The 111346-nt window shown below is 63.2% G+C and carries 121 protein-coding genes and 1 tRNA gene (1 of these 122 cut by a window edge); 89 read left to right on the forward strand and 33 right to left on the reverse strand.

Going from position 1 to position 111346, the window contains the following annotated elements; genetic code table 11:
* The 36 genes from RFM40_RS01975 to RFM40_RS02150 form a co-directional block, all read left to right on the forward strand.
* On the forward strand, positions 1-419 hold a 419-nt coding region (locus tag RFM40_RS01975; RefSeq protein WP_488259955.1), incomplete at its 5' end, for an EF-Tu C-terminal domain-related protein.
* Between the two features lie 65 nt (positions 420-484).
* Positions 485-793, forward strand: coding sequence for a 30S ribosomal protein S10 (gene rpsJ / locus RFM40_RS01980; protein ID WP_006205468.1), 309 nt, complete (start codon positions 485-487; stop codon positions 791-793).
* Positions 794-886: 93 nt separating this feature from the next.
* On the forward strand, positions 887-1606 hold the full coding sequence (gene rplC / locus RFM40_RS01985) for a 50S ribosomal protein L3 (protein WP_320220626.1): 720 nt from the start codon (positions 887-889) through the stop codon (positions 1604-1606).
* A complete protein-coding gene (rplD, locus tag RFM40_RS01990; protein WP_126094109.1) occupies positions 1606-2226 on the forward strand; it encodes a 50S ribosomal protein L4 in 621 nt (206 codons plus the stop codon). The genes rplC and rplD overlap by 1 nt, the downstream gene beginning before the upstream one ends.
* On the forward strand, positions 2223-2516 hold the full coding sequence (locus tag RFM40_RS01995; RefSeq protein WP_059188488.1) for a 50S ribosomal protein L23: 294 nt from the start codon (positions 2223-2225) through the stop codon (positions 2514-2516). The genes rplD and RFM40_RS01995 overlap by 4 nt, the downstream gene beginning before the upstream one ends.
* 22 nt (positions 2517-2538) lie before the next feature.
* Entirely contained in the window at positions 2539-3372 is an 834-nt protein-coding gene (gene rplB, locus RFM40_RS02000) for a 50S ribosomal protein L2 (RefSeq protein ID WP_040970375.1), read from the forward strand.
* A gap of 16 nt (positions 3373-3388) precedes the next feature.
* A complete protein-coding gene (rpsS, locus tag RFM40_RS02005; RefSeq protein WP_006205463.1) occupies positions 3389-3667 on the forward strand; it encodes a 30S ribosomal protein S19 in 279 nt (92 codons plus the stop codon).
* Positions 3668-3669: 2 nt separating this feature from the next.
* Entirely contained in the window at positions 3670-4059 is a 390-nt protein-coding gene (gene rplV / locus RFM40_RS02010; protein ID WP_066989594.1) for a 50S ribosomal protein L22, read from the forward strand.
* Entirely contained in the window at positions 4059-4781 is a 723-nt protein-coding gene (rpsC, locus tag RFM40_RS02015; RefSeq protein ID WP_320226041.1) for a 30S ribosomal protein S3, read from the forward strand. Before rplV ends, rpsC begins: the two co-directional genes overlap by 1 nt.
* 27 nt (positions 4782-4808) lie before the next feature.
* Positions 4809-5222, forward strand: coding sequence for a 50S ribosomal protein L16 (gene rplP / locus RFM40_RS02020; protein ID WP_027170364.1), 414 nt, complete (start codon positions 4809-4811; stop codon positions 5220-5222).
* A 12-nt stretch (positions 5223-5234) separates the two neighbouring features.
* Positions 5235-5435, forward strand: coding sequence for a 50S ribosomal protein L29 (rpmC, locus tag RFM40_RS02025; RefSeq protein ID WP_095807484.1), 201 nt, complete (start codon positions 5235-5237; stop codon positions 5433-5435).
* Between the two features lie 4 nt (positions 5436-5439).
* Positions 5440-5679 (forward strand): 30S ribosomal protein S17, encoded by a 240-nt coding sequence (rpsQ, locus tag RFM40_RS02030; RefSeq protein ID WP_059188492.1) that lies wholly within the window; start codon positions 5440-5442, stop codon positions 5677-5679.
* A 73-nt stretch (positions 5680-5752) separates the two neighbouring features.
* On the forward strand, positions 5753-6121 hold the full coding sequence (gene rplN / locus RFM40_RS02035; protein WP_006205457.1) for a 50S ribosomal protein L14: 369 nt from the start codon (positions 5753-5755) through the stop codon (positions 6119-6121).
* Positions 6122-6133: 12 nt separating this feature from the next.
* On the forward strand, positions 6134-6448 hold the full coding sequence (gene rplX, locus RFM40_RS02040) for a 50S ribosomal protein L24 (RefSeq protein WP_126054440.1): 315 nt from the start codon (positions 6134-6136) through the stop codon (positions 6446-6448).
* The gene (gene rplE, locus RFM40_RS02045) at positions 6441-7019 is read left to right on the forward strand and encodes a 50S ribosomal protein L5 (RefSeq protein WP_095777622.1); all 579 of its coding nucleotides are present in this window, start codon (positions 6441-6443) and stop codon (positions 7017-7019) included. The genes rplX and rplE overlap by 8 nt, the downstream gene beginning before the upstream one ends.
* A gap of 26 nt (positions 7020-7045) precedes the next feature.
* Positions 7046-7351, forward strand: coding sequence for a 30S ribosomal protein S14 (rpsN, locus tag RFM40_RS02050; protein ID WP_320220609.1), 306 nt, complete (start codon positions 7046-7048; stop codon positions 7349-7351).
* A 12-nt stretch (positions 7352-7363) separates the two neighbouring features.
* Entirely contained in the window at positions 7364-7762 is a 399-nt protein-coding gene (gene rpsH, locus RFM40_RS02055) for a 30S ribosomal protein S8 (protein WP_126084112.1), read from the forward strand.
* A 112-nt stretch (positions 7763-7874) separates the two neighbouring features.
* Positions 7875-8408, forward strand: coding sequence for a 50S ribosomal protein L6 (gene rplF / locus RFM40_RS02060; RefSeq protein ID WP_126084111.1), 534 nt, complete (start codon positions 7875-7877; stop codon positions 8406-8408).
* Between the two features lie 139 nt (positions 8409-8547).
* The gene (rplR, locus tag RFM40_RS02065) at positions 8548-8910 is read left to right on the forward strand and encodes a 50S ribosomal protein L18 (RefSeq protein WP_126100240.1); all 363 of its coding nucleotides are present in this window, start codon (positions 8548-8550) and stop codon (positions 8908-8910) included.
* 134 nt (positions 8911-9044) lie between these two features.
* Positions 9045-9608, forward strand: coding sequence for a 30S ribosomal protein S5 (rpsE, locus tag RFM40_RS02070; protein ID WP_320226040.1), 564 nt, complete (start codon positions 9045-9047; stop codon positions 9606-9608).
* Between the two features lie 25 nt (positions 9609-9633).
* On the forward strand, positions 9634-9831 hold the full coding sequence (rpmD, locus tag RFM40_RS02075) for a 50S ribosomal protein L30 (RefSeq protein ID WP_027170355.1): 198 nt from the start codon (positions 9634-9636) through the stop codon (positions 9829-9831).
* 22 nt (positions 9832-9853) lie between these two features.
* On the forward strand, positions 9854-10327 hold the full coding sequence (gene rplO / locus RFM40_RS02080; protein ID WP_320220606.1) for a 50S ribosomal protein L15: 474 nt from the start codon (positions 9854-9856) through the stop codon (positions 10325-10327).
* 191 nt (positions 10328-10518) lie between these two features.
* Positions 10519-11859 carry a preprotein translocase subunit SecY gene (gene secY, locus RFM40_RS02085; protein WP_320226039.1) on the forward strand — a complete coding sequence of 447 codons (1341 nt, stop codon included), beginning with the start codon at positions 10519-10521 and terminating at the stop codon, positions 11857-11859.
* On the forward strand, positions 11856-12446 hold the full coding sequence (locus tag RFM40_RS02090) for an adenylate kinase (protein ID WP_320226038.1): 591 nt from the start codon (positions 11856-11858) through the stop codon (positions 12444-12446). Before secY ends, RFM40_RS02090 begins: the two co-directional genes overlap by 4 nt.
* Before the next feature lie 207 nt (positions 12447-12653).
* The gene (gene rpsM / locus RFM40_RS02095) at positions 12654-13022 is read left to right on the forward strand and encodes a 30S ribosomal protein S13 (protein WP_027170351.1); all 369 of its coding nucleotides are present in this window, start codon (positions 12654-12656) and stop codon (positions 13020-13022) included.
* A gap of 126 nt (positions 13023-13148) precedes the next feature.
* On the forward strand, positions 13149-13538 hold the full coding sequence (gene rpsK / locus RFM40_RS02100; protein ID WP_006205444.1) for a 30S ribosomal protein S11: 390 nt from the start codon (positions 13149-13151) through the stop codon (positions 13536-13538).
* Between the two features lie 98 nt (positions 13539-13636).
* Entirely contained in the window at positions 13637-14647 is a 1011-nt protein-coding gene (locus tag RFM40_RS02105; RefSeq protein WP_059188661.1) for a DNA-directed RNA polymerase subunit alpha, read from the forward strand.
* 104 nt (positions 14648-14751) lie between these two features.
* Positions 14752-15183: a 50S ribosomal protein L17 gene (gene rplQ, locus RFM40_RS02110; protein WP_278202605.1), complete on the forward strand. Its 432-nt coding sequence runs from the start codon at positions 14752-14754 to the stop codon at positions 15181-15183.
* Between the two features lie 189 nt (positions 15184-15372).
* Positions 15373-16866: a DegQ family serine endoprotease gene (locus RFM40_RS02115; protein ID WP_320226037.1), complete on the forward strand. Its 1494-nt coding sequence runs from the start codon at positions 15373-15375 to the stop codon at positions 16864-16866.
* A 105-nt stretch (positions 16867-16971) separates the two neighbouring features.
* Complete coding sequence (locus RFM40_RS02120; RefSeq protein WP_320226036.1) at positions 16972-18279, forward strand: replication-associated recombination protein A; 1308 nt, start codon at positions 16972-16974, stop codon at positions 18277-18279.
* Positions 18280-18283: 4 nt separating this feature from the next.
* Positions 18284-18946, forward strand: coding sequence for a DUF930 domain-containing protein (locus RFM40_RS02125; RefSeq protein WP_320226035.1), 663 nt, complete (start codon positions 18284-18286; stop codon positions 18944-18946).
* 161 nt (positions 18947-19107) lie between these two features.
* Positions 19108-19938 carry an aspartyl/asparaginyl beta-hydroxylase domain-containing protein gene (locus tag RFM40_RS02130; RefSeq protein WP_320226034.1) on the forward strand — a complete coding sequence of 277 codons (831 nt, stop codon included), beginning with the start codon at positions 19108-19110 and terminating at the stop codon, positions 19936-19938.
* A gap of 127 nt (positions 19939-20065) precedes the next feature.
* The gene (locus tag RFM40_RS02135) at positions 20066-21052 is read left to right on the forward strand and encodes an RluA family pseudouridine synthase (RefSeq protein WP_320226033.1); all 987 of its coding nucleotides are present in this window, start codon (positions 20066-20068) and stop codon (positions 21050-21052) included.
* Between the two features lie 41 nt (positions 21053-21093).
* Positions 21094-21969: a DMT family transporter gene (locus tag RFM40_RS02140; RefSeq protein ID WP_320226046.1), complete on the forward strand. Its 876-nt coding sequence runs from the start codon at positions 21094-21096 to the stop codon at positions 21967-21969.
* Positions 21970-21979: 10 nt separating this feature from the next.
* Positions 21980-22771: an ATP12 family chaperone protein gene (locus tag RFM40_RS02145; protein ID WP_320277054.1), complete on the forward strand. Its 792-nt coding sequence runs from the start codon at positions 21980-21982 to the stop codon at positions 22769-22771.
* Between the two features lie 187 nt (positions 22772-22958).
* The gene (locus RFM40_RS02150; RefSeq protein ID WP_320226031.1) at positions 22959-24848 is read left to right on the forward strand and encodes an MFS transporter; all 1890 of its coding nucleotides are present in this window, start codon (positions 22959-22961) and stop codon (positions 24846-24848) included.
* A gap of 74 nt (positions 24849-24922) precedes the next feature.
* Here RFM40_RS02150 and RFM40_RS02155 read toward each other — a convergent pair whose 3' ends face one another.
* Positions 24923-25114 (reverse strand): DUF2735 domain-containing protein, encoded by a 192-nt coding sequence (locus RFM40_RS02155; RefSeq protein ID WP_320226030.1) that lies wholly within the window; start codon positions 25112-25114, stop codon positions 24923-24925.
* A gap of 311 nt (positions 25115-25425) precedes the next feature.
* Between RFM40_RS02155 and RFM40_RS02160 the strand changes: the two genes are divergently transcribed.
* Positions 25426-26466: a glutamine synthetase beta-grasp domain-containing protein gene (locus RFM40_RS02160; RefSeq protein ID WP_320277055.1), complete on the forward strand. Its 1041-nt coding sequence runs from the start codon at positions 25426-25428 to the stop codon at positions 26464-26466.
* Positions 26467-26826: 360 nt separating this feature from the next.
* On the opposite strand, the gene glnA is transcribed toward RFM40_RS02160, so the two are convergent.
* Together glnA and RFM40_RS02170 are read right to left on the reverse strand one after the other, a co-directional pair.
* The gene (gene glnA / locus RFM40_RS02165) at positions 26827-28236 is read right to left on the reverse strand and encodes a type I glutamate--ammonia ligase (RefSeq protein ID WP_320226028.1); all 1410 of its coding nucleotides are present in this window, start codon (positions 28234-28236) and stop codon (positions 26827-26829) included.
* A gap of 60 nt (positions 28237-28296) precedes the next feature.
* Positions 28297-28635, reverse strand: a complete 339-nt coding sequence (locus tag RFM40_RS02170) for a P-II family nitrogen regulator (RefSeq protein ID WP_006205430.1) — start codon at positions 28633-28635, stop codon at positions 28297-28299.
* A gap of 346 nt (positions 28636-28981) precedes the next feature.
* On the opposite strand from RFM40_RS02170, the gene RFM40_RS02175 reads away from it, so the two are divergent.
* The gene (locus RFM40_RS02175; RefSeq protein ID WP_320226027.1) at positions 28982-30508 is read left to right on the forward strand and encodes an NAD(P)H-hydrate dehydratase; all 1527 of its coding nucleotides are present in this window, start codon (positions 28982-28984) and stop codon (positions 30506-30508) included.
* A complete protein-coding gene (locus RFM40_RS02180; protein WP_320226026.1) occupies positions 30505-32511 on the forward strand; it encodes a hypothetical protein in 2007 nt (668 codons plus the stop codon). Before RFM40_RS02175 ends, RFM40_RS02180 begins: the two co-directional genes overlap by 4 nt.
* 67 nt (positions 32512-32578) lie before the next feature.
* On the opposite strand, the gene waaF is transcribed toward RFM40_RS02180, so the two are convergent.
* The gene (waaF, locus tag RFM40_RS02185) at positions 32579-33595 is read right to left on the reverse strand and encodes a lipopolysaccharide heptosyltransferase II (protein WP_320226025.1); all 1017 of its coding nucleotides are present in this window, start codon (positions 33593-33595) and stop codon (positions 32579-32581) included.
* 79 nt (positions 33596-33674) lie between these two features.
* Here waaF and RFM40_RS02190 point away from each other — a divergent pair, with 79 nt between their 5' ends.
* Positions 33675-34145: a DUF6165 family protein gene (locus RFM40_RS02190; protein WP_320226024.1), complete on the forward strand. Its 471-nt coding sequence runs from the start codon at positions 33675-33677 to the stop codon at positions 34143-34145.
* Positions 34146-34206: 61 nt separating this feature from the next.
* Here the strand turns inward: RFM40_RS02190 and RFM40_RS02195 are convergent, their stop codons facing one another.
* On the reverse strand, positions 34207-35148 hold the full coding sequence (locus RFM40_RS02195; RefSeq protein WP_320277056.1) for a glycosyltransferase: 942 nt from the start codon (positions 35146-35148) through the stop codon (positions 34207-34209).
* A 122-nt stretch (positions 35149-35270) separates the two neighbouring features.
* Complete coding sequence (locus RFM40_RS02200; protein ID WP_320226022.1) at positions 35271-36803, reverse strand: acyl-CoA carboxylase subunit beta; 1533 nt, start codon at positions 36801-36803, stop codon at positions 35271-35273.
* A gap of 373 nt (positions 36804-37176) precedes the next feature.
* On the opposite strand from RFM40_RS02200, the gene RFM40_RS02205 reads away from it, so the two are divergent.
* A complete protein-coding gene (locus RFM40_RS02205) occupies positions 37177-38619 on the forward strand; it encodes a DEAD/DEAH box helicase (protein WP_320226021.1) in 1443 nt (480 codons plus the stop codon).
* A 72-nt stretch (positions 38620-38691) separates the two neighbouring features.
* On the opposite strand, the gene RFM40_RS02210 is transcribed toward RFM40_RS02205, so the two are convergent.
* Both RFM40_RS02210 and RFM40_RS02215 read right to left on the reverse strand, forming a co-directional pair.
* A complete protein-coding gene (locus RFM40_RS02210) occupies positions 38692-39666 on the reverse strand; it encodes an alpha/beta hydrolase (protein WP_320226019.1) in 975 nt (324 codons plus the stop codon).
* Positions 39667-39735: 69 nt separating this feature from the next.
* Positions 39736-40584, reverse strand: a complete 849-nt coding sequence (locus tag RFM40_RS02215; RefSeq protein WP_320226018.1) for an SDR family oxidoreductase — start codon at positions 40582-40584, stop codon at positions 39736-39738.
* Between the two features lie 291 nt (positions 40585-40875).
* On the opposite strand from RFM40_RS02215, the gene RFM40_RS02220 reads away from it, so the two are divergent.
* The 4 genes from RFM40_RS02220 to RFM40_RS02235 are packed head-to-tail and all read left to right on the forward strand — an operon-like array spanning position 40876 to position 44121.
* On the forward strand, positions 40876-41910 hold the full coding sequence (locus RFM40_RS02220; RefSeq protein WP_320226016.1) for a cysteine synthase A: 1035 nt from the start codon (positions 40876-40878) through the stop codon (positions 41908-41910).
* Positions 41910-42653 (forward strand): alanyl-tRNA editing protein, encoded by a 744-nt coding sequence (locus RFM40_RS02225; RefSeq protein WP_320226015.1) that lies wholly within the window; start codon positions 41910-41912, stop codon positions 42651-42653. Before RFM40_RS02220 ends, RFM40_RS02225 begins: the two co-directional genes overlap by 1 nt.
* Positions 42654-42700: 47 nt before the next feature.
* Positions 42701-43552 (forward strand): 3-mercaptopyruvate sulfurtransferase, encoded by an 852-nt coding sequence (sseA, locus tag RFM40_RS02230; protein WP_320226014.1) that lies wholly within the window; start codon positions 42701-42703, stop codon positions 43550-43552.
* Between the two features lie 5 nt (positions 43553-43557).
* Entirely contained in the window at positions 43558-44121 is a 564-nt protein-coding gene (locus RFM40_RS02235; RefSeq protein ID WP_320220572.1) for a GNAT family N-acetyltransferase, read from the forward strand.
* Positions 44122-44159: 38 nt separating this feature from the next.
* Here the strand turns inward: RFM40_RS02235 and RFM40_RS02240 are convergent, their stop codons facing one another.
* Entirely contained in the window at positions 44160-44609 is a 450-nt protein-coding gene (locus RFM40_RS02240) for a GFA family protein (protein ID WP_320226012.1), read from the reverse strand.
* Between the two features lie 191 nt (positions 44610-44800).
* Here RFM40_RS02240 and RFM40_RS02245 point away from each other — a divergent pair, with 191 nt between their 5' ends.
* The gene (locus RFM40_RS02245) at positions 44801-45268 is read left to right on the forward strand and encodes a DUF1203 domain-containing protein (RefSeq protein WP_320226011.1); all 468 of its coding nucleotides are present in this window, start codon (positions 44801-44803) and stop codon (positions 45266-45268) included.
* 456 nt (positions 45269-45724) lie between these two features.
* Here the strand turns inward: RFM40_RS02245 and ald are convergent, their stop codons facing one another.
* Complete coding sequence (gene ald / locus RFM40_RS02250; RefSeq protein ID WP_320226010.1) at positions 45725-46840, reverse strand: alanine dehydrogenase; 1116 nt, start codon at positions 46838-46840, stop codon at positions 45725-45727.
* 211 nt (positions 46841-47051) lie between these two features.
* On the opposite strand from ald, the gene RFM40_RS02255 reads away from it, so the two are divergent.
* Positions 47052-47525: an Lrp/AsnC family transcriptional regulator gene (locus RFM40_RS02255; protein WP_059188527.1), complete on the forward strand. Its 474-nt coding sequence runs from the start codon at positions 47052-47054 to the stop codon at positions 47523-47525.
* 4 nt (positions 47526-47529) lie between these two features.
* On the opposite strand, the gene RFM40_RS02260 is transcribed toward RFM40_RS02255, so the two are convergent.
* Positions 47530-48192 carry a 5-formyltetrahydrofolate cyclo-ligase gene (locus RFM40_RS02260; protein WP_320226008.1) on the reverse strand — a complete coding sequence of 221 codons (663 nt, stop codon included), beginning with the start codon at positions 48190-48192 and terminating at the stop codon, positions 47530-47532.
* A gap of 169 nt (positions 48193-48361) precedes the next feature.
* Here RFM40_RS02260 and RFM40_RS02265 point away from each other — a divergent pair, with 169 nt between their 5' ends.
* The 8 genes from RFM40_RS02265 to RFM40_RS02300 all read left to right on the forward strand — a co-directional run bounded on the left by RFM40_RS02265 (position 48362) and on the right by RFM40_RS02300 (position 55046).
* Complete coding sequence (locus RFM40_RS02265) at positions 48362-49627, forward strand: NAD(P)/FAD-dependent oxidoreductase (RefSeq protein ID WP_320226007.1); 1266 nt, start codon at positions 48362-48364, stop codon at positions 49625-49627.
* Positions 49628-49763: 136 nt separating this feature from the next.
* Positions 49764-51737 carry a bifunctional 2',3'-cyclic-nucleotide 2'-phosphodiesterase/3'-nucleotidase gene (locus RFM40_RS02270; RefSeq protein WP_320226006.1) on the forward strand — a complete coding sequence of 658 codons (1974 nt, stop codon included), beginning with the start codon at positions 49764-49766 and terminating at the stop codon, positions 51735-51737.
* 129 nt (positions 51738-51866) lie between these two features.
* Positions 51867-52001: a hypothetical protein gene (locus RFM40_RS02275; protein WP_292301437.1), complete on the forward strand. Its 135-nt coding sequence runs from the start codon at positions 51867-51869 to the stop codon at positions 51999-52001.
* A gap of 105 nt (positions 52002-52106) precedes the next feature.
* Positions 52107-52397, forward strand: coding sequence for a Dabb family protein (locus RFM40_RS02280; RefSeq protein ID WP_320226005.1), 291 nt, complete (start codon positions 52107-52109; stop codon positions 52395-52397).
* Positions 52398-52471: 74 nt separating this feature from the next.
* Positions 52472-53347 carry a VOC family protein gene (locus RFM40_RS02285; protein WP_320277057.1) on the forward strand — a complete coding sequence of 292 codons (876 nt, stop codon included), beginning with the start codon at positions 52472-52474 and terminating at the stop codon, positions 53345-53347.
* Positions 53344-54189: a 3-deoxy-8-phosphooctulonate synthase gene (gene kdsA / locus RFM40_RS02290; RefSeq protein ID WP_320220563.1), complete on the forward strand. Its 846-nt coding sequence runs from the start codon at positions 53344-53346 to the stop codon at positions 54187-54189. Before RFM40_RS02285 ends, kdsA begins: the two co-directional genes overlap by 4 nt.
* Positions 54190-54290: 101 nt before the next feature.
* The gene (locus RFM40_RS02295) at positions 54291-54494 is read left to right on the forward strand and encodes a dodecin family protein (RefSeq protein ID WP_320226003.1); all 204 of its coding nucleotides are present in this window, start codon (positions 54291-54293) and stop codon (positions 54492-54494) included.
* A 186-nt stretch (positions 54495-54680) separates the two neighbouring features.
* Entirely contained in the window at positions 54681-55046 is a 366-nt protein-coding gene (locus RFM40_RS02300; protein ID WP_126100281.1) for a PRC-barrel domain-containing protein, read from the forward strand.
* A 65-nt stretch (positions 55047-55111) separates the two neighbouring features.
* Here RFM40_RS02300 and RFM40_RS02305 read toward each other — a convergent pair whose 3' ends face one another.
* Positions 55112-55234, reverse strand: coding sequence for a hypothetical protein (locus RFM40_RS02305; RefSeq protein ID WP_278077365.1), 123 nt, complete (start codon positions 55232-55234; stop codon positions 55112-55114).
* A 201-nt stretch (positions 55235-55435) separates the two neighbouring features.
* Between RFM40_RS02305 and eno the strand changes: the two genes are divergently transcribed.
* From eno to RFM40_RS02360, 11 genes are all read left to right on the forward strand, one after another.
* Positions 55436-56710, forward strand: a complete 1275-nt coding sequence (eno, locus tag RFM40_RS02310) for a phosphopyruvate hydratase (protein WP_320226001.1) — start codon at positions 55436-55438, stop codon at positions 56708-56710.
* 159 nt (positions 56711-56869) lie between these two features.
* Positions 56870-57193, forward strand: a complete 324-nt coding sequence (locus RFM40_RS02315; RefSeq protein WP_320226000.1) for an FtsB family cell division protein — start codon at positions 56870-56872, stop codon at positions 57191-57193.
* Positions 57194-57368: 175 nt separating this feature from the next.
* Complete coding sequence (gene pdhA, locus RFM40_RS02320; protein WP_320225998.1) at positions 57369-58415, forward strand: pyruvate dehydrogenase (acetyl-transferring) E1 component subunit alpha; 1047 nt, start codon at positions 57369-57371, stop codon at positions 58413-58415.
* 15 nt (positions 58416-58430) lie between these two features.
* Positions 58431-59816 (forward strand): pyruvate dehydrogenase complex E1 component subunit beta, encoded by a 1386-nt coding sequence (locus RFM40_RS02325; RefSeq protein WP_320225996.1) that lies wholly within the window; start codon positions 58431-58433, stop codon positions 59814-59816.
* A gap of 18 nt (positions 59817-59834) precedes the next feature.
* On the forward strand, positions 59835-61202 hold the full coding sequence (locus RFM40_RS02330; RefSeq protein ID WP_320225995.1) for a pyruvate dehydrogenase complex dihydrolipoamide acetyltransferase: 1368 nt from the start codon (positions 59835-59837) through the stop codon (positions 61200-61202).
* A gap of 15 nt (positions 61203-61217) precedes the next feature.
* Positions 61218-61643 (forward strand): cytochrome c oxidase subunit II, encoded by a 426-nt coding sequence (locus RFM40_RS02335; RefSeq protein ID WP_320225994.1) that lies wholly within the window; start codon positions 61218-61220, stop codon positions 61641-61643.
* A complete protein-coding gene (locus RFM40_RS02340) occupies positions 61640-62278 on the forward strand; it encodes an SGNH/GDSL hydrolase family protein (protein WP_320225993.1) in 639 nt (212 codons plus the stop codon). Before RFM40_RS02335 ends, RFM40_RS02340 begins: the two co-directional genes overlap by 4 nt.
* 27 nt (positions 62279-62305) lie before the next feature.
* Positions 62306-63751 carry a dihydrolipoyl dehydrogenase gene (gene lpdA / locus RFM40_RS02345; RefSeq protein ID WP_320225992.1) on the forward strand — a complete coding sequence of 482 codons (1446 nt, stop codon included), beginning with the start codon at positions 62306-62308 and terminating at the stop codon, positions 63749-63751.
* A gap of 120 nt (positions 63752-63871) precedes the next feature.
* Positions 63872-64129 (forward strand): GlsB/YeaQ/YmgE family stress response membrane protein, encoded by a 258-nt coding sequence (locus RFM40_RS02350; protein WP_059188542.1) that lies wholly within the window; start codon positions 63872-63874, stop codon positions 64127-64129.
* A gap of 132 nt (positions 64130-64261) precedes the next feature.
* Complete coding sequence (lipA, locus tag RFM40_RS02355; protein ID WP_320225991.1) at positions 64262-65227, forward strand: lipoyl synthase; 966 nt, start codon at positions 64262-64264, stop codon at positions 65225-65227.
* A gap of 8 nt (positions 65228-65235) precedes the next feature.
* Positions 65236-65691, forward strand: a complete 456-nt coding sequence (locus RFM40_RS02360; RefSeq protein WP_320225990.1) for a type II toxin-antitoxin system RatA family toxin — start codon at positions 65236-65238, stop codon at positions 65689-65691.
* Between the two features lie 12 nt (positions 65692-65703).
* On the opposite strand, the gene RFM40_RS02365 is transcribed toward RFM40_RS02360, so the two are convergent.
* The gene (locus RFM40_RS02365) at positions 65704-66186 is read right to left on the reverse strand and encodes a CinA family protein (protein WP_320225989.1); all 483 of its coding nucleotides are present in this window, start codon (positions 66184-66186) and stop codon (positions 65704-65706) included.
* Positions 66183-67412 carry a bifunctional 2-C-methyl-D-erythritol 4-phosphate cytidylyltransferase/2-C-methyl-D-erythritol 2,4-cyclodiphosphate synthase gene (locus RFM40_RS02370; RefSeq protein ID WP_320225988.1) on the reverse strand — a complete coding sequence of 410 codons (1230 nt, stop codon included), beginning with the start codon at positions 67410-67412 and terminating at the stop codon, positions 66183-66185. Before RFM40_RS02370 ends, RFM40_RS02365 begins: the two co-directional genes overlap by 4 nt.
* Before the next feature lie 139 nt (positions 67413-67551).
* Here RFM40_RS02370 and dusB point away from each other — a divergent pair, with 139 nt between their 5' ends.
* The 8 genes from dusB (at position 67552) to hflX (ending at position 77682) form a co-directional block, all read left to right on the forward strand.
* A complete protein-coding gene (gene dusB / locus RFM40_RS02375) occupies positions 67552-68580 on the forward strand; it encodes a tRNA dihydrouridine synthase DusB (RefSeq protein WP_320225987.1) in 1029 nt (342 codons plus the stop codon).
* Positions 68577-69719 carry a two-component system sensor histidine kinase NtrB gene (locus tag RFM40_RS02380; protein ID WP_320225986.1) on the forward strand — a complete coding sequence of 381 codons (1143 nt, stop codon included), beginning with the start codon at positions 68577-68579 and terminating at the stop codon, positions 69717-69719. The genes dusB and RFM40_RS02380 overlap by 4 nt, the downstream gene beginning before the upstream one ends.
* Positions 69716-71176, forward strand: coding sequence for a nitrogen regulation protein NR(I) (gene ntrC, locus RFM40_RS02385; protein WP_320225985.1), 1461 nt, complete (start codon positions 69716-69718; stop codon positions 71174-71176). Before RFM40_RS02380 ends, ntrC begins: the two co-directional genes overlap by 4 nt.
* Before the next feature lie 138 nt (positions 71177-71314).
* On the forward strand, positions 71315-73606 hold the full coding sequence (locus RFM40_RS02390; protein WP_320220547.1) for a sensor histidine kinase NtrY-like: 2292 nt from the start codon (positions 71315-71317) through the stop codon (positions 73604-73606).
* On the forward strand, positions 73596-74957 hold the full coding sequence (gene ntrX, locus RFM40_RS02395) for a nitrogen assimilation response regulator NtrX (RefSeq protein WP_320225984.1): 1362 nt from the start codon (positions 73596-73598) through the stop codon (positions 74955-74957). Before RFM40_RS02390 ends, ntrX begins: the two co-directional genes overlap by 11 nt.
* 83 nt (positions 74958-75040) lie before the next feature.
* A complete protein-coding gene (locus RFM40_RS02400) occupies positions 75041-75904 on the forward strand; it encodes a D-amino-acid transaminase (protein ID WP_320225983.1) in 864 nt (287 codons plus the stop codon).
* Positions 75905-76047: 143 nt separating this feature from the next.
* Positions 76048-76293, forward strand: coding sequence for an RNA chaperone Hfq (gene hfq, locus RFM40_RS02405; RefSeq protein WP_006202172.1), 246 nt, complete (start codon positions 76048-76050; stop codon positions 76291-76293).
* On the forward strand, positions 76294-77682 hold the full coding sequence (gene hflX, locus RFM40_RS02410) for a GTPase HflX (protein WP_320225982.1): 1389 nt from the start codon (positions 76294-76296) through the stop codon (positions 77680-77682).
* An 8-nt stretch (positions 77683-77690) separates the two neighbouring features.
* Here the strand turns inward: hflX and mazG are convergent, their stop codons facing one another.
* Positions 77691-78515, reverse strand: a complete 825-nt coding sequence (mazG, locus tag RFM40_RS02415; RefSeq protein WP_320225981.1) for a nucleoside triphosphate pyrophosphohydrolase — start codon at positions 78513-78515, stop codon at positions 77691-77693.
* Positions 78516-78593: 78 nt separating this feature from the next.
* Complete coding sequence (locus tag RFM40_RS02420; RefSeq protein WP_320225980.1) at positions 78594-79778, reverse strand: amino acid aminotransferase; 1185 nt, start codon at positions 79776-79778, stop codon at positions 78594-78596.
* A 161-nt stretch (positions 79779-79939) separates the two neighbouring features.
* Between RFM40_RS02420 and RFM40_RS02425 the strand changes: the two genes are divergently transcribed.
* From RFM40_RS02425 to RFM40_RS02445, 5 genes are all read left to right on the forward strand, one after another.
* Positions 79940-80473, forward strand: coding sequence for a sigma-70 family RNA polymerase sigma factor (locus tag RFM40_RS02425; protein ID WP_430691632.1), 534 nt, complete (start codon positions 79940-79942; stop codon positions 80471-80473).
* Complete coding sequence (locus RFM40_RS02430; protein ID WP_320225978.1) at positions 80470-81243, forward strand: anti-sigma factor family protein; 774 nt, start codon at positions 80470-80472, stop codon at positions 81241-81243. Before RFM40_RS02425 ends, RFM40_RS02430 begins: the two co-directional genes overlap by 4 nt.
* A 36-nt stretch (positions 81244-81279) precedes the next feature.
* Positions 81280-81996 carry a Bax inhibitor-1/YccA family protein gene (locus RFM40_RS02435; protein WP_320225977.1) on the forward strand — a complete coding sequence of 239 codons (717 nt, stop codon included), beginning with the start codon at positions 81280-81282 and terminating at the stop codon, positions 81994-81996.
* A gap of 177 nt (positions 81997-82173) precedes the next feature.
* Positions 82174-83055, forward strand: coding sequence for an aldose 1-epimerase family protein (locus RFM40_RS02440; RefSeq protein WP_320226045.1), 882 nt, complete (start codon positions 82174-82176; stop codon positions 83053-83055).
* A gap of 3 nt (positions 83056-83058) precedes the next feature.
* Positions 83059-83469, forward strand: coding sequence for a hypothetical protein (locus tag RFM40_RS02445; protein WP_320225976.1), 411 nt, complete (start codon positions 83059-83061; stop codon positions 83467-83469).
* On the opposite strand, the gene RFM40_RS02450 is transcribed toward RFM40_RS02445, so the two are convergent.
* Entirely contained in the window at positions 83466-83909 is a 444-nt protein-coding gene (locus RFM40_RS02450; protein ID WP_320225975.1) for a class I SAM-dependent methyltransferase, read from the reverse strand. The two genes, RFM40_RS02445 and RFM40_RS02450, sit on opposite strands and share 4 nt — an antisense overlap.
* A gap of 123 nt (positions 83910-84032) precedes the next feature.
* Here RFM40_RS02450 and RFM40_RS02455 point away from each other — a divergent pair, with 123 nt between their 5' ends.
* On the forward strand, positions 84033-84425 hold the full coding sequence (locus RFM40_RS02455; RefSeq protein WP_320225974.1) for a GFA family protein: 393 nt from the start codon (positions 84033-84035) through the stop codon (positions 84423-84425).
* Between the two features lie 23 nt (positions 84426-84448).
* On the opposite strand, the gene RFM40_RS02460 is transcribed toward RFM40_RS02455, so the two are convergent.
* Positions 84449-85966, reverse strand: coding sequence for a winged helix-turn-helix domain-containing tetratricopeptide repeat protein (locus RFM40_RS02460; RefSeq protein ID WP_320225973.1), 1518 nt, complete (start codon positions 85964-85966; stop codon positions 84449-84451).
* A 267-nt stretch (positions 85967-86233) separates the two neighbouring features.
* Between RFM40_RS02460 and RFM40_RS02465 the strand changes: the two genes are divergently transcribed.
* A complete protein-coding gene (locus RFM40_RS02465; RefSeq protein WP_320225972.1) occupies positions 86234-86482 on the forward strand; it encodes a DUF1127 domain-containing protein in 249 nt (82 codons plus the stop codon).
* 116 nt (positions 86483-86598) lie between these two features.
* Here RFM40_RS02465 and RFM40_RS02470 read toward each other — a convergent pair whose 3' ends face one another.
* The 8 genes from RFM40_RS02470 to RFM40_RS02505 form a co-directional block, all read right to left on the reverse strand.
* A complete protein-coding gene (locus tag RFM40_RS02470; protein WP_320225971.1) occupies positions 86599-87510 on the reverse strand; it encodes an agmatinase in 912 nt (303 codons plus the stop codon).
* A gap of 298 nt (positions 87511-87808) precedes the next feature.
* Positions 87809-88630, reverse strand: coding sequence for an MBL fold metallo-hydrolase (locus tag RFM40_RS02475; protein ID WP_320225970.1), 822 nt, complete (start codon positions 88628-88630; stop codon positions 87809-87811).
* Positions 88631-88633: 3 nt separating this feature from the next.
* Positions 88634-89428: a TatD family hydrolase gene (locus tag RFM40_RS02480; RefSeq protein ID WP_320225969.1), complete on the reverse strand. Its 795-nt coding sequence runs from the start codon at positions 89426-89428 to the stop codon at positions 88634-88636.
* Positions 89428-90978, reverse strand: a complete 1551-nt coding sequence (gene metG / locus RFM40_RS02485; protein WP_320225968.1) for a methionine--tRNA ligase — start codon at positions 90976-90978, stop codon at positions 89428-89430. Before metG ends, RFM40_RS02480 begins: the two co-directional genes overlap by 1 nt.
* A gap of 81 nt (positions 90979-91059) precedes the next feature.
* Positions 91060-92115 carry a DNA polymerase III subunit delta' gene (locus tag RFM40_RS02490; protein ID WP_320277058.1) on the reverse strand — a complete coding sequence of 352 codons (1056 nt, stop codon included), beginning with the start codon at positions 92113-92115 and terminating at the stop codon, positions 91060-91062.
* Entirely contained in the window at positions 92112-92786 is a 675-nt protein-coding gene (tmk, locus tag RFM40_RS02495) for a dTMP kinase (RefSeq protein ID WP_320225966.1), read from the reverse strand. Before tmk ends, RFM40_RS02490 begins: the two co-directional genes overlap by 4 nt.
* Before the next feature lie 72 nt (positions 92787-92858).
* Complete coding sequence (locus tag RFM40_RS02500) at positions 92859-94037, reverse strand: D-alanyl-D-alanine carboxypeptidase family protein (protein WP_320225965.1); 1179 nt, start codon at positions 94035-94037, stop codon at positions 92859-92861.
* A gap of 82 nt (positions 94038-94119) precedes the next feature.
* Entirely contained in the window at positions 94120-95355 is a 1236-nt protein-coding gene (locus RFM40_RS02505; RefSeq protein WP_320277059.1) for a septal ring lytic transglycosylase RlpA family protein, read from the reverse strand.
* Between the two features lie 534 nt (positions 95356-95889).
* Between RFM40_RS02505 and RFM40_RS02510 the strand changes: the two genes are divergently transcribed.
* Positions 95890-95979, forward strand: a tRNA-Ser gene (locus RFM40_RS02510).
* A 309-nt stretch (positions 95980-96288) separates the two neighbouring features.
* Here RFM40_RS02510 and RFM40_RS02515 read toward each other — a convergent pair.
* Positions 96289-96657, reverse strand: a complete 369-nt coding sequence (locus RFM40_RS02515) for a hypothetical protein (RefSeq protein ID WP_320277060.1) — start codon at positions 96655-96657, stop codon at positions 96289-96291.
* 433 nt (positions 96658-97090) lie between these two features.
* Between RFM40_RS02515 and RFM40_RS02520 the strand changes: the two genes are divergently transcribed.
* Positions 97091-97282: a hypothetical protein gene (locus RFM40_RS02520; RefSeq protein ID WP_320225962.1), complete on the forward strand. Its 192-nt coding sequence runs from the start codon at positions 97091-97093 to the stop codon at positions 97280-97282.
* A 118-nt stretch (positions 97283-97400) separates the two neighbouring features.
* On the opposite strand, the gene RFM40_RS02525 is transcribed toward RFM40_RS02520, so the two are convergent.
* On the reverse strand, positions 97401-97562 hold the full coding sequence (locus RFM40_RS02525) for a hypothetical protein (protein ID WP_320277061.1): 162 nt from the start codon (positions 97560-97562) through the stop codon (positions 97401-97403).
* A 296-nt stretch (positions 97563-97858) separates the two neighbouring features.
* On the opposite strand from RFM40_RS02525, the gene RFM40_RS02530 reads away from it, so the two are divergent.
* The 6 genes from RFM40_RS02530 to rimO all read left to right on the forward strand — a co-directional run bounded on the left by RFM40_RS02530 (position 97859) and on the right by rimO (position 106105).
* Positions 97859-98164, forward strand: a complete 306-nt coding sequence (locus RFM40_RS02530) for a hypothetical protein (RefSeq protein WP_320225961.1) — start codon at positions 97859-97861, stop codon at positions 98162-98164.
* Between the two features lie 511 nt (positions 98165-98675).
* Positions 98676-98981: a hypothetical protein gene (locus RFM40_RS02535; protein WP_320277062.1), complete on the forward strand. Its 306-nt coding sequence runs from the start codon at positions 98676-98678 to the stop codon at positions 98979-98981.
* 604 nt (positions 98982-99585) lie between these two features.
* Positions 99586-103113 (forward strand): autotransporter outer membrane beta-barrel domain-containing protein, encoded by a 3528-nt coding sequence (locus tag RFM40_RS02540; RefSeq protein WP_320277063.1) that lies wholly within the window; start codon positions 99586-99588, stop codon positions 103111-103113.
* A gap of 279 nt (positions 103114-103392) precedes the next feature.
* Positions 103393-103800: a DUF930 domain-containing protein gene (locus tag RFM40_RS02545; protein ID WP_320220521.1), complete on the forward strand. Its 408-nt coding sequence runs from the start codon at positions 103393-103395 to the stop codon at positions 103798-103800.
* 191 nt (positions 103801-103991) lie between these two features.
* The gene (locus RFM40_RS02550; protein ID WP_320225958.1) at positions 103992-104651 is read left to right on the forward strand and encodes a TerC family protein; all 660 of its coding nucleotides are present in this window, start codon (positions 103992-103994) and stop codon (positions 104649-104651) included.
* A 140-nt stretch (positions 104652-104791) separates the two neighbouring features.
* A complete protein-coding gene (gene rimO / locus RFM40_RS02555) occupies positions 104792-106105 on the forward strand; it encodes a 30S ribosomal protein S12 methylthiotransferase RimO (RefSeq protein WP_320225957.1) in 1314 nt (437 codons plus the stop codon).
* Positions 106106-106194: 89 nt separating this feature from the next.
* Here the strand turns inward: rimO and RFM40_RS02560 are convergent, their stop codons facing one another.
* The 5 genes from RFM40_RS02560 to RFM40_RS02580 form a co-directional block, all read right to left on the reverse strand.
* Positions 106195-106629: a hypothetical protein gene (locus RFM40_RS02560; RefSeq protein WP_320225956.1), complete on the reverse strand. Its 435-nt coding sequence runs from the start codon at positions 106627-106629 to the stop codon at positions 106195-106197.
* 328 nt (positions 106630-106957) lie between these two features.
* Positions 106958-108025 (reverse strand): BMP family ABC transporter substrate-binding protein, encoded by a 1068-nt coding sequence (locus RFM40_RS02565; protein WP_320225955.1) that lies wholly within the window; start codon positions 108023-108025, stop codon positions 106958-106960.
* A gap of 51 nt (positions 108026-108076) precedes the next feature.
* Entirely contained in the window at positions 108077-108997 is a 921-nt protein-coding gene (locus tag RFM40_RS02570; protein ID WP_320220516.1) for an ABC transporter permease, read from the reverse strand.
* On the reverse strand, positions 108997-110109 hold the full coding sequence (locus tag RFM40_RS02575) for an ABC transporter permease (protein WP_320277064.1): 1113 nt from the start codon (positions 110107-110109) through the stop codon (positions 108997-108999). Before RFM40_RS02575 ends, RFM40_RS02570 begins: the two co-directional genes overlap by 1 nt.
* Positions 110106-111346 carry the 3' portion of an ABC transporter ATP-binding protein gene (locus tag RFM40_RS02580; RefSeq protein WP_320225953.1) on the reverse strand. It continues 337 nt past the right edge of the window, so 1241 of the gene's 1578 nt are visible here — the last part of the coding sequence; the start codon falls outside the window, past its right edge; the stop codon is at positions 110106-110108. The genes RFM40_RS02575 and RFM40_RS02580 overlap by 4 nt, the downstream gene beginning before the upstream one ends.

The following is a 111346-nucleotide window of genomic DNA, read 5'->3' on the forward strand; positions in this document are numbered from 1 at the left end:
GCACGGGCGTGGAAATGTTCCGCAAGCTGCTCGACCAGGGCCAGGCCGGCGACAACATCGGCGCGCTTCTGCGCGGCATCGATCGCGAGGGCGTCGAGCGCGGCCAGGTTCTGGCCAAGCCGGGCTCGGTGAAGCCGCACAAGAAGTTCGTTGCCGAAGCCTACATCCTGACCAAGGACGAAGGCGGCCGTCACACGCCGTTCTTCACCAACTATCGTCCGCAGTTCTACTTCCGCACCACCGACGTGACGGGCATCGTGACGCTGCCGGCCGGCACCGAGATGGTGATGCCCGGCGACAACATCACCGTCGACGTCGAGCTGATCGTGCCGATCGCGATGGAAGAGAAGCTGCGCTTCGCCATCCGTGAAGGCGGCCGCACCGTCGGTGCCGGCATCGTCGTCACCATCAAAGAGTAATTGGACCGAAACGATCTGTCGCGGGCGCGGGGTGCCCGCGCCGCGCCAGAACAAGGAATTGACGCATGAACGGACAGAATATCCGCATCCGCCTTAAGGCGTTTGACCACCGGGTGCTCGACGCCTCGACGCGCGAAATCGTGTCGACCGCCAAGCGCACCGGCGCCAACGTCCGCGGCCCCATTCCGCTGCCGACGCGGATCGAAAAGTTCACGGTCAACCGGTCGCCTCACGTCGACAAGAAGAGCCGTGAGCAGTTCGAGATGCGCACCCACAAGCGGCTGCTCGACATCGTCGATCCGACCCCGCAGACGGTCGATGCTCTGATGAAGCTAGATCTGGCCGCCGGTGTCGACGTCGAGATCAAGCTCTAAGGAACAAGAGGGCGGGGCGACCCGGAACTCTGAAGGAACAAGAGGCGTGGAGGGGCGCTAGCCCCGACAGGGAACTCTAAAGGAATTGAACCGATGCGTTCAGGTGTGATTGCAAAGAAGGTGGGAATGACCCGCATCTACAACGATGCCGGGGAACACGTTCCCGTCACCGTTCTCCAGATGGAGAACTGCCAGGTCGTGGCGCAGCGCACGCAGGAGAAGAACGGCTACACCGCCGTCCAGCTCGGCGTTGGCCTTGCCAAGGTGAAGAACACGTCGAAGGCGATGCGTGGCCATTTCGCTGCTGCCTCCGTCGAGCCCAAGGCGAAGCTCGCCGAGTTCCGCGTCTCCGCCGACAACATGATCGACGTCGGCGCCGAGATCACCGTCGAGCACTTCGTCGCCGGCCAGAAGGTCGACGTGACCGGCACCTCGACCGGCAAGGGTTTCCAGGGCGTGATCAAGCGGCACAACATGGGTGGCGGCCGCGCCACGCACGGTAACTCGGTCTCGCACCGCACGCACGGTTCGACCGGTCAGCGCCAGGACCCCGGCAAGGTGTTCAAGGGCAAGAAGATGGCCGGCCACATGGGCGACGTCCGCGTCACCACGCAGAATGTGGAGGTCGTCTCGACCGATGCCGACCGCGGCCTGATCCTGATCCGTGGCGCCGTTCCCGGCGTCAAGGGCGCCTGGATCCTGGTCCGTGATGCGGCCAAGGTTGCGTTGCCCGCCAACGCGCCGAAGCCTGCCGCAATCCGCGCTGCCGCTGTCGCCAAGAACGACGCCTCGGCCACTGAGGGAGCTGAATAATGGACCTCAAGATCACAACGCTCGGCGGCAAGGACGCCGGCAAGGTGAAACTCTCCGAGGAGATTTTCGGCCTTGATCCGCGCGAGGACATCCTGCAGCGCGTCGTGCGCTGGCAGCTCGCCAAGAAGCAGCAGGGCACGCACAAGGCCAAGGGCCGCGCCGAGATCGCGCGCACCGGCGCCAAGATGTACAAGCAGAAGGGTACGGGCCGCGCCCGTCACCATTCGGCTCGCGCTCCGCAGTTCCGCGGCGGCGGCAAGGCGCACGGCCCGGTCGTGCGCAGCCATGAGCACGAGCTGCCGAAGAAGGTTCGCGCGCTGGGCTTGAAGCATGCTCTCTCGGCCAAGGCCAAGAGCGCCTCGTTGATCATCGTCGACGAGCTGAAGCTCGCCGAAGCCAAGACCAAGGCGCTGGCAGCTAGCCTCGAGACGCTGGGGCTGACCAACGCCCTGGTGATCGGCGGCGCCGAGCTCGACCAGAACTTCAAGCTGGCGGCGACCAACATTCCGAACATCGACGTGCTGCCCATCCAGGGCATCAACGTCTACGACATTCTGCGCCGCGGCACGCTGGTCCTTTCCAAGGCCGCCGTCGAGGCTCTCGAGGAGCGCTTCAAATGACCGACCTTCGTCACTACGACGTGATCGTCTCGCCGGCGATCACTGAAAAGTCGACCATGGCTTCCGAGCAGAACCAGGTCGTCTTCAACGTCGCCAAGAAGGCGTCGAAGCCGGAAATCAAGGCCGCCGTCGAAGCGCTCTTCGGCGTCAAGGTGATGGCCGTGAACACGCTCGTCCGCAAGGGCAAGATCAAGCGCTTCCGCGGCACGGTTGGCCGCCAGGGCGACGTCAAGAAGGCGGTTGTGACGCTGGCCGACGGCCAGTCGATCGACGTCGCGACGGGTCTCTGAGCAAGGCCGCGAGGACAGGACAATGGCACTCAAGAAATTCAACCCGGTAACGCCGAGCACCCGCCAGTTGGTCATCGTCGACCGCTCGGGCCTCTACAAGGGCAAGCCCGTCAAGGGGCTGACCGAAGGCCTGACCAAGTCGGGCGGCCGCAACAACTACGGCCGCATCACGGCCCGCTTCATCGGCGGCGGTCACAAGCGTTCGTACCGCATCATCGACTTCAAGCGTAAGAAGTACGACGTCGTCGGCACGGTGGAGCGTATCGAATACGATCCGAACCGCACCGCCTTCATCGCGCTGATCAAGTATGACGACGGCGAGCTGTCCTACATCCTGGCGCCGCAGCGTCTGGCCGCCGGCGACAAGATCGTGGCCGGCGAAGCGGTCGACGTGAAGCCGGGCAACGCGATGCCGCTGGCCTCGATGCCGGTCGGCACGATCGTCCACAACATCGAGCTGAAGCCGGGCAAGGGCGGCCAGGTCGCCCGTTCGGCGGGCGGCTACGCCCAGCTCGTCGGCCGCGACCAGGGCATGGCGATCCTGCGCCTCAACTCGGGTGAGCAGCGCGTCGTGCACGGCTCCTGCATGGCCACCGTCGGCGCCGTGTCGAACCCCGACCACGGCAACATCAACGACGGCAAGGCCGGCCGTACGGTGTGGCGGGGAAAACGCCCGCACAATCGCGGCGTGGCCATGAACCCGGTCGATCATCCGCACGGCGGCGGTGAAGGCCGCACCTCGGGTGGCCGTCATCCGGTTTCGCCCTGGGGCAAGCCGACCAAGGGCAAGAAGACGCGGTCCAACAAGGCGACCGACAAGTTCATCGTGCGCTCGCGCCATCAGCGCAAGAGCTAAGAAGAGGTAACGCCAAGTGACTCGTTCGATTTGGAAAGGCCCCTTCATCGACGGCTACCTTCTCAAGAAGGTGGACAAGGTTCGTGAAGGCGGTCGCAATGAGGTGATCAAGATGTGGAGCCGTCGCTCCACCATCCTGCCGCAGTTCGTCGGCTTCACCTTCGGTGTCTACAACGGCCAGAAGCATGTCCCGGTCTCCGTGAACGAGGACATGGTCGGTCACAAGTTCGGTGAATTCGCTCCGACCCGGACCTATTACGGTCATGGCGCGGATAAGAAGGCGAAGAGGAAATAATCATGGGCAAGGCCAAAGCTCCGCGCAGGCTTGCTGACAACGAGGCGCGCGCCGTGCTGCGCACGATCCGTATCAGCCCGCAGAAGCTGAACCTGGTTGCCGCGCTGATCCGCGGCAAGAAGGTCGCGACCGCGCTCTCCGACCTCGAATTCTCGGCCAAGCGGATTTCCGGCACGGTCAAGAAGACGCTGGAATCGGCGATCGCCAACGCGGAAAACAATCACGACCTCGATGTCGATGCGCTGATCGTGTCGGAAGCCTATGTCGGCAAGTCGATCGTCATGAAGCGGTTCCACGCTCGTGGCCGCGGTCGCGCAAGCCGTATCGAGAAGCCGTTCTCGCACCTCACGATCGTCGTTCGTGAAGTCGAGGAAAAAGGGGAGGCCGCATAATGGGCCAGAAAGTCAATCCGATCGGGCTGCGTCTCGGCATCAACCGCACCTGGGATTCGCGCTGGTTCGCGAACACCGGCGAGTACGGCCAGCTGCTGCATGAGGACATCAAGATCCGCAAGTATCTTGAGAAGGAACTCAAGCAGGCCGCGATCTCCAAGGTCGTGATCGAGCGTCCGCACAAGAAGTGCCGCGTCACCATCCACGCCGCGCGTCCGGGCCTGATCATCGGCAAGAAGGGCGCCGACATCGAGAAGCTTCGCAAGAAGCTGATGGAGATGACGAAGTCCGAGACGCACCTCAACATCGTTGAAGTGCGCAAGCCGGAAATCGACGCCACGCTGATCGCCCAGTCGATCGCCCAGCAGCTGGAGCGCCGCATCGCGTTCCGCCGCGCCATGAAGCGTGCCGTTCAGTCGGCCATGCGTCTCGGCGCCGAAGGCATCCGCATCAACTGCGGCGGTCGTCTCGGCGGCGCCGAGATCGCGCGCATGGAGTGGTACCGCGAAGGCCGCGTGCCGCTGCACACGCTGCGCGCCGATGTCGACTACGGCACGGCCGAGGCGCAAACGGCTTACGGGATCTGCGGCGTCAAGGTGTGGGTGTTCAAGGGCGAGATCCTCGAGCACGACCCGATGGCCTCCGAGCGTCGCGCCACGGAAGGCGATCACGCAGGTGGCACCGGCGAGCGCGAGCGCGGTCGTCGTCGCGAGAACGCCTGAGACATTTGAGAATTTGGAGTTAGAACGATGCTGCAGCCAAAGCGCACAAAGTTCCGCAAGCAGTTCAAGGGCCGTATCCACGGTACCGCCAAGGGCGGCACCAATCTGGATTTCGGCGGTTTCGGGCTGAAGGCGCTTGAGCCGAACCGCGTCACCGCGCGCGAGATCGAGGCGGCCCGCCGCGCGATCACCCGCGAGATGAAGCGCGCCGGCCGCGTCTGGATCCGGGTGTTCCCGGATCTGCCGGTCACCTCGAAGCCGACCGAAGTGCGCATGGGTAAAGGCAAGGGCGCCGTCGACTATTGGGCGGCGCGCGTCAAGCCTGGCCGCATCATGTTCGAGATCGACGGCGTCAGCGAAGAGACCGCGCGTGAGGCGCTGCGTCTCGGCGCCGCCAAGCTCTCGGTCAAGACGCGCTTCGTACAGCGCATCGCAGAATAAGGACGGGCCGACATGAAAGCCGAAGACATCCGGACCAAGACCCAGGATCAGCTGACCGACGACCTGGCCAGCCTGAAGAAGGAGCAGTTCAACCTGCGCTTCCAGAAGGCCACCGGCCAGCTCGAGAAGACCGCGCGCGTGAAGCAGGTCCGCAGGGACATCGCGCGTATCAAGACCATCGCCGCGGAAAAAGCCGCGGCCAAGAAGGGTTAAGACCATGCCAAAGCGCATCCTGCAGGGCACCGTCGTCAGCGACAAGAACGAGAAGACGGTCGTCGTCAAGGTCGAGCGGCGCTTCACGCATCCCGTGATGAAGAAGACCGTGCGCCTGACCAAGAAGTACAAGGCGCATGACGAGAACAACGCCCACAAGGTCGGCGACCAGGTGTTCATCCAGGAATCGAAGCCGATTTCGAAGGACAAGCGCTGGATCGTCGTCACGTCGGACCAGGCGTAAAACAAACGAATTTTGGACAGACCGGGGAGGGGTGAAGAACCCGTCCCGTTAGAAAAGAAGAAGGCGGCCAGTCATGATTCAGATGCAAACAAACCTCGACGTCGCGGACAACTCCGGCGCCCGTCGTGTCATGTGCATCAAGGTGCTGGGCGGCTCGAAGCGGAAGTATGCCTCCGTCGGCGACATCATCGTGGTGTCGATCAAGGAAGCCATCCCGCGCGGCCGCGTGAAGAAAGGCGATGTGATGAAGGCGGTCGTGGTTCGCACGGCCAAGGACATCCGCCGCCCGGACGGCAGCGTGATCCGTTTCGACAAGAACGCGGCCGTTCTCGTCGACAACAAGAAAGAGCCGATCGGCACGCGTATCTTCGGGCCGGTTCCGCGCGAGCTTCGCGCCAAGAACCACATGAAGATCATCTCGCTCGCGCCCGAAGTGCTGTAAGGAGCCGGACCAATGCAAAAGATCAGAAAAGGCGACAAGGTTGTCGTGCTTGCCGGCAAGGACAAGGGCCGTTCGGGCGAAGTCCTGTCGGTGCAGCCGAAGGAAGACACCGCGCTCGTGCGCGGCGTGAACCTCATTCGCCGTCACCAGAAGCAGACCCAGTCCCAAGAGGGCGGGATCATCACCAAGGAAGCGCCGATCCACCTATCGAACATCGCGCTGGCCGACCCCAAGGACGGCAAGCCGACCCGCGTCGGCTTCACCATCCAGAAGGACGGCAAGAAGGTGCGCGTCGCCAAGCGTTCGGGAGAAGTCATCAATGGCTAAGGCTGAAACCAAGCAGGCGGCTGCCAAGAACGAGCCGCGCCTCAAGAAGGTCTACCAGGAGACCATCCGTAAGGCGTTGCAGGAGCAGTTCGGCTACGACAACGAGATGCAGGTTCCGCGCATCGACAAGATCGTGCTGAACATGGGCGTCGGCGAGGCGACCGGCGATTCCAAGAAGCCTTCGGTCGCGGCCGAAGACCTCGCGCTGATCGCCGGTCAGAAGGCTGTCGTCACCCGCGCCCGCAACTCGATTGCCGGCTTCAAGGTGCGCGAGAACATGCCGATCGGCGCCAAGGTCACGCTGCGCAAGGAACGCATGTACGAGTTCCTCGACCGCCTCGTGAACATCGCGCTGCCGCGCGTCCGCGACTTCCGCGGGCTGAACCCGAAGAGCTTTGACGGCCGTGGCAACTACGCCATGGGCATCAAGGAACACATCGTGTTCCCGGAGATCAACTACGACAAGGTTGATCAGGTCTGGGGCATGGACGTCATCGTTTGTACGACGGCGAAGACGGACGACGAGGCCAGGGCGCTGCTCAAGGCCTTCAACTTCCCCTTCCGCCAGTAACGGCAGCGAAAAAGGAAAAATCTGAAATGGCAAAGACCAGCTCAGTCGAGAAGAACAACCGGCGCCGCAAGCTCGCCGACCAGTACGCCGCCAAGCGCAAGGCGCTCAAGGACATCGTCATGGATCAGTCCAAGCCGATGGAAGAGCGTTTTCGCGCCCAGTTGAAGCTTTCGGCGCTGCCGCGCAACTCGGCCAAGATCCGCATCCGCAACCGCTGCGAAGTCACCGGCCGCCCGCGCGCCTACTATCGCAAGCTCAAAGTATCGCGTATCGCGCTTCGCGATCTGGGCAACAACGGCCAGATCCCGGGCCTGGTCAAGTCGAGCTGGTAAGGAGACACTGAGATGTCATTGAGCGATCCTCTCGGCGATATGCTGACCCGCATCCGCAACGCTTACGGCCGCAAGAAGTCGAGCGTCTCGACCCCGGCCTCGCGTCTGCGCGCCCGCGTCCTCGAAGTGCTGAAGTCGGAAGGCTATATCCGCGACTACAGCCAGACCGACTTCGACAACGGCAAGTCGGAAATCGAGATCGAGCTGAAGTATTTCGACGGCGCGCCGGTCGTGCGCGAGATCGAGCGCGTCTCGAAGCCTGGCCGCCGCGTCTATGTCTCGGCCAAGTCGATCCCGCACGTCGCCAACGGCCTCGGCATCGCCATCCTTTCGACGCCGAAGGGCGTCATGGCCGATCACGAGGCACGCGAGCAGAACGTCGGCGGCGAGATCCTCTGCCAGATCTTCTAGGGGTGAATGGTCAATGGTGAATAGTGGATGGTGAAACTGCACGGACTTTGACCGCGCCTTTCACCATTTCACCATTCACCATTCACAGCAGTTAAGGAAAGAGGAGACAACAATGTCTCGTATCGGAAAGAAACCCGTTTCGCTGCCGCAGGGCGTGACCGCGACCGTCAACGGCCAGACCGTGACGGCGAAGGGCCCCAAGGGCGAGCTGAAGTTCGTGGTGAACGACGAAGTGCTGGTCAAGATGGAAGGCAGCGAGATCGCTGTCGAGCCGCGCGACCAGTCGAAGACCGCCCGTTCCAAGTGGGGCATGTCGCGCACGCAGATCGTCAACATCCTGCAGGGCGTCAAGGACGGCTTCGAGAAGAAGCTCGAGATCACCGGCGTCGGCTATCGCGCCGCCATGCAGGGCAAGAACCTGCAGCTCGCGCTCGGCTTCAGCCACGACGTGGTCTATGAGACGCCGCAGGGCATCACGATCTCGGTGCCGAAGCCGACCGAAATCACGGTCTCCGGCATCGACAAGCAGCAGGTCGGTCAGGTCGCCGCCGAGATCCGCGAATATCGCGGTCCGGAGCCCTACAAGGGCAAGGGCGTGCGCTACGCCGACGAGCGGATCGTGCGCAAGGAAGGCAAGAAGAAGTAATAGGCTTGGTCCCGAAAAGTTGCAGACTTTTCGGAAAGGACCAAGCCGGAGAAGTGTAACGCCGCGGGGAGCGGCCGCGGGAGGCATCGGCCTACCGCACGAGGTTGCCCCCGTTTTCTGAAGGCAAGGAACTGACATTATGGCAAGCCCCAAGGAAACCACCCAACGCCGCGCGCAGCGCGTACGCCGCCAGCTCAAGAAGGTCGCCGGCGAGCGTCCGCGTCTCTCGGTGCACCGCACCTCGAAGAACATCTACGTCCAGGTCATCGACGACGCGAAGGGCCGCACGCTGGCCGCCGCATCGACGCTGGAGAAGGATCTCAAGGGTTCGCTCAAGACCGGCGCCGACACCGCGGCCGCTGCTGCTGTCGGCAAGTTGATCGCCGAGCGCGCCACGAAGGCCGGCGTCAAGGAAGTCGTCTTCGATCGTGGTGCCTACATCTATCACGGCCGCGTCAAGGCGCTGGCCGAGGCTGCCCGCGAGGGTGGCCTGAGCTTCTAAGCATGGTCCCGAAAAGTTGCAGACTTTTCGGATAGGATCATGCAAAGGAAGAAATGATTTTTCGCCGCCGGCGACCCATAGAGGCGCCGGCATTTCAGCAACCCGTGCTTCCGGAAAAGAACAAGGACTAGGATATGGCACAGGAACGTAGGGAAGGCGGCCGCGGCCGCGATCGCGAAGAGCGCGACGACGGCATGGTGGACAAGCTCGTCCACATCAACCGCGTCGCCAAGGTGGTGAAGGGCGGCCGTCGTTTCGGCTTTGCCGCGCTCGTCGTCGTCGGCGACCAGAAGGGCCGCGTCGGCTTCGGCCACGGCAAGGCGCGCGAAGTGCCGGAGGCGATCCGCAAGGCGACCGAGTCGGCCAAGCGCGACATGATCTTCGTGCCGCTGCGCTCGGGCCGCACGCTGCATCACGACGTCGAGGGTCGCTGGGGCGCCGGACGCGTGCTGCTGCGCGCCGCCAAGCAGGGTACCGGCATCATCGCCGGCGGCCCGATGCGCGCCGTCTTCGAGACGCTCGGCATGCACGACGTGGTCGCCAAGTCGATGGGTTCGTCGAACCCGTACAACATGGTTCGCGCCACCTTCGACGCGCTGAAGAGCCAGATGCATCCGAAGGATGTGGCTGCTGCACGCGGCATCAAGTACTCGACCCTTCAGGCCCGCCGCGGCACCGCCGTTGCGACTGAAGAATAGTCGACGCTGACCAGGGATTTCGACCATGGCCAAGAAAGCTACCAAGACCATCACCGTCGAGCAGATCGGTTCGCCGATCCGCCGGCCGAAGGAGCAGCGCGCGACGCTGGTCGGCCTCGGCCTCAACAAGATGCACAAGCGGCGCACTCTGGAAGACACCCCTTCCGTGCGCGGCATGATCGCCGCCGTCCAGCATCTCGTCCGCGTCGTGGACGAGGCCTGACCGGAACCGCAGGAGAACGAAGATGAAACTCAACGATCTGCGTGACAAGGACGGCGCCACGCACTCCAAGAAGCGCCTCGGTCGCGGCATCGGCTCCGGCTCGGGCAAGACAGCGGGTCGCGGCGTCAAGGGCCAGAAGGCGCGCTCCGGCGTCGCCATCAACGGCTTCGAGGGCGGCCAGATGCCGCTCTACCGTCGCCTGCCGAAGCGCGGCTTCAACAATCTGTTCGGCAAGAGCTTCACTGTCGTGTCGCTCGCCCGCATCCAGGCCGCAGTCGACGCCAAGAAGCTCGACGCCAAGGCGACCGTGACGGCCGAGACCCTGATCGCCGCCGGCGTCATCCGCCGCGCCAAGGACGGCGTGCGCGTGCTCTCCGACGGCGAGCTTAAGGCCAAGCTCAGCTTCGACGTCGCCGGCGCCTCCAAGGCGGCGATCGAGAAGATCGAGAAGGCCGGCGGTTCGGTGAAGCTGCCGGAAGCGGCCGCCGCCGAGTAACGGCGATTTGAAGCGCGGCCGGCGGGAATGATTTCGTTTTTGCCGGCGAACCGCGTTTCGATCTGATCAATTGGGCGGCCGCGTCAACGCGGCCGCTTGCATGTTTACGGTCCGGAGCTTATCTCGTGAGCTTCGGTGACACGCGCCGCCTGAGCTGCGGGCATCGAGCGTGACCTAGCGGAGAATCAGGCATGGCTTCGGCTGCTGAACAACTAGCCTCCAATCTGAATTTTGCGGCCTTCGCCAAGGCCGAGGATCTGAAGAAGCGCATCTGGTTCACCATCGGCGCGCTGCTCGTCTATCGCCTCGGCACCTACATCCCGCTTCCCGGCATCAATCCCGACGCTTTCGCGCAGGCCTTCTCCTCGCAGAGCAAAGGCGTGCTCGGCATGTTCAACATGTTTGCCGGCGGTGCCGTGCAGCGCATGGCGATCTTCGCGCTCGGCATCATGCCCTACATCTCCGCCTCCATCATCATGCAGCTGATGACCTCGGTCATCCCCTCGCTGGAGGCGCTGAAGAAGGAAGGCGAGCAGGGCCGCAAGATCATCAACCAATACACGCGCTACGGCACCGTGCTGCTTGCCTTGGTGCAGGCCTACGGCATTTCGATCGGCCTCGAGGGCGGCAACGGCATCGTCAACGATCCCGGCATGTTCTTCCGCATCTCGACCGTCGTCACGCTGGTCGGCGGCACCATGTTCCTGATGTGGCTCGGCGAGCAGATCACCGCGCGCGGCATCGGCAACGGCATTTCGCTGATCATCTTCTCGGGCATCGTCGCCGGCCTGCCGCGCGCGATTTCCGGCACGCTGGAACTCGGCCGAACAGGTGCGCTGTCCACGGGCCTCATCCTGGCGATCATCGTTCTCGCCATCGTCGTCATTGCGGTCATCGTGTTCTTCGAGCGTGCCCAGCGGCGCCTGCTCATCCAGTATCCGAAGCGGCAGGTCGGCAACCGCATGTTCCAGGGCGATACCTCGCACCTGCCGCTGAAGCTCAACACCTCGGGCGTCATCCCGCCGATCTTCGCGTCCTCGCTGCTGCTCCTGCCGGCAACGGTCGCCGGCTTCTCGCAGACGACCAACCTGCCGGCCTGGGCAAGCACGGTTCTGGCGTCCCTCGGCCACGGCCAGCCGCTCTACATGGCGTTCTATGCGGCGATGATCATCTTCTTCGCCTTCTTCTACACAGCGATCGTCTTCAATCCGAAGGACACGGCCGACCAGCTCAAGAAGCATTCCGGCTTCATCCCGGGCTATCGGCCGGGCGAGCGCACGGCCGAATATATCGACTTTGTTCTGACGCGTATCACCGTCATCGGCGCCATCTACCTGGTGCTGGTGTGTCTATTGCCTGAGTTCCTGATTTCAGCGACTGGCGTACCTTTCTACCTCGGTGGCACATCGCTTCTGATCGTGGTCAGTGTCACGCTCGACACGGTGGCGCAGATTCAGGGTCACCTGATCGCGCACCAGTATGAGGGCCTGATCAAGAAGTCGAAGTTGCGCGGGGGTAAGAGGAGCAGATGAGGCTGATATTGCTTGGGCCGCCAGGAGCGGGCAAGGGGACGCAAGCACAGAGACTGGTAGAAAAACACGGCATACCCCAGCTTTCCACGGGTGACATGCTGCGTGCCGCCGTCCAGGCCGGAACCGAGGTCGGCAAGCGCGCCAAGGCGGTGATGGATGCCGGCGAGCTGGTGTCCGACGCGATCGTCAACGCGATCGTCGCCGAGCGGATCGACCAGCCCGACTGCGCCAGGGGCTTCATCCTCGACGGATATCCGCGCACGCTGGTGCAGGCCGACGCCGTCGAAGCGATGCTTGGTGAGCGCAACATCGCGCTCGACAGTGTCATCGAGCTCGTCGTCGACGACAAGGCGCTGGTCGGGCGCATCGTCAAGCGCGCCGAGGACGCCAAGGCCGCCGGCCAGCCGGTGCGCAAGGACGACAATCCGGCTGTGTTCGAGGAGCGCCTGCGCGAATATTACAAGAAGACGGCGCCGCTGACCGGCTATTACTATGCCAAAGGCAGGCTGAGAACCGTCGACGGCATGGCCAGCATCGACGCGGTGACGACGGAGATCGAGAAGGTGCTCGCGGCGACGGCGAAGTAGGCCGTTCCGACAAGTAACGATTGCGCTTGACTGGAAGGAGCCGTTGGGGTATGGCGGCCCGTCTTCCTGTCAGGCATGGACTTTGCTTGCCCGCAAGGGCAGGGCAGTCGTTTTGAACCAGGAAACTCCCGCAAGGGCCGGCCTCCACCGGACGCGGGGCAACTTAGATAGCGCCGGCTTGGCCGGCCCATATGGAGATGAGAAGAAATGGCTCGTATAGCCGGCGTCAACATTCCGACCAACAAGCGCGTCGTCATCGCGCTTCAATACATTCACGGCATCGGCAAGAAGTTTGCCCAGGAGATCGTCGACAAGGTCGGCATCCCGGCAGACCGCCGCGTCAATCAGTTGACCGACGCGGAAGTGCTGCAGATCCGCGAGACGATCGACCGCGACTATCAGGTCGAAGGCGACCTGCGCCGCGAAGTCTCGATGAACATCAAGCGGCTCATGGACCTCGGCTGCTACCGCGGCTTGCGTCACCGACGCTCGCTGCCGGTCCGCGGTCAGCGCACGCATACCAATGCGCGCACCCGCAAGGGCCCGGCCAAGGCGATCGCCGGCAAGAAGAAGTAATTGAGCGAATAGCGAGTAGCCATTAGCGAGTAGGGGGCCCTATTCGCTATTCCCTACTCACTACTCGCTTCCAAAGGTGGAGCCGCTGGCATTACGGCGGTGTAGAGATCAACTGAAAGGACTACAATGGCCAAGGAAGCCGCTCGTGTTCGCCGTCGCGAACGCAAGAACATTTCGTCGGGCGTTGCCCACGTCAATTCGACCTTCAACAACACCATGATCACCATCACCGACGCGCAGGGCAATTCGATTGCCTGGTCGTCGGCCGGTGCTCAGGGCTTCAAGGGTTCGCGCAAGTCGACCCCGTTCGCGGCCCAGATGGCCGCCGAGGACGTCGCCAAGAAGGCCCAGGAACACGGCATGCGCATGCTCGAGGTCGAGGTCTGCGGACCCGGCTCCGGTCGCGAATCGGCGCTGCGTGCCCTGCAGGCTGCCGGCTTCACCATTACCTCGATCCGTGATGTGACGCCGATCCCGCACAATGGCTGCCGCCCGCGCAAGAAGCGTCGCGTCTAATCTAGAAAACGCCGCGCGAGCGCCGAAGCGCTCCTCCGCGGCAATTCCAGGCTGCCCGCCACGATTGGATGGTGGCGGGTCAAAGGAAGGAAGACAACATGATCCAGAAAAATTGGCAGGAACTGATCAAGCCGAACAAGATCGAGTTCTCGTCGAAGAAGAAGACGCTGACCACGCTGGTGGCCGAGCCGCTCGAGCGCGGCTTCGGCCTCACCCTCGGCAACGCGCTGCGGCGCGTGCTTCTGTCTTCGCTGCGCGGCGCGGCCGTCACCGCCGTGCAGATCGACGGTGTGCTGCATGAATTCTCGTCCATCGCCGGTGTGCGCGAGGACGTGACCGACATCGTGCTCAACATCAAGGAAATCGCCATCCGCATGGAAGGCGATGGCCCCAAGCGCATGGTCGTGCGCAAGCAGGGTCCGGGCGCCGTGCTGGCTGGCGACATCCAGACCGTCGGCGACGTCGAGATCCTCAACCCCGACCACGTCATCTGCACGCTGGACGAGGGTGCCGAGATCCGCATGGAGTTCACCGTTGACACCGGCAAGGGCTATGTGCCGGCCGAGCGCAATCGCGCCGAGGACGCGCCGATCGGCCTGATCCCGGTCGACAGCCTCTACTCGCCGGTCAAGAAGGTCTCCTACAAGGTCGAGAACACCCGTGAGGGCCAGGTTCTGGACTATGACAAGCTGACCATGACGATCGAGACCGACGGTTCGATCTCGGGCGAGGACGCGGTGGCTTTCGCTGCCCGCATCCTGCAGGACCAGCTCAGCCTGTTCGTCAACTTCGACGAGCCGCAGAAGGAAGTCGCCACCGAGGCCGTCACCGAGCTCGCCTTCAACCCGGCGCTGCTCAAGAAGGTCGACGAACTCGAGCTTTCGGTGCGTTCGGCCAACTGCCTGAAGAACGACAACATCGTCTATATCGGCGATCTGATTCAGAAGACCGAAGCCGAGATGCTGCGCACCCCGAACTTCGGCCGCAAGTCGCTGAACGAGATCAAGGAAGTGCTGGCTGCGATGGGCTTGCACCTCGGCATGGAAGTGCCGGACTGGCCGCCGGAAAACATCGAAGACCTCGCCAAGCGTTACGAAGACCAATATTGAGCATGAATTCCAAGGATCGGCGGCGTGAGCCGCTCGATCCGACGGTCATGCGGAAAACCATCAGAGGCCGTGGCCTCTTGAACAACTGAAGAAGGAAAAGAGCCATGCGCCACGGTTTCAAAGGCCGTCGCTTCGCCCGCAGCGTAAGCCACCGCAAGTCGATGTTCGCCAACCTCGCCGTGTCTCTGATCGAGCACGAGCAGATCGTCACCACCCTGCCGAAGGCGAAGGACCTGCGTCCGATCGTCGAGAAGCTGGTGACGCTCGGCAAGCGCGGCGACCTGCACGCCCGCCGCCAGGTGATCGCGCAGATCGGCAATGAAGGCGTCGTCAAGCGCCTGTTCGAAACCATCGCCCCGCGCTATGCCACCCGCAACGGCGGCTACCTGCGCATCATGAAGGCGGGCTTCCGCAAGGGCGACAACGCCGCGATGGCGGTCATCGAGTTCGTCGACCGCGACACCTCGGCCAAGGGCGCCGCTGACCGCGCCCGTCTCGAGGCCGAAGGCGGCAACGAGGAAGCCGCGGCCGCCTGAGGCCTCGGTTTTCGGAAGTGACTGCGAGGGGCCTGCGGGCCCCTTTTGCATTTCGAGGCGGAGCCTCGGAGCGAGCGGGTTTTCGCACGCAGGCTCATGCTTTTGCGCGACAAGTGCCTGATTTCCGTGCATTAGCCTTTCATTCTGCACAATCGTCGGGACAATGGCGCCTGATCTGGAGGATTCGGAATGCACCTCAAACGGCTGTTTCTCATTGCAGTTTGCGCGCTCGCCGCTTTCGCCGCGGCACCTAGCGTCAGACAGGCATTGGCTGAGGACGCCGCCAAACCGGCCGATCCCGGTCTCTCCGACGTCCTGACCGATCTTCTGCACGGCGTCGAAGGCGAGAACGCCACCTCCGGGCCAGACAAGCGCGTGCCGTTCGGCCGTGAGGAGGTGCAGCTTTCCTTCGCGCCGCTGGTCAAGCAGACGGCACCGGCCGTGGTCAATGTCTATGCCTCGCAGACCGCCAAAGTGACCTCGCCCTTCGAGGGCGATCCCTTTTTCGAGGAATTCTTCGGCCGCGCCCAGCCGCGTGCGCAGTCTTCGCTGGGCTCCGGCGTTCTGGTCGATCCGAGCGGCGTCATCGTCACCAATTATCACGTCATCAAGAACGCCGACGAAGTGAAGGTCGCGACCGCCGACGGGCGCGAGTTCACCAGCAAGGTGATGCTCAAGGACGAGACGCTCGATCTCGCCGTGCTCAAGATCTCGGCCGACAAGCCGTTCCCGGTGATCGCCATCGGCGATTCCGACGCGCTCGAGGTCGGCGATCTGTTGCTCGCCATCGGCAATCCGTTCGGCGTCGGCCAGACCACCACCAGCGGCATTGTTTCCGCGCTTGCCCGCAGCCATATCGGCGTTTCGGATTCCGGCTACTTCATCCAGACCGATGCCGCCATCAATCCCGGCAATTCCGGCGGCGCGCTGATCAACATGGGCGGCCAGCTGGTCGGCATCAATACGGCTATCTACAGCCGCAGCGGCGGCTCGATCGGCATCGGCTTCGCCATCCCGTCGAACATGGTGCGCGCCTTCGCCGATGCGGCGAAGGCCGGCCTCGACTTCTTCGAGCGGCCCTATATCGGCGCCGAATTTGAAGCCGTGACGCCGCAGATCGCGGAATCGCTGGGCATGGAAAAGCCGACTGGCGCGCTGGTCTCCTCGGTCGATGCAACCGGCCCGGCCGGCAAGGCCGGGCTCAAGCCGGGCGACGTGGTGCTGTCGCTCAACAACACCCCGGTCGAAAGCATCGAGGCGCTGGACTACCGCATGGCGACGCTGTCGATCGGCACCAAGGCCACCTTCGCCGTGCTGAGCAAGGGCCAGCAGGCGACGCTTGAGATTGCCTTGGAGCGCGCGCCGGAGGGTGCCAAGGCCGCGGAAGTCACTTTGCACGGTCGCAGCCCGTTCTCGGGTGCCAAGGTGGCGGAACTGTCTCCGCGCCTTGCCCAGCGGCTTGGCCTGCGCACCGATTTGAAGGGCGTCACCGTGGTTGACATCAACCGCGATTCGCCAGCCGCCGATTTCGGCTTCCAACCAGGCGATATCGTGCGCGAAGTGAACGGTACGAGCATCGACACGGCGGCGACGCTGGCACAGATTGCTCAGCAGGACACGCGCTGGTGGCGCTTTACCGTCGAGCGTGGCGGGCAGACACTGCGCCAGGTGTTGCGTTACTGAGACGATCTTCCCATTTAGAGCATGATCCCGAAAAGTGGGAGCCGGTTTTCGGATAAGATCATGCTCCAAAAGGAGCAGGGATCGCGCTCCAACTAGAAGACAAGCATGGCTGACCTGTTCAGTTCCGATGAACCGGAGAAGGCGCCGCCCGGCCGGCCGCTGGCCGACCGGTTGCGCCCGAAGAACCTTGGCGAGGTCGTCGGCCAGGAGCATCTGACCGGCCCCGATGGGGCGCTGACACGGCTGATCAATTCCGGCACGCTCGGCTCGATGATCTTCTGGGGCCCGCCCGGCACCGGCAAGACGACGGTGGCGCGGTTGCTCGCCGGTGAAACCCACCTTGCCTTCGAGCAGATATCGGCGGTGTTTTCCGGCGTTGCCGACCTCAAGAAAGTGTTCGAGGCGGCGAAGCTCAGGCGCTCCAACGGCCGCCAGACGTTGCTCTTCGTCGATGAGATCCATCGCTTCAACCGTGCCCAGCAGGACGGCTTTTTGCCGGTCATGGAAGACGGCACGGTGGTACTGGTCGGCGCCACCACCGAAAACCCGTCCTTCGAACTGAACGCCGCGCTTCTGTCCCGTGCGCGCGTGCTCGTCTTCCGCTCGTTGGGCGAGGAGAGCATCGCAAAACTCCTGGCGCGCGCGGAAGAAACCGAGGGCAGGGCGCTGCCGCTCGACGACGAGGCGCGCGCCATGCTGATCCGCATGGCCGATGGCGACGGCCGCGCCTCGCTGACGCTGGCCGAGGAAGTCTGGCGCGCCGCCAAGCCCGGCGAGGTGTTTGGGCCGGAGGGCCTGCAGCGCGTCATCCAGCGCCGCGCGCCGATCTACGACAAGGGCCAGGACGGTCATTACAATCTGATCTCGGCGCTGCATAAATCGGTGCGTGGCTCGGACCCCGATGCCGCCCTCTATTACCTTGCCCGCATGTTCGATGCCGGTGAGGATCCGCTCTATCTCGGGCGCCGGCTGGTGCGTATGGCGGTGGAAGACATCGGCCTTGCCGACCCGCAGGCACTGGTCATCGCCAATGCCGCCAAGGACGCCTATGACTATCTGGGCTCGCCCGAGGGCGAGCTCGCCTTTGCCGAGGCCACCGTCTATCTCGCCACCGCCCCGAAGTCGAACGCCGTCTACACCGCCTTCAAGGCGGCGACTTTAGCGGCCAAGGAATTCGGCTCGCTGCTGCCACCGAAACACATCCTCAACGCGCCGACCAAGCTGATGAAGGAAGAGGATTACGGCGCCGGCTACCGCTACGACCACGACGAGCCGGATGCCTTCTCGGGCCAGGACTATTTCCCGGAAAAGATGGGCCGCCACACTTTCTACGATCCGCCGGAGCGCGGATTCGAGCGCGATATCCGAAAGCGGCTGGAATATTGGGGAAAGCTGCGCAAAGAGCGGGAGTAACTGCTTGCGCGGCCCGGCGAGCCTGGCGCCTCGCAGCGAAGCTTCGCCATGGGGCATCTCGGCTTCAGCCGCGCTCCACGCCCTGCTCGCCGCAACTCTCGCCCTGATGCCACTGCCCAAATGGCCGAAGCAGTTGGAGGAAGAGCGCGTGTCGGTCGACATCCTGACGTCGCAGCAGTTCGAGGGTTCGACCCGGCCGGCACCGAACCCAGCCACTGCGGAGCCGCAAGCACCAAAACCGCAGCCCGTGCCAAGCCTGGCAAAGCCTCCGGCCCAGCCCAGCATGATCCGTGCGACCGAAATGCTGTCGGCCAAGACGATTGCCGATCCGCGCAGCAGGCAGGTCCGGGCCGATCTTGCGACATTCGCGTCCGACGAGCGTATGACCCAGCTTTGCAATATCGAGGCGATGGACCAGATCCACAAATGGAAGGCGGATTTCCAGCCCGATCGCGTGGTGGCCTATGCGACGGCCGAGGAAAAGATCGCCGGTACCACGGTCAAGGCCGACGGCGCAGCCTTCCGTAGCCGGAGAAACTGGTACGCGCTGAAATTCAACTGCGCGCTGGCGCAGGATGGCGAGAGCGTGATCGGCTTCGAGTTCCTGGTCGGCGATCCCGTGCCACGGGAAAAATGGGACGAGCTTGGTCTGCCGGCCGTGCATTGACCAGAAATGGAGTGATACACTCCAGATATTTGTTAGTTACCCTCGGGGTTATCGCGCCAGCATTGTGCAGGGAAACAAAAAATCCTATCAAGGCGCACGGCCGACGGGGGTCGCCGTGATTTGGCTCATGCGAACAGGATCGCGCTCCCGCGCGAAAGACTATGACAAAGCAAACCCGTAAGACCCTTCGTCAGGCCGCAATCGCAGTCCCGCTTCTCGCGCTCGGCTTTTACTTCATCCCGATCCTGACGACGATCTGGATCGTCTGCGGTCTGATCGACGTGCTGCGCAATGCAAACAAGGACCTGTCGTTATTCCGCGGCTATTTCCTCGGCAACGGCATCTTTACCTGGCTGCTGTCGCCCTTCAACCTGTTGGTTGACTTGCTTTGCTACCGGAACCCGGGCGTGTGGAAGCTGGAGAAGTTTCCCGCCGACTATCAGCGTGAGGTGAACGAGGTTCTCGACGTCTTTAAGGCTCGCAAGGACGAGATTATCGCTGACATCGACGCCAATTTCGGCACCGGCCGGCGCGGCATGTACGTCTATCAGTGGTATGGCAAGCACAAGATCGATAACGTCGCGGAATTCAACAAGGACTACAAATACATCAAGACCATCGCGGTCTCAGTCTTCAGAGGCAAGGAATCGACTTCCTGGCATTTCGGGCCGCTGCGGCTCAGCCTGCGCATCCTCTACAACCTGTTGCCGGTGAAGGCCGAAATTTTCGTCGAGTGCAACAACGCCAGGAACTACTGGCACGACAATCCGCTCTACATTTTCGACGACACCCTGCTTCACCGTTCGGTCAACGAGTATGACGGGCGCCGCTACTGCGTGTTCATGGACATCATCCGCCCATCGCCATTCCCCGGCCTGATCGCCGGCCTTCTCGCCGTCGTCTCGGTGAGCGTCGAGCGCATCAATTCCATGTTCTACAAGAACTGGAAGATGATCGGTTCGTCCAAGGCCAAGAAGGCAGCCGCCAACTGAGACATCCGGCGCTTGCGGCGCCGAAAGTGCTCCTTGGCGCGATCTTTGTTCGTTATTTGGGTCTTTGGCTCACAACCGCACTGCCTTAATGCTATGGCCCCGCTTTCAAACGGAAAAAAGCGAAGTCATGGCAGGTGTTGAACAAATCACGGTGGAGGCCGGCGAGGCGGGCATGCGGCTCGACCGCTGGTTCAAGGTCCACTATCCGGGCCTCGGCTTCGGTCACCTGCAGAAGCTTTTGCGCTCCGGCCAGGTCCGCGTCGATGGCGGCCGGGTGAAGGCAGACACGCGCCTCGAGCCCGGCCAGACCGTCCGCATCCCGCCGCTCGACGTCGACAAGAAGGGCGATGCCTCGCTCACCGGCCACTCGATCCGCAACCAGGGCGATGCCGATGTGCTGGCCAAGATGCTCTTGCACGAGGACCCGAAAGTTTTCGTCTTCAACAAGCCCGCCGGGCTTGCCGTGCAGGGCGGCTCCGGCGTCACCCGCAATGTCGACGACATGCTGGAAGCCTGGCGCAACCAGAAAGGCGAGAAGCCGCGCCTCGTCCACCGCCTCGACCGCGACACTTCCGGCGTGCTGGTCGTCGCCCGCACCCGCCTTGCCGCGATGAAGCTGTCGGAAGCGTTCCGGGCGCGCGAGACCAAGAAGACCTATTGGGCTTTGGTCAAGGGCGTGCCGCCGAAGCGTGAGGACAAGATCTCGACCTGGCTGGTCAAGGAGCCAACGCCGGACGGCGACCGCGTGCGTATCGCCAAGCATGGCGAGAAGGGCGCCGACCATGCCGTGTCCTACTATCGCGTCGTCGAGCAGGCGGCGCAGTCGCTCTCCTGGCTGGAGATGGAACCCTATACTGGCCGCACCCATCAGCTCCGCGTCCATGCCGCCCATATCGGCTGCCCGATCATCGGCGACCCTAAATATTTCGAAGCCGACACCAACTGGGAATTCCCGGGTGGTATTCAGAACCGCCTGCATCTGCATGCGCGCCGCATCGTCATTCCGCACCCCGACCACGGCGTCATCGATGTCACAGCGCCGATGCCGCCGCATATGCGCCAGAGCTGGAACCTGCTCGGCTTCGACGAGCAGAGCGCCGAGGACGACAATTGAGTGGCGCCACCGATACGCTCGACCGGCGCGATGCGGTCGATATGACCGCAGCCGCCATGATGGTCGGGCTGACGCTGTCCTGGGGGTTGAACTATGTCGCCGCCAAGGTCTCCTATGCCGGCTACGACCCGGTGTTCGTGTCGATCGCGCGCTCGATCCTCGGCGGTCTCTGCGTTCTCGGCTGGTGCCGGTTGCGCGGCATCAAGCTGTTCGAAGCGGACGGGACACTGATCGTCGGCGCTGCCGTCGGGGTGCTCTTCGGTGTCGAGTTCCTGTTCCTCTATATCGGGCTGGAGTACACGACCGTTGCGCGCAACACGCTCTTGGTCAACACTATGCCTTTCTGGGTGCTGGTCGGCGGCCACTTCCTGCTCGGCGAGCGCATCAATGCGCGCAAGCTTGGCGGTCTCGTGCTGGCCTTCTGCGGTCTGCTGGCGGTGTTCTCCGACGGGATCGTCGCCGGCAAGGACGCGACGCTGACGGGTGATCTGCTCAGTCTCGGCTCTGGCATCCTTTGGGCGTTGACCAGCATTGTCATCAAGCGGTCGAAGCTGGTCGGGACCAGCGCCGAGAAGCTCTTGCTTTATCAATTGGCGGGCGCCGCCGTCGTTGGTGCCCTGGTGATGCCGTTTGCCGGACCGCCGATCCGCGCATTCGCTGCATTGCCGACACTGGCTTTGATGTTCCAGTCTTTCTATGTCGTCGCCTTCACCTATGTGTTGTGGTTCTGGTTGCTGACGCGCTATCCGGCAGCAGGCTTGTCGAGCTTCGCTTTCCTGTCACCGGTGTTCGGCGTTCTGTGCGGCGCGGTGCTGTTGGGCGAGCCGCTGACGATCAGGATTTTCCTGGCGCTGGCGCTGATCGCCGCCGGGCTGATCATCGTCAATCGCCCGGCGCGCAGGCAGCCCACAGTGTAAGGAGTTCGGCATGCGCGATATCCTCGAAGACCTCGAAGCTGGAAAGCTGCTTTCCGATCCGGATCCGGTGCGCCGCGCCCAGATCCAGATGAAGACGCCGCTGCCGAAGCGTTTCTACAAGGCGGTTTCGGTCGTGCCGGTCGAAGGTGGGTTTGCCGTCCATCTCGACGGCAGGGCGGTCCGCACGCCTGGAAAGGCGCTGCTGGTGCTGCCGAATGAACGAGCAGCGGCGCTGGTGGCTGACGAGTTTTCCGCGCAGAGCGAACTCATCGACCCCGTCACCATGCCGGTCATGCGGCTTGCCAACACCGCCATCGACGGCGTCGCCAGCGATCCGCAAGCGGTGCTGGAGGACGTCCTGCGCTTCGCTTCGTCGGACCTGCTCTGCTACCGCGCCGATGGCCCGCAAGGACTGGTCGATCGGCAAAACAAGCTCTGGGACCCGGTCCTCGATTGGGCGAGCAGCCGCCTTGGCGCGCGCTTCAATCTTGCCGAAGGCGTCATCCATGTCGAGCAGCCGCGCGAGACGATCGCCGTGCTTGGCGCCCATCTTGCCCAGCGCAGCGAGCCGCTGCGTCTGGCCGCCATCCATGTCATGACCTCACTGACGGGCTCGGCTCTGCTCGCTTTAGCCGTCGATTTCGGAGAGCTCGACGGCGAGGAAGCGTGGACCGCCGGCCATGTCGATGAGGACTGGCAGATCGAGCATTGGGGCCAGGATGCCGAAGCGGTCGCGCGCCGCTCGGTCCGCAAGCGAGACATGACGGCCGCCGTCGCTCTGCTCGAAGCGCTGCAAACCTGAATGCCGCCCCCCACTTTCGCATTGCACCTAATACGAAAGTCATAATCCCATCGTCGCGGTGCCTTTCGCCGGCGCTTTCTGCCATTTTTCCCATCGTTGGCTGCGTTTTTGAGTCCGCGTTCGCAGGAGTTGCGGACGGTGGCGCGCAGCCATCGAGGACAGACGGGATCCACGGGAGGATATATCAATGGCAATGGCTTCGACCGCCGGCAGAACAAGCCGCGGCATGACGCGGGAGGAAAAGAAGGTCATCTTCGCCTCCTCGCTCGGCACCGTTTTCGAATGGTACGATTTCTATCTCTACGGTTCGCTGGCCGCCTTCATCGGTGCGACCTTCTTCAGCCCGACCATCCCCGAGGCGACGCGCAACATCTTCGCGCTATTGGCCTTCGCCGCCGGCTTCCTCGTCCGTCCGTTCGGCGCGCTGGTGTTCGGCCGCATCGGCGACCTCGTCGGCCGCAAATACACCTTCCTCGTCACCATGACGATCATGGGCCTGTCGACCTTCCTGGTCGGCCTGCTGCCCGGCTACGCCAGCTGGGGCATAGCAGCACCGGTGATCCTGATCGGGCTGCGCATGCTGCAGGGCCTGGCGCTCGGCGGCGAATATGGCGGTGCCGCGACCTATGTCGCCGAGCATGCGCCGGACGATCGCCGCGGCTATTATACCTCCTGGATCCAGACGACGGCGACGCTCGGCCTGTTCCTGTCGCTGATCGTCATCCTGATCGTCCAAGGGTCGCTCAGCAAGGAAACCTACGCCAGCTGGGGCTGGCGCATTCCCTTCATCGTCTCTTTCCTGCTGCTCGCCATCTCGATCTGGATCCGACTATCGCTCTCGGAGTCGCCGACGTTCCAGCGCATGAAGGACGAGGGCAAGGGCTCCAAGGCGCCGCTTTCGGAAGCTTTCGGGCAGTGGAAGAACGCCAAGATCGCGCTGCTCGCGCTGCTCGGCCTCACCGCCGGCCAGGCCGTGATCTGGTACAATGGGCAGTTCTACGCGCTGTTCTTCCTGCAGAACGTGCTGAAGGTCGACGCGCAGTCGGTCAACATCATGATCGCGATCGCGCTGGCTGTCGGCTCGATCTTCTTCGTCGTGTTCGGCTGGCTGTCCGACAAGATCGGCCGCAAGCCGATCATCATGGCTGGCCTGGCGCTTGGCATCGTCTGCACCTTCCCGCTGTTCAAGGCGCTGACCTGGGCCGCCAATCCGGCTTTGGCCACCGCGCAGCAGAACACCCGCGCGACGGTGACGGCAGCGCCTGGCGACTGCAGGTTCCAGTTCAACCCGGTCGGCACGGCGAAGTTCACGACATCTTGCGATATCGCGACCTCGTTCCTGACTAAGAACTCGGTGCCTTACGACGTCGTGTCGACGGCAGCACCCGGCACGGCGGCCACGGTCAAGATCGGCAACGAGACGGTGGAGTCCTATGACGCCGTCGCCGCCGGCGACCAGGCCAAGGCCAAGGAGGCCGCCTTTCAGAAGGCAGTCAACATCTCGCTGCGGGACGGCGGTTATCCGCTGAAGCGCGCCGCGGCCAAGGTGCCTGACCAGAAGGTCGACGCCTTCGTCGCGGCCAATCCGGAGCTGAAGCTCGACGCCGCAGCGATCCGTGGCGGCGAGAAGGCGACGGTTCCGGCCGACAAGGCGGTCACCGACAAGCTGCTGACCAAGGATGAGGCAGCCGGCGCGCCGGAGGTCATCGTCTACAACATTCCGGGCGGCGGTCCCTTCGCCATGGTCGCCGATCCGGCGGCTGTGAACTGGCCGATGACGATCGGCATCCTGTTCATCCTGGTGGTGTTCGTGACCATGGTCTACGGCCCGATCGCCGCGATCCTGGTCGAGATGTTCCCGACCCGTATCCGCTACACCGGTATGTCGCTGCCCTACCACATCGGCAATGGCTGGTTCGGCGGGCTGCTGCCGGCGACGGTGTTTGCGCTGAGCGCCTATAAGGGCGATATCTACTATGGCCTCTGGTACCCGGTGCTGATCGCGGCAATGTCGCTCATCATCGGCATGATCTTCGTCAGGGATACGCTCGGCACCGACCTGCACACCAAGCAGTAGCTGATCGTCTGCAAATGCAAAGCCCGGCGTGAGCGATCACGCCGGGCTTTTTCATGCGAAAGCGTTGCAGGAAGTCAGCTCTTGCGCTGGTTCTCTTCCTCGATCGCCGCCTCGTGGTACCAGCCGTCGAAATCGGCGTGCGTATCGCGCAGCGAGGCAAGCTCTGCCGCGAATTTGGCCTTTGCGCCTAAATTTGAGGCAGACGCCCGGCCTGCAAGCGGAAACATCAGAATCTTTGCCGACGGACGGGACGTGGTGACTTCCATTGGCGGCCTCCCTTCTTTCCAGGAGCTTGTCGATTCAACTTTCTCCCAAGATAGGTTCTGCGAGTCATTTAGGCAATATGCCCACAAGAAGATCAGTATTTGCCTATTATTCAGGCATAAATCGCGCCTGAGTGATTGCCGCGCATTGCTGAGACGGCTCAGCAAAATCAAAGCTTTGCCATCACCATTTTGCCGCAGCCCTGGCGGGGAGAGTGGCACACGAATTGCATTTTAAACGAACGGCAGGCCGGCTCGGTCCGGCCATGCATTGATTCCGCCATGGCGGTGTCCAAGCAACGAGAGGCACTGGAATGACCAAATACAAGCTCGAGTATATCTGGCTCGACGGCTACACCCCGACCCCCAATCTGCGCGGCAAGACCCAGATCAAGGAGTTTGCCGAGTTCCCGACCCTCGAGCAGCTGCCGCTGTGGGGCTTTGACGGTTCGTCGACGAACCAGGCCGAAGGCCGCAGCTCCGACTGCGTGCTGAAGCCAGTGGCGGTTTATCCGGATCCGGCCCGCACCAACGGCGCTCTGGTCATGTGCGAAGTCATGATGCCGGATGGCGTCACGCCGCACGCGTCGAACAGCCGTGCGACCATCCTCGACGACGAGGGCGCCTGGTTCGGCTTCGAGCAGGAGTATTTCTTCTACAAGGACGGCCGTCCGCTCGGCTTCCCCGAGAGCGGCTATCCGGCGCCGCAGGGTCCGTATTACACCGGCGTCGGCTACAAGAATGTCGGCGATGTCGCGCGCCAGATCGTCGAGGAGCATCTCGACCTCTGCCTCGCCGCCGGCATTAACCATGAAGGCATCAATGCCGAGGTGGCCAAGGGCCAGTGGGAATTCCAAATCTTCGGCAAGGGCTCCAAGAAGGCCGCCGACCAGATGTGGATGGCGCGCTACCTGCTGCTGCGCCTGACCGAGAAGTACGGCATCGACATCGAATTCCACTGCAAGCCGCTCGGCGACACCGACTGGAACGGCTCGGGCATGCATTGCAACTTCTCGACCAAGTACATGCGCGAAGTCGGTGGCAAAGCCTATTTCGAGGCGCTGATGGCGCAGTTCGAAAAGAACCTGATGGATCATATCGCCGTCTACGGTCCGGACAACGACAAGCGCCTGACCGGCAAGCACGAGACCGCGCCATGGAACAAGTTCTCCTACGGCATCGCCGACCGCGGCGCCTCGATCCGCGTGCCGCATTCCTTCGTCAAGAACGACTACAAGGGCTATCTGGAAGACCGTCGCCCGAATTCGCAGGGCGACCCCTACCAGATCGCCTCGCAGGTCCTGAAGACGATCTCGCAGGTCTCGACCGACGCGAAGGTCTCGGCGGCAGCCTGATGCTTTGTGGCGCGGGCGAAAGGTCCGCGGCGTGACGTGAATGACAAAAAGCCCCGGCGGGAAAAACGCCGGGGCTTTTTGCGTGGAGATTGGTGAGAGTTCCGCCGCGCAGCCGTCAGTCGGCGATGACGCCACCAGAGCAATTCCAGGGAAGTGTGTAACGGTTTTCCGTCTGGAGTTGCGTAAAAACAAAAGAGAGAGCGGTTCGGCGTTTCCGTGAGACGGTGAACCGCTCCACGATCTTGTGCGGCATGCCAGGAGCGCGGTTGCCGCCATGGGGCGACGGAATAGATCCGAGCAAATGAAAAGCCCTTGGGAGGCTTCCCTTCCAAGGGCTGAATTTTCTATTCGATCAAAGTGTTAGACAGAATAGTACATGTCGTACTCGACCGGGTGCGGGGTCATCTCGAAGCGCATGACCTCGGCCATCTTCAGCTCGATATAGCTGTCGATCTGGTCGTCGTCGAAGACGCCGCCGGCCTTCAGGAAGCCCCGGTCCTTGTCGAGACTCTGCAGCGCTTCGCGCAGCGAGCCGCAGACGGTCGGGATCTTCTTCAGTTCCTTCGGCGGCAGGTCGTAGAGATCCTTGTCCATCGGCTGTCCGGGGTGGATCTTGTTCTTGATGCCGTCGAGGCCGGCCATCAGCATGGCGGCGAAGCCGAGATAGGGGTTCGCGCCCGGATCGGGGAAGCGGACCTCGACACGCTTCGACTTCGGCGACGAGCCGAACGGAATGCGGCAGGAGGCCGAGCGGTTGCGCGCCGAATAGGCGAGCAGCACCGGCGCTTCATAACCCGGCACCAGACGCTTGTAGGAGTTGGTCAGCGGGTTGGTGAAGGCGTTGATCGCCTTGGCGTGCTTGATGATGCCGCCGATATAGAACAGGCAGGTCTCCGACAGGCCGGCATATTCGTTGCCGGCGAAGGTCGGCTTGCCGCCCTTCCAGATCGACTGGTGGACATGCATGCCCGAGCCGTTGTCGCCGAACACCGGCTTCGGCATGAAGGTGGCCGTCTTGCCATAGGCGTTGGCGACCTGGTGCACGACATACTTGTAGATCAGCATCTTGTCGGCGTTACGCACCAGCGTGTCGAACTTGATGCCGAGTTCGTGCTGGGCCGCGGCGACCTCGTGGTGATGCTTTTCGACCCGCACGCCCATTTCGGCGAGCACGGTCAACATTTCGGAACGCATGTCCTGGCAGGAATCGATCGGCGGCACAGGGAAATAGCCGCCCTTGATGCGCGGACGATGGCCAAGGTTGCCGGTCTCGTAGTCGGTGTCGTCGTTGGACGGCAGCTCGGTCGAGTCCACGCGGAAGCCGGTATTGTAGGGATCGGCCTTGTACTTGACGTCGTCGAACACGAAGAACTCGGCTTCCGGGCCGACATAGACCGTGTCGCCAATGCCTTCCGACTTCATGTAGGCCTCGGCCTTCTTGGCGGTGCCGCGCGGGTCGCGGTTATAGGCCTCGCCCGAGACCGGATCGAGGATGTCGCACAGGATGACCATGGTCGACTGGGCGAAGAACGGGTCCATATGGACCGTGTCCGTGTCCGGCATCAGCACCATGTCGGACTCGTTGATCGCCTTCCAGCCGGCGATGGATGAGCCGTCGAACATCACGCCATCGGCGAACATGTCTTCCTCGACCTCGACGACATCCATCGTCACATGCTGCAGCTTGCCCCGCGGATCGGTGAAGCGCAGGTCGACGAACTTCACGTCGTTGTCCTTGATCTGCTTCATGATGTCTTTGGCTGTCGTCATGTCATGTATCCCTGTGTGATGACGTTTTTTGATGATGACGGTTCAGAAAGATGGATGGCGTCAGACGGCGTCCATGCCGGTCTCGCCGGTGCGGATGCGGACGACTTCCTCGATGTTGGAGACGAAGATCTTGCCGTCGCCGATGCGGCCGGTCTGCGCCGCCTTGCGGATGGCTTCGATGGCGCCTTCGACGGCGTCGTCGCCGAGCACCACCTCGATCTTCACCTTGGGCAGGAAGTCGACGACATATTCGGCACCCCGATAGAGTTCGGTGTGGCCTTTCTGCCGGCCAAAGCCTTTGGCCTCGGTGACGGTGATGCCCTGCAGTCCGGCCTCCTGAAGCGCTTCCTTCACTTCGTCCAGCTTGAATGGCTTGATGATCGCTTCGATTTTTTTCATGTAGAAAGTGGCCTCCACTGCCAAAGAGACGGGTTGTGAGCCCCGCTTGCGCCTCCATCAAGCACGAAGCGTGCCAATTCCAGGTTGTTGGAGACGGTATCGGGCGATTCAGATGCCATGCCGCACCCGGATGCAAATTCGCGTCATCGGCTGCATTGGATGCGTCATCGACGCCCAAAGCCTATACATCGCTCCTCCATCCGTCTGCGCAAAATTTGAGCAGATAGCGCAATTTGCAGGCAGATTCCCCTCCAGGCGCCGCCGCTTTGGACTGGCATTCGGCCGCTGCTGTTTGCTTCGAACCGCAAATCGGACAATGCTTGATCGGATGGAGATCGGCAATCCCATGCACAATGAACTTCTTTCACCGGCCGAAATGGCCGAGGCTGACCGACTGGCGATCGCGGAAGGTCCGCTCGACGGCTACGGGTTGATGCGCCGCGCCGGCGCGGCGGTCGCGGCGGTGGTGCTGGCGCGCTACCCGGCGGCGACGCGGGTGCATGTGCTGTGCGGTCCCGGCAACAATGGCGGCGACGGCTATGTCGTGGCGCGACTGCTCCAGGAGAGCGGCGTCGACGTCGCGATGTGGGTATCGGGCGAGCCGCGGACAGGCAGCGACGCCGCGCTCGCCGCTACCGAGTGCAGGCTCGAGCGTCGACCGCTGTCCGCCTTCGCCGCCGATCCCGGCTCGCTCGTGGTCGACGCGCTGTACGGCGCAGGGCTCTCAAAACCACTGTCGGGCGACGCCACCCGGGCGGTCCAGGTCTCGACGCATCTCGGCTTGCCGGTCGTCGCTGTAGACCTGCCTTCCGGCGTTTCCGGCGAAAGCGGCGATATCCTCGGCAGCGCGTTCCGCGCGGCCACGACCGTGACCTTCGCACGAAAAAAGCCCGGACATCTGCTTTTGCCTGGCCGCGAGCAATGCGGCGAGATCGTGGTTGCCGACATCGGCATCGGTGACGAAGTCATCGCCCGGATCGCGCCGCGAACCTTCGAGAACGGACCAGCACTCTGGCTGGCCACCTTTCCGGTCCCGGCTGTCGATGCGCACAAATACAGGCGGGGCCATGCGAGCGTCTTTTCCGGCGGACCTTCGGCGACCGGTGCCGCGCGCTTGTCGGCGCTGGCAGCCGCAAGAAGCGGGGCAGGGGCGGTTACGGTCCTGTCGCCGGCCAACGCCATGCAGGTGAACGCCGCCCATCTGACCTCGATCATGCTGCGCAAGGCCGATACGGCAGCCGATCTCGGCGCTTTCCTCACCGATCGCCGCCCTTCGTCCTTTGTGCTCGGCCCGGGGTTTGGCGTCGGCGAGAAGGCGCGCGATTTTGCCCTTGCGCTGCTCGGCGCCGGGCAAGCGCGGAACACCGGCGTTGAAGGGCTGGTGCTCGACGCCGACGGCATCACCTCGTTTCGCGACGAGCCTGAGATACTGTTCCAGGCGGCCCGCGGATCCGGCGCGCCGGCGCTGGTGATGACGCCGCATGAGGGTGAACTCGGCCGGCTGTTCCCTGACATTGCGGAGGACGAGGCGCTTTCGAAACTCGCCAAGGCGCGTGCGGCGGCGGCACGGGCCAATGCCATCGTCATCTACAAGGGGGCCGATACGGTGATCGCCGCGCCGGATGGCCGCGCTGCAATCAACAGCAACGGCGCGCCATGGCTCGCCACTGCGGGCTCCGGCGATGTGTTGGCAGGGATCATCGCCGGGCTGCTGGCGCAGGGCATGCCTGCCTTTAAGGCGGCCAGCGCTGCCGTCTGGGTTCATGCCGAAGCCGGCAGCCGGTTCGGACCCGGACTGATCGCTGAAGATTTGCCTTTGGTCGTGGTGCCTGTGTTGCGCGAGTTGGTGGAAAGCGGGATGGCTGCCCGATGACGCGGCTGGCGATCCTCGTCGCGGTCGCCGCCATCGCAGTCTTTGGCGTGCCGGCGGCTCATGCCGCCAGTCGTACAGTCACCATCGTCGACGATCCACAGCTGCTCGCCAAGCTCGATGCCAAGGGCTTCGGCTTCGCCGGCATCTTCGGCGTCGGCGGCAAGGACGACCTGAAGAGCCTCTATGACGCAGCACCTGCCTACCGCGCCATCGTCGAGACGGTGTCCGCCGACGTCGCGGGACTCCGCGCCGACATGAAGGCCGGCGGCCGGCCGCTCTATGAAGTCACCGACGGCAATGTCGGCCGCATCATCGACATGCGCTGGCTGCAGACCAATGCCGCGCGCTTCCGCCTCGTCGGCGTCGTCAACCGACTCGACCGGCGCGACTTCGCGGAACTCGGCAAGGAGCCTGGCTGCGGCGAGGTGCGTTTCGTCTACCGCCTTGCCTATAGTTTCAAGAAGAGCGGCAAGGTTTTGGCCTCGCGGCTGCCGTTCAACTTCAATGCCGTCTACCGCGTCGCTGCGGACGCCGACGGCGGCTGTACCGGTGCTGCCGGACGCTGGACGCCCCAGCTCGACGAGGCGGTCGATGCCGGCTGGCTGACCGGCGGACCGCTGGAAAAAGCGAGCCTCTCCTTCAAGCAGCTCGAACTCAACGCCCAGGTTGTGCGCTTTCCTTCCGGCCAGGAGACCGAGTTCGGCGGGCAGGCCGCCTATCTCATGCGGATCTTCGGCATCGACGGGGCAGCCGTCAGCGAGAAGCCGCTGGAAAACACGCCCGACACCGCACGCATTGCGGAAGACGCACAGTTGAAAGCAAAACTTGCCGACTATGTCCGCGCCAATGCCGCGGCGATCGATCTCGGCGTCTACGAAATCCCGGATGAATTCCTGGCGAAGAAAGTCATCTCCTGGTCGACCTTCGGCAGCGCCAGGCAGGCCAACCATCCGTTCACGCCGCTCATCAACCCGGAAGAGTTTGCTGACCTCGACTATTCGAAGTTTTCACTGGCGCGCAGCCCGGAAGCCTTGGTCGAACGGCTCGACAACGGCGTCTGCCAGGGCTGCCATCAGGCGGGCTCGACCGCCGGTTTCCATTTCATCGGGCTCGACGACGGCACGACCTCGCCGCTCAACCGCATCGAGGTCGGCATCTCGCCGCATCTCCATGCCGAGATCCCGCGCCGCGAAGCGTGGCTGCAGGCAACGGCGGAGGGCAAGCAACCCAACCGTTTTCGTCCGCTCTCCTTCGCGCCGCCGGCCGCCTGGAAAGCCACCGGCGAGATCGCCTATGCGCCCGCCGAGACCGCGATGCCCTGCCTGGTACCGGAAGACGCCGCTCGCTTTGGCAACAGTTGGCAATGCGGAGGCGGCACGATTTGCACGCCGATCGTGACCGCATCAGGGGTGCGAACGAAACTTGCGCAATGCTTGCTGCCCAAGGAGAGCCCCGCGATGTTTTCCGGCCATCCCTGCCTGACCGGCACTATTGCCAGCAACGCCGCGCAGCCCTTCAACGACCGCTACAAGATCACCGGCCAGTTCGCGGCCTTCGCGCCCGCCATCTCACGAACCGCCTATACCTGCCGTCCACCCAAGATCGGCGTTCCAGGCGGCTTCGCCTACCGCGGCTGCGACGGCAAGGATCTGGCCTTCTCCGCCTTCAAGGCCGGCAAGCCGATGCCGAGCGAAATCTGCGGCCTGGTCGGCGGCAAGAAGTTCGATCTCTGCGTGGCGACCAACAATTTCGACCAATGCCTGGGCGGCGCCGTCAATCGCGGCAACCGTCCGGCCTGCTCGGCCGAGCATTTCTGCCGCGAGGACTATATGTGCCAGTCGCTGCCGTCCGATACGCCAGGCGCCGCCAAGGTCAAGGGCATCGGCTTCTGCTCGCCGACCTACTTTCTGTTCCAGATGCGCATCGACAACCATGCGACGCCTTGGGCGAACACCGCCCGTGCGAGCATGAGCGCGGGCTTTGGCGCCGCCGCGGAGGAGTAGACGTTGGGCCAAGTGGGCAGCCTTTCGGGATGCCGCTGACCGATCCAACTATTTGTTGCGAATTCCTCTAGCTGCCTTGCGGGCGGTCCGCCAAGGCGGAAGCTAAGGCCTCGCGCACTCTTTCTTCGCTCACGCCGACGGTGCCTACGATCCAACTTGGCGTCGATATTGGCGGCTCGAGAAGGCGAACATGCTGATTTACTGGTGCATGGATGTAGGAGAGGTTTGAGCCGAAGATAAGCACGCAAGGCACACTCAGCGCGGCCGCAGCATGAGACATGCCGCCATTGACGCCAAGAAACAACGCGGACGCGGCAAGCTGATACATGACATCGATTAGCGGCGTAGTGGTGAAATCTACTGCTTGCGGCACCTCCGCCCGAATTCGGTTCGCCGCCCCGTGTTCGCGAGGGCCGCCGACGATCCATACCGCCCAGCCGCGACTGGAATAGTCTTTCGCGATCGAGATAAAGCGCTCCATCGGCCACGATCGGAGGCGTTCCATCTCACCGGTGAATAATGCCAGGGCTGGCCTCTCAGCATCGACACCGGCGCGCTTGCGCCATTCATCCAGTTCCACAGCAGGGATGATCATCTGCGGTGAGGGCCAATCAACGTTCGCCGTCAGCTTTACGCCCAGCGTAGCAACGGAACACACCTCTTCGTAAAGGCGCGTCTTGCGCGGACCGAACGCCCACAGATGCCGTAGCCAATCAGCCGGCAGACGATTGACCAGCCCGAACTGCAATTCCTGCGGATAGCCGATGCGCTCCGGTATTCTGGCCATGAAAGGTATCAAGGCCGCCTTGATCGTGCTCGTCATGAGATAGGCCGAGCCATAGTTCTCCTTGCGGAGCTCGCGAACGAGATCGCGGCGTTCGGCCAAACCAAGCCGAATATGCTGTTTCTTGAGCGCCCAGGCTTTTCGGACGTGCGGCATAAACCGGGCAAAAACTACGTTCCCGGGCGACGTCACGATATCGATCGGGCGGCCTGGAAATCGATCGGCAAGGATGCGAATGGCCGAATGGCAGCGGACGAAATCGCCAACCGCCGGAAAACAGACCACGAGAATTGGATCCAAGGCGCACTACCTTTCGCGTTCTCTCCATCCTGGCGCCTAGCGGCCGTTTGGAGATTGACTCGGCCCGTTTCGGCTGGCTATGCCCCTGCGCAACCGGAGCGGTCCATATTCCTTGCCGGCATCGTTTGGCAAGTTCACCAGAAAAGGCCAGCAGATGGTCAGGCCCATACTCGTCGAGATTGCCCCGGGCGAATTGCTCGACAAGATTTCGATCCTTGAAATCAAGGCGGAAAATATCGCCGACATCTCCAAGCGCGCCAATGTCCTGCTTGAACTGGAACAGCTGTCGCGTGTTCGCGACGAGCATCTTCCAACCTCGGAAAAATTGGCAGGCCTTTACGTAGAACTGAAGGCTGTCAATCAAGAACTATGGCTTGTCGAGGACAATATCCGCGTGGAAGAGCTCAACAAACGTTTCGGCGATCGTTTCATCGAACTCGCCCGGAGCGTCTACCGGACAAACGATCGTCGCGCCGCGCTAAAGCGCGAAATCAACCTTCTGCTGAAGTCGGCGATCATCGAGGAAAAATCTTACGAGAGCTACGATTAGGTCGCCACCCGAGACATCCGGCGCGGAACAGACTTTGGCGCCCGCGAGCGCCGCTGATCTGTCACGGAAGCGCTTCGCCATCAAGAATACGGGCATAGAGTTCCAGATAGGCCTTCGCCGTTTTTGCGATCGGAAATCTGTCGGCCGCCGATTCACGGCATTTGTGCGCGCACAGGTCCGCGATCTCGGCAAAGCCGCGCGCGAATTCTCCGTCGCTCTCGAAGAAACGGCCTGTGTCTGCATCCACCGTTTCCGGCAATGCGCCGTATGCCGTGGTCAGTACGGGCGTGCCGCACAGCATGGCCTCCACAGGCGCGTTGCCGAAGGGCTCTTCCCACGCGATGGGATTGAGGAAGGCCTTCGACTGGCCGAGCAGGCGCAGCTTCTCTTCGCCGTCGACGACGCCGTCGAAGCGATAGCGGCGAGAAAGACTTTTGAAAAAGACACCCTCGCGGCGGGTCTGGCTTCGACCCAGCAGCTTCCACCGGGAACCGCCGGCGATATCGAGGGCAAAGTCGAACTTCCTGGCAAGGTCGACTGCCCGGTTTAGGCCCTTTCCGGCGCGCGCGATGGCCGCCATGAAGAGGAGACGATCGTTCTTCGATTTGGCGGGCCGATAGTCGTCTACTGGAAATCCGTTGTAGACAAAGGTCTTGCGGCCGTGCAGCTGGGCGTGCCGGGCGCTGATGAAGCTCCAATTCGGTTGCGGTCGCGGATAGTCCGGCAAATGACCGCGCTCAGTGTTGAGGGTCGGGAAGGGGACTTCGACCTTCCAGGCATGAAGGTGGACAATCTGCGTGTCCCGCGGGATCGCCGCTCGGCATTCGGCATCGTCCACCGCATGCCGCACCTCGCACAATGGATGTGACGATCCAGGGCCCGCCACGAGAACGACACGGTGTCCCTGCTTGACCAGTTCAGTGGCCAGCCAGTCGACCTGACGTTCTATCCCGCCATAGCCTTTGCACGGAATAACGCCCTTCGTTGCCAGGGTTATTAGCATTCCCGCATCAATGGCGTTACGGAGTGCCAATTGTCAACCGTCTAAGGCGGCGACGATTTGGAAACCACAGATCTCTGATGGACGTGCTGGCCGACTTGATACGAGACTTGGACGGAACGCTTTCACAGCGGAATGTTGTCGTGCTTTTTCCAGGGGTTCTGCAGGTCCTTGTTGCGCAGCATCCGCAGCGCCCGCGCCACACGGCGGCGCGTCGAGTGCGGCATGATCACCTCATCGACATAGCCGCGCTCGGCCGCGACGAAGGGCGACAGGAAGCGATCCTCGTAAGCCTTGGTGTGGGCAGCGATCTTTTCCGCGTTGCCGATGTCCTTCCGGTAGATGATCTCGACCGCGCCCCTTGCGCCCATCACCGCGATCTGCGCCGTCGGCCAGGCGTAATTCATATCGCCGCGCAGGTGCTTTGACGCCATCACGTCATAGGCGCCGCCATACGCCTTGCGGGTGATCACGGTGATCTTCGGCACGGTCGCTTCGGCATAGGCGAAGAGCAGCTTGGCGCCATGCTTGATCAGCCCGCCATATTCCTGCGCGGTGCCGGGCAGGAACCCCGGAACGTCGACGAAAGTGACGATCGGGATCGAGAAACAGTCGCAGAAACGCACGAAGCGCGCCGCCTTGCGGCTGGCGTCGGAATCGAGCACGCCCGCCAGCACCATCGGCTGGTTGGCGACGAAGCCGACGGTCCGACCATCGACGCGGCCGAAGCCGGTGACGATGTTCTTGGCAAAACTCGCCTGGATCTCGAAGAAGTCGCCTTCGTCGGCGACTTTCAGGATCAGTTCCTTGATATCATACGGCTTGTTGGCGTTGTCGGGGATCAGCCGGTCGAGCGACATGTCGTGATCCGTCACCGACTGGTAGCATTCGACCTCGGGAATCTCGGCCGTATTGGACGCCGGCAAAAGGTCGATCAGCCTGCGCATCTGCAGCAGCGCCTCGACGTCGTTGTCATAGGCGCCGTCGGCGATGGAGGATCTGGTCGTGTGCACCGTGGCGCCGCCGAGACTTTCTGCCGTCACCGTCTCGTTGGTCACCGTCTTTACGACGTCCGGCCCGGTGACGAACATGTAGGAGGTGTCGCGCACCATGAAGATGAAGTCGGTCATGGCGGGCGAATAGACGTCGCCGCCGGCGCAGGGACCCATGATCAGCGAAATCTGCGGGATGACGCCGGAGGCGAGCACGTTGCGCTGGAAGATCTCGGCATAGCCGCCGAGCGCTGCCACGCCTTCCTGGATGCGCGCGCCGCCCGCGTCATAAAGGCCGATGATCGGCGCGCGGTTGCGCAACGCCATCTCCTGCACCTTGACCACCTTCTCGGCATGCGCCTCCGACAGCGAGCCGCCGAAGACCGTGAAATCCTTGGCAAAAAGGTAGACCGGCCTTCCGTTGACCGTGCCCCAGCCGGTCACCACGCCGTCGCCGGCGATCTTGGTCTTTTCCATGCCGAAGTCGGTGGAGCGGTGCTCGACATACATGTCGAACTCCTCGAACGAACCCTCGTCGAGGAACACCTCGATGCGCTCACGAGCGGTGAGCTTGCCTTTCTTGTGCTGGGCCTCGATCCTTTCCTTGCCGCCGCCCATGCGGGCGATCTCGCGGCGGCGCTCGAGTTCCTTCAGCACATCCTTCATCGCTGCCCCCAAAAAGGAAAGGTGATTGGTGGTAATCGCGAGGGCAGCCAAGTGCAAGCGGTGCTTTGGCCTTGCTGCGCTGCAACATGGCCCCTTGCATTTCCGAGCGGACTCAGCCATATGCAGCGGCATAGGCGCTTGGGCCGAACTTTCGGCTTTCTCCATGAATGAGACTGGTTGCGTCTGTTTCCCTCTTTCCGGTCAATCGGCAAGGTGGCGAAAGAGCCCCGGAGCATGAAGCTCGCGGGCACGACAGCGCAGCCGCGCGGACAGCCTGTCCGCCGCCTTGTCGTTTCCTGACAATTTTTCGACGGCAGGTTGCGCCCTGCCGCTATCGATGTTTGCGGCATTGGCCGCGTGAAAGAAGATTATTTTGACCAACGAAAACAAAGCGGAACTGAATGGTTTCGCCGCCCTTGGGATAACCGGCGCGCTGCTCAAGGCCGCCAATGCAGCGGGCTTCACCGATCCCAAGCCGATCCAAACCCAGGCGATCCCGCCGCAGCTCGAAGGCCGCGACATTTTCGGCATCGCGCAGACCGGTTCGGGCAAGACGGCAGCCTTCGCGCTGCCGATACTGTCGAAGATCATCGGGCTCGGCACCAAGCGCCGGCCCAAGACGACACGCGCATTGATCCTGGCGCCGACGCGCGAGCTTGCCGTGCAGATCGAGGACACCATCAAGCTGCTTGCCAAAGGCGCACATGTCTCGACCGCGCTCGTGCTCGGCGGCGTCTCGCGCTACAGCCAGGTGAAGAAGCTCGCGCCCGGCGTCGATATCCTGATCGCCACGCCCGGCCGGCTGACCGACCTCGTGCGCGAGGGCGACCTCATTCTTGCCGACACCAAATGGCTGGTGCTGGACGAGGGCGACCGCATGCTCGACATGGGCTTCATCAACGACGTCAAGCGCATCGCCAAGGCGACAGCGCCCGACCGCCAGACGGCGCTGTTTTCTGCGACGCTGCCGAACGAGATCGCCGACCTCGCCAAGGGCCTGCTGAAGGACCCTGTTCGTATCGAAGTCGCGCCTCAGAGCACGACGGCGGCCGAGATCGTGCAGAGCGTGGTGCTGGCCCGCACCAAGCAGAAGCGCCAGGTGCTGTCCAAGATGCTAGCCGACGAGGCGATGCGCTCGGTGATCGTGTTCTCGCGCACCAAGCACGGCGCCGACCGCGTCACCAAGGATCTTGCCCGCGACGGTTTCAACGCCGCCGTCATCCACGGCAACAAGTCGCAGAACGCGCGCCAGAAAGCGCTCAACGATTTCCGCGGCGGCTCGGTGCGCATCCTGGTCGCGACCGACATCGCCGCGCGCGGCATCGACGTGCCCGGCATCAGCCATGTCGTGAACTTCGACCTGCCGGACGAGGCGGAGAGCTATGTCCATCGCATCGGCCGCACCGGCCGCAACGGTAGGGACGGCATAGCGATCACGCTTTGCGATCCCTCGGAGAACGGCAAGCTGCGGCAGGTGGAGCGTATCATCCGCATGAAGCTTCCGGTCATCGCCGATCATCTCGGCAGCCCCGATCCGCAGCGCGATCCGAAGGAAAAGACCGAGCGTCATTTCGAGCCGGCCAACGACCGCGAGCATCATGGCGGCCGTCGTGACGGGCGTCGTCCCGGCAATGGCAACAACGGCAAGAAACGCTTCGGCGGCAACCCCAATGGCGAGCGCCAATTCGCGCCGCAAGGCGAGCGTCCGGCCGGCGCCAAGCCGAATGGCGAGCGCAAGCCTGACGGCTTCAAACGCTTCAAGGGCAACAACAAGCGCCGCTTCGGCGGCAAGCGGCCGGCGAACCGGGCAGCTTGAGTTCCTCGCCGCTTAATTGAAAAAATACGGCCGGAGCGATGCTCTGGCCGTTTTTCGTTTCTGCTCCGATTGCTACGGCATCAGGGCCTTCACCCACACCACGATCCGTTGGGCGAGAAAGGCAGTGGTCTGCGGCGACAGCACATCGCCGGCAATGACATGGTTGTCCGGGTCGCCGGTATCGTCGACCGGCACCAATTCGTGCGGACCGCCCCAGCGGCCGGCGATCTCGCGCGTTCGGTCCGGCCGCACTACCTTGTCGGCGTCCGAGAAGATGAACAGGGCAGGGATGGTCGCCTTCTCGACCGGCGCGCCATAGGCGAGATCAGTGAGCGCCGCCATCGGAAGCGTTGCCGACATCGGATACTTGGTGGTCCAGAATTTTTCGTGCAGCGCGTTGCGCGGCGGAAAGCTGCGTTCCCTGCCGCCGACGAGTTCGGCGATCTGCTTGCCCCAGGGCATGGTCAGGATCTCGGCGCCGGACGCCTTGACGCCGAAATTCGGCGCGATGAACGCGATCGCCGCGACGCCGTCGGAGGCGCCCGGCCGTGTTGCGGCCCAGGTCGCCAGCGAGCCGCCGGTCGAGGTTGCAATCACGATCACCTTGTCGCCGATCGCACGGCCGATGGCGAGCGCCTCCTCATAATCGTTGATCCAGGCATTGACGCTGCCTTCGGCCATGGCGGCGCCATCCTGCCCGTGGCCGGTCAGGCGCGTGTAGAAGAGGTTGGCCCCGAGTTCATCCGCGACATCGTCGGGCAGCGGACGAACCTCGCCCTTCGAGGCCGAGAAGCCATGGATATAGACGATCGAAAACTTCGTCTTGGCGTGAATCATCGGGTTCGCCCAGATGATTTCCTTATCCAGCCCGTCGCGGATATTGGGCACGCCGGCTTCTTCACGCGCCAGGTAGGCCTGCGGATCGTCGCCGATCACCGAAGGATCGAAGCGGATCGTCGTGTCGACGGCAACGCGTGGCCCGAGAACGAAACCGGCGACCAGAAGGAGGGCGAGACTCAGTACCGCAAGCACGATCCGTCGCCCCATCGCCGACTCCAAGCAACAATCCTCAACCTATGGCCGCATCCGCCGGCAGGCAATCGCGGTTTCGCCGGCTTATTTCGCCTTGTCCGATGATGGGCCTGTCTCGCCCGGTATCTTGCGATCGAAAAACAGCGGCCGTGCCTTCCAGCTGGTCGTCAGGCTGATGACCAGGCGGCCGATCGGACGCGGCAACAGACCAAGCAGCTTCAAGGGCCAGCTTATGTGGTAGGGGAAGGTGACTTCGAAGCCGCCCTTTCTGATGCCGCGCACCATGCGGCGCGACGCGCGTTGCACAGGCATCAGGCTTGGCATCGGCAGCGTGTTCTTTTCCGTCAGCGGCGTGTCGACGAAGCCCGGGTTGATCACCTGGATGCGGATGTTCATCTTGTCGAAGTCGTATTTCAACGACTCCGCCAGGATGTTGATCGCCGCCTTGGTGCCGCCATAGGCCGCCGTGGTCGGCCAGCCGGAATAGGCGGTGACCGATCCGACCAGGACGACATGCCCGCGCCCCCGTGCGCGCATGTAGTCGACCACCGGCACCAGGCCGTTGACGATGCCGAAATAATTGACGGCGAAGGAGCGATGGAAATCGCGCACAACTAGGTGCTCGCCGGGAGTGGCGATGTAGTTGCCGGCGTTGAAGACGGCAAGCACGATCGGCCCCATCTCGTTCTCGATTGCGGCGGCCGTCCGTGCCATCCCCTCTTCGTCGGTCACATCGCAGGGAAAGGATTTCACATGTCCGCTCATCTGCGCCGTCTCGACCAGCAGCGTGTCGACCGGATCGCTCGGTAGCGCCGTCACCGCGATGGCATAGCCCTGCCTTGCGAGATCTTTGGCCAGCGCACGACCGAGACCGCTGCTGCCGCCCGTGATCCAGGCGACACCGTCTTTCGGGTTGGCCCGGTAGAGTGTCATTGAAAGTCCTGCGAATTGTCTGGGTCGGCGCATGACCCCGAAAACCGGTACCGGTTTCGGAAAGGAATCATGCGCCAGATTAAAATCCTAATGCTTTGCGCGTCCGGTTGGACGCGCAAAGCATTAGTGCTCTAGCGGCGAAGAAATCGGATGAAAAGAGCGCTTTTGGCTCATCGTAGAAATGATGGAGACCATCGCAGCGTCCGGAATGCGACTGGACCAGGCAAAATCTTGCCTTGAAACCGCGGCTTCCGGTTTCTAGGGTCTCGCCGCACGCACAAAGGAATCCCAATGCCCCGTAATGTGATCGAAGCGATCGGCAACACACCCTTGATCCGGCTCAACAAGGCTTCGGATGCGACCGGCTGCGAGATCCTGGGCAAGGCCGAATTCATGAATCCGGGACAATCGGTCAAGGACCGTGCGGGCCTCTTCATCATTAGAGATGCCGAGCAGCGCGGATTGCTGCGGCCGGGCGGCGTCATCGTCGAAGGGACCGCCGGCAATACCGGCATCGGCCTGACGCTGGTCGCCAAGGCGCTCGGCTATCGGACCGTCATCGTCATCCCCGACACGCAGAGCCAGGAGAAGAAGGATACCATCAAGATCCTGGGCGCCGAGCTGATCGAAGTGCCGGCCGTGCCCTACAAGAACCCCAACAACTATGTGAAGCTTTCGGGGCGGCTGGCCGAGCAACTGGCGCGCTCGGAGCCGAACGGCGCGATCTGGGCGAACCAGTTCGACAATGTCGCCAACCGCGACGGCCATATCCGCACGACGGCGGAGGAAATCTGGAGCCAGACCGGCGGCAAGGTCGACGGCTTCGTGTCGGCCGTCGGCACTGGCGGCACGCTCGCCGGCGTCGCGTTCGGGCTGAAGGGCAAGAGCAACGCCGTCAAGATCGCGCTCGCCGATCCGCTGGGCGCCGCCCTTTTCAGCTTCTACACCAGCGGCGAGCTGAAATCCGATGGCAGCTCGATCACCGAAGGCATCGGCCAGGGCCGCATCACTGCCAATCTCGACGGATTCACGCCGGACTTCTCCTACCAGATCCCTGACGAGGAGGCGTTGCCGATTATCTTCGACCTGATCCAGGAAGAGGGGCTCTGCGTCGGCGGCTCGACCGGCATCAACATCGCCGGCGCCGTCCGGCTGGCGCGCGAGCTTGGTCCCGGCCATACCATCGTGACGATCCTGGCCGACTACGGCACGCGCTACCAGTCGAAGCTCTTCAATCCGGAGTTTCTGCGCGGCAAGAACCTGCCGGTGCCCGGCTGGATGGAAGAGAAAGCCGATATCTCGGTGCCGTTCGAAAAGGTGGCGTGATGGCGCAGAGGACCGAAGCGCTGTTTCGCGACGACGCTTATCTGAGGACCGCGGATGCGCAAGTCGTTGCCATCAACGACCGCGGCGGCATTCTTCTTGACCGGACGATCTTCTACGCCACCTCCGGCGGGCAGCCCGGCGACACCGGCCTGTTCGAACGCGCCGACGGCAGCCGCATCGCGATCGCCGCCGCCATCACCGGCGAGACCAAGGACGAGATCATCCATGTGCCGGCGCCTGAGCAGGCCTTGCCGGCGGTCGGCGAAAAGCTGAGGCTCGCCATCGACTGGGAGCGGCGGCATCTTCTGATGCGCATGCATTCCGCCTGCCACCTGCTCACTGTCGTCTGCCCGTTTCCAATCACCGGGGCGGCGGTTGCCGAGGACGACAGCCGCGTCGACTTCGACATTCCCGATGCCGGCTTCACCAAGGACGACGTGACGGCGAGGCTGATGGAGCTGGTGCGGGCCGACCATCCGATTTACACCCGGCTGATCACCGACGAGGAACTTGCGGCCAATCCAGGGCTTGTAAAATCGAAGAACGTGCGTCCGCCGGTCGGCACCGGCAGTATCCGTCTGGTCTGCATCGGCGACAACGCATCGATCGACAGCCAGCCTTGCGGCGGCACCCATGTGAAGAGCACCGGTGAGGTCGGCGAGATACACATCGGCAAGATCGAGAAGAAGGGCCGCGAGAACCGACGCTTCCGCATCCGCTTCGGGCCGATGCCGGCGAACTGACGGGCCAAGACGGATAAAGTCGCGAGAGGCGGGCCAGGAGTAGGAAAATGGACGAAGACAGCCCTTTTATCGTCGACGCGGACTGGCTCGAGAAGCGGCTCGGCACACCCGGGCTGACCATCATAGACGCCTCCTGGTACCTGCCGGCCCAGAAGCGTAATGCCCACGCCGAGTATGCTGCATCGCATATGCCGGGAGCGCTCTTCCTCGACCAGGATGAGGTTTCCGATCCGGATTCCAAGCTGCCGCATACGTTGGCGTCGCCCCAATATTTCGCGCAATATGTCGGCTCCATGGGCGTTTCTGCCGACGACACCATTGTCGTCTATGATGGTCCGGGGCTGTTTTCTGCGCCGCGCGCGTGGTGGATGTTCCGCGTCATGGGCGTCTTCCAAGTCTACATCTTGAACGGCGGCTTCGATCGCTGGAAGGCGGAAGGGCGGCCGGTGACGGCCGAGCAGACCAAAATTGCGCCTTGCGTCTTTTACGCCGATTTCGATGCAGGCCGGGTCGTCAGCCTCGACGAGATGCGCCGGATCGTTGGAAGCGGAGAAAGCCAGATCGCCGATGCGCGCTCTCCGGGGCGCTTCGCAGGAACCGATCCGGAACCGCGTCCTGGTGTCCGTTCCGGCCATATGCCCGGCGCGCATAACGTTCCGGTTGGCGCTCTTGCCGAAAATGGCGAATTGCTGCCTAAAGACCGCTTGCGCAAAGTCATCGAGGATGCCGGCATCGATCTTTCGAAGCCGGTCGTCACCTCGTGCGGATCGGGCATCACGGCGGCGGCGATCACGCTGGCGCTGGAGACGCTTGGCCATACCGACAACAGGCTGTACGACGGCTCGTGGACCGAATGGGGCGCGCTGAGCGATACGCCCGTCGTGACGGGCAAGGAATGACGGCGATGGAAAACGGTGTGCCGAAGGATATCGAGGTCACGGTCACGTTCCTCGAAATGCATGCGCCGCCGGCCTCGTCGCCGCCGCTGCCTTACAACCGGCAGATCGCGCTGCTGAAGACCAAGGACATCCCGCTGCATTTCTACCGCTACCTGATCGACCGGGTTGGGCGCAAATGGCACTGGGTCAATGTGCTGAGGCTGAGCGACGAGGAACTGGCCGCCGGCCTGCACCGCGAGGACCGCGACATCAGGGTCCTTTACCTCGACGGCTCCCCTGCCGGCTTTTTCGATCTCAAACCGCATCTGCCGGACGAAGTGGAACTAGCCTATTTCGGCATGATGGAACACGCGCACGGCCAGGGCATCGGGCGCTGGTTCCTCGGCGCTGCGATTTCGGCTGCCTGGGCGCACGGGCCGAAGCGCGTCACGGTCCAGACCTGCACGCTCGACCATCCGGCAGCACTGCCGCTTTACCAGAAGCTCGGCTTTACGCCGGTGGCGCAGAAGAAGGAAGTCGTGCATCCGCTGACTTTCGCCGAGCGCTCGGCGAGTGTCATGCGGCCATAGTCAAGGGGAAGCGGCACAGTCGGCTGCCTCGATACCGCTTACGCCACCGGCGGCGGCTGGCCCTCGAAGGTCGGCAGCGAGGTGTCGATGCAAGCCCAGGGAGGCGCCTTGATCGTCCAGATCGTCGCTGCGGGCCGTATCATGCTTGGATCGTCGAGCGTGCCCGCGCGCACGAAGATCAGATGCGGGCGCGACTCGGCCTCGCTGAAGAGATGCACGCCGCAGGCTGGACAGAAGCGTCGGTGCATCCTGTTGCCGCTGTCGGCCACGCTTTCGTAATCGCGCGTGTCGCCGGCGATCTTCATGTGCGCTGTTGGGAAGCAGACGCTCACCGCGGCATTGCCGGCTGCGATGTACTGGCAGAAACGGCACCAGCACAAACGCGCCGTGATCGGCTCCGCGCGGCTCTCGTAGCGGACCGCGCCGCACAGGCATCCGCCGGTGATCATGCTCGGACCATCGCCAAACTCCAGCCGCCTGCGCGTCACAGCCTTCTTCTGCCATCATCATGGCGCGGAGCGCCCGGTCTGGCGAGTCCGATAACTCCAGTGTCGTGATTTCGGGTTCGTAATATTTTGATATTGCGCTCTGAGCGACGCGCGGACCGCTTGGCAGGAATCGGGTGGGAGACGCCGTCGTCCAGGTATAATTTCCGGCCGACGACACCGGAGATTTCGCCATGACCATCCAGTTCAAAGCCTTGCCGAGCGAAGCCGTGCGCGCCTTGCAGCGGGGAGGGCCCGACGCCTACGGCCACACGCCGGAGCGAAGGATTTCCGATGGTGACGGCGTGCCGTGCCGGCATTGCATGAGGAACGTTGCCGCTGGCGAGGGCTATCTCATCCTCGCCTACCGGCCGTTCCCGGAACTTCAGCCTTATGCCGAGACCGGGCCGATCTTCCTGCATGCACAGGAATGCGAGCGCGCCGCGGAGGCGGAGGCGCTGCCCGAGATGCTCGAAAGCAGTGACTACATCGTGCGTGGTTACGGCAAGGACGATCGCATCGTCTACGGCAGCGGCGCTGTCACCCCGACCAGCGATATCGCGGCCCGCGCCGAGGCCTTGTTCGAACGCGACGACATCGCCTACATCCATGTCCGCTCGGCGCGCAACAATTGCTACCAGTGCCGCATCGAGCGGGCGTGAGGGGAAAAAATGCCCGCCGATAGTCTGGCGGGCAGTTGGGAAAAAGCCTGCGACAGAAGCCATCGAGCAGGCGGATCGTGTCTAGGCATTTTTCCCGGGTGCCGAATGTGAAATGCTTCACACAACGCAACTTGGCGGCGGCCGGCATTTTCGAAGCCGCGAGCGTGACAGTAACGCTGTCGTATTCCTGTCGTACAACCGCGCTAAAGTACAGCGGTTGACCGATTGCCGACCGCGGATGGACCGGCGGCACATCGCAACACTGAGGAAGCGGGGCTCTGGCTCCGCTTTTTTGTTGCCCGAATTTCTCGCACAAGAAACAGTTTCCCCACGCAAGAAAAGAAAAAGCCCGCCGGAAGAACCGGCGGGCACGACAGGAGGAAGCTCTTGTCAGGAGCAATTCCAGGAAAAGTGTGGCGGTTTTCCGTCCGGAATTGCGTAAACAAATAACTGCTATCAGGCGGCGAGCACCGCCTTCGGCTCGACCATTTCGTAGCCGAGTGCTTCGGCCACGGCGCGATTGGTGATCTTGCCCCTATGGACATTGAGGCCATTGCGCAGGTGGTGGTCGTCGACCAGCGCCTTCAGGCCCTTGTCGGCGAGCTGCAGGCCATGATGCAAGGTCGCGTTGTTGAGCGCATGCGCCGAGGTGACCGGAACCGCGCCGGGCATGTTGGCGACGCAGTAGTGGATCACGCCATCGACCTCATAGGTCGGATCGGCATGGGTCGTGGCATGCGAGGTCTCGAAGCAGCCGCCCTGGTCGATGGCGACGTCGACGAGCACCGAGCCCTTCTTCATGCCCGACAGCATCTCGCGGGTCACCAGCTTGGGCGCGGCGGCGCCCGGGATCAGCACGGCGCCGACAACGATGTCGGCGGAGAAGCACTCTTCCTCCAGCGCCTCGACGGTCGAGTAGCGGGTATGGACGCGGCCGCCAAAAATGTCGTCGAGCTGGCGCAGGCGCGGGATCGAACGGTCGATGATGGTGACGTCAGCGCCGAGGCCGGCAGCCATCTTCGCGGCGTGCAGGCCGACGACGCCGCCGCCGAGCACGGCGACCTTGCCGGGCAGCACGCCGGGGACGCCGCCGAGCAGCACGCCGCGGCCGCCATTGGCCTTGTGCAGCGCGGTCGCGCCAGCCTGGATCGACAGGCGGCCGGCGACTTCCGACATCGGAGCCAGCAGGGGCAGCCCGCCACGGTCGTCGGTCACCGTCTCATAGGCGACAGCGGTGACGCCCGAAGCCAGCAGGCCCTTGGTCTGTTCCGGATCCGGAGCGAGGTGGAGATAGGTGTAGAGGATCTGGCCGTCGCGCAACTGGACCCATTCGCTGGGCTGCGGCTCTTTGACCTTGACGATCATGTCCGACTTGGCGAACACGTCGGCGGCCGTCTTGGCGATGGTGGCGCCGGCGGCGCGATAGGCGTTGTCATCGGCGCCGATGCCGGCGCCGGCGCCGGTCTCGACCAGCACTTCGTGGCCGTGCGCGACATATTCGCGGACCGAGCCGGGCGTGAGGCCGACGCGGTATTCGTGGTTCTTGATTTCCCTGGGGCAGCCGACGCGCATTTTCTTCTCCTGTCCGGCCCTTGAAAGGGCGCTCTCCCTGACATTTCGTGCATGCAGCAAGCACCAAAACGCAGCGCGATTTCGGGCGACATGCAGTAGACGCAGTCAATCACGAATCGTTCCGTATGTGTTTGCGAATGCACTTGCGGTGAAGGGCCATCTTCGATAATCGTTGCGCGAAATGCTCGTATCTTCGCAGGATTCACGAAAAATGCCGCTCGACAGGATTGATATCGCCATTCTGGAGACTTTGCAGAAGGACGGCCGGATACCCAACGCGGCACTTGCCGAGAAGGTAGGGTTGTCGCAATCGGCCTGCTCCAGGCGCCTCGACAATCTGGAGAAATCCGGAACCATCCGCGGCTATCACGCCAGGCTCTCCAACGCCGCTCTCGGCCATCAGATGACGGCGATCGTGCATATATCGCTGTCTGGCCAGTTCGAGAAGACGCTGTCGGACTTCGAGGCGGCGATCAAGCGCTGCCCGAACGTGCTCTCCTGCCACCTGATGTCGGGCGAATACGATTACATCTTGCGTATCGCGGCCAAGGACCTCGCCGACTATGAGCGCATCCATAAGGAATGGCTTTCGGCCATGCCGCATGTGACGAAGATCAATTCGTCCTTCGCCTTGCGGGAGATCGTCGATCGCACGGCGGTCGGCTTGCGGCCGGAGATGGCCTAGCCCGTCACTCGCCTCCAACCGCCTCGGTCACCACAGTCGTCATCGGAATATCGTGCGGCTGCGGATAGATGGTGGGAATGCGCTGCAATTCGTAGCCGACGCCTATCACCAGCGGCCTGAACGGCATGGCGGCAAGCGTGCGGTCGTAGAAGCCGCCGCCATAGCCCAGCCGGTAGTTGCCGGGATCGATGCCGACGACAGGCGAGATCACGATGTCCGGCAGCACGGGATCGCCCTCGGCCGGGATCGGGATGTTCCAGACACCTTTCTCCAGCGGGTCTCCCGGTTTGTAGGCGCGGAATACAAGCGGCCGAGCCTTCTCGATGACGACGGGCAGCGCCGTGCGGCCGCCGCGCGCGTTGATCGATGCCATCCAGCCGCGCAGGTCCGGCTCGCCGCGGAACGGCCAATAGAGGCTGACCGTGCGGCCGGCAACGTCGCCGACCAGCGCGTCGAGGCCCTCGGCAATGCGCGTCGACATCGCAGCACGTGCGTCTGCCGAGACGGCAAGTCGGCCGCCGATCAGCCTTTCACGCTCCGCCTTGCGCCAGCGTCTGACATCGGTCCAATCGGTAAGCGGCATCTGATAGGCCGGATCGAGCTCATGCATGAAACAAGGCGGCGAGGCGTATTGGGCCGGGCCTTCGTCATCGCGATTGTCAGTCATGCGTCACTCCTATCCCTCTGCTCCACGCTATACCCGGTGCTCCGGGAGCGACATGCGCGTTCACGACACCGAGCGACGACTCCGGGGCATGGATGTGGCCGGCAGCAGTGTTGTTGCAGTGCACAAAAATGCTTACATCTAGTCAGGTCGGTTTGGCGAGGTGACTGAAATGGACGAAGCCAAGCATCATGTCGTGGTCGTCGGCGCAGGGTTCGGCGGCCTCGAACTCACCCGCGCGCTGGCCGGCGCGCCAGTGCGCATCACCATGATCGACAAGCGTAATCACCACCTTTTCCAGCCGCTGCTTTACCAGGTGGCGACCACCTCGCTGGCGACATCGGAGATTGCCTGGCCGATCCGCCATCTCTTACGCAAGCGCAAGGACGTGACGACGCTACTCGGCAACGTCACCGGCGTCGACCGCGCCGGCAAACGTGTTCTGCTGGAGGATGGCAGCTCGGTCGCCTACGACACGCTGGTGCTCGCCACCGGCGCACGCCACGCCTATTTCGGCCACGACGAATGGGAGCCTTTCGCGCCCGGGCTTAAGACGCTCGAGGATGCCACCACGATCCGGCGCCGCATCTTGCTCGCATTCGAAGAGGGCGAGCGCGAGACCGATCCCGCCAAGCGCCAGGCCCTGCTGACGCTGGTCATCGTCGGCGGCGGGCCGACTGGGGTCGAGCTCGCCGGCACCATTGTCGAGCTCGCGCACGACACGCTGCGCGGCGAATTCCGCAACATCGATACGCGCCAGGCGCGTGTGGTGCTGATCGAAGCCGGCGACCGGATCCTTGCCAATTTTGCTCCGGAACTCTCGGCCTATGCGCAGAAAGCGCTGGAGCGGCTTGGTGTTACGGTTGAACTCGGCCGCCCCGTAACGCATCTGGACGCCGAAGGCGTCGTCTTTGGCGATACCCATCTGCCCGCAAGGACGATCCTGTGGGCAGCGGGCGTCGCCGCTTCGCCGGCGGCGGAATGGCTGGGAGCGACAGCCGACCGTGCGGCCAGGGTGCTGGTCGAGCCGGATCTCACCGTGCCGGGCAGCCCCGAGATCTTCGTCATCGGCGACACGGCGCATCTGTTGCGACCGGATGGAAAGCCGGTGCCGGGCGTTGCACCCGCAGCCAAGCAGCAGGGCAAGCATGTTGCCGCGACCATCAAGGCGCGGCTGGCCGGCGATACGGCGCCGCGTCCGTTCCGCTATCGGCATGACGGGGATCTGGCGACTATCGGCAAGCGCGCCGCCGCGATCGATTTCGGCTGGATCAAGCTCACCGGCTGGCTCGCCTGGTGGCTTTGGGGGATTGCGCACATCTATTTTCTGATCGATTTCCGCAACCGGCTCGCGGTTACGCTTAGCTGGCTATGGATTTATTTCACCGGGCAGCGCAGCGCCCGGCTGATCACCCAGGGCGACGGCGGCAAGGGCTGATTGCTCGCCGCACCTGTTTCATCGACGCGTCACCTTGTCGTGATCAACAGGCTTCCAACAGACGTGGACTCGCAGCGCCGTGGACGCCATGCTCGGCGCTCGGGGCAGGGGTTGTCGCGTTGTCGAGGAGGAAGCAATGTCACAACCGTTCGTTACTCGCCGTGAGTTCCTGGCCGGCGCCGCCGCCGGCGGAGCGCTGATCATGCTGCATCCGTTCTCCGCTCGTGCGCAGGCCAATCAGGCGCATCTCAGGATCATGGAGACGACCGACATCCATGTGAATCTGCTGCCCTATGATTACTACGCCGACAAAGCGAACGACACGTTGGGCCTGTCGCGCACAGCCTCGCTGATCGACGCGGTGCGCAAGGAAGCTGCCAATGCGATGCTGATCGACAATGGCGACCTTCTGCAAGGCAATCCGATGGGCGACTACATCGCCTATGAGAAGGGCATGAAGGATGGTGACCTGCACCCGATCATGAAGGGCATGAACCTGCTCGGCTACGAATGCTCGACACTCGGCAACCACGAGTTCAACTACGGCCTCTCCTTCATGGACAAGGTGCTGGCCGGCGCCAATTTCCCGTTCGTATGTGCAAACCTGATCCGCAGCACCACGCTTGCCACGAATCCGCGCGACGACAAGCTCTACCTCAAGCCCTATGTCATCCTCGACAAGAAGATCAAAGACGGGGCAGGCGCCGAGCAGCCGATCCGGATCGGCGTCATCGGCTTCGTGCCGCCGCAGATCATGGTCTGGGACCTGAAGAACCTCGAAGGCAATGTGCAGACGCGCGACATCGTCGAGGCGGCCAAGGCCTGGGTACCGCAGATAAGGGAAGAGGGCGCCGACATCGTCATCGCGCTCTCGCATTCCGGTATCGACGTCAGGCAGGGCGACAAGATGGAGAACGCCTCCTTCTTCGTCGCCGGTGTCGAAGGTATCGATGCGGTGTTCTCGGGCCATCAGCATCTGGTCTTCCCCGGCAAGAAGGACTTCCAGGCGCTTGAGGGGGTCGACACAGAGAAGGGCACGCTGCAAGGCAAGCCGGCTGTGATGGGCGGCTTCTGGGGCTCGCATATGGGTCTGATCGACCTTCTGCTGGAGCGCGACGGCTCGAAATGGCGGGTCGTCTCGGCGACCTCCGAGGCGCGGCCGATCTATGAACGCTCCGACAACAAGAACAAGGCAACGGTCGGCGACGACAAGCGCGTCATCGCGGCGCTCGAGCAGGACCATGAAGCCACGCTCGCCTATGTCCGTCGTGCCGTCGGCAAGACCTCGGCGCCGCTCTATTCCTATTTCGCCCTTGTCGCCGACGATCCCTCGGTGCAGATCGTCAACCAGGCGCAGACCTGGTACCTCAACGACATATTGAAGGGCACCCAGTGGAAGGACGTGCCCCTCTTGTCGGCGGCAGCGCCCTTCAAGGCCGGCGGCCGCAGTGGCGCCGACTACTATACCGACGTTCCGGTGGGCGACGTCGCCATCAAGAATGTCGCTGACCTCTACCTCTACCCGAACACAGTGCGGGCGGTGGAAATCACCGGCGCGCAGGTGAAGGAATGGCTGGAGATGTCGGCCGGCATCTTCAACAGGATCGAGCCCGGCAAGGCGGATCAGCCGCTGATCAACACCGATTTCCCGTCCTATAATTTCGACGTCATCGACGGCGTCAGCTACAGGATCGACTTGTCGCGGCCGCCGAAATACGATTCGAAGGGCGGCATAGCGAACGCCGGCTCCAACCGTATCGTCGACCTTCAATTCGACGGTAAACCGATTGATCTTGCGGCGAAATTCGTTGTCGCCACCAACAACTACCGCGCCGGCGGCGGCGGCAATTTCCCCGACATCAACGCCTCGAAGATCATCTACGAGGCGCCGGACACCAACCGCGACGTGATCGTGCGCTACGTCATCAGCGAGGGCACGATCAATCCGTCGGCTGACGGCAACTGGTCGTTCGCGCCGTTGCCTGGCACCAGCGTCGTCTTCGAGACCGGACCCAGGGCGAAAGACTTCATCGATCAGGTGAAGTCCCTGAAAATCGAGCCGGCCGGCGAGGGCGAGGCGGGATTTGCCAAATACCGCATCACGCTCTGAGGTTCACGGCAGGCGTGCCGCCGGCGCTGCATACCGGACGGCTGGAAGGTGCCGGCAGAAAACGGTGATCTGGAACAATTGCCGTGAAGGCAGTCTGGCTCCGGCTGAAGACATGCGTTAGCTTCAGCCATGCGTTATGTGATCGTCATCGTTGCCATCACCTTCTTCCTGATCTGGGACGGCCTCTATAACCAGGGCCACTACCTCGATGCGACCGTCAGGGAGATATCGCGCATCGTGCGCTACGTCACCGGCGCGGCCTGAGGCCTGACTGTCAGAGCCTCGACGGCAGGGCGCGACATCGTTGCCGGTTGACGCGAGGACCTTGCTCCCACAAAACGCGCTCATCCGTCGATCAAGGAGGCTGGATTGATCCGGCACATCGTTTTCTTCAGCGTGCGGCGCAAGGAGGATGTCGAGGCCGTGCGGTCGGGCCTGCAGGCACTGGGCAAGATCCCGCATTCGAAACATTTCGAGGTGACGCTCAACACCAAGGTCGATCTGTTCTCCAACGCGATCGACGTGGTCGTCTACGCCGAGTTCGAGGACGAGGCGGCGCTCAATGCCTATAAGGCGCATCCGATCTATGCGGAGACGACCAGCAAGGTGAAGCCGTTGCGCGAGCTGCGCTATTCGGCGGACGTCGTGGCTGCCGCCTGAGCCAGAGGCAATCCAGCTCGCTTCGCCAATGCCGGGCTTGAACCGGTTTCCGGAATGAGGCACATCGCGCCTGCATGATCAAAACTTCGCCCCACCCGCTCGATCATCTCGTCCTGCCCACGCAGAGCCTGGAGATCGCAAGGCAGCGCCTTTCGTCTCTCGGCTTTGTCGTCGCGCCGATCGGCGTCCACCCTTTCGGAACCGAGAACGCTTGCGTCTTTTTCGCTGACGGCACCTATCTGGAGCCGCTGGCCGTCGGCGATGAACAAACCGCCGCGCAGGCGATAGGCGAGGGCAACGTCTTCGTCGCGCGCGACCGCCTCTACCGCAACAAGCTTGGCGACGAGGGTTTTTCCGCCGTTGTTTTCGGAACCGCCGATGCCGATGCCGACCATGCGCGCTATGTCGAGGCTGGATTGTCGGCGGGAGATATGCTGAGCTTTTCGCGCGCCTTCACCGACGCTGCGGGCAAAAGCGACACGGCATCGTTCAAACTGGCGTTCGTGGCCGATAGAAAAGCAACGGACGCTCTTCTCTTCGCCTGCCAGCGCATCAACGCGCCGAACATCGGCCGCACGGCCCTGCAGGCGCATGCCAATGGGGCGACCGGCATCGTCGAGATCGTCGCGGTGAGCGGCAGGCCGTCGAGCCAGTCCGGCCTGCTGTCGACCGCCGCCGGGCAGGATGCGAACGACGATGAGAAGATTCGATTGCCCAACGCGACCCTGACCGTTTTGTCGCCCGACGCTTTCGCCTCGCGCTGCGGCGTTTCGGCGGGCGGCCCTTCGGACCTGCGATTCACGGCCATCATCTTTGCGGTTCGCAGCATTGCCGCCGTCACGCATCTACTTGCGGCCAACGCGGTCGAACACAACATGAGCGGCGAGGAGATCGTCGTGCCGCCGGCGCCCGGTCAGGGCGCGGCCTTCATCTTTCGGGAGATCCCATGAGCGAGCCCCTAGCGCCCAATGCATCGGTAACTGTCGGCAAGGTCGTCTTCGCGAACAATGCGCCCTTGTCGCTGATCGCCGGCCCCTGCCAGCTCGAATCGCGCCAGCACGCTTTCGACATGGCCGGCGCATTGAAGGAGTTGACCGCCAAGCTTGGCATCGGCCTCGTCTACAAAACCAGTTACGACAAGGCCAACCGCACCTCGCTGTCGGCGACGCGCGGCGCCGGGCTGGACGCGGCGATGCCGATCTTCGACGATTTGCGCAAGACGTTTTCGCTGCCCGTGCTGACCGACGTCCACACCGAGGAGCAATGCGCGATCGTGGCGCCGCATGTCGACGTCCTGCAGATCCCGGCTTTCCTTTCGCGCCAGACCGACATGCTTGTCGCAGCGGCGCGGACGGGCAAGGTCGTCAATGTGAAGAAGGGTCAGTTCCTGGCACCGTGGGACATGAAGAATGTCGTCGCCAAGATCACCGGTTCCGGCAACGCCAATGTGCTGGTCACCGAGCGCGGCGCCTCGTTCGGCTACAACACGCTGGTGTCGGACATGCGCGCGCTGCCGATCATGGCCGAAATCGGCGCGCCGGTGATTTTCGACGCCACCCATTCCGTGCAGCAGCCGGGCGGGCAGGGTGGGTCCTCCGGCGGCGAACGCCGCTTCGTCGCAACGCTGGCCTGCGCTGCCGTCGCCGTCGGCGTTGCCGGCGTCTTCATCGAGACCCACCATGATCCGGACAATTCGACGTCTTCCGACGGGCCCAACATGGTGCCTCTCAAGGACATGCCGGCTTTGCTGGAAAAGCTGATGGCATTCGACCGCGTCGCCAAGGGACACTGACGGCGTCTGCTTCCGCGCCGAATCCTGCGCACGGCTTGTCGTTGCAAAGACCCGGCTGTAGGCTCGCCTGCGCAACTGAGCGCCTTGGCAGGAGGAAGCCAATGTCTGTCGCCCGCGTCACCGAAATCACGTCGTCGTCCTCGAAGAGCTTTCAGGACGCAATCGAGAAGGGCATTGCGCGCGCCGCAAAGACCCTGAAGAACGTCGAGGGCGCCTGGATCCAGGACCAGAAGATCGATGTCGTGGACGGCAAGATTTCCGCCTATCGCGTCAACATGAAGGTGACTTTCATCCTGATGGATTGAAGCATGTCTCCCGAAAGTGGGAACCGGTTTCAGGACAAAGACATACGTAAAATCAGAACCTAAGCGCATGGAGCGAATCTGAAAGATCGCGACGCGCTTCAGGATCAGGCCGCCTGCGGAAAGTCTGGAACCTTCGTTCGCTCCTCTCATTGTCCAGACAGGCAAGCAATTGAGAGGAGCATCCCTATGACTACCCCGTCTGGTCACACCGAAGCCATTGCCGCCACGCGCGTCATCGGCACCTCGGTCTACAATACCGAAGGCGACAGTATCGGCAGCGTCGAGGATGTCATGCTCGACAAGATGTCGAACGGCATCATGTTCGCAGTCATCGGCTTCGGCGGCTTCCTCGGCATGGGCGAGAAATACCATGCCATCCCGTGGGCGAGCCTCGACTACGATCCGGAGAAGGGCGGTTACGTCGTGCCTTTCACCAAGGACCAGCTCAAGGCGGCACCCGCGTACTCGATCAAGGAGCTGACCGGCGCCGACGGCGAAGCGGCACGCGATGCGTCCTTCGAATATTACCACATAAAGCCCTACTGGCATTGACCGCCTAAGCGGCGGATCGGAATCGAAAGGCCCCCGGAAACCGGGGGCCTTGTGGATCTGGTCCTCTACTCCGCCGCGCGGAGGGTAGAAAGCTCCATCGAGCTTTGCTGGGGCTTCTGGCTGTCGCAGGACGTCAGAAACGCCGCCGCGATCAGGAACAAACTCACGATACCGCTCAACTGGGACATGGCGAAACACCTCCTGTTTCGCCCCGCGCGAATACGATCATAGTTCAGAAAGGGCCGGTCATACGCATGACTTATGATGACAGAAATTTGCGCTTCGTGAATCCAGCCGCCGGCAATAATTGCGGGCGGCCCGATTGCCTTTTGCGGTGCTTTGGCTAAGAGGGGCGCGACGCTTCAATCGATCAATCGGGGACATCGCAAATGACCGCCATCATCGACATTGTCGGGCGTGAAATCCTGGACAGCCGTGGAAATCCGACCGTCGAGGTCGACGTGGTGCTGGAAGACGGTTCGATGGGCCGCGCCGCGGTGCCCTCGGGCGCTTCGACCGGCGCGCATGAGGCGGTCGAACTGCGCGACGGCGGGCCACGCTATCTCGGCAAAGGCGTCGAGCGCGCGGTCGAGGCCGTGAACGGCGAGCTGTTCGAGGCGATCGGCGGCATGGAGGCCGAGAATCAGATCCACATCGACCAGACGATGATCGAGCTCGACGGCACGCCGAACAAGAGCCGCCTCGGCGCCAACGCCATCCTCGGTGTGTCGCTGGCGGTCGCCCAGGCTGCCGCGGAGGCCGCCAGCCTGCCGCTCTACCGCTATGTCGGCGGCACCAAGGCGCACGTCTTGCCGGTGCCGATGATGAACATCATCAACGGCGGCGCCCATGCCGACAACCCGATCGACTTCCAGGAATTCATGATCCTGCCGGTCGGCGCGCCGACGCTGCGCGACGGCGTGCGCTGGGGCTCGGAGATCTTCCACACACTGCGCAAGAAGCTGAAGGACGCCGGCCACAACACCAATGTCGGCGACGAGGGCGGCTTCGCCCCCAACCTGAAGAGTGCGCCGTCGGCGCTCGATTTCATCATGGAATCGATCGAGAAGGCCGGCTTCAAGCCTGGCGAGGACGTGGCGCTTGGCCTCGACTGCGCGGCGACCGAGTTCTTCAAGGACGGCAATTACGTCTATGAGGGCGAGAAGAAGACCCGTGATCCGAAGGCGCAGGCCAAATACCTTGCCAAGCTCGCTTCCGACTATCCGATCATCACCATCGAGGACGGCCTTGCCGAGGACGACTGGGAGGGCTGGAAGATCCTGACCGATCTCATCGGCACGAAGACCCAGCTCGTCGGCGACGACCTGTTCGTCACCAACACGGCGCGGCTGCGCGACGGCATCCGCATGGGCGTCGCCAACTCGATCCTGGTCAAGGTCAACCAGATCGGCTCGCTGACCGAAACGCTCGACGCGGTCGAGACCGCGCACAAGGCCGGCTACACCGCCGTCATGTCGCACCGTTCGGGGGAGACCGAGGATTCGACCATCGCCGACCTCGCGGTGGCGACCAATTGCGGACAGATCAAGACCGGCTCGCTGTCGCGCTCGGATCGCATGGCCAAGTACAACCAGCTCATCCGCATCGAGGAAGAGCTCGGCAAGCAGGCGCGATACGCCGGCAAGTCGGTGGTCAAGGGCTGATCCGAAAAGCACTATCCTGGCTGTTGAGAGAGGCGGGGTTTCCCGCCTCTTTTTGTTTCGACAGGTCTCATTCCGGCCAACCGTAACCGTCCATTAAGCACAATTGGGCGAAAAAGATTCGGACAGCCGCCTGCGTTCGCGGCCGCGAGGGTTCGGGTCATGTGGACACGTCAGCATAAGCAGAGAAACACCGGCAGGCTGATCATTCCGTCGCTCTGCGCGCTGTTCCTCGCTTATTTCGGCTTCCATGCCTATCACGGCGAGTTCGGCATCTACTCCAAGTACCGGCTGCAGGCCCAGGCGGCCGAACTGCAGGCCCGGCTCGATGCCGTCAAGGCGCGCCGGGTCGACTTCGAGCGCCGCGTCCAGCTCTTGCATGAAGGCACGCTGGAGAAGGACATGCTTGACGAGCAGGCCCGAAAGGCGCTCAATCTGTCTCAGCCCGACGAAATCACCATCATGCTGCCCGCCTCGACAAAATAACCGCATTTCGGTTAATCGCAGTTATTCGCAATGATTCTAATCGCTTAGATGCATGCCAGCCATGCATTTTTCAGCATGGCGCAATGCATCCTCGCATGTTAGCCTCGCTCAAATCGGTGGGGAGACGGTCGCTCTCCCTGAATGTCCGCGAAGAGACGCCAACAGGGAGTGATGCATGGCCACCGCCGCCAGAAAAGCGCCTGCCAAGTCCAAATCCAGATCCGACGGCAAATCGTCGACCCTTTCCACCCCCAAGCCAGCCGAATTCACCAAGGAAGAAGAGCTTTCCGCCTACCGGCACATGCTGCTCATCCGCCGCTTCGAGGAGAAGGCGGGCCAGCTCTACGGCATGGGCTTCATCGGCGGCTTCTGCCACCTTTATATCGGCCAGGAGGCCGTCGTCACCGGCATGAAGATGGCGCTGGTCGAGGGCGACCAGATGATCACCGCCTATCGCGACCACGGCCACATGCTGGCGATGGAGCTGTCGCCGCGGGGCGTCATGGCCGAGCTCACAGGGCGCCGCGGCGGCCTGTCGAAGGGCAAAGGCGGCTCCATGCATATGTTCTCCAAGGAGAAGCATTTCTATGGCGGCCACGGCATCGTCGGCGCGCAGGTTTCGCTCGGCACTGGTCTCGCCTTCGCCAACCGCTATCGCGACAACAAGAACGTCTCGCTGACCTATTTCGGCGACGGCGCCGCCAACCAGGGCCAGGTCTACGAAAGCTTCAACATGGCTTCGCTGTGGAAGCTGCCGGTGATCTACATCATCGAGAACAACCGCTACGCCATGGGCACGTCCGTGTCGCGCTCCTCCGCCGAGACCGACTTCTCCAATCGCGGCGCCTCCTTCAAGATCCCCGGCATGCAGGTCGACGGCATGGACATCCGCGCCGTCAAGGCCGCCGGCGATGTCGCCGCTGAATGGTGCCGCGCCGGCAATGGGCCTCTGATCCTCGAGATGCAGACCTATCGCTATCGCGGACACTCGATGTCCGATCCGGCGAAATACCGCTCCAAGGAGGAAGTGCAGAAGATGCGCTCCGAGCATGACCCGATCGAGCAGGTCAAAGCGCGGCTGATGGACAAGAAGTGGGCGAGCGAGGACGAGCTCAAGGCCATCGACAAGGAGGTTCGCGACGTTGTCGCCGATGCCGCCGAATTCGCCCAGAACGACGCTGAGCCGGATCCGTCCGAGCTCTGGACCGACATCGTACTCTAAGGAGAGGGCTAGGACATGCCGATCGAAATTCTCATGCCCGCGCTCTCGCCGACGATGGAAGAGGGCAATCTTTCCAAATGGCTGAAGAACGAAGGCGACAAGGTCGTCGCCGGTGACGTGATCGCCGAGATCGAGACCGACAAGGCAACGATGGAAGTCGAAGCCGTCGATGAAGGTACGCTTGCCAAGATCGTGGTTCCCGCCGGCACCGAAGGCGTCAAAGTCAACGCGGTGATAGCCGTGCTTGCGGTCGATGGTGAGGACGTCGACAAGGCCGGCGAAGGCATTGGCGAAGAGGCTGCCAAGACTGAACCAGCCGCGCCAGCGCCGGCGCCGGCCAAGAGCGAGGCTGCGGCGCCTGTCGCTGCCGCGCCCAAGGCGGAGGTTGCCGCCGATCCGGATATCCCCGCTGGCACCGAGATGGTCTCGACCACGGTGCGCGAGGCGCTGCGCGACGCCATGGCCGAAGAGATGCGCCGCGACGGCGATGTCTTCGTCATGGGTGAGGAGGTCGCCGAATACCAGGGCGCCTATAAGATCACGCAAGGCCTGCTGCAGGAGTTCGGGCCCCGTCGCGTCGTCGACACGCCGATCACCGAGCACGGCTTTGCCGGCGTCGGCGTCGGTGCGGCGATGGCCGGCTTGAAGCCGATCGTCGAGTTCATGACCTTCAACTTCGCCATGCAGGCGATCGACCAGATCATCAATTCCGCCGCCAAGACGCTCTATATGTCCGGCGGCCAGATGGGAGCGCCAATCGTGTTCCGCGGGCCGAACGGCGCGGCGGCACGCGTCGCCGCGCAGCACTCGCAATGCTATGCCGCCTGGTACAGCCACATCCCAGGCCTGAAGGTGGTGATGCCGTATACGGCCGCCGATGCCAAGGGCCTGCTCAAGGCTGCGATCCGCGATCCCAACCCGGTCATCTTCCTCGAGAACGAAATCCTCTACGGCCATTCCTTCGACGTGCCGAAGCTCGACGATTTCGTGCTGCCGATCGGCAAGGCCCGCGTCCATAAGCAGGGCAAGGATGTCACCATCGTCTCCTTCGGCATCGGCATGACCTACGCGGTCAAGGCGGAAGCCGAGCTGCGTGGCATGGGTATCGATGCCGAGATCATCGATTTGAGGACCGTCCGGCCGCTCGACTTCGACACCGTCATCGCCTCGGTCAAGAAGACCAACCGGCTGGTGGTGGTGGAGGAAGGCTTCCCGCAAAGTTCGGTCGGCGACCATATCGCCAGCCAGGTGTCGCAGCGCGCCTTCGACTTCCTCGACGCGCCGGTCATCACCATAGCCGGCAAGGACGTGCCGATGCCCTATGCGGCAAACCTCGAGAAGCTGGCGCTGCCCAATGTCGGCGAGGTCGTCGAGGCGGTCAAAGCTGTCACCTATCGCTAAGCCGGTCGGGAGGATCACATGCCAATCAACATCACCATGCCGGCGCTCTCGCCCACGATGGAAGAGGGCAATCTCGCCAAGTGGTTGGTCAAGGAGGGCGACAAGGTTTCGCCCGGCGACGTGATCGCCGAGATCGAGACCGACAAGGCGACGATGGAAGTCGAGGCCGTCGATGAGGGCACGGTCGCCAAGCTCGTCGTTCCGGCCGGCACCGAGGGCGTCAAGGTCAACGCGGTGATCGCCATCCTGGCCGGCGAAGGCGAGGATGCCAGTGCCGCCGCGAAAGCCGATGGCGCCGCCGCACCCAAGGCGGAAGCGTCGAAAGCGGACGCTCCGAAGGCCGAAGCGCCCAAGGAAGCGCCGAAGCCGGCCGCCGCGGCCTCAGCGCCGGCGAAGGCCGAGCCCGCTCCTGTCGCCAACGGCCATGCCGGCGGTGAACGCGTGTTCGCCTCGCCGCTTGCGCGCCGCATCGCCAAGGACGCCGGGGTCGACGTGGGGGCGCTGGCCGGCTCCGGCCCGCATGGCCGGGTGGTGAAGATTGACGTCGAGACGGCGATTGCCTCTGGCGGCGCCAAGGCGGCGCCTGCCGCCAAAGCGCCCGCGGGTGCGCCGGCAGCAGCCCCTGCCGCGAAGCCGATGTCGGACGACCAAGTGCTGAAGCTGTTCGCGGAGGGCTCCTACGAGCTCATCCCGCACGACAATATGCGCAAGACCATCGCGCGCCGCCTGGTCGAGGCCAAGAGCACCATCCCGCATTTCTATCTGACGCTCGACTGCGAGCTGGACGCGCTGCTGGCGCTGCGCACGCAGCTCAATGCGGCAGCGCCGATGAAGAAGACCGAGAAGGGCGAAGTTCCGGCCTACAAGCTTTCGGTCAACGACATGGTGATCAAGGCGATGGCCATGGCGCTGATGGCGGTGCCGGACGCCAACGCCTCCTGGACCGACAACGCCATGGTCAAGCACAAGCACGCCGATGTCGGCGTCGCCGTGTCGATCCCCGGCGGCCTGATCACGCCGATCATCCGCCACGCCGACGAAAAGACGCTGTCCACCATCTCCAACGAGATGAAGGACCTGGCGAGCCGCGCCCGCAGCCGCAAGCTTAAGCCCGAGGAGTACCAGGGCGGCACGACGGCCGTCTCCAATCTCGGCATGTTCGGCGTCAAGGACTTTGCCGCTGTCATCAACCCGCCGCATGCGACCATCCTCGCGGTCGGCGCCGGTGAAGAGCGCGCGGTGGTGAAGAAAGGCGAGATCAAAATCGCCACCGTGATGTCGGTGACGCTGTCCACCGATCACCGTGCCGTCGACGGCGCGCTCGGCGCCGAGCTGCTCGGCGCCTTTAAGCGCATGATCGAAAACCCAATGGGCATGCTGGTCTAGGAAGGAAAAGAGGCGGTGCGGAAGTTCTTCACCAGCCTTTTCGCCTTCGTCCTTTCCGGTCTGGCTGGCGCACTGGTCGTTCAAGAGCTGGCCGTGCTGACCGGCGCGACCGAAGAATACATTCTGGTCTTCGCGGCGACGGTGATGATCATCATCGTCGTGACGATCGCCTTCTTCCTGGTCCAGTTCCGGGCCGAGCCGGTCCGCGCGGTCGACCGGATGCTGTGGTGGCTGCTTGCGATCTTCGCGATCATTCTGATTGCGCTCGCCGGCTGGACGTTTTCGGTGCCGGCCGAGAACCGGGCGACCGCAAGCGACCTTTCGATCGTTGCCGGACTGATCCTGCCCGGCGTTTTGGCGATCATTGTGCAATGGCTGTTCGTGCGCTGGCGGCTCAAGCGCTCGCCGGCACCGTTCGGCAAGGGTGGGACAAGCGCATGAAGACAATTCTCTGCTACGGCGACTCGCTGACCTGGGGCTACGACGCAGCCAGCCTCGGCCGCCATGCGCCCGAGGACCGCTGGCCGAGCGTGCTCAAGGCGGCGCTGGGCGACGGCATCGAGGTCGTCGCCGAGGGACTGAACGGCCGCACCACCGCCTTCGACGATCATCTGGCCGGCGCCGACCGCAACGGCGCCAGGCTTCTGCCGACAATCCTCACGACGCACGCCCCGCTCGACCTGATCATCTTCATGCTCGGCGCCAACGACATGAAGCCGTGGATCCACGGCAATCCGGTGGCTGCCAAGCAAGGCATGCAGCGCCTGATCGATATCGTGCGCGGCCACGACTATCCGTTCGACTGGCCGGCGCCGCAGATTCTCGTCGTCGCGCCGCCCGCGGTGACGCGCACCGACAATGCTGAGTTCAAGGAAATGTTCGCCGGCGGCGACGACGCCTCGAAGCGGCTGGCGCCGCAATATTCCGCGCTTGCCGACGAGGCCGGCTGCGGCTTCTTCGACGCCGGCAGCGTCGCCACGACCACGCCGCTCGACGGCGTCCACCTCGATGCCGAGAACACGCGGCGGATCGGCCATGCGCTGGCCCCGCTCGTGCGTGTGATGCTCTCACTCTAACCCCGAGAAAGATCAGGGAGAAAACCCGTGGCTGAATCCTACGACGTCATCATCATTGGCTCTGGCCCTGGCGGCTATGTCACGGCGGTGCGTTCCGCCCAGCTCGGCTTCAAGACGGCGATCGTCGAGCGCGAGCATCTCGGCGGGATTTGTCTCAACTGGGGCTGCATTCCGACCAAGGCGCTGCTGCGCTCGGCCGAGATCATGCACTATTCGGATCACCTCAAGGATTACGGCCTGAAGCTCGACGGCAAGGTCAGCCCCGACACGGCCGCTGTCGTCGACCGCTCGCGCAAGGTGTCGCTGCGGCTGAACGGCGGCGTCGGCTTCCTGATGAAGAAGAACAAGGTCGACGTCATCTGGGGTGAAGCGAAGCTTTCCAAACCCGGCGAGATCGTCGTTTCCAAGACCGCCAAGAAGCCGATGGAACCGCAGCCGCCTGTGCCGAAAGGCGTAAAGGGCGAGGGCACCTATACGGCCAAGCACATCATTCTGGCGACCGGCGCCAGGCCGCGGGCTCTGCCCGGCATCGAGCCGGACGGCAAGCTGATCTGGACCTATTTCGAGGCGATGGTGCCGAAGGAGATGCCGAAGTCGCTGCTGGTGATGGGCTCGGGCGCCATCGGCATCGAGTTCGCCTCCTTCTACCGCACCATGGGCGCCGACGTGACGGTGGTCGAATTGCTGCCGGCGGTAATTCCGGTCGAGGATGCCGAGGTTTCGAAATTCGCGCAGAAGCAGTTCGAGAAGCAGGGCATGAAGATCCTGCTCGAGGCCAAGGTGACCAAGGTCGAGAAATCAGCCAACTCGGTCACTGCTCATGTCGAGATGAAGGACGGCAAGGTCGAGAAGATCACCGCCGACCGCATGATCTCGGCCGTCGGCGTGCAGGGCAACATAGAAAATCTTGGCCTTGAGGCGCTCGGCGTGAAGACGGAGCGCGGCTGCGTCGTGGTCGACGGATACGGCAAGACCAATGTACCTGGCATCTATGCCATCGGCGACGTCGCGGGGCCGCCCATGCTTGCCCACAAGGCAGAGCACGAGGGCGTGGTCTGTATCGAAAAGATCGCCAATTTCCCCGGCGTTCATGCCATCGACAAGCTGAAGATCCCGGGCTGCACCTATTGCAGCCCGCAGGTCGCCTCGGTCGGGCTGACGGAAGCCAAGGCCAAAGCCGAAGGCAAGGACATCCGCGTCGGCCGCTTCCAGTTCGGCGCCAACGGCAAGGCCATCGCGCTTGGCGAGGATCAGGGCTTCATCAAGACCATCTTCGACAAGAAGACCGGCCAGCTTCTCGGCGCGCATATGATCGGCGCCGAAGTGACCGAACTCATCCAGGGCTTCGTCGTTGCGATGAACCTGGAAACCACCGAGGAAGAGCTGATGCACACGATCTTCCCGCATCCGACCCTGTCGGAGATGATGAAGGAAAGCGTGCTTGACGCCTATGGCCGCGCTTTGAACGCATGATAAATCGCCAATCGGTGATAGATTGGCTGCGCGAGACTCATATTCGGCAGCCGAAGAATCCTGACGGCAAGGCCGCCCATATCCGGATGCATGTTCACCTGGCACAGGAGGAGTTGGCATATGCACTTGAATGGCGTCGGCTGGATCGCAGCCATCATCATCGGAGGCCTGGCGGGCTGGCTCGCCGAGATGGTCATGAAGAGCAACACCGGCATCTTCATGAACATTATCATGGGCATCGTCGGCGCGGTCGTGCTGAATGCGATCCTGCAGGCTCTCAACATCCAGTCTTTCGGCGTGGGCTGGGTGGCCTACCTGATCACCGGCTTCATCGGCGCCTGCCTGCTGATCTTCGTTGGGCGGCTGGTGCGCCGCTGAGCCGCGTGAACAAACCGCTATGCGAAAATGGCCGTGGCGGCATGCGCCGGCGCGGCCTTTTTCTTTGCTCCGAAAAATCCTAGATGACGAAAGACAGGCGGCCGCGACACCGGCGGCCGCGAAGGGTTTGAGATGGTCACTGTTCTCGACACGATCGCCAATGCGCCGCGTCCACGGCATCCCGAAAAGGCGCACAGGCCGGACCAGGAAGTGCTGCGCAAGCCGGACTGGATTCGCGTCAAGGCGCCGGTTTCCAAGGGGTATGCCGAGACGCGCGAGATCGTGAAGTCGCACAAGCTGGTGACGGTTTGCGAGGAGGCCGGCTGCCCGAACATCGGTGAATGCTGGGACAAGAAGCACGCCACCTTCATGATCATGGGCGAGATCTGCACCCGGGCATGCGCCTTCTGCAACGTCGCCACCGGCATCCCGACCGCGCTCGATCCGGACGAGCCGGCGCGCGTCGCCCACGCGGTCAAGCAGATGGGCCTCAGCCATGTCGTCATCACCTCGGTCGACCGCGACGACCTCGCCGATGGCGGGGCGCAGCATTTTGCCGACGTCATCCACGCCATCCGCGCGGCCGCCCCTTCGACCACGATCGAGATCCTGACGCCAGACTTCCTGCGCAAGGACGGCGCGCTCGAAATCGTCGTCGCCGCCAAGCCCGACGTCTTCAACCACAATCTCGAAACCGTGCCGTCGAACTACCTGACGGTACGGCCGGGCGCCCGCTACTTCCATTCGATCCGCCTGCTGCAGCGCGTGAAAGAACTCGATCCGTCGATCTTCACCAAGTCCGGCATCATGGTAGGCCTCGGCGAGGAACGGAACGAGGTGCTGCAGCTCATGGACGACCTGCGCTCGGCCAATGTCGACTTCATGACCATCGGCCAGTATCTGCAGCCTTCGAAGAAGCACCATCCGGTGATCCGCTTCGTCACGCCGGAGGAATTCAAGTCCTTCGAGACGATCGGCAAGACCAAGGGCTTCCTTTTGATGGCGTCGAGCCCGCTGACGCGCTCATCGCACCACGCTGGCGAGGATTTCGCCAGGCTGCGCGCGGCGCGTGAGGCGCAGCTCAAGAAAGCCAGCTGACCGGTTAGATGCCGAAATTCGAAGCCACCCGCCGCGTCGCCCACACGCCGGAAAAGATGTTCGCGCTGGTGGCGGACATCGAGACCTATCCGCAGTTCCTGCCGCTCTGCGAGGCGCTGACGGTACGCTCGCGCAAGGAGCGCGACGGCCGCACCATCCTCGTCGCCGACATGAGCATCGGCTACAAGGCGATCCGCGAGACTTTTACGACCCAGGTGCTCCTGAAGCCCGACGAGAACGCCATCGACGTCAAATACATCGACGGCCCGTTCAAATATCTCAGCAATATCTGGCGCTTCGATCCGGCTGATAACGGGTGCGAGGTGCATTTCTTCATCGATTACGAGTTCAAAAGCCGCATTCTAGGCGCGCTGATGGGCACGATGTTCGACCGTGCCTTCCGCATGTTTTCCGAAGCTTTCGAGAAGCGCGCCAACCTGGTGTACGGCGCGAAGCCTGCCTGATGCGGGGATAACCTACGCCAGCGCGCGCAACCCGAGTTGCAACGCGTGCCGCACCGTCTCGTGACGGATGAACTCGCGGCCCTTGTGGCCAAACAACTGGTGCTCGGCAACCACCGGCTGACCGGCAAGTGCTACCCCAAACCAGACGAGGCCTATCGGCTTTTCCGCCGAGCCGCCGCTCGGGCCGGCAATGCCGGTGACGGCGAGGGCGAGGCTGGCACGCGAATGCGCCAGCGCGCCCGCCGCCATCTCGAGCACCGTCTCGCGCGAGACTGCGCCATGCGCGCCGAGCGTCGCGGCGGAAACGCCGAGCATCTCCATCTTGGCTTCGTTGGAATAGGTGATGAAGCCGCGATCGACCACGGCCGAAGAGCCGGCAATATCCGTCAGCGCTGCGATGATCATGCCGCCGGTGCAGCTTTCGGCTGTGGCCAGCATGAAGCCGCGTTGCTGGCAGGCCTTGAGCAGGGCGATGGCGAGTTCGGCGTTGCTCATGCCGGCACCTCTCCCGGATAGACGACGCTGGCGGTGGCAATCGCGGCTATGCCTTCGCCGCGCCCGACAAAGCCGAGCTTTTCGTTGGTCGTCGCCTTGATTGAAATACGCTCGGGCGCAATGCCGAGCATCGAGCTAAGCGCCGCCGTCATCGCCGCGCGGTGCGGCCCGACGCGCGGCGCCTCGCAGATCAGCGTGACGTCGGCATTGGCGATACGCCCGCCGCGCTCGCGCACCAGCCTGGCGGCATGTTCGACGAACATCTTCGAGGCAGCACCCTTCCACTGCGGATCCGACGGCGGGAAATGCGTGCCGATATCGCCGGCGCCGCAGGTGGCGAGCAGCGCATCGGTAAGGGCATGAAGGCCGACATCGGCGTCGGAGTGGCCGGAAAGTTTCCGATCATACGGAATGGCGACGCCGCACAGCGTGACGTAGTCACCGGGCTCGAAGGCGTGCACATCGTAGCCGTTGCCAGTGCGGATGTCCGGAAAGCGCGGCAGCGCGCTGGAAAGCCGCTGGTCGGCCATCGCGATATCCCTTGCCCAGGTGAGTTTGATGTTGTCCGGCGAGCCGGTGACGATCTTGACCGGAATATGCGCCCATTCGGCGATGGCCGCATCGTCGGTGAATTCGGTCTTGCCCAGATGATGTGCTTTCTCATGCGCGGCGAGCAGAGGCCAGAATGGAAAGCCTTGCGGCGTCTGCGCGGCATGAAGGCCGGCCCTCGAAACCGTCTCCTCGATCATGCCTGTTGCCGATTCCCGTTTGAGCGTGTCGGCCACGGGCAGCGCGGGCAGCGCACCCTGACGCTCGCCGATGGCTTCGATGGTGCGGTCGATCAGCCCGGCATCGACGAACGGGCGCACCGCGTCATGCACCAGCACCTTTGCCGGCGCCTGGTCTCTCAGGGCCAACAGCCCGAGACGGACGGACGCTTGGCGGGACGGACCGCCGGTGACGGCAAGCACCCGTCCGGCAATGGCTCCCGCCGCGCGGTCAAAAAGCCCGCGGTCATCGGCATGGATCGCCACGACCACCGGTCCGACATTGGGATGCGACAGGAATCTTTCCAGCGTGTGCGCAATGACGGCGCGGTCGCCGATGCGCTGATACTGCTTCGGCCCATCGGCCTGCCCGGCGCGCGCGCCACGACCGGCGGCGACGATGACCACGCCGACCTTGCCCTCCGCGGCCGAACCCTGATTTTCACTTGCATCAGTCATGGCGAGAGGCTTAGTCGCGGCTCGAAAGGAAGGCCAGCATTTTCCAAAATGCGCCTTAATGTGACGTCATTGCGCATTGCACAATGGCTTGTATCTGGCTAGAGAATGTGCAGCAATCGAATATGCTTGGTTTTTGTGCATGCCTGAATTGACCAGATTGCCTTCGCCGCTCGATATCGGCGGCGTGAGGATCCGCAACCGCGTGTTCCTCGCGCCGATGTCTGGCATCACCGACGAGCCGTTCCGCCAGCGCGCCCATGCGCATGGCGCAGGGCTGGTCGTGTCGGAAATGGTGGCAAGCGGCGAACTGGCCAAGGGCAGGGCAGGCTGCGATCTGCGCATCCGCCATTCCGGGTTGCCCATCCATATGGTGCAGCTCGCTGGCCGCGAGGCGGCGCACATGGCCGAAGGCGCTCGAATCGCGGCGGGCGAGGGCGCCGACATCATCGACATCAACATGGGCTGCCCGGCGAAGAAGGTGACGGGCGGCTATGCCGGCTCGGCGCTGATGCGCGATCTCGATCATGCGTTGTCGCTGATCGAGGCGGTGGTCGGCGCGGTCGCGGTGCCGGTGACCCTCAAGATGCGGCTCGGCTGGGACGAAAGCGCGCTCAACGCGCCGATTTTGGCGCGCCGTGCGGAAGAGGCTGGCGTCAAGATGGTGACCGTCCATGGCCGCACACGCTGCCAGTTCTACCAGGGCAAGGCCGACTGGCGCGCGATCGCGCGCGTCAGGCAAGCGGTCTCGATCCCGGTGGTGGCCAATGGCGATGTCAGCTCCCGGGAAGAGGCAGCCGCAATTCTGAAGCAGTCGGGCGCCGACGCGGTGATGATCGGCCGCGCCCATTACGGGGCGCCGTGGATCGCGGGCAGCGTCGCGGCGGCCGCCGCTGGCATATCTGCGCCAGGCATTCCCGAAACGCCACAAGCGCTCGCCGACTACGTCGTTGCCCATTACGAAGACATGCTCTCGCTCTACGGCATCGAAAGCGGGCTGCGCCAGGCGCGCAAGCATCTCGGCTGGTATCTGGACCGGCACGCGGCCGGTGTTTCGGCGGAGCAGCGGAAGCGCGTCCTCACCTCTTTCGAACCAGCTGAAGTCATCCGTGGATTGCGCGACGCCCTTGCCGACATTGGCATGTCGAATGAACTTCGGAGCGCGGCATGAAGGCCAGTGTCCCACAAGATGCCGACATGGCGGACGCAGCCAACATCGTGCTGAACACGATCCGCCGGCCGGTGATCATGGTCGATCCCGACGGCTTCATCACCTTCGCCAACGCTGACGCCGAAGATTTCTTCCGCTCCAGCGCCACCATGCTTGCCCGCAACACGCTCTCCAAGCTGGTGCCTTTCGGCAGCCCGCTGCTGACGCTGGTGGATCAGGTGCGTGAGCGCCGCGCGCCGGTCAACGAATATCGAGTCGACGTCTCCTCGCCACGCCTCGGCATCGAGAAGATGGTCGACCTCTATGTCGCGCCGGTGCCGGAGTTCCCGGGCTCGGTCGTGGTGATGTTCCAGGAACGGTCCATGGCCGACAAGATCGACCGCCAGATGACGCATCGCGGCGCTGCCCGCTCCGTCACCGGACTGGCTGCTATGCTCGCGCATGAGATCAAGAACCCGCTTTCCGGCATTCGCGGCGCCGCGCAACTGCTCGAGCTCTCGGCCTCCGATGAGGACCGCGCGCTCACCCGACTGATCACCGACGAGACCGACCGCATCGTCTCGCTCGTCGACCGCATGGAGGTGTTTTCCGACGAGCGGCCGATCGAACGCTATCCCGTCAACATCCATGTCGTGCTGGATCACGTGAAGGCGATCGCCAAGAACGGTTTTGCCAAGCGGATCAAGATTTTGGAGGAATATGATCCATCGCTTCCTCCGGTCTACGCCAACCGCGATCAGCTGATCCAGGTGTTCCTCAACCTGGTGAAAAACGCAGCCGAGTCGATCGGCGCCGACCCGCAGGGCGAGATCATGCTGTCGACGGCCTTCCGGCCGGGCATCCGCGTTTCCGTGCCGGGAACGCAGGACCGTGTTTCGCTGCCGCTGGAATTCTGCGTGCACGACAACGGCCCCGGCGTTTCCGAGGACATCCTGCCGATCCTCTTTGACCCGTTCATCACCACCAAGCCAAACGGCTCGGGCCTCGGGCTGGCGCTGGTCGCAAAGATCGTGGGTGAGCACGGCGGCATCATCGAATGCGATTCGACGCCGCGAGGAACCACTTTCCGCGTCCTGATGCCGGCCTGGAAGGAGGCTCCGCCCGGCGCCGGCGACGAAGCAGAAGGAGACCGCAAATGACCGTTCGCGGCAATATTCTGGTCGCAGACGACGATGCGGCAATTCGCACCGTGCTCAACCAGGCGCTGTCGCGCGTCGGCCATGAGGTGCGCGTGACCTCGAATGCCTCGACGCTGTGGCGCTGGGTGGCGGCGGGCGAGGGCGATCTCGTCATCACCGACGTGGTGATGCCGGACGAGAACGCTTTCGACATGCTGCCGCGCATCAAGAAGGCACGGCCGGAACTGCCGGTCATCGTCATGAGCGCGCAGAACACGTTCATGACCGCCATCCGCGCTTCCGAGACCGGCGCCTACGAATATTTGCCCAAGCCGTTCGACCTCACCGAACTGCTCAGCATCGTCAACCGGGCGCTGGCCGAGCCGAAGCGGCCGAAGCTCGATTCGCGCACCGATGAGCAGCCGGAGACGATGCCGCTGGTCGGTCGCTCGGCCGCCATGCAGGACATCTACCGCATGCTGGCCCGCATGATGCAGACCGACCTGACGGTGATGATCAGCGGCGAATCAGGGACCGGCAAGGAGCTGGTGGCGCGCGCGTTGCACGAATATGGCCGTCGCCGCGGCGGGCCGTTCGTCGCCATCAACATGGCGGCGATCCCGCGCGACCTGATCGAATCGGAATTGTTCGGCCATGAGAAGGGCGCCTTCACCGGCGCCCAGAACCGCTCAACCGGCCGCTTCGAGCAGGCCGAAGGCGGCACGCTCTTCCTCGACGAGATCGGCGACATGCCGATGGAGGCGCAGACGCGCCTGTTGCGCGTGCTGCAGCAAGGCGAATACACCACCGTCGGCGGCCGAACGCCGATCAAGACCGACGTGCGCATCGTCGCGGCGACTAACAAAGACCTGAGGACGCTGATCAACCAGGGCCTGTTCCGCGAGGACTTGTTCTACCGCCTCAACGTCGTGCCGCTCAGACTCCCGGCGCTGCGCGAGCGCTCGGAAGACATTCCGGACCTGGTGCGCCACTTCTTCAAGCAGGGCGCCAGCGAAGGCTTGCAGACCAAGCGCATTTCCGGGGGCGGCATCGAGCTGATGAAGCGCTACCCTTGGCCCGGCAATGTGCGCGAGCTTGAAAATCTGGTGCGCAGGCTGGCCGCGCTTTATTCGCAGGACGAGATTTCAGCCGAGATCATCGAGACGGAGCTCAAGACCGGCGAAAGGCCTGTGGTGCCGGGCGTCGGACCGCTCATCCCCGACGATCTGTCGATCAGCCAGGCGGTCGAGCATTTCCTGCAGCGCTATTTTGCTTCCTTCGCCGGCGAACTGCCGCCGTCGGGGCTTTACCAGCGCATCCTTGCCGAGGTCGAGTATCCGCTGGTGCTGGCCTCGATGACGGCGACGCGCGGCAACCAGATCAAGGCGGCCGAGCTTCTGGGCCTCAACCGAAACACGCTGCGCAAGAAGATCCGCGAGCTCGGCGTCAACGTCTACAAGGCCGCCAGGCAGCCCTAATTCAGCGCAACGCGCTTTGTCGGGGCTTCACCTTTTGGGGATGAGCCGGGGAAAGATTTCCGTCCCGGCCACACTTGTTGCATAATCGCCACAATGCGTTGCATACATCCGACGCTATGACCGACTCTAGACGGCGATATGGCTGCTGAGGCTCCAACACTGAACCAACCGCTTTTCAGCCGGGCCGGCGTTCGCGACGGTCGCCGGTTGCTGGCGCTGCCCGGCGTGGTCGCGATCGTGGGCGCCATGATCACGGCTGCGATCTCGTTTGCGATCCTGGTCGGCGCGACGCCGATCGCTCCGAACGCCAATACGACCTGGGCGCTGATCGCGCTCAACGCCGTCTTCGTCCTGTTCCTGATCGCGCTGGTCGCCCGCGAGGTGCGTCGCATCGTCATGGCCCGCCGGCACGGCAGGGCTGCCTCGCGGCTGCATGTGCGCATCGTCGCGATGTTCGCGCTGGTCGCCGCCATCCCGGCGATCATGGTGGCGATCATCGCCTCGATCACGCTCGATATCGGCCTCGACCGCTGGTTCGAGATCCGCACCAAGACCATCGTCAATTCGTCGCTGTCGATCGCGGATGCCTATGTCCAGGAAAACGCGCGCAACCTGCAGGGCACAACCCTGTCGATGGCCTATGATCTCGACGCCTCGCGCACGCTCTACGGGCTCGACCGCACCGGTTTCCTTGACCTCATGAACAAGGAAGCCGTCGGCCGCGGGTTGGCGCATGCGGCGCTGATCAAGCCTGACGGCTCTTTCGTCATGAGCGCCAAGACCGACACCGACTTCGCCATGCCCGAGCCGCCGCCGGGCGCTGTCGAAACGGCCGCCGACGGCAAGCCGGTGCTGATCGAGCCGCGCACCCGCAACATCATGGGCGCCATCGTCAAGCTGCGCGAGATCGAGGGCCTTTACCTCTATACGATCCGGCTGGTCGACCCCGAGGTGATCAGAGCGCGGCAGATCGTCAAATCCAACACCGACGAATACCGCAATCTCGAGGACAATCGCCGCACCTCCCAGGTGGCGTTCGCGCTGCCGTACCTGTCGCTGACGCTGATCATCATCCTGTCGGCGATCTGGACCGGCATTGCGGTCGCCGACCGGTTGGTGCGGCCGATCCGCCAGCTGATCGGCGCGGCCGACGAGGTGGCGACCGGCAATCTCGATGTCGCCGTTCCCGTGCGTCAGTCCGACGGCGATGTCGCCTCGCTTGGCGAAACCTTCAACAACATGATCCTCGAGCTCAAGTCGCAGCGCAACGAGCTTCTCTCGGCCAAGGATCTGATCGACGAGCGACGGCGCTTCTCGGAAGCAGTGCTGGCTGGCGTCACCGCCGGCGTCATCGGCGTCGATCCCTATGGCATCATTACCATCGTCAATCGCTCGGCCGAAACGATGCTCGCGATCTCGGCAAGTGCTGCGCTCGGACAGAATCTCTCGGCCATCCTGCCGCATGTCGGCCGCGTCTTCGAGATCGGCCGCCAGTCCGGCAAGCCGGTCTATCGCGAGCAGGTCACCTTTTTCCGCGCCGGCATGGAACGGACCTTCAATGTCCAGATCACCGTCGAGGCAGAAGACGAAGCCGCGGATGAAAAATCCTATGTCGTTACCGTCGACGACATCACCGATCTCGTCCAGGCGCAGCGCTCTTCGGCCTGGGCGGACGTGGCGCGGCGCATCGCCCATGAGATCAAGAATCCGCTGACGCCGATCCAGCTTTCGGCCGAGCGCATCAGGCGCCGCTACGGCAAGGTCATCACCGAAGACCGCGAGGTCTTCGATCAGTGCACCGACACCATCATCCGCCAGGTCGAGGATATCGGCCGCATGGTCGACGAATTCTCGGCCTTCGCCCGCATGCCGAAGCCCGAGATGAAAGTCATTGATCTGCGCGAGTCGCTGCGCGAGGCATCGTTCCTCGTGGAAGTCAGCCGCTCCGACATTGCCTTCCAGCGCGATTTCGGCAACGAGCAGCTCAAGGGCACGTTCGACAGCCGCCTGATGGCGCAGGCCTTCGGCAACGTTATCAAGAACGCCGCCGAGGCCATTGACGGACTTGATGCGAAAGATCGTTCCGACGGCACAATCCGGATTCAAGCCGGGCGCCAAGATGGCGCCATAAGAATCGACGTTATCGACAACGGCAAAGGGCTGCCGCGCGAGAATCGGCAGAGGCTGCTCGAGCCCTACATGACGACGCGCGAAAAAGGCACTGGCCTCGGCCTCGCTATCGTCAAGAAGATCGTGGAGGACCATGGCGGCCGGCTCGAATTGCACGACGCGCCGCCAGATTTCCACGGTGGCCGGGGCGCGATGATCTCGATCATCCTGCCGCCGGCGGCGGTCGTTGCCGCGCCGCCACGCGGCGAAGGCCGCAACGAACACGAACGAGAAACTGAAAAGGTCGGTAATGGCGTCTGACATTCTCATCGTCGATGACGAGGAAGACATCCGCGAACTCGTCGCCGGTATCCTGAGCGACGAAGGTCATGAAACCCGCACGGCACACGATGCCGACAGCGCGCTGGCGGCGATCGCCGATCGCGCGCCGCGGCTGATTTTCCTCGATATCTGGCTGCAGGGCTCGCGCCTCGATGGCCTGGCGCTGCTCGACGAGATCAAGACGATGCATCCGAACATGTCGGTGGTGATGATCTCCGGCCATGGCAACATCGAAACGGCGGTTTCAGCCATCCGGCGCGGCGCCTATGATTTCATCGAGAAGCCGTTCAAGGCCGATCGCCTCATCCTGATCGCCGAACGCGCGCTGGAGACGTCCAAACTGCGGCGCGAGGTCTCCGACCTCAAGCTGCGCAGCGGCGAGACCTTCGACCTGATCGGCATGTCGTCGGCGATGAGCCAGCTGCGGCAGACCATCGAGCGCGTCGCGCCGACCAACAGCCGCGTCATGATCATCGGCCCGTCCGGCTCCGGCAAGGAGCTGACGGCGCGCGCCATCCACACACTATCGGCGCGCAAGGGGGGACCGTTCGTGACGCTGAGCGCCGCGACCATCACGCCCGAGCGCATGGAGATCGAGCTGTTCGGCACCGAATCGAACGGCACCGAGCGCAAGGTCGGCGCGCTGGAAGAGGCGCATCGCGGCATTCTCTACATCGATGAAGTCGCCGACATGCCGCGCGAGACGCAGAACAAGATCCTGCGCGTCCTGGTCGAGCAGCAGTTCGAGCGGGTAGGTGGCACCAAGCGGGTCAAGGTCGACGTCCGCATCATCTCCTCGACGGCGCAGAACCTGGAGGCGATGATCGCCGACGGCCGCTTCCGCGAGGACCTTTATCATCGCCTGGCGGTGGTTCCGGTGATGGTGCCGGGCCTTGCCGAGCGGCGCGAGGATATCCCGTATCTTGTCGACAATTTCATGAAGCAGATCGCGCGTCAGGCCGGCATCAAGCCGCGCCGCATCGGCGATGACGCTTTAGCCGTGCTGCAGGCGCATAACTGGCCCGGCAATGTCCGCCAGCTCCGCAACAATGTCGAGCGGTTGATGATCCTGGCGCGCGGCGGCGACGCAGATGCGCCGATCACCGCCGACCTTCTGCCCTCCGAGATCGGCGACGTCATGCCGCGCACGCCCAACCAGTCGGACCAGCACATCATGGCGCTGCCGCTGCGCGAGGCGCGCGAACAGTTCGAGAAGGACTATTTGATCGCCCAGATCAACCGCTTCGGCGGCAACATCTCGAAGACGGCTGAGTTCATCGGCATGGAGCGGTCGGCCTTGCACCGCAAGCTGAAGTCGCTGGGGGTCTAGGGCCGGCGTGGCCCACGCGATTGTTCGTTAACGGCAGCGGCGGAATCGCCTAAGAAAGCCGGACATTTCCCTTGAGGTAACCCATGCCGCGCATTGCTTATGTCAACGGGCGCTACGTCGCCCATGCCGAAGCCCGCGTCCATATCGAGGATCGCGGCTACCAGTTCGCCGACGGCGTCTATGAGGTCTGCGAGGTGGCGCGCGGCTTTATCGTCGACATGCCGCGCCATCTTGCCCGGCTCAAGCGCTCGCTGAAGGAGTTGTCGATCGCCTGGCCGGTCTCGGAAGGCGTCCTGCCGATGCTGCTGCGCGAGGTGGTTCGCCGCAACCATGTCGTCAACGGCCTCGTCTATGTCCAGGTGACGCGCGGCGTCGCCAGCCGCGAATTCGTCTTCCCGGCAACCGGCACCAGGTCAGCCCTGGTGATAACCGCCCGGAAAGCCGATCCTGCTGCCGCTGCCAAGCGGGTCGAGACCGGCATCAAGGTCATCACCGTGCCTGAGAATCGCTGGGACCGCGTCGACATCAAGAGCACCGGCCTTTTGCCCAATGTGCTGGCCAAGCAGAAGGCCAAGGATGCCGGCGCCCAGGAGGCCTGGTTCGTCGACATTGATGGTACAGTCAAGGAAGGTGGTTCGTCCAACGCCTGGATCATCACCAGGGACGGCGTTCTGGTGACGCGGCCAGCCGAGCACGGCATTCTGCGCGGCATCACCCGCACGACGCTGTTCGATGTCGCCGCCAAGCTCGGTCTGAAGATCGAGGAACGCGGGTTTTCGGTCGCCGAAGCCAAGGCCGCGCGCGAGGCTTTCATCAGCTCCGCGACGACGATCGCCATGCCGGTGGTGGAGATCGACGGCGCGCCGATCGCAAACGGCCACCCCGGCTCCATGACACTTTCGTTGCGGCAGGCATTTTTTGACATTGCGGAAAAAAGTCCAGCCTGATAACCGCAAAGGTGGAATGAACCTCAACTATCTCGTTCTGCTTGTCGTTTAAACGGCAAGAGGGGGTTTGCGCGCTTGACAGGTGCCGCGTAATTTGGCGCATTGGCCCGCAGACCGAAGGGGATCGGCGAAAGACAAAAACAATGGCGGAACGATCGCAAAACCTTCAGGACCTGTTCCTGAATTCAGTTCGCAAGAGCAAAAATCCACTTACCATCTTCCTCATCAACGGCGTGAAGCTGACCGGCGTCGTCACTTCGTTCGACAATTTCTGTGTGTTGTTGCGGCGCGACGGGCATTCCCAGCTCGTCTACAAGCACGCCATTTCCACGATCATGCCGAGCCAGCCGGTTCAGATGTTCGATGGCGAGGAAAGCCAGGGCGCCTGATTGGTACGTGAGAAGGACGCGGACCGCAGCGTTCGCGGAAAACAAGGACACCAGCTCGGGCCGGAAGCCAAGGACCCGACCCGGGCGGTTGTCATTGTGCCGGTGCTTACGCGCCAGCCGCGCGGCGACGATGATTCGAGCCGGCCGCGTTTGAGCCGCTCGGCCGATGCCCGTCACGACGAGGCGGTCGGCCTTGCCAGCGCCATCGACCTCAACCCGGTCCACACGGCTGTGGTCACGGTCACCGACCCGCGCCCGGCAACGCTGCTCGGCAGCGGCAAGGTGGCGGAGTTCGCCGACATCGTGAAGGAGCGCAAGGCGGAGCTGGTCATCGTCGACCATCCGCTGACGCCGGTGCAGCAGCGCAATCTGGAAAAAGAACTGAACGCCAAGGTGCTCGACCGCACCGGGCTGATTCTCGAAATCTTCGGCGAGCGCGCCAGGACCAAGGAAGGTACCCTTCAGGTCGAGCTGGCGCATCTCAACTACCAGAAGGGCCGACTGGTGCGCAGCTGGACCCACCTCGAACGGCAACGCGGCGGCGCCGGTTTTCTCGGCGGTCCCGGCGAAACGCAGATCGAATCGGACCGGCGCATCCTTCAAGACAAGATCACCAAGCTGAAGCACGAGCTGGAAACGGTTCGCCGCACGCGCGACCTTCATCGCGCCAAGCGCAAGAAGGTGCCATTCCCGGTTGTAGCAACCGTCGGCTACACCAACGCCGGAAAGTCGACACTGTTCAACCGTATGACCGGGGCAGGGGTGCTGGCCGAGGACATGCTGTTCGCCACGCTCGACCCGACGTTGCGCCGCGTGCGGCTGCCGCATGGCACGCCGATCATCCTGTCTGACACGGTCGGTTTCATCTCGGACCTGCCGACGCATCTCGTTGCGGCCTTCCGGGCGACGCTGGAAGAGGTCGTCGAGGCCGATCTCGTGCTGCATCTGCGCGACATTTCCGATCCGGACACGGCGGCACAGGCGGAAGATGTCGAGCGCATCCTTGGCGATCTCGGCGTCGATGCCGCCGACACCGGCCGCGTGATCGAAGTGTGGAACAAGATCGACCTGCTCGACGAAGGCAATCGCGAGCGCCTGCTTGCCGAGAGCGCCGGCGGCAAGGCGCCGCCGGTCGCGATATCGGCGGCGACCGGCGAGGGGATCGACGCGCTGAAGGCGCTCATCGAAACCAGGGTGTCGGGCGAGTTGGAAACCATGACTGTCACGCTGAGCCCGGCCCAGCTCGGCCAGGTCGACTGGCTTTATCGCAACGGCGACGTCGTCTCGCGGGCCGACAATGAGGATGGCAGCGTCACCATTTCGCTGACGGCGACACACAGTGCAAGGCAGGAAATCGAGAGCCGGCTGCACCGCAAGACAGGCAGTTAACCTGCTGTTTATTTTGCGCTTTTAGCCCGTTGCCAGAGCGCTTCCATCTCGTCAAGCGTAGCCTTTTCCAACGAACTGCCGGAATCCTCCAGCGCCCGCTCGACATAGTGGAATCGCGAGCGGAATTTCTCGTTGGTGCCGCTCAGCGCGGCTTCCGCGTCGAGCTTGAGGTGGCGGCCGAGATTGACGACGGCAAACAGCATGTCGCCGAACTCGTCCTTGATGGGTGCCGCGTCACCCGTGGCCAGCGCCTCGCGCAGCTCGCCGATCTCTTCCTCTATTTTGTCGAGGATGGGTGCTGCCTCGCTCCAGTCGAAACCGACGCGGGCCGCCTTCTCCTGCAGCTTGAGCGCGCGGGTCAGGGCAGGGAGGGCAACCGGAACGCTGTCGAGAAAACCCTTGCCGTGATCTTCCGGATCGAGGCCGCGCGCGATGCGGGCGTTGCGTTTGTCGGCCTTCTCCGCCGCCTTGATCTTCTCCCACATGCCCTTGGCCATGCCGGCGCTGCGCGCCTTCTCGTCGCCGAAGACATGCGGGTGGCGGCGGATCATCTTGGTGGTGATCGCTTCAACGACGTCGCCGAAAGCGAACTCGCCAGCCTCTTGCGCCATTTGCGCGTGGTAGACGACCTGCAGCAACAAGTCGCCCAGTTCCTCTCGCAGATCGTCGAGATCGCCGCGCGCGATGGCGTCGGCGACCTCGTAAGCTTCCTCGATCGTGTAGGGCGCGATGGTGGAAAAATTCTGCTCGATGTCCCACGGGCAGCCGGTCTTCGGCGCCCTGAGCGCCGCCATGATCTCGATCAGCCGGGAAATGTCCTTCGAGGGTTTCATGCAACAAACCCTAACGCGCGTAGCGGCGGGCGACCAATCCCGCCGGCAGGCAAAAGCCTATTGTCCACAGTTGCGCCTTCAGTCGAGTACGGAGACGATCGCCTTGGCGAGCTCGTCCATACCGTCTTCCGGAAGGCCGGCCACGTTGATGCGGCTGTCGCCCACCATGTAGACGGCGTGTTCGGTGCGCAGGCGCTCGACCTGTGCCTCCGTCAGCCCAAGCCTCGAAAACATGCCGCGATGGCTGGCGACGAAATCGAAGCGGTCGGAGTTGGACTGTCGGCGTAACGCCTCGGCGAAGGCGACGCGCAGCCTGAGCATGCGCAGCCGCATCTCTTCGAGCTCCGACTCCCAGTCTTTCTTCAGATCTGCGTCTTCAAGCACCATACGCACCGCGGCCGCGCCGTGGTCCGGTGGCATCGAATAGAGGGCGCGCGCCGCGGCCAGCATCTGGCTCATCGCCACATCCGCCTGCGTGCCGTCCTTGGCCATGATCATCGCGGCACCGACGCGGTCGCGATAGACGGCAAAATTCTTCGAGCAGCTCGAGGCGACAACCATCTCCGGCACCTTTTCGGCGAGCAGCCGCAGTCCGGCGGCATCGGCGTCGAGGCCTTCGCCAAAGCCCTGATAAGCGATGTCGACGAAGGGCAGCAGGCCGCGCTCCAGCAGGACGTCGGCCACCTTGGCCCATTGCGCGGCATCCAGATTGGCGCCGGTCGGGTTGTGGCAGCAGCCATGCAGCAGCACGACATCGCCGCTGTTGGCGGTCTTGAGCCCCGCCAGCATGTCGTTGAAGCGAACGGCGCCGGAAGCGGCGTCGAAATAGGGGTACTCGCGCACCTGCAGGCCGGCTGCGCGCATCACCGGCAGATGGTTCGGCCAGGTCGGGTCGGATAGCCAGACCGTCGCGCCGGGGCGCGAGCGCTGCAAAAGCTCGGCCACCAGCCTCAGCGCACCGGAGCCACCCGGCGCTTGTGCTGCGCGGATACGCGAAAGATCGGCCTTGTCGCCGAAGGCAAGCTTGATCATCGCGGCGTTGAAGCCGGTATCGCCGGCAAGGCCGAGATAGGTCTTGGTGTCCTGGCCGGCGAGCAGCCGCTTCTCCGCCTCGCGCACGGCGCGCATGACCGGCGTCCTGCCGTCGCGGTCCTTGTAGACGCCGACGCCAAGGTCCACCTTGCCGGGGCGCGTATCGGCGCGATAGAGGCCGATCAGCGCAAGGATCTTGTCGGCGGGCGCGGGCTGCAAGGTTTCGAACATCGTTCAGGCTCCAATGGCGGCGGAGTGATACGCAAATCGGCCGCGCTTCGCCAGCGCTTTCCTTCCGGCAGCTGGCACCGGCTGCAAAGAGCGAGAGCTTGCCGCTGCAGAAAACTGCCTGTCGTCGGGATTAAAACCTTGCCCTGTTCCGTAAACAGGGCATGAAACGGTCGATGGCACGCTTCGATATCGTCGGGCAGCTGGGGGCACTGCGGCGCTACGCGCGCTCGCTGACGCGTGACAGCGCCGATGCCGAGGATCTGGTCCATGACGCGCTGGTGCGAGCCTATGAGCGCCGCGCAACCTTTCGCACCGGCGGCAGCCCGCGCGCCTGGCTGCTCGCGATCGTGCACAACATCTTCATCGATCGCATGCGCTCGCGCCGGTCGGAAGCGGCGCGCATCGAGCAGGCCGGCCATCTCGCCGATCAAAACATGCCGGCGTCCCAGGACCATTCAGTGCGCCTTTCGCAAGTGCGCGAGGCCTTCCTGGCGCTGCCGGAAGAGCAGCGTTCCGCCCTGCATCTCGTTGCGATCGAAGGGCTTAGCTACGCCGAGGCCGCCGAGGTCAGCGGCGTGCCGCTTGGAACCCTGATGTCGCGCATCGGCCGCGCTCGCGCGGCGCTGCGCGAGATGGAGCAGGGCGCTCCGGCGCGCGGCAAAAATCACTTGAGGATCGTGGGAGGTGAATCATGACCGCTATCGTCGATCCCGTGACCGATGCGGATATCGATGCCTATGTCGACGATCAGCTCGACGTCGCCCGCCGCATCGTGGTCGAAGCCTTTCTTTCCACGCGCCCGGAAGTGGCTGCGCGCGTGATGTCCGATCTCAGAACGCGCGACGAACTGCGCGTGGCGCTGGCCGGGCCAGGCGGCACGGCGCGCCCGGCAACGGCCGAGGCGGCGCGTCGGCTGGAGAGGGCGCTTGCCAGGGACCGTGTCTTTTCCGTGCTGCAACGCGCTGCGGCCGCTGCCGTGTTGGTGGCGGCGGGCTGGCTTGCGAACGGCATCTTCGGGCCGATCGCCGTCACCAAGGTGGTCGCCTCGACGCAGCCGCCCCCCTATGTCGAGGAAGCGGTGAGCGCGCACCGGACGACGCTGGTGCGCGAAACGATGCCGTCGCAGCCGGAAGCGCCGGGCTACAATGCCGACGAAATCCGCGCCGCGACCGCGATCGTCATGCCGTCATTGCCCGACGACTGGAAGATCCGCGACGTCCAGATTTATCCGTCGCGCTTCGGGCCGAGCGTCGAGATGGCGGTCGAGACGAAGGACCTCGGGCTGGTGTCGCTGTTCGCCATCAGGCCGGGCACCTTCGACGTGGTGAAGCCGACGATCGCGCCCTCTGGCGATATTTCATCCGCCTATTTCCAGATCGGCGAGGTCGCTTACGCCGTCGTTGGACGAAGCGATGCCGGCGATCTCGACCGTGCCGCCGAAAAGCTGGCCCGGACGCTTTACTGACACTCCACCCAACCGATCCAACCAAGGAGAACCCAAATGAAGAGCCCCAATCTGGGATACCGAATGGGCACCGGCGCCCAGGCCGGAGCGGTCTATGACGAGGGCCTGCGCAAGCACATGCTGCGCGTCTACAACTATATGGGCCTCGGACTTGTCGTTACCGGCCTTGTCGCCCTTTTCGTGGCCTCGACGCCGGCGCTCTATGTGCCGATCTTCTCCAGCCCGCTGAAATGGGTGGTGATGCTGGCGCCGCTCGCTTTCGTCATGCTCTTCTCGTTCAAGATGCAGACGATGTCGGCGGCAAGCGCGCAGGCGATGTTCTGGGCCTTCTGCGCCGTCATGGGCCTGTCGCTCGCTTCCGTGTTCCTGGTGTTCACCGGCACCAGCATCGCGCGCACCTTTTTCATCGCCGCCACCATGTTCGGCGCCACCAGCCTCTATGGTTACACGACCAGGCGCGACCTGACGCAGTTCTCGTCCTTCCTGATCATGGGCCTGATCGGCGTGGTGATCGCCAGCCTCGTCAACCTGTTCCTCGGCTCGACCGCGCTGCAGTTCGCCATCTCGGTGATTGGCATCGCCGTCTTCATCGGCCTGACCGCCTGGGACACGCAGACGATCAAGGAGCAGTATGCCGAGAACTTCGATGCGGAATCGCAGCAGAAGCTTGCCGTCTTCGGCGCCTTCTCGCTCTATCTGAACTTCATCAACATCTTCCAGCTGTTGCTGAATTTCACGGGCGAGCGCGAATAGTCCGGACCGTAGCACTGCCGATCTTAACGTGGCTGGAGGGAAACCTCCGGCCATTTTTTCATGCGAGACGACAATTCAGGCAAGGATAACCGTGTGAAGCGCGGCATGGCTGCCGCTCTTGAGTTCGCGCAAAGCCATTTGCTAGCCTGCCGTCCACACAGCCAGCCGCGAGGATGCATGGAACAGGAAAGCTTCACTCTTCACGGCGAGGGCATTTCGGCGACCATCGTCGGGCAGGGCGCCGAACTGGTATCGCTCCGCGATGCCGAGGGGACCGAGCTGTTGTGGCAGGCAGGCTCCGCCTGGCGGCGTCATTCTCCGGTCCTGTTTCCGATCGTCGGTCGGCTCAAGGGCGACCAGTTGCGCCATCGCGGGCAGGGCTATCCGATGACGCAGCACGGTTTCGCCCGCGACAGGCGTTTTGATTGGGAGGAGCAGGGGCCTTCCTCCTGCACCCTGGTCCTGACCGACGATGCAGACAGCCGCGTCCATTACCCGTTCGCTTTCCGGCTGGCGATAAGTTACAGCCTCGAACCCCGTCAGCTTGGCGTGACCTTCGAGATTGACAACACGGGCGATGAAGTGTTGCCGGCCTCGATCGGCGCTCACCCGGCCTTCAACTGGCCGCTGCGGCCGGATCTGCCCAAGGAAGCCTACCGGCTGACCTTTGCCGACAATGAGCCAGCGCCGATCCGCCGCCTGAAAGACGGGCTCATGCTGCCACAGCCGCGACCCACGCCGATCGAAGGCAAGACGCTCGCGCTCTCCGAGCGGTTGTTCGACGACGATGCCGTCATTCTGGACCGGCCGGCCAGCACCAGCGTGCGCTATGCCGCCGAGCACGGGCCAGCGATCGAAATGTCGTGGCAGGGATTCAACGAGCTCGGCATCTGGTCCAAGCCGGGCGGGGCGCCGTTCCTGTGCATCGAGCCATGGCACGGCCTCGCAAGCCCGGTCGATTTTGACGGCGAATTTGCCGACAAGCCGGGCGTGATGCTGATCGAGCCCGGCGCGAAGCGCACGCTGACCTACCGGATCGCCATCGGCCGGGGGCCGTAAGGCATGGCCTTTGCGATCAAGGCCGAGGTCAAGGATCCGCAGGCGGACACGTTTTCATTCGCCGCGCAGAAAACCATGTATGGCGGCAAGCATATCGCCGATGGCGACGCGATCTTCGTGTTCGCCAGCGAGAACGAAGGCGGGCAGGGGCTCGTCGCGCGTGGCGTCGTCACGTCGTCCCAAGCCATTCCCAGGAGACTTGACCTCGATCGGCAGACGCCGCGCGTCAGCGTTTCCATCCGCCGCACTGCACTGGCCACGCGGCGATTGGGCCGCGACGAGCTCAAGCGGTTCAAGGTCTGGAAGGATGGCCGGCCCGAGACCGAGCTCAACTTCAAATTCTATCGCCAGGCGACGAACAAGATCGTCGCCATCTCGGGCGAGACGGCGGCGTTTCTCGATGGGTTTTTCTAAGACGGCAAGCCACGGACCAAATCGATCTCCCTCAAGGGATCGCCGCCGTCGATGAAAAGCCTGCCATGCGGCTTCAAGGCGGCTTTGATGCGCGCCAATGCCGCCCGGCCGGCCTCGGGGTGACGCCCGTCGAGCGCCCCGACCCGCATGGCGTAGGCGATGTCGAAAAGGGCGTCGCCGGGCCTCAATGCGAAGTCCTCGATTGCCACGCATCCGAACCCAAGGCAGCCCGACGCGATCTCATCGGCCGACCCCGCGCGCGCCAATCGGATTGCCTTCTCCGAACGGTCGATCGCCAGAACGAAGCCATGGCCGACACGGCGGGCGACAGCACGGGCGGCAACGCCGGGGCCGCAGCCGATCTCCAGGACGCGAAGTCCGGGCTTCAATGGAAGAGCTTCGACGAAAGCGGATATCCGCTCAGAGATTCCGGCAGCCATGAGATAAGCTATGCAACTCGGCTTGTGAGCCACGCAAGCGAGACGGCGTTGTCGCAGCTTTCATGGACGCCCCGGCGAGTTCGCTGCTAACGTTCCACCGCACGGCTTTAGAGGAGACGCAACATGGACCAATTCACCGGCGGCTGCCTATGTGGCAACGTCCGGCTTGTGGCGTCGGGCCGCCCTTACCGGGTCGGCATCTGTCACTGTCTGGACTGCCGCAAGCACCATGGCGCGCTTTTTTATGCGGCAGCGATATTCCCTCAGGATGCGGTAACGATCGATGGCGAAACACGCGACTTTGCCGGGCGGTTCTTCTGTCCGCGCTGCGGCTCATCCGTTTTCGCGCGCACCGGGGGCGAAATCGAAGTGCACCTCGGCTCCCTGGATGCTCCCGATCAGCTGAAGCCGACCTATGAAAGCTGGATTATCCGTCGCGAGTCATGGCTGCCGCCGTTTCCGGTCGCGAAGCGGTACCAGCGCGATCGGGACGCGGCGAGCCGCTTCGAGGAGTAGGTCGTACTATTCACGCGGGCGCATCACTCCGGAAGACCGGCCTTGCGAAAACCATCGACGAAATGCTCGAGCGTGGCGTCGTCGCGAAACGGCTCGGTCCAGACCCAGTGGCGGGTCGTGAAATGCGGATTGGCCACGAGGAACAATTCGACCTCTGCGCGGGCTTCGTCCAACCGACCGAGTTGCGCAAGGCTCGCCGCCAGGAAGCGGCGTGAGCTGGTTCGATAGGTCTCGTCCCGGCGCAGCGTTTCGACGGCGGCCTCGTAGTCGCGCGCCGCATATTGCGCCGCGCCGAGCGTCAGATAGTACCAGCTCGGTGGAAACGGGTTCAGCCGAAACGCCTTGCGAATGTGCTCGAGGCCTTCCTCGATCCGCCCGGCCAGCACCGCTATGTCGGACAATGTCGCCCAGGCGTCGGCTTCGTTCGGGTCGAGCTCGAATGCCTTGGCGAATTCCGCGTCCGCCTCGTCGAAGCGGCGCTCATAGGCAAGCAAGTTGGCCAGCACCCAGCGGCAGCCGGCATCGTTGGGATCGATCGACACGGCTTTGCGGGCTAGTTCCAGAGCAAGGCTGCGGTTGGGTTCGATGGGTTCGCCCCAATGCACCCATCCCATCCAGTGGTTCATGGCAAGCCAGCGATAGGCCTCGGCGTATCCCGGATCGAGCGAAAGCGCGCGCGTGAGCATCAGATGCGCTTCCCGCGCCGTCTGCGGCGAGTCGTCGATCAGCTTGCGCGCTCGCACGCAGAGATCGTAGGCCTCGAGATTCTTCGGCCGATTGCGCGGCGGCGGTGTGCGCAGCCGGCCGAGCAGCGCCTCCACGATCTTGGCCGTCACCTCGTCCTGAACGGCGAAGATATCTTCCAGGCTGCGATCGAAGCGTTCCGCCCACAAATGCTCGCCGTTCAACGCGTCGACCAGCTGGGCGTTGATGCGCACGCGCCCCGCGGCGCGCCGTGCGCTTCCCTCCAGAAGGTAGCGCACGCCAAGATCCTGCGCGATCTCGCGCACATCCATCGCCTTTCCCTTGTAGGCAAAGACCGAGTTGCGCGCGATGACGAACAGGCCAGCGTTCCTGGACAGATCGGTGATCAGGTCTTCGGTCAGCCCATCCGCGAAGGAGTCCTGCTCGGGATCGTTGCTGAAATTGACGAAGGGCAGCACGGCCACCGACGGCTTGCCGGGCAGCGGCAAAGGTTTTCGCTTCGCCTCGCCGAGCTCTTCGATAACCCCCGTGAAGCGGTAGCCGATGCGCGGAACGGTGGCGATCCATTCACCGCCGTCGGCGGCCGGGCCGAGCAGCTTGCGCAACTGCGCTATCTGGACGGTGAGGTTGCCTTCCTCGACGGCCGTGCCCGGCCATGCTGCGTCCATCAGCTCGGCTTTGCCGAGGATTTCACCCGGACGTCCGACGAGCGCCGCAAGCAGCTTCAGTCCGCGATAACCAGCGGCAACGGGGACATCGTTCCGAAGCAGCGTTCCCGCAGCCGGATCAAGCACGTATGGACCAAAGGCAAAGCGCGATCCCTGCATGCGGGGCATGTATAGAGCAATTCCAGGAAAAGTGTGAAACGGTTTGGCTCGGCGACTTCGCCGTGGCCTCCGTCTAGAATTGCGTCAAATCAAAGAGATAGGGCGGTTTCGTCGTTTCCGTGAAACGTGAACCGCTCAAGCCCTTTTGGAAGTTTTGAGAACTATTTGGGAAGGCTTAATTACTGCGCTGTCCGCATCCTGCAGAATTCAACCTCTTTCAGGTCGAAGGCCTCTAACTCCCAAACCCGTATGGGCCTCAAACCATAGGAGGTTGCCATGAACGATATTCTTGCGTCGGTCCAGCATCGAGCAGCGCGGCCGGGAACCCAAGTCGCGCAAGCATCGCGTCCGCGTCACGGCCTAGCGACCCTGCAAAACATGATCGCGGCATGGCGCGAGCAGACACGCTTTCGCTGGGATATCAAGCGAATGTCGGAGGCCAGTCCTCATCTGATCGCCGATATCGGCCTGACGAAACAGCAGGCCGAGCAAGAGATTGCCAAGTTGCCTTTCTGGCAACGATAGGGGAATGCCGCACGGCATGGCGTCGTCAAGGTTCGCTTGGCAAGGTTCACTTGGGAGGCGAGGGGCCGCAGAACGACCATTGTCCGCCAACTGTGCGCCAAGTCAGGAAAGCGGTTTCAAGCCTGCCGGACGATGGCGCCGATCGCGTTGACGAGCAGCCGTGCCGCGGTCAGCGCCGACAGGCCGTCTATGTCGGCGGGAGGATAGAATTCGACAAGATCGAATCCGGCGATCCTGGCCCGCCTGCCGAGGCCCGCGATCAGTTCGATCGCCTGCATGTAAGTGATGCCGCCGGGTGTGCGCGCCGCCACACCCGGCATGATGCTGGGGTCGAGGCTGTCGCAGTCGAGGGTGACGACGACCCGCGCACCTTCCGGAATATGCCGGAGAGCGGCTTCGACGCCTTGGGCGTGAACCTCGCGCGCGGTCACGAAGCGGCTGCCATAGCGCCGCGCCGCTTCGACTTCGGTGAGGCGTGCGCTGCCGACGCTGCGTAGGCCGACCTGCACCATTCCTGCGACATGCGGCATCTCGCTCGCTCGGCGCATCGGGCTCGAATAGCCGCAGCGCTCGCCATCGACCTCGTCGCGCCAGTCGATATGGGCGTCGATCTGCAGGATCCAGACCGGCCCGTGATCGGCAAAACCGCTAAGGAACGGGATGACCACGGAATCGTCGCCGCCAAGCAGGATCGGCACGGCCGGCAATGCCAGGATCTCGCGCGTCTTCGCCTCGATCCGGGCACGGTTGCCGGCATTGTCATGCATGGTGGTCAGGATGTCGCCGGCGTCGACGCAGCAGACCGGCTTGCCGTCGAACAGCGGACCGCCGAGGTCGAAATCCCAGTGCTCGATCAGCGGCGTATCGTCCTGGCTCGCCGCACGGATGGCGCCGGCGGCCAGGACATAGCCGCCGCTGTCCTTGCCGGGATAGGTGCTTCCGTGACCGGCGCCGAAGATCACCGCACGGGGCCTGACGCCATCGGTGAGGCGATCCGGAAGGCCAAGGAAGGAAGGCGAAGCAGTCATTGCGATTGTCAGGTCCCAGCCGAAGCGACAAGCACCATGGGGCAGAGCAGTCGCTTCGTCCATGCGCATCTCGATACCGCCCATCCATAAGTCGCATAAGATAGATTATGGAACTGGCATGCTAAGGCGCGGATCTGGAAATCACTGCAGTTTCGGTCCGTCACTCTGCAGATGGCCCAGCCCGGAGCGGACGACGGCCGACGTTCAAGCCGTGCGCTGATCGTCCGCTGCATTTTCGACGGCAGCGCTACTGATACTGTGCCGTCGAGAAAACAAACAACCAAATGAACAAACGTTTCTATAACGCTGACTCACAAGCGATTTCAACCGCCATGCCGTCATAGGCCGGCACCACGTGCTCCGGCGTCTCGGCCATCACGACAGCATAATCCAGCGGCACATGCATATGCGTCAGCACGGCGTTTTTCGGCGCCAGCTTCTTGATCCAGTCCAGCGCTTGGCCGAGCGACAGATGGCTGGGATGCGTATTGTATTGCAGTGCGTCGATCACCAGCGTGTCCAGGCCGCGCAGCCGTTCCGCGGTGGCGTCCGGGAAGTCGCTGATATCCGGGCAATAGGCGAGCCCGCCGATGCGGAAACCAAGCGAAATGATGTCGCCATGGATCTGCGGCAGCGGCTCAAGGGAGAGGGCGCCGCCCTCGCCTTCGACCACGACCGGCCTGGCATGGTCGATGAGATGCGGCTTGACGATCGGCGGATACGAACTGCCCGGCGGCGTTTCGAAGCAATAGCCGAACGCCTGGCGCAGCCGTCCCATCGTCGGCTCGTCGGCGTGGATGTCGATGCGGTGCCGCTGCTCGTGCACATAGCCACGCAGATCGTCGATACCGTGGATGTGGTCGGCGTGGGGATGCGTATAGACGACCGCGTCGATGCGCCTGACCGAGGCGAGCAGCATCTGCTCGCGGAAATCCGGTCCGGTGTCGATGACGACCGTGGTGCGGGCGCCATTGGCGGCAATCCGCTCGACAAGCGCCGCCGTGCGCATGCGCCGGTTTTTCGGATTGGTCGGGTCGCAATTGCCCCAGTCGCCGGTGATGCGCGGCGTGCCGGGCGATGAGCCGCAGCCGAGAATGGTGAGGCGCAGCCGGTCCGTCATGTCTCAGGTGGTCGCCACGTCTGGACGCGGCATCTTGGTGAACAGCCGAAAGACGTTTTCGGTGGTGATGTCGGCGATCTCCGCCTCGCTGACGCCGATGGTTTCAGCCAGCACCTTGGCTGTGTTGGCGACATAGGCAGGCTCGTTGCGCTTGCCGCGATGCGGGATCGGCGCAAGGTAGGGCGCGTCGGTCTCGACCAGCAGCCGCTCCCGCGGGACGTCGGCGGCGATGGCGCGCAGCTCGGCCGAGTTCTTGAAGGTCAGGATGCCCGAGAAAGAGACATAGCCGCCCAGCGCCACGCCGACCTCGGCCAGCCTGCGGCCGGACGAAAAACAATGCAGAATGAAGGGGAAGGCGCCCTTCCCTGTCTCGTCCTCGAGGATCGCCGCCATGTCGTCGTCGGCATCGCGCGCATGGATGACCAACGGCAGCCCGGTCCGGCGCGCGGCGGCGATGTGGGTGCGGAAGCCTTGAGCCTGCGCCTCGCGCGGCGCGTGGTCGTAGAAATAGTCGAGGCCGGCTTCGCCGATCGCCACCACCTTGGGATGGCTGGAAAGCCGCACGAGCTCGTCGGCAGTCACGTCGAGCTCTTCCGCCGCCTGATGCGGATGGGTGCCGACCGAGCAATAGACCTCATTGAAATTTTCAGCGATTTCAAGGATTTGCCGAAAACGCCTCACCCGCGTCGAGATCGTCACCATGCGGCCAACCCCGGCCGCCAGGGCGCGGGCGACGATGGCCGCCCGCTCCTCGGCGAAGTCCGGAAAGTCGAGATGGCAGTGGCTGTCGACAAGCATCAGGCTTTGGTGTCCTGCTCGACGTAACGCGGAAAGACGCCTTCAGGTGCCGGCAAGGCTGTCCCGGGCACGAGCGCATGTTCCGCGTGGACATGCGCGAAATTGCGCTTGTCCGCCGGCACGGCCAAGAGGTCGAGCAGCTTCGCGGCCGACCCCGGAATGAAGGGCTGGCAAAGCACCGTCACCCGCCGCACGACTTCGGCGGTCGTCCACAGCACCGTCTCCATGCGCTCGGGATCGGTCTTTCGCAGCGCCCACGGCTCCTGAGACGCGAAGTAGCGGTCGGCTTCGGCCACCACGCCGAAGATCGCCGCCAGCGCCAGATGGATGCCCTGCTCCGCCATCGCCTTGCGCGCGACCACTAGCGCCTCAACCGCCTGGTCGAGGATCGCCCGATCGGCCTCAGTCAGGTCGCCGCGCCTCGGCACCGCGCCGCCGCAGTTCTTGGCGATCATCGACAGCGAACGCTGCGCCAGATTGCCTAGCCCATTGGCGAGATCGGCATTGGTGCGGTTGACGATCGCTTCGTGGCTGTAGTTGCCGTCCTGGCCAAACGGCACCTCGCGCAGGAAGAAATAGCGCACCTGGTCGACGCCGTAGTGCTCGACCATGGTGAACGGGTCGATGACGTTGCCGACCGACTTCGACATCTTCTCGCCGCGGTTGAAGAGGAAGCCATGGCAGAAGACGCGCTTCGGCAGCGGGATCCCCGCCGACATCAGGAAGGCTGGCCAGAAGATGGCGTGAAAGCGCACGATGTCCTTGCCGATGATGTGCGCGTCCGCAGGCCAAAACCGCCATTTCTCAGCGTTTTCATCGGGATAGCCGACACCGGTGATGTAGTTGGTCAAGGCATCGACCCACACATACATCACGTGCTTCTCGTCGCCCGGCACCGGCACGCCCCAGTCGAAGGTGGTGCGCGAGATCGACAGGTCCTTCAGCCCCGACTTGACGAACCTCATCACCTCGTTGCGGCGCTCGGCCGGGCCGATGAAATCGGGCTGGCTTTCGTAAAGCGCGATCAATCTGTCCTGATAGGCCGAAAGCCGGAAGAAATAGCTCTCTTCCTCGACCCATTCGACGGGCGTTCCCTGCGGCCCATAACGGACATCGTCAGCCCGGACCTCGGTCTCCTCCTCGTCGTAATAGGCTTCGTCGCGCACCGAGTACCAGCCGGCATAGCCGCCCTTGTAGATATCGCCATTGGCGGCCATCGCCTTCCAGATCGCCTGTGAAGACGCCTTGTGCCGCTCCTCGGTGGTGCGGATGAAATCGTCGTTGGAGGCGTTGAGCGCGGTCGCCATGCGCTTGAACTCGGCCGCGTTGCGGTTGGCGAGCTCGCGCGGTGAAATCCCTTCCTTGCGCGCCGTCTGCAGCATCTTGATGCCGTGCTCGTCGGTGCCGGTCAGGAAGTAAACGTCCTTTCCTTCGAGCCGCTGGAAGCGCGCAAGCGCGTCGGTGGCGATCAGCTCATAAGCATGGCCGATATGTGGCTTGCCGTTAGGGTAGGAGATTGCGGTCGTGATGTAGAACGTATCGCGTGACATGAATGAACCGTCATGAATATCTGGATGCAGTTGTGGCGGTGGATAAACTATCGGCATGGCGATTGCCATCCCGCAGGGCCGTCACATTCGCATCACAGAATTCAGGCGGTCGATCATGGTCAGGGCGTGCTGCTTCTTGTCGAGATTGTAGGTCTCGGCCTCAGATATCGTGTTCAGCGCCTCATGCCAAGCCTCGGACAGCGTTTTGGCCCTAGCGAGATCGCCGGCTAAAGCCGCTTCGCTGGCCGCCGCCGACAAAAGATCGAGCGCGCGGCGGTTGAAGATATCGAACTGGATCGCCTGGTCGCGGCCGGCGACGGCTTCGGCAAGACGGTGCGCGCCGGCAATGTCGGGCTTCGGCGCCGCCACCAAAGCATCGAGCGCGCCGGCGATCTCCAGTCCGCCATATTGGGTAAGCAGGATCGCGTTGCGGGCACTGCCCCCTGCCCGCTCGGTCAGTGCCGCGCGCGCCGCCGGATCCGCCGGCGGCGGCGGCTCGACGTTTTCCAGCACCGCCATCAGTTCGTCTGGTGCAAGAGGCGTCAGCCGCACCATCTGGCAGCGCGACCGTATCGTCGGCAAAAGACTCCCCGGCGCGTGCACGATCAGGATGAATAGTGTGCGTGCCGGCGGCTCCTCGAGATTCTTGAGCAAGGCATTGGCGGCGTTGGTGTTCATGTCGTCGGCCGGGTCGACGATGACGACACGGTAGCTGCCGTCATGCGAGGTCATAGACAGGAAGCGGCTGACCTTGCGGATCTCGTCGACGGTCAGCACCGTCTTGAAGCTCTTGGTCTTGTCGTTGGCCGGACGGGTGAGATGCAGCACCGAAGGATGCGCGCCGGTGGCGATCTGGCGAAATAGCGACGACGCCGGATCGGGAACGGCGAGCGTTTCGGGCGCGGCCACGAAGTCCGGACATCTGAGAAGATGGTGCGCCAGGTGGAAGGCAAGCGTCGCCTTGCCGATGCCGTGCGGCCCGGCGAGGATCAGCGCATGCGGCAGCTTGCCGGCGCGGTAGGCTGCGGCAAGCATGCCTGCCGCCTGTGCATGGCCGATAAGCCGCGGCGTTTCCGACGGTTCGGGAACGCCGTCCAGCGTGTCATGCTGTTCGGGAGCGATGCGTTCGAAGATCATGCCGGCGCCGTCTGCCTGCTTTGCGCCGGCATGCGCTTTTCCAGCACCGCGAACACGGCCGCGGTGACGACGTTCTCCACCGTTTCGGGGTCGACCGTCGCATCGATCACAATGCAGCGATCCGGCTCTGCCTCGGCGATCGCCAAAAAGGCCTCGCGCCGGCGCCGGTGGACGGCGAGCGTCTCCTTCTCGAAACGGTCGGCGCTGTCGCCGGCGCCGCGGCGTGCCGCCGCGCGCTTCAGGCCTTCGGCCGGATCGATATCGAAGATCAGCGTCATGTCGGGAACCATGCCGTTGATGGCGACCGCCTCCAGCGCTTCCATGAAATCCGGGTCGAGCCCGCCAGTAACGCCTTGATAGACGCGGGAGGAATCGATGAACCGGTCGCAGAGCACGATCGTGCCGCGTTCGACCGCCGGCCGGATCACCTGCTCGACATGGTCGGAGCGCGCGGCGGCGAACAGGATTGCTTCCATCTTGGGGCCGAACGGTTCGGCCGCGCCCGACAAAAGCACATGTCTCACCGCCTCGGCGCCCGGCGAGCCGCCCGGCTCGCGCGTCACCAGAACCTCGTATCTCTTGGCGCGCATGCGGCGCGCCAGCCGCTCGATCTGCGTCGACTTGCCCGCTCCTTCGCCGCCTTCGAAGGTGATGAAAAATCCGCTCGCCAATCGAGAATGCCTTTGCCCGCGCTGGCCGCTGTCATAGCTGTCGTCCGACAAAAGGTCCACGCGCCTGCCCGATCACAAATGCTTCTGACGCAGCCAGCCGACAGCCAGTTCCTTGGCGGCGTCGAGCGCGCGCTGCGGCAGCGTACCCACTTTCACCGGCTCCGCGGCGAACAGCGGCGTTCGCTGGCTCAGCGTGTCGCCTATCCAAACGCGCAACTCCCCGACCGGTTGCCCCTCCTCCACCGGCGCCGCCACCGGACCTTCATAGACGATCCTGGCGGTCAGCTTGTCGCGATTGGCTATCGGCAGAAAGATGTCCACCGGACCCTTGGCTTTCAAGGCCACGCCGGATTTGGCGCCCCCAAAAACCTGGGCTTCGCCGACCACCTCGTCCTTGGCGAAGATCTCCGTCTTCTGGAATGACCGCGACCCCCAATCGAGCAGCTTGCGCGCTTCCTCGGCACGTTCGCGATCGCTGGCCAGGCCGCTCAGGGCCGCGATCACGCGGATGCCGTTGTGGCTGACCGTGCCGACGATGCCGAAGCCGGCGGACTCGCTTGCCCCGGCTACGAAGCCGTCGGCATCGATGCCCATAGCCAGCAGCGGGTTGCGGTTCCTCTGGGAGATCTTGTTCCAGGTGAAATCCGGCTGGCCGTAATAGTGGAAGAACTCCGGATAGTCGCGCCAGATATGCAACGCCAGCATCGTCAACTCGCGCACTGTGGTCTGCTGGCCGTCAGCCGGCAGTCCGGTCGAGTTGACGAAGGTCGATTTCGAGAGGCCAATTTCTCGGGCACGCTCGGTCATCTGCGCGGCGAAATTCGCCTCCGAGCCCGCCATGCCTTCGGCGAGCACAATGCAGCCGTCATTGGCGGCCTGCACCGTCACGCCCTGGATCAGATCCTCGACGCGGACCGCGGACTTGAGCTTGGCGAACATGGTCGAGGTCCCGGACGGTGCGCCGCCGGTGCGCCAGGCGTTTTCGCTAACCACGAAAGTGTCGTCGAGCGTGATCCGCTTCGCCTTGATGGCGTTGAACACCACTTCCATCGTCATCAGCTTGGCCATCGAGGCCGGCGGGATCGGCTTGTCGGCATCCTTGGCGAAAAGCACCGTGCCGGTATCGGCATCGATCATGAAGGCCTGGGCCGCCTTGGTCTCGAAAAGCTGCGCGCTCGCCGGGACGGCGCAAAGCAGCATCAGCACCAATCCCAGAAGTCCGGCGAGAGGCTGAAAGACGCGAAACAGCATGAAATATCGACCCGTTAGCCGCATTGGCCCGGTCAAGCTATCAGGGTTTTTTCAGCCGAACCAACCGAGCGCGCGAAATTGATCAGTTTCGCACAACCAATGCGTCCGGCGCCCCGTGCGACCAGGCCGCCTGCAGCAGGTCGTCGATGCTGCCATGGCCATCCGGATAGACGTTGACCGCATACCAGTCATTGCCGTCAAGCTCGGTCCGCTGGATTTCAGTCTTGCCGAACGGGTCGAGCGCGGCCGCCACGCGCTTTGCCTCGGCGGCATCCTCGAAGGAGCCGGCGGCGACATAGTCCAGGACCGGCGTCTGTTCCTGGCGGTTCGATTTCTTCCACGACTGCAGGATGTCGGCCGGCAACATGCCGCTGCCATCGAGCGCGGCAAAGACGTCGGCGCGATTGACGCGCTCATCCGCGTAGGACAGCGAGGCCATGGCAAAGGGCGAATTCGGCGGCAGCCTGAACTCCGGCCGCTCCGGCACGATCGGCCCGAAATCCGGCAAAGTGACGTCGCTGGCGCCCGGCGCCTGCGCCGACAGTCCCGGCTGCGCGGTGAACGCTTGGCCCGAATTGGTCAGTTGGCCGGGGAACGGCACGGCGGCCGGAGGCGCGTCCGTCTGCATGCTGGGCGACGGGCCGTTCATGGCCACCATCACGCCGGTCGGCAGGCCGTCGGACGGATCAGGCCGCCTGTTGCCCGGATGGTAGGAGGCCATCAGATACTGGTCGTCATTGCCATCGAGCGGCGCCCGGCCGACATATTCGACCTTCACCTTTGCGGTGCCGATCTTGTCATAGTCGAGCATTTGCGCGGCACGTTGCGAGACGTCGATGATGCGGCCCTCATGGTACGGGCCGCGGTCGTTGACGCGCACGATGACCGAACTGCCGGTGTCGAGGTTGGTGACGCGCGCGTAGCTCGGCAGCGGCATGGTCGGGTGCGCCGCCGTCAGTTGCGCCGTGTCGTAGACTTCGCCGTTGGCGGTCAGCCGGCCATGAAAGGCATCGCCATACCACGACGCCAAACCGACTTTGGCGTAGCGCTTGTCTTCCTTCGGATAATACCACTTGCCGCGTACCTGATACGGCTTGCCGAGCTGGTCGCGGCCACCGCCGCGCCGCATGAAATTGACGCGCGGGCTCGCCTTCACGCCATATTCGGATTCGGCGAAATATTCCTTGGAGCGCAACCGCTTGTCGACCATCGCCTTAGGTTGCGGCGTAGAGGTGCAGGCGGCAAGCAGCACCGCCGACAGGGTGCACAGCACAAAAGCAGGAGCGCGACGAAGACGCGGGCGCGCCGAGGTCTGCATGTTTTCGATTGTCCCCTTACAGTCTTGCCGCCACCAGTCGGAGCCAAAGCGCCCGCGAATGCCAGCAACACCTTGATCCCCAATCCCCTTGTGCACAGGAATTGTTTATCACGATGTTAATCGATTATGGCCGGAACCCGGCGACATTATGGCGAGGACTGCGGCGTGGACCAGCCTTACAGGATGAGCGCCGGATGGAGGGGCAGCTTTTGGAGGGGGGACTTCCTTTTTCCAACCGGCGCTCATGGCGCTGGAATTCCCTGCGCCGAACAAGAGCTTAGCATGAGCCTCTGCAGGGACTGCCTCGGTCGAACGGATGACTCGGCTCATCTATATTAGCTATCGCCTGATAAAGCCGTTGGCCGCAACACCTTGAGCGCCGTCCCTGCGCCGGCCGACAAGGTCAGGCATAACCGGCCGGACCGGTTTCCAACGATTGACATGCCTTTGCACGGCACACTAGAGGATGGGTGCTCTGTCGGCATCGCGGCCTACCGGCCAACCGGGACGGAGCACCTCGTGAAGAATCACGATGGAGGGATGGCCGAGCGGTTTAAGGCACCGGTCTTGAAAACCGGCGTGGGCGCAAGTTCACCGTGGGTTCGAATCCCACTCCCTCCGCCACAAGCTTAGGAAAATCAACAAGTTAGGTGCCGCTTCGTGGTCTTGCCATAACCGCTGCCATGCCAAAGAAAAAGGCTGGAAGCGGGATTCTAACGCCTGCTCTGGTGCGGGATCGCCATCGCGCGAATGGGAAGCGCCCGCTACGTTGCCGCAGCGAGCGCTCCAGGTGGTCCCCGCATCCCCCTCGCAAGCAAGACGGTACGCCTCGGTAAGATCGATAATAAGCGCGCCCTAGTTGAAGCGCTGCATATTCAAGCCGCGTGACTTTTCTGCCACAAAACAATCCAGGCCACCCGAGCAGCCGGGCTTTTAACTGTTTGCTCGGTTATAGAACCAATAATCCCGGCCAGCTCCATTAGGATCACTGAGGGTAAGCCCCAGCAGCAATCCCAACGCGGCGCCGAGAAAGAAGGCCGTTGAAACCGTTCCAGGATTATTTTGGACGGCTCCCGAAACCGACTGAGCCCCGGTCCGGAGCGCCTGAGCAGTCCGGCCGGCGCCATCGGCAGCGCTTTCATACCAGCCTGCTGCCTCCTCTCCAGCCTCGTCGGCGCGCTCGGCCAGCGTCCGATTGATCTTGTTGATCTCGCGTTTCAACTGCGCAACTTGCTTCTCTAGCGCCTCCTGAGCTTCGCGCTGAGTCATCCTCGGCGTTGATTCGTCGCTTGCATCCGGCATCGCTTCCTCCTTACGTCGGTCGCTCAACGGCCGACCTCGGAGGATAGTTCCGGCAAAGCTAAGGCCCGCCACCGTGAGGCAGCGGGGCCGTGTTTTATGGACCGATTCCCGGTTAGCGATAGCGCCTCTTGAACTCCGCGATCACGGCCCGCTTTTCCTCGGCAGATATGGCAGCGAGAATTCTCAGAAGCATGGCCATCGTGATCCTCCTCCTCGAAAATCCAACAAAGGCTGCCGGGCCGCTCCTGTAGCAAGAGGCATTCGACATGCGCCACAAGGAAGGCCGCCAGCGCGCGTTTGCCCTCGCCGCTCTCCTACGCCGCCGAAGCCTCCGGCACGCTCTGGCGCCTGCCACTGTGCTAGGGAACAGTTTCTAGTCCTCGTGAGTTTTTGACGCAGGCGGACGCGTCCCGATTTGAAGGTGGCCATTATCATGCAACAGATCGACGACACCAAAAAGCTGGCTAAGCACCTCGATGAAAGGGAGCGGCAAAGCCTGATCCGCATCAAGGAAACGCAGGAACTTATCGAGAAGAACCGCCGGCGCATCGAGCGGTCCCGTGAACTGTCTTCCATGCTCTTGGCAGGGCTAACAACCGGACTTGAGAAAGCTGCGGATGAGTAGGGTTCAAGGGCAGGCGTCCAGCCTTTGCGCTGCTCCGGCGTAACGGCGTGGTTTGTGAATTGCAGATTCCTATCGTCGCGGCCGGCGGCGCGGCATTCGTGGCAGAAGATCACCTTGATCAGATCCCAATGAAGAGACCATGAGGTCCGAGCCGCTTCACCAATTCGGCAACGTCTAAGACGGCCTTCCTCCTGCATGTCAGGCAATCGACCGAAAGGCCCGTGCCGGCTTCGAGCTTCTTGCCGAGCGTGTCTTCTACGAAGGGGAATTTCATCGTCATGGCGAGTCGCCGCACCGGGAGGATTATATTCCTTTGGCGCCCCCGGATGGCAAGAGGGCTCAATGAAAGAGCCCGCTCCCGGTGCGACGCCGGGCGGGCTCTTTGTCGGGACCTCCTAAGGAAAGCCGGCGTCTCTCACCTTCGCGGTAACAGGCGACAATCCATCCCGACGCGGCGCTCTCAGGTTGGAAAAGATGCGCCGTCTACAGAATCAACATGAGGTCTGAGGAAAGGTTCCCGGTTGCTACATTAGCCACTGCTTGACGACGCTGCCAGTTGCTCCAGACTCGTTAACCATGGCGAAGGGCATACACATCGGCGACGAGGTAGCAATCACCGCGACCGTGCGGCGGCGCGTGACCGAAGATAGGGTGAGCGTTTCGATCCCATCATATGGGTTCCCGCATTCGATCGTCGATCGGACGTCTACGGTGAAGAAAGGCCAGCCGATCGAGCTTGTCGGCGACGTCACCTCTATCGATGGCGAGTGGGTGACGGTGAACCTTGGCGTGCCGGTGACGGTGAACATGGACACGCTCAGGCTGGTGACGTCCTACAAGCCGCCGACGAGGAAGGCACCGCTGGTGGATAAGGCGACATAAGGAACATTCGTGCCCGGACGCCGTGGCCGAGGCCGCGTTTCCGGGCACAGTCATTTTAGCTTTAACTAATTGTAGACCGCGCTGTCCTATTCTGAGACAGCGCGGATGTACCACCCATCGCCCGCGCAGGCGGCTCCGGCACGCATAGCACCCCTGCCACTGTCGGAGCCGCCACCTTCCATATACCAGCAAGGGTTGAATCAACCGTTACCAAGCATCCTTAGCGGTGCATTTTGCCGGCCGTTAAACTTTGAGAGATGGGTTTTGGGCACGCCAAACGTCCAAGGCGGTGAACATCGAATTGCCCCAGTTCATCTTCAGGCCGGCATTTGACGGCAACCGCGTCTTCGGTCGCCGCCGCCGCGCCCTGGATGACGATGGGATAGCCGGGTGCCGCCTGGGTTAGATCGGCCAGCGGCTAACTGCCCAGGGCGGACGGCCTCTCCAGTCGCAAGGCTGGCACCAGCCAGCTGTGCTAAACAGGTTTCCGTCATCCACTGGAGCCACAGTCATGACCTCCCCTGTTGGAAACCAGAACAACGCTGGCGTCGTGCAGCGTAACCTCAGACCTCAGGCGCCGTCCGAGGAAACCTTCCCCGGCAAGAGCGCCGAAAGCGTCGGTCATCTTGCGAAAGCCTCCGTTTTGGAGACGGGCGACAGCGAGCCGGGCGCTCAAGGTCGGGCAGCATCCAGGATCGCTCGGATGGACGTCACGGTGCTTCCCCCGGCCGGCTCAGGCGACAGCCAGGTGCCAGACACAGGAAACGGAGACGACGGCACGGCGGATCAGGCTGCAACAGACAACGCTATTGACTGACCGGCCCGCGGTGCTTCCCGCTTGTTTCACGAGACGATCGACGCACTTCCATCACTCCTTGCTTAGCGTCATTTAGGGGGAAGCGAGCGCCATACCGCTCCCCACATGTATAAGTTGCCACTGAAATAAAGTAGCATTCCGGCAACTATACATTGCCTCAATTCACAACGATCGCAATTTATTGATACGCACAGCAATATTCTGAAATACGTTCCCGCTGATCTTTGTCTTCCTCACAAGGCTCGATTCTTCGAGAAAGCGTCTGTTAACCAGGCACTTAAGGCGGAGCATGGCGTGGTAATGCAAGCAGGCGGCGATGTCTCTCGTATTGGCAATAGCAGGCAATTTCGCAGGAAACGGGACCCTTTAGCAGGCGTCAGCGGCGCCGCGCAGGCCATCTGTCCTGATCGAAGCGTTGCTTTGGACGCCATCGTCACCGCGAATGCGGAACCCCCCACCTCTCGGCGACGGAACTCATGCCTCCGGAAGCATCCCGAAAAAACTCGATACAGATGACCCGTCGATGCATTTGTCGCACACGCCTGCCCGTTTTTCGGGCCACGACACCAAATGCAATTCACACCGCAGAACCGAGGGAATAGTTATGTCGTCGATTAGTATCGCCGATGTTCGACGGAGGAGACCGAGCCGCCCCAACTGCAGTTCACGGGCGGCGCTTTCTTCCGCATCGCTGATCGCCCTGACTGCGATGCTGGCGTCCGCGCCGCGCAGCGCTTTTGCGGCCAACGAATGCGGCGCGCCGGTCGGCGGCGTGGTCACCTGCTCGGGGAGCAGCTATCCCTCGCCCGGCATCAGCTATAATGTGAACGGTCTGACCGTAATCCTCGATAATCCCAGTCTAGTTGCCCAGAAGACCACCAGCGGCGGGGGCGCGGTCTACCTCCTCAGCGGCGCAATCAACGTCAATGACCTTGTCGTCAACGCGCTGAGTTTCCAGTCGCTCCAGACGACCCAACCTTTGGCTGCCGCTATCAATGTCGCGAATCAGGGCACTGCCGGCAACGCCATCATCCGGATGGACACCGGCACCGCGACATCGGCCTCCGCCTCCACCCTAGGTGCGCTCTTGGCGAATATCACCAACAACGCCGGCACCGGCGATGCCCTGCTCATGCTCAATGGCGGGCAGGTGATCAATACGGGTACAGGCTACGGCGCAACTGCCCAGAATGCAGGCACGGGCAATGCCGGCATCACGATGACCGGCGGTTCGGTCAGTTCCGCCAGCGGCGCTGGCCTGCGCGCCATGATCACCAATACCGCCTCTTCCGGCGCGGCCAGCGTCACCATCGGCGGCGGAACGGTCACGGCGGCCTCGGGCACGGGCGTCCTGAGCCAGTCGGAACTGGGCAGCGCCGGCATCACTATGACGGGTGGCACGGTCAAGGTCCAAGGCGGTACAAACCCGGCCCTCAGCGCGGTCGTCAATAATGCCGCCTCCACGGGCACCATCAGCATCGCCATGAGCGGCGGTACGGTTACCAACAACGGCAGCGGTGACGGCCTCTTTGCCAGCAACAAGGGTACCGGAACTTATGACATCAGCGTCACTGGCGGCACGGTGACCGGCGGTTCGGGCACGGGCGCCGCCATCCATGGCGGCGCCGCCGCGGGCGGCACAATCGCCATCGGCTCTGGCGCTATCGTCAACGCCGGAGCCTCGGGAATCGCGCTCAATCAGACTGGCGGGGCTGCCACCATCACCACGGCGGGCGCCGTGACCGGAAACATCAATCTCAGCGTCGCCAACAATGTGCTGGGCATCACGGGCGGCACTATCGACGGCAACATCAGCGGCGGTGGCAACAGCGCCCTGAAGTTCGATCTCGGCTCGGGCAGCTTCGTCTACGGCGCCGCCTACGCGATCAGCGGCATGGACAGCGTCGCCATGAACTCGGGCTCGGCCCAGATCGATGGCAGCCTTGCCACCAACACGCTTGCCGTCAACGGCGGCAGGCTGATCCTCAACAGCGCCGCTACAGTCTCGAGCGGCGGTACGATGATCTCGGCGGGCACGCTGCAGCTCGGCAATGGCGGCGCATCGGGCTCGATCACCGGCGACGTGACGAACAACGGCACGCTCGCCTTCGACCGGTCGGACGCCTACAGCTTCGCCGGCACGATCTCGGGCAGCGGCACGGTCGATCAGGCCGGCTCCGGCACGACCATCCTGACGACGGACAACAGCTACACCGGCGGGACGACGATCTCGGCGGGCACGCTGCAGCTCGGCAATGGTGGCACCTCGGGCTCGATCCTCGGCGATGTGACGAACAATGGCACGTTCGTCTTCAACCGGTCGGATGCCTACAGCTTCGCCGGCACGATCTCGGGCAGCGGCACGGTCAATCAGGCCGGCTCTGGGACGACCATCCTGACAGCGGACAACAGCTACACCGGCGGGACGACGATCTCGGCGGGCACCCTGCAGCTCGGCAATGGTGGCACCTCGGGCTCGATCCTTGGCGACGTGACGAACAATGGCACGCTCACCTTCGACCGGTCGGACGTCTATATCTTCGATGGCGTCATTTCCGGATCGGGCGCCATCCGGCAGATCGGCTCGGGACTTACCAGGCTCACCGGCGACAGCTCCGGTTTCACCGGAACCACCTCGGTGGTGGCCGGTACACTCTCGGTCAACGGCAGTCTGTGCGGCGGCATGGACGTGCTGGCGGGCGGGCGGCTCCAGGGCATCGGCACAGTCTGTGACACGACGAGCGCCGGCACCATCGCCCCCGGCAACTCGATCGGCACGCTGACGGTTAACGGCAATTATACCGGCAATGGCGGTACGCTGGAGATCGAAACGGTGCTGGGGGGCGATGCGTCAGCCACCGACCGGCTGGTCGTTACCGGCGATACGTCGGGCAGCACCAACGTCAAGGTGATCAATGTCGGCGGCAGCGGCGCGCAGACGGTCGAAGGCATCAAGATCATCGATGTCGGCGGAGCCTCCGACGGCACGTTTTCGCTTTTGGGCGATTATGTTTTTCAGGGTGACCAGGCCGTCGTCGCCGGCGCCTATGCCTATCGGCTCTACAAGAACGGCGTCAGCACGCCCAACGATGGCGACTGGTATCTTCGGTCAGCTCTGATCAATGGTCCGGTTCCCGATCCCTCGCCGCTTTATGCACCGGGCGCGCCGCTCTACGAGGCCTATGCGGGCGTCCTGCAGAGCTTCAACCAGCTCGGCACTCTCCAGCAGCGCACCGACGGCCGCTCCTGGGCGGCTGGCAACTCAACGGCTGACGTGGAGGGGAACTCGAAGGCGCAAGGCATCTGGGGACGGATCGAAGCTGCTCACGGCCATCTCGAACCGGGAACATCGACGACCGGCACCGACTACGATGTGGATACCTGGAAGCTGCAGGCAGGTTTGGACGGGGCACTCGTTGAAAGCGAGGCCGGTACCCTGATTGGCGGGCCCAGCGTCCACTATGGCACGGCTTCCGCAGATGTATCCTCGATCTTCGGCCTGGGCGACATTGACACTACCGGCTATGGTCTTGGCGGCACGTTGACTTGGTACGGCAATAACGGCCTTTATGTCGACGCTCAGGGGCAACTGACGTGGTATGACAGCGATCTTCATTCCGCCACCCTGAGCAGGACGCTGACAAAGGGCAACAACAGCTTCGGCTACGCGCTGAGCATCGAAACGGGACAGAAGATTGGTCTTGCCGCTCGGTGGTCGCTGACACCGCAAGCCCAGCTTTCCTATTCGTCCGTGCGCTTCGACGACCTCACCGATCCCTATGGCGCCGCAGTATCGCTGCGCGATGGCGACACCCTGATCGGTCGCCTCGGACTCTCCGCCGACTACGACAAGGAGTGGAAAGATGCCGCAGGCCAGGTGAGCCGCTCAAGCGTTTATGGGATCGCCAATCTCTACTACGACTTCCTCGACGGCTCCGATGTCGATGTCTCAGGAAAGAGATTCGTCAGTGAGAACCGGGCGCTGTGGGGTGGATTGGGTCTCGGCGGATCCTACAGTTGGTCGGACGAGCGCTATTCCATCAACGGCGAAGCATTCGCGCACACCAGCCTCCAGGACTTTGGCGACAGCTACTCGATTGGCGGGAAGGTCAGCCTCAACGTGAAGTGGTGACCGCGGCGGCTTTCCTGTGGGACCGTGCCGCAAAGTCGACGACCGAAACCACTCAACCTTTCTGCAAAAAACAGAGGGTCGCATATTTGTTTGTTCTGGGGAAACCAGCGCTATGAACGCTATCGGCTGACGCGGCTTCGAAGCAGTCGGGCTGAATTTCGTCACGCCGGGCATTTTTTGATCCGTTCGGCCGTCGGCGGAGTCGAATCACGAGCCGGTGAGCCCAGTCCGGCATCGATCTCACAAGCGCGTGCGTTTGGTTGATTTATCAGACAAGATATGCTGCTTGTCGCGCCCATGAAAAAGCTCTGCCTGATGGCTCTGGCGTCCCTGACGCTGGCCTGGCCAGCCAACGCAATGGACAACGCGCTTCGCGCCGGCCTGCTGAAACTCGATCCGCAGACTCGTCTCGAGCAGCGTTGCGACGCCGAGGTGCTCGACCGGATCAGCCATGACGACCACAACTACAAGGCCGACCGCGTCGTGGCTTATGCCTTCGCCACGCCGCAGATGAGCGCCGATGCGATCAGGAGTCCCGGCGCCGCCTTTCGCAGCAAGGGTCAATGGTACCGGCTGAAGTTCAAGTGCCAGACCGCGCCCGACCACATGCAGGTGCTGCAGTTCCGCTACAAGATCGGTGACGAGATCCCGGAAGCCGACTGGGCAAAATACAATCTTTACGACTGACAGATTGCCTGCTGTCGGCGGCGCCAAAGTCAGCCTTTTCGATTGCAAACTCCATATGGATTCCGGTGGAACAACACGACGTGCAAGCGCTTGTTCCGCCTGGGTTCTCTTGACGCGCGGGAACGATACACGTTAGGGCGTCGGGATATTCGACGACCGGCACTCGCCGAACAGCAAAGGGCTTCCAGACGATGGACATTTTCAGCGCGGCAAGCCTGAGCGCCCTTCTTCAGGTCATCGCGATCGACCTGGTGCTTGCAGGCGACAATGCCATCGTCATCGGGCTTGCCGCTGCCGGACTCCCCTCTGACCAGCGCAAGAACGCGATCCTCATCGGTGTCATTGCGGCGACCGTGCTGCGCATCCTGTTTGCCGCTGTCACCGTCAAGCTGCTCGCCATCGTCGGCCTGCTGCTGGCAGGCGGCATCCTGCTGTTGTGGGTCTGCTGGAAGATGTATCGCGAGCTGCGCACCTCGCAAGCCGACGAACAGGAGGCCACGGAGGCGCTGTCCAATTCCGACCTCGACAACGACAGCGCGGTTGCCGGCAAGGCGCCGCGCAAGACGCTCGGCCAGGCGGCGCTGCAGATCGTCATTGCCGACGTGTCGATGTCGCTGGACAACGTGCTGGCCGTCGCCGGCGCGGCGCGGGATCATTTCTGGGTGCTGATCATCGGGCTCGTGCTGTCGATCGGCTTGATGGGCCTTGCCGCGAGCTTCATTGCCCGGCTGCTGCACCGCTACCGCTGGATTGCCTATGTCGGCCTGGCGATCATCCTCTACGTCGCGCTCGACATGGTCTACAGGGGCGCGATGGAAGTCTGGCCGCACGTTAACAACGCGGTGAGCTGACCAAGCCACCTGGCGCCGGTTTCGGCCGAACGATGATCTGGCCTTTCGCATTGCGTTTTGCCGCAGCAAGGGCCAGCCCATACCAATGCCGCAATTAGTGTGGTATTGCGCCGCCGATCCCGAAAAGCCTGGAAAACCTTATGTCTGCCCCTCGTGTCAGTTTCGTCAGCCTTGGATGCCCGAAGGCGCTCGTCGATTCCGAGCGCATCATCACGCGGCTGCGCGCCGAAGGTTACGAGATCGCCCGCAAGCATGACGGCGCCGACCTCGTCGTCGTCAACACTTGCGGCTTCCTCGATTCCGCGCGTGACGAGTCGCTCAACGCCATCGGCTCCGCCCTTTCGGAAAACGGCCGCGTCATCGTCACCGGCTGCCTCGGCGCCGAGCCGGAGGTCATCCGCGAGAAGCATCCCAACGTGCTGGCGATCACCGGTCCGCAGGCCTATGAGAGCGTGATGGCGGCGGTGCATGAGGCCGCGCCCCCCAGTCACGACCCCTATGTCGACCTCCTGCCGCCGCAGGGCGTGAAGCTCACGCCGCGCCACTACGCCTATCTGAAGATTTCGGAAGGCTGCAACAACCGCTGCACCTTCTGCATCATCCCGGCGCTGCGCGGCGACCTCGTCTCGCGCCCGGCGGCGGACGTGCTGCGCGAGGCCGAAAAACTCGCCAAGGCCGGCGTCAAGGAAATCCTCGTTATCTCGCAGGACACCAGCGCCTACGGCATCGACATCAAGTACCAGACGAGCCTGTTCGGCGACCGCGAGGTGCGGGCAAAATTCCTCGACCTCGCCGAGGAGCTCGGCAAGCTCGGGATCTGGGTACGCATGCATTATGTGTATCCCTACCCGCATGTTGCCGACGTCATTCCGCTGATGGCGGAAGGCAAGATCCTTCCTTATCTCGATATCCCTTTCCAGCACGCCTCGCCGCAAGTGCTGAAGAACATGCGCCGTCCCGCCCATGGGGAGAAGACGCTGGAGCGCATCCGCGGCTGGCGCGAGGTCTGCCCGGATCTTGCCATCCGTTCGACCTTCATCGTCGGCTTCCCCGGCGAGACGGAAGACGATTTCCAGATGCTGCTCGACTGGCTGGACGAAGCAAAAATCGACCGCGCCGGCTGCTTCAAATATGAACCGGTCAAGGGCGCGCGCTCCAACGATCTCGGCCTCGAGCAGGTGCCGCAGGAGATCAAGGAGGCGCGCTGGCATCGCTTCATGCAGCGCCAGCAGAAGATCTCGGCAACGCAGTTGGCCAGGAAAGTCGGCAAGCGTTTGCCGGTACTGATCGACGAGGCGCACGGAACTTCGGCGAAGGGGCGCACCAAATATGACGCGCCCGAGATCGACGGCTCCGTGCACATCCAGTCGCGGCGTCCGCTGCGCGCCGGCGAGATCGTCACGGTCAAGGTCGACCGCGCCGACGCCTACGACCTCTACGGCTCGGCGGTATGACACCCGCGCGAAAGCAGACGCCTCAATGAAAAGGGCGCCCTCGCGGCGCCCTTCGATTGTTCACCGCCCTCGGCTTTGACAGCCTCTCGTCAGAGCTTCACCGCCTCGATTGCCATTAGGGAACGGTCGATCACCTGATCGAGAGTCTCATTCAGGCGTGTGCCTGTTGCGACCGCCGACAGCCGTGCGGCAAATCCCAAATGGTAGTCGACGAACCACTCGGGGCGCGGCTCCGGCTCCGGAAACGGCCCCCACCAAGGGGGAAGCTTCGGGATCTTCGGTCGCGTGGGGCACCAGTCGTCGAGATCGCGCAACAGCGCTTTCATATCGAGCCCACCTCGCTCGGCCACCCATGCATGGCGGACAAATTCGTCAGCGACCGCGGCGCCCAGTTCATGCGGCGGGAGCGGCTGAGGATTGAGTGCGACTCGCACAAGCCCGCCCTGTGGTCCGTGCGGAATGACATCGAAGATGGCGGGAAAGCGTTTCCCGATGATTGCCAGAAGTTTTTTATTCAATTGCATAAGACCCCCTTCTGCGGACTCTTGTCACGCCAGCTGGTTTCGTCTGACTTGCGCGGTCAGCATGGAAGTAAAGGTCGGCGGCGTATGTGAAGGCGGTTACGGAACCTGCAAAGATATTGCTCCGGTCTCGCAAAGGCGCCGAATATATAAAACACGAAGCGAAGTTTATCTTGAATACTTGGCGCGCAAGGCGAGTCGAACGATCATTAGCCGACTGGCAAAAGCCAGGGACAGTTCCCGCCCGAGACGGAGAAATCTTGCCAATCGACCTTACAAACGAGAGAGGGCGCCACAAGGCGCCCCCTCCGGTTCGAAACGTCGTCGCCGCCTACTGCGGCAGCTTGTCGTCGATGCCTTTGACATAAAAATTCATGCCGAGCAGCGTGCCATCGTCGGCAACCTCGCCGTCCTTCAGCCACGGCGAGCCATCCTGCTTGGACACCGGGCCGGTGAAGGGGTTCCAGCCGCTGGCGATCTTCTTCTCGGTCGCTTCGGCCATGGCCTTGACGTCGTCGGGCATGTTGGTGAAGGGCGCGAGCTTGACGGCGCCGTCCTTGATGCCGAGCCACACATTGTCCGGCTTCCAGGTCCCGTCGAGAGCCGCCTGGACACGGCTGATGTAGTACGGGCCCCACTCGTCGGTCAGCGAGGTCAGCTGCGCGTTCGGTGCGAACTTGATCATGTCGGAGGACTGGCCGAAGCCGTGCAGCTTGCGCTCTTCCGCAACCTGCAGCGCGGCGGTCGAGTCGGTGTGCTGGACGATGATATCGGCACCTTGGTCGAACAGCGCCTTGGCGGCGTCGGCTTCCTTGCCCGGATCGAACCACGAGTTCACCCACACGATCTTGACCTTGAAGTCGGGATTGATCGACTGCGCGCCGAGTATGAAGGAGTTGATGCCCATCACCACTTCCGGGATCGGGAAGGAGACGATGTAGCCGGCCAGCCCCTTCTTCGATTCCTTGGCCGCGATCTGGCCGAGCACGTAGCGGCCTTCATAGAAGCGTGCGTTGTAGATGCCGAGATTGTCGCCGGTCTTGTAGCCGGTGGCATGCTCGAACATCACCTTCGGAAACTTCTTGGCGACCTTCACCTCGGCGTCCATGAAGCCGAAGGACGTGCCGAAGATGATCTTGCACTTCTCGCGCGCCAGGCGCTCGAAGGCGCGGTCGGCGTCGGGGCCTTCCGAGACGTTCTCGAGATAGGCGGTCTCGACCTTGTCGCCGAGCGCCTTCTCCACCTCGAGCCGGCCCTGGTCGTGCTGGTAGGAATAGCCGAAGTCGCCGATCGGACCCGTGTAGACCCAGCAGGCCTTCAGCTTGTCGGCCGCCTCGGCAGTCGCGGCCAGCGACAGGGCCGCGGTCGTGGTCATAAGCGCAATGAGCAGTTTTTTCATCGTGTTACCTCTCTGAATTAAGCCTTGGAGCTTCCCGTCTTTTTGTTGTCGTCAACGATCCGGAACGAACGGCTGCCCCAACGAAGCCGGTGTGTTCATCATCGTCAGCCGCTTGTTGCGCGAGATTAGAACGAGAACCACGATGGTTGCCAGATAGGGCAGCGAAGAAAGAAACTGCGAAGGCACCGGAATGCCAAAAGCCTGTGCATGAAGCTGGCCGATCCACACTGCGCCGAAGATATAGGCGCCGGCCAACACCCGCCACGGACGCCAGGAAGCGAACACCACCAGCGCCAGCGCGATCCAGCCGCGACCGGCGCTCATGTTCTCGACCCATTGCGGCGTATAGACCAGCGACAGGTGACCGCCGGCAAGGCCGGCGCAGGCGCCACCGAAGATGACGGCCAGATAGCGGTAGCGGATGACCTTGATGCCGAGCGCATGCGCAGAGCCGTGACTGTCGCCGATCGAACGCAGGGTCAGGCCGGTGCGCGTCTTGAACAGGAACCACATTACGGCGGCGGTCAGTGCGATCGAGACGTAGAACAACGGATCCTGGCCGAAGATCAGCCTGCCGACGACCGGGATCGAGCTCAGACCGGGGATGTCGAGGTTAGGCAGCCTGACGCCGGGCTGGCCGACGAAGCTTGTGCCGATCATGCCGGAGAGGCCGAGGCCGAGCAGCGTGAGCGACAGGCCGGTCGCCACCTGGTTGGTGGCCAAGGACAAGGTCATGACGGCGAAGAGCAGCGAGAACAGCGCGCCGACGATGATCGCGGCAAGCAGGCCGATCCATGGCGATCCGGTGAGGTAGCCGGCGCCGAAGCCGCCGACCGCGCCCATGATCATCATGCCTTCGACGCCGAGGTTGAGCACGCCGGAACGCTCGACCACAAGCTCGCCGATCGCTGCGATCAAGAGCGGCGTCGCCGCAGTGGCGATGGTCAAAAGGATGTTGACGGTGATGTCCATCAGCGGACCTCCTCGAGCTTGGGCGCGGCCTCGAGTTTCGGCGCGGCAAAGCCGATCAGACGAATGCGGTAGTGAATGAGCGTGTCGCAGCCGAGCACGAAGAACAAAAGCATGCCCTGGAACACCCGCGCCACCTTGTCGGAGATGCCGAGCGCGCTCTGCACCGCCTCGCCGCCGAGATAGGTCAACGCCAGCACCAGCCCCGCGGCGACGATGCCGAGCGGATTGAGCCGGCCGAGAAAGGCGACGATGATGGCAGTGAAGCCATAGCCGGGCGAGATCACCGGCTGCAATTGGCCGATGGCGCCGGAGACTTCAGAGATGCCGGCAAGGCCAGCCAGCGCGCCGGACAAAAGAAAAGTGAAAAAGACCATCTTGCTGAAACCGAAGCCGGCGAAACGCCCTGCCCTCGGGCTCGAGCCTAGCACGCGGACCTCAAAACCCTTCAGCATGCGGCTCATCATCAGCCAGACCGCCACGGCCGCGACCAGCGCGAAGACGAAACCCCAATTTGCGCGACCGGCATCCGGCATCAGCTCTGGCAGGATGGCCGAGTCGCCGAACTGGATGGTCTGCGGAAAGCCGTGGCCCTGCGGGTCGCGCCAAGGTCCGCGCACCAGCCAGTCGAGGAAAAGCTGCGCGACGTAGACCAGCATCAGGCTGGTCAGGATCTCATTGGTGCTGAAGCGGGTCTTCAAGAGCGCCGGGATCGCCGCGTAGAGCGCACCGCCGACCATGCCGAGCAAAAGCATCAGCGGCAGGACAAGAGGCCCTTCGAATTGAGGGAACAGCACCGGGATGATTGAGCCGAAAATGCCGCCCAGGATGAACTGTCCCTCGGCGCCGATGTTCCAGATGTTGGCCTTGTAGCAAACCGACAGGCCGACGGCGATCAGGATCAGCGGCGCCGCCTTGATGGCCAGCTCGTGCAACTGCCAGACCTCGCTGATCGGCTGAATGAAGTAGACATTGAAGGCGTTGAACGGATTGACACCGAGCAACGCGAACATGGTGGCGCCGGCAATCATTGTCAGCGCGAAGGCGATGAAGGGCGAGAGCACCGAAAACAGCGCCGAGCGCTGCGGGCGTTTGACCAGTTCGAGGCGCATCATGCCGTCTCCATGGTGTGTTCGGCGTGGCCGGGCTCGGCGCCGCCCATCAACAGGCCGATCTTTTCGAAGGTGGCTTCGGCGATAGGCAGCGGCGCGGACAATTCGCCGTTGTGCATGACCGCGATCGCGTCCGACAGCTCGAACAGTTCGTCGAGATCCTGGCTGATGACCAGAACCGCCGAGCCGCTGCGGGCAAGCTCGATCAGCGCCTGGCGGATATGGGCGGCAGCACCCGCATCGACGCCCCAGGTCGGCTGATTGACCACCATCACGCTCGGCTTGCGGTCGAGCTCGCGGCCGACGATGAATTTCTGCAGATTGCCGCCGGACAGCGCCGCAGCCTCCGGATCAGGCGCGCTCTTGCGCACGTCCATCGCGGCGATGATGCGCTGGGCGGCGCTGTAGACCGAACCGTTCTTGACCATCCCGCCGGAGCCGACGAAGGATTTGCCATCAGTCGCATGGCGCGACAGCAAAAGGTTTTCCGAAAGCTTCATGCGCGGCGCCGCGCCATGGCCTAGGCGCTCTTCCGGCACGAAGGCGGCGCCCATCAGCCGCCGACCGGTGATGGAGAGCGCGCCGGCATCCTTGCCGCGGATGCGAACCGAACCGGCATCCTGCTGCAGCACCTCGCCGGAGACGGATTCGAAGAATTCGCCCTGGCCATTGCCCGCGACACCGGCGATGCCGATCACCTCGCCGGCGCGCACGCTAAGATTGATGTTCTTGAGCGGAATGGCGAAGGGCGTCGCCGGCTTGCGGGTAAGCCCGCGGACTTCGAGCAGCGCCGGCGCGGTCTCGATGCCTTCGGCCGGCGCGCGCACCACCGCCTTCACCTCATTGCCGACCATCATGCGGGCGAGCGACGCGGCCGTCTCCTGGCGTGGATTGCAATGGCCGACCACCTTGCCGTGGCGCAGCACGGTCGCGCGGTCGCAGATGCGTTTGACCTCTTCCAGCCGATGCGAAATGTAGAGGATCGACTTGCCTTCGGAGCGTAGCCTCTCCAGCGTCTCGAACAGCTTGTCGGCTTCCTGCGGCGTCAGCACCGAGGTCGGCTCGTCGAGAATGATGAGTTGCGGCGTCTGTAAGAGGCAGCGGATGATCTCGATGCGCTGGCGCTCGCCGACCGACAGATCGCCGACCAGCGACTCCGGATCGAGCGGCAGGCCATAGCTATAGGACAGTGCCCTCGCCTTCGCGGCAATCGTGCTGATCGGCGAGCCGTCGTTGAGCG

It is taken from the genome of Mesorhizobium captivum, assembly GCF_033977165.1.
Taxonomy (GTDB): domain Bacteria; phylum Pseudomonadota; class Alphaproteobacteria; order Rhizobiales; family Rhizobiaceae; genus Mesorhizobium; species Mesorhizobium captivum.

Bases quoted from the DNA above. Each gene is read 5' to 3' on its own strand.
- RFM40_RS02570 (WP_320220516.1), bottom strand. From the start codon at position 108,997: ATGGACATCACCGTCAACATCCTTTTGACCATCGCCACTGCGGCGACG.
- RFM40_RS02390 (WP_320220547.1), top strand. From the start codon at position 71,315: ATGGCTGCTGAGGCTCCAACACTGAACCAACCGCTTTTCAGCCGGGCC.
- ntrC (WP_320225985.1), top strand. From the start codon at position 69,716: ATGACCGTTCGCGGCAATATTCTGGTCGCAGACGACGATGCGGCAATT.
- RFM40_RS02170 (WP_006205430.1), bottom strand. From the start codon at position 28,635: ATGAAAAAAATCGAAGCGATCATCAAGCCATTCAAGCTGGACGAAGTG.
- RFM40_RS02140 (WP_320226046.1), top strand. From the start codon at position 21,094: ATGACCGCAGCCGCCATGATGGTCGGGCTGACGCTGTCCTGGGGGTTG.
- ald (WP_320226010.1), bottom strand. From the start codon at position 46,840: ATGCGCGTCGGCTGCCCCAGGGAAATCAAGAACCACGAATACCGCGTC.
- rpsM (WP_027170351.1), top strand. From the start codon at position 12,654: ATGGCTCGTATAGCCGGCGTCAACATTCCGACCAACAAGCGCGTCGTC.
- RFM40_RS02560 (WP_320225956.1), bottom strand. From the start codon at position 106,629: ATGCAATTGAATAAAAAACTTCTGGCAATCATCGGGAAACGCTTTCCC.
- RFM40_RS02245 (WP_320226011.1), top strand. From the start codon at position 44,801: ATGACCATCCAGTTCAAAGCCTTGCCGAGCGAAGCCGTGCGCGCCTTG.
- rpsN (WP_320220609.1), top strand. From the start codon at position 7,046: ATGGCAAAGACCAGCTCAGTCGAGAAGAACAACCGGCGCCGCAAGCTC.
- rplP (WP_027170364.1), top strand. From the start codon at position 4,809: ATGCTGCAGCCAAAGCGCACAAAGTTCCGCAAGCAGTTCAAGGGCCGT.
- rpmC (WP_095807484.1), top strand. From the start codon at position 5,235: ATGAAAGCCGAAGACATCCGGACCAAGACCCAGGATCAGCTGACCGAC.
- rplF (WP_126084111.1), top strand. From the start codon at position 7,875: ATGTCTCGTATCGGAAAGAAACCCGTTTCGCTGCCGCAGGGCGTGACC.
- RFM40_RS02365 (WP_320225989.1), bottom strand. From the start codon at position 66,186: ATGAGCAACGCCGAACTCGCCATCGCCCTGCTCAAGGCCTGCCAGCAA.
- rpsK (WP_006205444.1), top strand. From the start codon at position 13,149: ATGGCCAAGGAAGCCGCTCGTGTTCGCCGTCGCGAACGCAAGAACATT.
- eno (WP_320226001.1), top strand. From the start codon at position 55,436: ATGACCGCCATCATCGACATTGTCGGGCGTGAAATCCTGGACAGCCGT.
- RFM40_RS02420 (WP_320225980.1), bottom strand. From the start codon at position 79,778: ATGTTCGAAACCTTGCAGCCCGCGCCCGCCGACAAGATCCTTGCGCTG.
- rplB (WP_040970375.1), top strand. From the start codon at position 2,539: ATGGCACTCAAGAAATTCAACCCGGTAACGCCGAGCACCCGCCAGTTG.
- rimO (WP_320225957.1), top strand. From the start codon at position 104,792: ATGTCTGCCCCTCGTGTCAGTTTCGTCAGCCTTGGATGCCCGAAGGCG.
- RFM40_RS02535 (WP_320277062.1), top strand. From the start codon at position 98,676: ATGACCTCCCCTGTTGGAAACCAGAACAACGCTGGCGTCGTGCAGCGT.
- sseA (WP_320226014.1), top strand. From the start codon at position 42,701: ATGGACGAAGACAGCCCTTTTATCGTCGACGCGGACTGGCTCGAGAAG.
- RFM40_RS02305 (WP_278077365.1), bottom strand. From the start codon at position 55,234: ATGTCCCAGTTGAGCGGTATCGTGAGTTTGTTCCTGATCGCGGCGGCG.
- RFM40_RS02115 (WP_320226037.1), top strand. From the start codon at position 15,373: ATGCACCTCAAACGGCTGTTTCTCATTGCAGTTTGCGCGCTCGCCGCT.
- RFM40_RS02265 (WP_320226007.1), top strand. From the start codon at position 48,362: ATGGACGAAGCCAAGCATCATGTCGTGGTCGTCGGCGCAGGGTTCGGC.
- RFM40_RS02130 (WP_320226034.1), top strand. From the start codon at position 19,108: ATGACAAAGCAAACCCGTAAGACCCTTCGTCAGGCCGCAATCGCAGTC.
- RFM40_RS02475 (WP_320225970.1), bottom strand. From the start codon at position 88,630: ATGACGGACCGGCTGCGCCTCACCATTCTCGGCTGCGGCTCATCGCCC.
- RFM40_RS02545 (WP_320220521.1), top strand. From the start codon at position 103,393: ATGCTGCTTGTCGCGCCCATGAAAAAGCTCTGCCTGATGGCTCTGGCG.
- rplV (WP_066989594.1), top strand. From the start codon at position 3,670: ATGGGCAAGGCCAAAGCTCCGCGCAGGCTTGCTGACAACGAGGCGCGC.
- rplQ (WP_278202605.1), top strand. From the start codon at position 14,752: ATGCGCCACGGTTTCAAAGGCCGTCGCTTCGCCCGCAGCGTAAGCCAC.
- rpsJ (WP_006205468.1), top strand. From the start codon at position 485: ATGAACGGACAGAATATCCGCATCCGCCTTAAGGCGTTTGACCACCGG.
- RFM40_RS02565 (WP_320225955.1), bottom strand. From the start codon at position 108,025: ATGAAAAAACTGCTCATTGCGCTTATGACCACGACCGCGGCCCTGTCG.
- kdsA (WP_320220563.1), top strand. From the start codon at position 53,344: ATGAGCGAGCCCCTAGCGCCCAATGCATCGGTAACTGTCGGCAAGGTC.
- rplD (WP_126094109.1), top strand. From the start codon at position 1,606: ATGGACCTCAAGATCACAACGCTCGGCGGCAAGGACGCCGGCAAGGTG.
- RFM40_RS02190 (WP_320226024.1), top strand. From the start codon at position 33,675: ATGCCCCTGCGCAACCGGAGCGGTCCATATTCCTTGCCGGCATCGTTT.
- RFM40_RS02135 (WP_320226033.1), top strand. From the start codon at position 20,066: ATGGCAGGTGTTGAACAAATCACGGTGGAGGCCGGCGAGGCGGGCATG.
- RFM40_RS02255 (WP_059188527.1), top strand. From the start codon at position 47,052: ATGCCGCTCGACAGGATTGATATCGCCATTCTGGAGACTTTGCAGAAG.
- RFM40_RS02295 (WP_320226003.1), top strand. From the start codon at position 54,291: ATGTCTGTCGCCCGCGTCACCGAAATCACGTCGTCGTCCTCGAAGAGC.
- RFM40_RS02360 (WP_320225990.1), top strand. From the start codon at position 65,236: ATGCCGAAATTCGAAGCCACCCGCCGCGTCGCCCACACGCCGGAAAAG.
- RFM40_RS02215 (WP_320226018.1), bottom strand. From the start codon at position 40,584: ATGACACTCTACCGGGCCAACCCGAAAGACGGTGTCGCCTGGATCACG.
- RFM40_RS02465 (WP_320225972.1), top strand. From the start codon at position 86,234: ATGAACGATATTCTTGCGTCGGTCCAGCATCGAGCAGCGCGGCCGGGA.
- RFM40_RS02440 (WP_320226045.1), top strand. From the start codon at position 82,174: ATGGAACAGGAAAGCTTCACTCTTCACGGCGAGGGCATTTCGGCGACC.
- RFM40_RS02515 (WP_320277060.1), bottom strand. From the start codon at position 96,657: ATGCCGGATGCAAGCGACGAATCAACGCCGAGGATGACTCAGCGCGAA.
- RFM40_RS02490 (WP_320277058.1), bottom strand. From the start codon at position 92,115: ATGATCTTCGAACGCATCGCTCCCGAACAGCATGACACGCTGGACGGC.
- RFM40_RS02330 (WP_320225995.1), top strand. From the start codon at position 59,835: ATGCCAATCAACATCACCATGCCGGCGCTCTCGCCCACGATGGAAGAG.
- RFM40_RS02120 (WP_320226036.1), top strand. From the start codon at position 16,972: ATGGCTGACCTGTTCAGTTCCGATGAACCGGAGAAGGCGCCGCCCGGC.
- RFM40_RS02180 (WP_320226026.1), top strand. From the start codon at position 30,505: ATGACGCGGCTGGCGATCCTCGTCGCGGTCGCCGCCATCGCAGTCTTT.
- RFM40_RS02445 (WP_320225976.1), top strand. From the start codon at position 83,059: ATGGCCTTTGCGATCAAGGCCGAGGTCAAGGATCCGCAGGCGGACACG.
- RFM40_RS02315 (WP_320226000.1), top strand. From the start codon at position 56,870: ATGTGGACACGTCAGCATAAGCAGAGAAACACCGGCAGGCTGATCATT.
- RFM40_RS02450 (WP_320225975.1), bottom strand. From the start codon at position 83,909: ATGGCTGCCGGAATCTCTGAGCGGATATCCGCTTTCGTCGAAGCTCTT.
- RFM40_RS02455 (WP_320225974.1), top strand. From the start codon at position 84,033: ATGGACCAATTCACCGGCGGCTGCCTATGTGGCAACGTCCGGCTTGTG.
- RFM40_RS02340 (WP_320225993.1), top strand. From the start codon at position 61,640: ATGAAGACAATTCTCTGCTACGGCGACTCGCTGACCTGGGGCTACGAC.
- RFM40_RS02210 (WP_320226019.1), bottom strand. From the start codon at position 39,666: ATGGGGCGACGGATCGTGCTTGCGGTACTGAGTCTCGCCCTCCTTCTG.
- RFM40_RS02200 (WP_320226022.1), bottom strand. From the start codon at position 36,803: ATGAAGGATGTGCTGAAGGAACTCGAGCGCCGCCGCGAGATCGCCCGC.
- rpsH (WP_126084112.1), top strand. From the start codon at position 7,364: ATGTCATTGAGCGATCCTCTCGGCGATATGCTGACCCGCATCCGCAAC.
- dusB (WP_320225987.1), top strand. From the start codon at position 67,552: ATGCCTGAATTGACCAGATTGCCTTCGCCGCTCGATATCGGCGGCGTG.
- RFM40_RS02150 (WP_320226031.1), top strand. From the start codon at position 22,959: ATGGCAATGGCTTCGACCGCCGGCAGAACAAGCCGCGGCATGACGCGG.
- pdhA (WP_320225998.1), top strand. From the start codon at position 57,369: ATGGCCACCGCCGCCAGAAAAGCGCCTGCCAAGTCCAAATCCAGATCC.
- RFM40_RS02500 (WP_320225965.1), bottom strand. From the start codon at position 94,037: ATGCTGTTTCGCGTCTTTCAGCCTCTCGCCGGACTTCTGGGATTGGTG.
- RFM40_RS02425 (WP_430691632.1), top strand. From the start codon at position 79,940: ATGAAACGGTCGATGGCACGCTTCGATATCGTCGGGCAGCTGGGGGCA.
- RFM40_RS02270 (WP_320226006.1), top strand. From the start codon at position 49,764: ATGTCACAACCGTTCGTTACTCGCCGTGAGTTCCTGGCCGGCGCCGCC.
- RFM40_RS02525 (WP_320277061.1), bottom strand. From the start codon at position 97,562: ATGACGATGAAATTCCCCTTCGTAGAAGACACGCTCGGCAAGAAGCTC.
- hfq (WP_006202172.1), top strand. From the start codon at position 76,048: ATGGCGGAACGATCGCAAAACCTTCAGGACCTGTTCCTGAATTCAGTT.
- rpsQ (WP_059188492.1), top strand. From the start codon at position 5,440: ATGCCAAAGCGCATCCTGCAGGGCACCGTCGTCAGCGACAAGAACGAG.
- RFM40_RS02400 (WP_320225983.1), top strand. From the start codon at position 75,041: ATGCCGCGCATTGCTTATGTCAACGGGCGCTACGTCGCCCATGCCGAA.
- glnA (WP_320226028.1), bottom strand. From the start codon at position 28,236: ATGACGACAGCCAAAGACATCATGAAGCAGATCAAGGACAACGACGTG.
- rplE (WP_095777622.1), top strand. From the start codon at position 6,441: ATGGCTAAGGCTGAAACCAAGCAGGCGGCTGCCAAGAACGAGCCGCGC.
- lipA (WP_320225991.1), top strand. From the start codon at position 64,262: ATGGTCACTGTTCTCGACACGATCGCCAATGCGCCGCGTCCACGGCAT.
- RFM40_RS02105 (WP_059188661.1), top strand. From the start codon at position 13,637: ATGATCCAGAAAAATTGGCAGGAACTGATCAAGCCGAACAAGATCGAG.
- secY (WP_320226039.1), top strand. From the start codon at position 10,519: ATGGCTTCGGCTGCTGAACAACTAGCCTCCAATCTGAATTTTGCGGCC.
- rpmD (WP_027170355.1), top strand. From the start codon at position 9,634: ATGGCCAAGAAAGCTACCAAGACCATCACCGTCGAGCAGATCGGTTCG.
- RFM40_RS02540 (WP_320277063.1), top strand. From the start codon at position 99,586: ATGTCGTCGATTAGTATCGCCGATGTTCGACGGAGGAGACCGAGCCGC.
- RFM40_RS02175 (WP_320226027.1), top strand. From the start codon at position 28,982: ATGCACAATGAACTTCTTTCACCGGCCGAAATGGCCGAGGCTGACCGA.
- rplN (WP_006205457.1), top strand. From the start codon at position 5,753: ATGATTCAGATGCAAACAAACCTCGACGTCGCGGACAACTCCGGCGCC.
- rplO (WP_320220606.1), top strand. From the start codon at position 9,854: ATGAAACTCAACGATCTGCGTGACAAGGACGGCGCCACGCACTCCAAG.
- RFM40_RS02380 (WP_320225986.1), top strand. From the start codon at position 68,577: ATGAAGGCCAGTGTCCCACAAGATGCCGACATGGCGGACGCAGCCAAC.
- RFM40_RS02235 (WP_320220572.1), top strand. From the start codon at position 43,558: ATGGAAAACGGTGTGCCGAAGGATATCGAGGTCACGGTCACGTTCCTC.
- RFM40_RS02300 (WP_126100281.1), top strand. From the start codon at position 54,681: ATGACTACCCCGTCTGGTCACACCGAAGCCATTGCCGCCACGCGCGTC.
- RFM40_RS02275 (WP_292301437.1), top strand. From the start codon at position 51,867: ATGCGTTATGTGATCGTCATCGTTGCCATCACCTTCTTCCTGATCTGG.
- RFM40_RS02370 (WP_320225988.1), bottom strand. From the start codon at position 67,412: ATGACTGATGCAAGTGAAAATCAGGGTTCGGCCGCGGAGGGCAAGGTC.
- RFM40_RS02470 (WP_320225971.1), bottom strand. From the start codon at position 87,510: ATGACTGCTTCGCCTTCCTTCCTTGGCCTTCCGGATCGCCTCACCGAT.
- RFM40_RS02550 (WP_320225958.1), top strand. From the start codon at position 103,992: ATGGACATTTTCAGCGCGGCAAGCCTGAGCGCCCTTCTTCAGGTCATC.
- RFM40_RS02155 (WP_320226030.1), bottom strand. From the start codon at position 25,114: ATGGAAGTCACCACGTCCCGTCCGTCGGCAAAGATTCTGATGTTTCCG.
- RFM40_RS02260 (WP_320226008.1), bottom strand. From the start codon at position 48,192: ATGACTGACAATCGCGATGACGAAGGCCCGGCCCAATACGCCTCGCCG.
- RFM40_RS02480 (WP_320225969.1), bottom strand. From the start codon at position 89,428: ATGCTTGTCGACAGCCACTGCCATCTCGACTTTCCGGACTTCGCCGAG.
- RFM40_RS02350 (WP_059188542.1), top strand. From the start codon at position 63,872: ATGCACTTGAATGGCGTCGGCTGGATCGCAGCCATCATCATCGGAGGC.
- RFM40_RS02090 (WP_320226038.1), top strand. From the start codon at position 11,856: ATGAGGCTGATATTGCTTGGGCCGCCAGGAGCGGGCAAGGGGACGCAA.
- RFM40_RS01995 (WP_059188488.1), top strand. From the start codon at position 2,223: ATGACCGACCTTCGTCACTACGACGTGATCGTCTCGCCGGCGATCACT.
- RFM40_RS02325 (WP_320225996.1), top strand. From the start codon at position 58,431: ATGCCGATCGAAATTCTCATGCCCGCGCTCTCGCCGACGATGGAAGAG.
- rpsC (WP_320226041.1), top strand. From the start codon at position 4,059: ATGGGCCAGAAAGTCAATCCGATCGGGCTGCGTCTCGGCATCAACCGC.
- RFM40_RS02530 (WP_320225961.1), top strand. From the start codon at position 97,859: ATGGCGAAGGGCATACACATCGGCGACGAGGTAGCAATCACCGCGACC.
- RFM40_RS02285 (WP_320277057.1), top strand. From the start codon at position 52,472: ATGATCAAAACTTCGCCCCACCCGCTCGATCATCTCGTCCTGCCCACG.
- ntrX (WP_320225984.1), top strand. From the start codon at position 73,596: ATGGCGTCTGACATTCTCATCGTCGATGACGAGGAAGACATCCGCGAA.
- RFM40_RS02520 (WP_320225962.1), top strand. From the start codon at position 97,091: ATGCAACAGATCGACGACACCAAAAAGCTGGCTAAGCACCTCGATGAA.
- RFM40_RS02430 (WP_320225978.1), top strand. From the start codon at position 80,470: ATGACCGCTATCGTCGATCCCGTGACCGATGCGGATATCGATGCCTAT.
- rplC (WP_320220626.1), top strand. From the start codon at position 887: ATGCGTTCAGGTGTGATTGCAAAGAAGGTGGGAATGACCCGCATCTAC.
- RFM40_RS02145 (WP_320277054.1), top strand. From the start codon at position 21,980: ATGCGCGATATCCTCGAAGACCTCGAAGCTGGAAAGCTGCTTTCCGAT.
- RFM40_RS02220 (WP_320226016.1), top strand. From the start codon at position 40,876: ATGCCCCGTAATGTGATCGAAGCGATCGGCAACACACCCTTGATCCGG.
- rplR (WP_126100240.1), top strand. From the start codon at position 8,548: ATGGCAAGCCCCAAGGAAACCACCCAACGCCGCGCGCAGCGCGTACGC.
- rplX (WP_126054440.1), top strand. From the start codon at position 6,134: ATGCAAAAGATCAGAAAAGGCGACAAGGTTGTCGTGCTTGCCGGCAAG.
- RFM40_RS02435 (WP_320225977.1), top strand. From the start codon at position 81,280: ATGAAGAGCCCCAATCTGGGATACCGAATGGGCACCGGCGCCCAGGCC.
- RFM40_RS02195 (WP_320277056.1), bottom strand. From the start codon at position 35,148: ATGCTAATAACCCTGGCAACGAAGGGCGTTATTCCGTGCAAAGGCTAT.
- RFM40_RS02225 (WP_320226015.1), top strand. From the start codon at position 41,910: ATGGCGCAGAGGACCGAAGCGCTGTTTCGCGACGACGCTTATCTGAGG.
- metG (WP_320225968.1), bottom strand. From the start codon at position 90,978: ATGTCACGCGATACGTTCTACATCACGACCGCAATCTCCTACCCTAAC.
- RFM40_RS02575 (WP_320277064.1), bottom strand. From the start codon at position 110,109: ATGATGCGCCTCGAACTGGTCAAACGCCCGCAGCGCTCGGCGCTGTTT.
- RFM40_RS02505 (WP_320277059.1), bottom strand. From the start codon at position 95,355: ATGCAGACCTCGGCGCGCCCGCGTCTTCGTCGCGCTCCTGCTTTTGTG.
- rpsE (WP_320226040.1), top strand. From the start codon at position 9,045: ATGGCACAGGAACGTAGGGAAGGCGGCCGCGGCCGCGATCGCGAAGAG.
- RFM40_RS02460 (WP_320225973.1), bottom strand. From the start codon at position 85,966: ATGCCCCGCATGCAGGGATCGCGCTTTGCCTTTGGTCCATACGTGCTT.
- mazG (WP_320225981.1), bottom strand. From the start codon at position 78,515: ATGAAACCCTCGAAGGACATTTCCCGGCTGATCGAGATCATGGCGGCG.
- RFM40_RS02160 (WP_320277055.1), top strand. From the start codon at position 25,426: ATGACCAAATACAAGCTCGAGTATATCTGGCTCGACGGCTACACCCCG.